The organism is Actinoplanes sp. NPDC020271 (genome assembly GCF_044388125.1).
Taxonomy (GTDB): Bacteria; Actinomycetota; Actinomycetes; order Mycobacteriales; family Micromonosporaceae; genus Actinoplanes.
On sequence record NZ_JBIRWQ010000026.1, the window covers coordinates 1 to 90,652 of the forward strand.

Genomic DNA, 90,652 nt, shown 5'->3' on the forward strand with positions numbered 1-90,652 from the left:
TGCGGTGATGAGAGATGATGCCATCGGCGGGTGAGGTCCTCGGAGCTTCGTGTGGCCTAGAGAACTTCATGATCACCGACGTGATCTCATCCGCCGTCTTCGGCTCCACAGAGGCCGATCACGATGCGAATCCCCAGTTCAGAGCCCTGCCGTCCGACAACGCAATGGCCCTGGGCGGGGTTTGGTGCCCTTCTGGTGGTGTGCCGGTCGTTGATGTGCTTGGCCGGTGACCAGCATGAGCCCCACGTCGTAACGGGTCACGGTGTGTCGGTTGCGGGAGCCCGGCGGGCGTCCCGGACCAGGCCGCGTGGGTTTTGGTGCACGAGCCGGCGACGCGCTGGTCGCGCGCAGGTTCCGAAACCCCGTCGCACCCGGGCCGGGGTGAGCCGCTCCGGCGCCGTCGGGCGTTCCCAGGGCCGCCGCAGGTCCTGGGCGAGCGGTCGAGCCAGGCGCAGCTGAGTATGCGCGGCCAGGACCAGCCACGTCCACCGGTCCGCCGCGGCCGGGTCGCGCAGCTTTGGGACAGTCCAGCCCAGCGTCTGCTTGATCATGCGGAAGGTGTGTTCGATATCGAAGCGGCGCAAGAACGCCTGCCGGCACCGGTCCACGTCTGCGGCGGTGGCGCCGACTTCGGACCACCACAGCCAGAGCGGCTTCGGCTCGCCGCGGCTGGGCAAGTGGTCGACGGTGAGCCGGATGACCGTGCCGGCGATGATCGGCAGCGCTTGGTCGTGGTCGACCCAGTCTGCTCGGCGGGTCAGCCGTGGGTGCAGCCGGTCCCATGCCTGCGCCTTCACCTGGCCGTAGAGCCGGGTGTCGGTGAGCGTGACCGCGTGCTCAGAATCCCAGGTGGCGGGGTCGCCGAAGACGAACTCCCCGCCGTGCTTTGCCGGCCGGCCGCCTTGCGGCTGGTGGACCCGTGGCGGGGTGGCACGGCGCAGCACCCGGTCGGAGCGCATCCGGCCGAGGATCTCCACCGGAAGGTCACGTAGCAGCCAGGCGACGCGCGGTGCTTCGTAGCCGGCGTCGAGCACGATGAGGATGTCGCGGTCGCCGGGCTTCCACTGCCCGGCGGCGGTCAGCCGGTCGACGAGTTGGCGGATCTGCGCGCAGGTGGTCGTGGTGACGTCCGCGCCGGGTAGCCGGCGGACGGCGTCGAGCAGGGCGGTCCACGAGGTGCGGCCGGTGTCCAGGGCGGCGATGAACGAGTGCGGCCAGCCTGGGATCATGCGGTGTTCGTCCTTGCCGCGCCCGTAGGTGTGGCAGAACGAGCGATCCGGACTGCAGTCGCCGTCCGGACGCAGCCACGGCGAGACATCCACCGCGAGAACCAGGCGGCCGTCCGCTGCTCGCGGCAACGGCAAGCTGACCAATTGCCGGCGCAGCGACTGGACTTCGATGCGGCCGTGGTTCAGCGCGTCGTACATGGCGCCGTGGCCCGTCGGTGCTCCGGCGTCAGCGACAACCCGACCAGCGTCTTGACCGGCCCGTCGCTGCACAGCAGGGCGTCGGTCAGCTCGAACAAGGCGTCCGCCCGCTGGGTCATGGACTGGTATAGCTGCTCGCGGAACTCCGCCAACGCATCGATCGCTTCTGCTCGGTCAGTCATGACCGCCACAACGATCATCGATAGACGTCGGGCATGGCTTCGCGGGCCTCAGCATGCCGAAGGGTCACCTACCCAGGCACCGGATGACGCTATGTCACAACCAGACGGATCGGAGGCAGGGCCTTTCGAGTGCACGGATCTGCCGATGTGAGGGCGCCGGTACGTCCGTTTCCCCTATCACCGGCCCATACCTATATTCCTTCTGTGGATCATTCGGATGGCTTCGCCGCAGAGACACGTCAGACCCTGGAGGAATACGGCTGGCACAGCGGCCGTCAGGTGGATACGACGCAATGGGAGTCGGAGCTCGTCGCGGACGGATTTCCTTCTCTGCATCCGGCGGCCCGCGTGTTCCTTGAAAGGTTCGGAGGCCTCTGGTTTCTCGACGGTGGCTCCGGAGTGACCCGTGCACGCGAGCCGTTCGAACTTGTACCTACCGCGTGTGAGGGTGAAGCCGACAGGTTCATCGAGTGGAGCGCTCACCTCGGCCGCAGTATCGCTCCGATCGGAGAACTCGGTGCCGGGACGTGTTCCTGGAGTTGGCTGGGCATTGATGAACGGCAGGAGATCTACCTCGTCTCCGATTGGCTGGGGACATTCGGACGAATGCCCCGAGCGATGGACGGCCTGATTCTCGGGTACATGCCGCGAGAACTCGACTGAGTGTGTGCGCCTTCATCACTGCGCGTTAGAGCGCCCTCATCTGCCGCAGACAACGCGCGCTGGGTCGCTTCGCTCTCCGTGTCCAGCGCGGGCCCGGCACGCACCGTAGTCACCCTTGGTGACGCAGCGATTTCGTCCGAACGGCGTCGGGGTGGAGCGAGAGGTTAAAGCACAAGGTGAGAGCTTGTCCTTGACCTTCAGGATCGGGTTTAGGTGGTCGTACGCTCGCGGCATGACCGGTGACGAGCGGCGTGCTCCGGGTTGGTTGTCGCTGGTGCCGCAACCGGCCCAGGCGGGTGCGTTGACCACGAACGTCCACCCGCGGCCTGCGGCAATTGACTGTGCGAGCGGCGGCAATGGCGCAGACGTGAGAGCCCGCAGCAATCAGGCTCTGACGGGCGACCGTGGTCAGGCGGGGAATCGGTAGAGCACGAACCGGACGGAGCCGTCGCCGACCGCAATGAGCGGGCTGCCATCCGTCTGCTCACGGAGATACTCCGCGACGCTGGTCGTCAGCGGCGGGACGGAGCGCGGCCGGGCGACTGGCTTGTCGCGGCCTGGGTAGTGCGGGGGGTCGAGCTGTTCGCCGAAGCGGACCGCCTCGGCGAACACGACGACCGCAAGCAGGCCGCGCTTGCCGAGTTCTTCCGAGGGCGCCGGGGCGAGGGTCAGCCGGACCACGGCGTCGCCGTCATCCATGCCCCACGGCAGGGTCAGCTCCAACTGCTGCGGGAAGCCCATGCTGATGTTGCGCCGGGCATCGCGTTCGAGGGAGCCCTGCGCGTACTGGAACATCAGTTTGAGATGGTCCAATGAGGCGACGTGCCATACGGGATCGATCATGCCTGGAAGGCTAGTGCGTTGACCTGGCGGGTGGCGGTGCCCTTTTGTCGCCGGCCGGTCGATCGGGCGGCAAGTCCGTGCACTGGATCAAGCTGAGCTGAGGTCCTCTCCACGGTGCGGCGTTCTGATTGGCGTCACCGTGACGGCCATACGAACGGCAGAGCCAGAGCTCAGCCGACCGAACTTCCCGCTCGCTGCGGAAACAGGGAGCGAGACAGCCACTAAGACAGGCGGCTGATTTTCGCTGCCACCGGGAACTCATCAGCGCCCCTCCGATCCAGGGCAACGCACTCACATCGGCAATTCCGGACGAGTTTCTTCGAGGGTCACGGCAATCCGTGTCGGTGTCAGCGGGGCCGCGGCGGGGGCCCTCGCGGTGGACGTGCCGCCGTGGCCACGCCTGGACGCACGTCGCAGCGTTCGTCCGGCCACATTCACGGCCGCGGCAAGGACGAACATCGAGGTCAGTGCGGCCCGAAGGGCAGACGACGCTTGTGCGCGGTCAGGTGGAAGCGCGCGGTGATCGCCTCGGCGACCTCCGGCCCGACCGGCCGCCCTTCGAGGAAGTTGTCGATGTCCTCATAGGTGAAGCCGAGCACGTCCTCGTCCGCCACGCCGGGCCGCAACGTCTCCAGGTCGGCGGTCGGAACCTTGCGGACCAGCGAATCGGGGGCCCCGAGCGCGGCTGCGAGCGCCCGGACTCGACGTTTGGTCAACCCCTCCAGCGGTACGACGTCGGCCGCCCCGTCACCGTGCTTGGTGAAGAACCCGGTGACCGCCTCGGCCGCGTGATCCGTGCCGACGACCAGCCCGCGGGTGGCGGAGGCGATCGCATACTGCGCGATCATGCGTTCCCGGGCTTTGACGTTGCCGTGGATGAAATCCTGCTCGGAGTGGTCCTTCGGGGTGAGCCCGCCGGCCAGCAGCGCCTGCAGGGCGGCGTCGGCGGCCGGGCGCACGTCGACGGTCAGCACCCGGTCGGCCCGGATGAACTCCAGGGCGGTCTGCGCGTCGGATTCGTCGGCCTGCATCCCGTAGGGCAAGCGCATGGCGATGAACTCGGCCTGGTGCCCGGCCGCCCGTGAGCGCTCGGCGGCGAGCTGGCAGAGCCGGCCGGCGGTCGACGAGTCGACCCCGCCGCTGATGCCGAGGACCAGCGCGCGGGTGCCGCTGCCGGCCAGCGCCGAGGCGAGGAACGCGACGCGCCGCTCGATCTCCGTGCCGGCGTCGAATTCCGTGGTGACGCCCAGTTCGCGGGCGATGGCCTCACTCATCAGCACTCCCGTTCGTCCGATCCGGCCCCACGTTATCGCGACGGTGTGACACGCGGGCCCGGTCCGCCTCGACACGGCCCGGCGCGCCGGTCACGGCTGATGGTGCGGTCCGACGCCGGCATCGCACCCGGTGCCGCCGGTCGGCGCGCCCTCTTCTCGCGGGAACAACGGCGGGAACGGCCGCGAGAGTGATGGTGCGGACGGCGCTGAGGACGGCGGCAGCGGCAGCGCGTTCGGCAGCGGCGGGCCGGCGATGTCGGGACCTGCCGGCGGGCCGCCGCGTCGAGGGTCATCCGCGCGATGACCACGGTGGACGTTTCAGTGATCTCCCGTAGACCGTCGGGCGTAGGCGCGCGCCGCCCGCGCCCGGTCCCCGCACCGCACCGAGCACCACTGCCGCCGCCCGCCGCGCAGCAGGAACCGCCGGCACGGCCGCGAGTCGCAGGCCGCCAGCCGGCCCGCGTCCGCCCCGGTCAGCAGGTCGGCCGCGTCGGCCGCGAGCACCCCGAGCGCGTGATCCACCACCTGGTCGGTCGGGTGCGGGACCGTCCGGTGCCACCCGCCGGCCTGATCCCAGTGCAGCTCGGCTGTGGTCGGCACCCGGGTCAGTGCGGCATTCACCGCCGCCAGGGCCTCGGCCGGCGGGGGTTCCGGCCGGACGGCGGCGGTGAACAGGTCCCGCAGGGCCGACCGCAGCGCCCGCAGCCGCCTCGCGCAGATCTCGTGCAGCACCGCGTCGGCCGGCACCAGCCCGCGCTCGGCCAGCCATGCGGTCGCCGCGGCGGGGGAGTCGAGCAGGTCGGTCACCACGCCGCCGGGCGCGAAAAGAAGGCTGTTGGCCAGGTCGAGGCCGGGATGCACATCTGCCCCGGGCGCCGCGTCGATCACGGGTCTCACGGTATCGCTTGCCTTTATCCGTGACAAACCGCTAGCTTCACGGATGACACCACTGCTATCCGTGAGGTTTCCATGATCACTGTTCAGGCGTTCGGCGGTCCGACGGCGCTCTTCGAGTACGGCGGCCTGCGCTTGCTCACCGACCCGACGTTCGACGAGCCGCGGAGCTACGTCTCCCCGAGCGGCACGACGCTGACCAGACTCGCCCCGCCGAAGGCCGGCCCGGAGACACTCGGCCGGGTCGACGTCGTCCTGCTCTCGCACGATCAACACGCCGACAACCTCGACGACTCCGGCCGCGCGCTGCTCGCCGAGGTGCCGCTCACGCTCACCACGGTCAGTGGCGCCGGACGCCTCGGCGGAACCGCGCGCGGCCTCACCCCGTGGGAATCCTTTTCGGTCAGCGACGTGACGATCACCGGCGTTCCGGCGCGGCACGGCCCCGAGGGTTGCGAGCCGATCACCGGCGACGTCACCGGTTTCGTCCTGACCGGTGCGGGCCTGCCGACCGTCTACGTCAGCGGCGACAATGCGTCGCTCGACGTCGTCGGGGAGATTGCCGGGCGTTTCGGCCCGGTCGACACCGCCGTTCTCTTCGCCGGTGCCGTGCGCACCGGCCTTTTCGACGGCGCGCTGCTCACTCTCGACAGCGAGCAGGCCGCCGAAGCGGCCCGCATCCTGGGAGCGAAACAGATCGTCCTCGTCCACTTCGACAGCTGGGCGCATTTCACCGAGGGCCACGATCCGCTGGTCACCGCGTTCACGAAGGCCGGTCTCATCGACCGCGTCCAACTGGGCTGAGCCGCTTTCCGGCGATCGACCGGAGCGCGTCCGTCGCCCGGTCGACGTCCTCGGCCGGGTTGTAGACGGCGAGACTCAACCGGCAACTCGCCGGCGGATCGAGCCCGGGCGCGCGATGCGCCAGCGTCGCGCGATGGCACCCGGCCCGTGACTCCACGCCGCGCGCGTCCAGTTCCTCCGCCACCTCGACCGGATTCCGCCCGCGCGGATCGAACGCGAGCAGAGGCGCCCGATCCGCGGGCGGCAAAGGGCCTTGAAGATCAAGACCCTCGATTTCCCGTACGCCGTCGAGCGCCCGCCCCGTCAGCTCGCGCGTGATCCTTGACCTTCCAGGCGCCGTTGAGCAGGGGCAGCAGCACGTAGCGGTGAGGGTTGGCGGCGGTCGCACGCCGCAGCGCGTCGATCGCCTTGCCGGACTCCTCGGGCGTGGTCAGGCCGTGCGCGAACGCCACCGGCAGCAGGCTGCGGTAGACGCTCTCCAGGATCGGCAGGCCCGCCGCGGACGGGACGAGCCGGCCGGCGACGTCGGTGCCGTCCGGCGCGCCGATCCCCGCCTCGGCCATCAGGTACGGCAGGCGGCTGCCGGCCCGCACGTCACACCCGGCCGCCCCGAACGCCGCGAGGACCAGCCCGGTCATCTCCTCGCTGACGTCGAGCTGCGGATTCACCCCGACCGGGCGCATGTCGTAGTCCTGCACCAGCAGCCGCCCGCCCGGCGCGACCGCGTCCCACAGCCGGCGTAGCACCTGCGCCGGCCGCGGCGTGTGGAACAGCAGCAGGCGGGCGTGGACCAGGTCGTACGGGCCGCCCGGCACCGGCTCGTCGGCGGTCAGATCGTGGATGATCACCCGGCCGGGCGCGAGCCGGCTGATCCCCGGGTCCAGGTCGATGCCGGTCACCTGGCCCGACGGCCCGACCCGGTCCGCCATCAACCGCATCGTCTCGCCCGGCCCGCACCCCGCGTCCAGGCAGCGTTCGCCGGCGGTGAGCCCGAGCCGATCCAGCAGCCGGGCGGTGTCCGCCGCCCAGAGCCGCGCCTGCGCGCGCACCCGCTCGATCTCCGCGTCGGTCTGTCCCAAGGCGTAATCCGTCGTCTCCATGCACCCAGGCTCGGCCCGGCGACGACATGTTGAATCGTGGATCCGACCACGAGGTTTTGCGCACGCCCACGACGACGTACGGTCGTCGCCATGCCGCGGCTGTTGTTGCAGCGCGATGCGGAGCTGGCGATGCTCGTCCACCGGCTCGGCCAGGTGCGCTCCGGAACCGGTGCGGTGATCGTGGTCGAAGGCCCGGCCGGCATCGGCAAGTCCAGTCTGCTCGCCGCCGCCGGCACCGACGCGGCCGCCGCCGGCCTGCGTGTGTTCTCGGCGTGGGGCGGCCCGCTCGAACGCGACGCCGGCTGGGGCATCGCCCGGCAACTGTTCGCGCCGCTGCGTCAGAGCACCGAGTGGGACACCCTGGCGGTCGGCGCGGCCGCCCCGGCCCGGCGCGCGCTCGACGACGAGGGCGCCACGCACGCCCCGACCGGCGACGCCATGCACGCCGCCGCGCACGGGCTGACCTGGCTGACCTGCGGGCTCGCGGCCCGTGCGGCGACACTGCTGCTGGTCGACGACGTACATTGGGCGGACGCGCCGTCGCTGCGCTGGCTCGGCCAGCTCACCCGGCGGATGACGGGGCTGCCGCTCGGCATCCTGTGCGCGGTCCGCTCCGGCGAGCCGGCGGCCGAGCCGGACCTGCTCGCCGAGCTGCTCGCCGCGGCCGGCGCACCGGTGCGACCGGCCCCACTGGGACCGGAGGCGGTCCGGGCGATCGTGCTGGACCGCCTCCCTGCGGCCGGTCCGGTGTTCACCAAGGCGTGCCACGCCGCCACGGCCGGCAACCCGTTCCTGCTCGGCGCGCTGCTCGACCACCTCGCCGCCGAGCGCGTCGTACCGTCCGACGAGGTCGCCGCCGGGCTCAGCGACTTCGGCCCCGACCAGGTCGCCCGCGCGGTCGACCGCCAGCTCACCCGCCTGCCGCCCGGCACCGCCGACCTCGCCCGCGCCTTCGCCGTGCTGGGTCGCGGCGCGCCGCTGCGACAGGCCCGCGATCTGGCCGGTCTCGATCATTCCGGTGCGTTGCGGCTCGCCGACCGGTTGCGCTCCGCCGGGCTCCTGGAGAACACGATCGAGGGGTACGCGCTGGTGCACCCCCTGGTCGCGGCGGCGCTCTACAACGGTCTGCCGGCGGGGGAGCGCGCACTGTGGCACGGACGCGCCGCCCGCCTGCTCGTCGCCGAGCGGGCCGGGCCGGAAGCGGTTGCGCTACACCTCCTACGGACCGAACCCGCAGGTGAGCCGGCCACCGTCGACGCCCTGAGCACCGCCGCGGACCGTGCCTGGCGCCGCGGGGCGCCGCAGAACGCCGCCACGTTCCTGCGCCGGGCGCTGGCCGAGGGGCCGGTCACGGCGTACGCCGAAGCGGATCTTCTCTGTCGTCTCGGACTGGTCACCGCCGAGCAGGTCAAGCCGGAGTCCTACCCGTTACTGGCCCAAGCCGTCGAGTGCGCGACCGATCCTGATCAGCGGGCAGAGATCGCGCTGGCGGGGGCTCGGGCGCTCGGGATGGCCGGCTTCCACGACCAGGCCCGCCAACTCTGCCACCGCATCCTCGACACCGACCCGGCCCTCTCGGACACGGTCCCTGCGGGTGACGCTTCGTCTGCCGGGGCGGCTGCCCCGGCGGTGCTCGACCAGATCGAGGCCGAACTGGTCTGCTCCGGCTGGCTCGATGCCGCGACCGAGGCCGACGCGCGCCGCCGAACCGTCCGGCACGCCTGCCCGGGCTCGTCGCCGATGTGGGGTGTCCATCACGGTCACCTGTCGATCGCCGCGGCGCGCCCGGCCGGGGAGACGTCCGCGATCCTGCACGCCGTCCTCGCCGCGGAGATCGACTCCCTGCTCGCCACCGTCCTCAAGTTCGCCCTGGTGGCGGCGGAGGAACTGGACATCGCCCGGGCGCTGTGCGACGGCCTGATCGAACAGGTCCGCCCGCGCGGCTGGATGACCGCCCTGGCCCACGGCAGCTTCATCCGCGCGCACGCGCTGGTGCCGGCCGGGCGGGTCCGCGACGCCGTCCCCGACGCCCGGTTCGCCTTCGAGTTCAAACTCGCCAACCCGCCCGCACCGGGCCTGGTCTGGACCCTGTTCCCGCTGGTCGAAGCCCTCACCGAAGCCGACGACCTATCCGGCGCGGACGCCGCCCTGACCGCCGCCGAGTCCCGGGGCTGGGGCAGCACGAACCCCACCGTGCCGTCGAGGGCAGGTGGCCCGGCCCTGGCGGTCCTCGCACCAGGAAAGTTACGGACGGCAATGCTCCTGGAACGCCGCGCCCGCCTCCGCCTGGCCCAGCACCGCCCCGCCGAAGCTCACGCCGACCTGGTCGCGGCCGGCGAGACCTGGCAGGCCCTTCGCAACCGGCACCCGGGGATCGCCGCCTGGCGCGTCGACGACTGCCTGGCCCTGGCCACCCTCGGTGACCTGTCGGCCGCCCGTCGCCTGGCCGAGGAGCACCTGGAACTGGCCGCGCAGGTCGGCCTGCCCGGCCCCCGCGCCGCCGGCCTGCGCGCCCTGGCCCGCACGGTCACCCCGGCCGAGGCCGTACCCCTGCTGACCCAGGCCGCCCACCTGCTCACTTCATCCCCGATGCGCCTGGAGCACGCCCGAGTCCTCACCGACCTGGGCGCCGCCCTGCGCCGGGCCAACCAGCGCGCCGCCGCCCGCGAACCCTTGACCCGGGCCCTGGACCTGGCCGACCGGGGTGGCATGCGCCTGATCGCCCGCCGCGCCCGCCAGGAACTCCTCGCCGCCGGTGGCCGCCCGCGCCGGACGGTCGTCTCCGGCCCGGGCGCCCTCACCCCGGCCGAGCACCGGGTCGCCGTGCTGGCCGCTCTCGGCCACAGCAACAAACAGATCGCCGACCGGCTCTACGTCACCCGCCGCACGGTCGAGACCCACCTGACCCACATCTTCCAGAAGCTCTCCCTCACAAGCCGAGCCCAGCTGGCCACATCCCTCCCCGACCGCTGACGACCACTCGCTGCAGTCCCGCCGGCGGCCGGGACCTCGCGCCGCGCTACCAGCCGGACCACGGCCCGTGTCATGCACTCGCGCCCTGTCCGCGAGGCCGGTAGGCGGCGGCCTCGCGGACCTCCGCGGACGGACTCACCAGCTGTGCAGGGTTCCGTCGGTGAGGCGGTTGACCGGGAGGGACGCCGGCCGGTACGGATACCGCGCCGCCAACTCCTCGTCGATGTCCACGCCCAGCCCGGGTGTCTCGGACGGGTGGAGGTAGCCACCCTCGAAGTGGTACCCGTGGGGAAAGACCGCGTCGGTCTCCGGTGCGTGCGGCATGTACTCCTGCAGGCCGAAGTTCGGGATGGCGATGTCCACGTGCAGCGCCGCGGCCAGGCAGATCGGGGACAGGTCGGTGGCGCCGTGCGAGCCGCTGCGGACGTGGTAGAGCGCCGCCAGGTCGAAGATGCGCCGCAGGTGGGTGATGCCGCCGGCGTGCACGACCGTGGTGCGGATGTAGTCGATGAGCTGGCCGGTGATGAGCTGCTGGCAGTCCCAGACGGTGTTGAACACCTCGCCGACCGCCAGTGGCGTGGTCGTGTGCTGGCGGATCAGCCGGAAGCCGTCCTGCAGTTCGGCCGGGACCGGGTCTTCGAGCCAGGTCAGCGCGTACGGCTCCAGGCTGTGGCCGAGGCGGGCGGCTTCGATCGGGGTGAGCCGGTGGTGGACGTCGTGCAGCAGTTTCAGGGTGGGCCCGAATTCGGCGCGGACGTCGGCGAGGACTCGCGGCACCGCGTCCAGGTACAGCGCGGTGTCCCAGACCGATTCGGGCGGCACCGCCGCTGAGGCCGGCTCGTAGGTCTCGCCCGCTTTCCCGACGCCGTAGACCGACGGCAGGCCGGGCACGGCCGTCTGTACCCGCACGGCCCGATACCCCTGGGCGACGAATCGGGAGATGTCCGAGAGCAGCGCCTCGGCGGTGTCCCCAAAAGCGTGACCATAAACGGTCACACCGTCCCGCGAGCGCCCGCCGAGCAACTGATAGACCGGTAGCCCGGCGATTTTCCCTTTGATGTCCCACAGAGCGGTGTCCACGGCAGCGACAGCCGTCATCGTCACCGGTCCCCGCCGCCAGTAGGCCCCTTTGTAGAGATACTGCCAGGTGTCCTCGATCCGGGCCGGGTCCCGCCCGATCAACGCCGGAATCACATGTTCCTGGAGGTAGGCGGCCACCGCCAGCTCACGCCCGTTGAGCGTCGCGTCGCCCACCCCGGACACGCCGTCGCTGGTCACGATCTTGAGGGTGACGAAATTGCGGCCCGGGCAGGTCACGATCACCCGGGCCTCGACGATTCTCACTCCGGGTCCTCTTTCACCCGCGCGACGAGTTGAGTCGGATTCACGAAACGCAGCGCCACCACGAGCAGGATCAGCATCATCACGCAGTAGATGACGGCCATCGCGTCGACCGACTGCTGTGCCCGGATGCCGGCCGCCGACATCGAGTAGAACAGCGCCACGACCAGGGTCTGCGAATCCGGGCCGGCGGTCAGGAACGTCAGCTCGAACATGCCGACGGTGCGGACCACGACGAGAATCGAGGCGGCAAGAATTCCCGGTACGAGCAGCGGCGCCAGAATCGACGTGAACACGTGCCGGGTCCGGGCGCCGCACATCCGCGCGGCCCGTTCGACGGACGGGTCGATCTGTTCGATGAACGGGGTCATCGTCAGGATCACGAACGGCACCGACGGCACGAGATTGGCGAGCACGACACCGGAGAGGTGACCGGCGAGACCGTATTTGTAGAGGACCGTGGCGAGTGGAATGCCGTACGTGATGGGTGGCATGAGAATCGGCAGGAGGAAGAGCAGGTACAGCAGGCGGCTCCCCGGGAATCGGCGCCGGGCGAGCGCGTAGGCCGCGGGCACGCCCACCAGCACGGAGATCCCGGCCACGAGCAGGCAGACGACGAGCGTGACGGTCAGTACCGGCAGCAGCGTGAAGTCCTTCCACGCCTGGCCGTACCAGTCCGGGGTGTACGCCTCCGGCAGCCACGTGTCGAACCACCGCACCCCGAACGAGTTGACCACCACCGACCCGATGACGCCGGCCAGCCCGACGAAGAAGACGGCGACGAGTCCCCACACGATCCACGCGCCGGGGGTGGCCACGATGCGGCGTCTCATCCTTTGCCTCCCGCCGTCGAACCGGTGTAGAACAGGCTCCGCAGTCCGAGCACGATGCTGATGACGACCAGTTCGACCGCGCCCATGACGATCGCGGTGGCGGAGGCGGCGGCATAGTCGTAATGGACGTAGGCGGCCTCGTAAGCGGCGATGCTGATGACCCTCGTGCTGCCGGACGGGTCGCCGACCAGGATCGCGGACGGGAAGACGCTGAACGCGAGCACGAACGTCAGGCAGAACGTGGTCGCCAATCCGGGCGCGAGCAGCGGCAGGGTGATCCGGAAGAAGCGTTGTGCCCACCCCGCGCCCAGGGTTGCCGCGGCGCGTTCCAGGCTCGGATCAATTCCGGACAGGTACGAGAGCACCAGCAGGAACGCGAACGGGAACCCGGTGATCACGAGCGAGAAGATGACGCCCCAGTAGTTGTGGGTGAGCGTGATCGGCTGATCGACCACGTGCAGTGACAAGAGCGTCCGGTTGAACCACCCGGTCGGGCCGAGGAAGTTCAGCAACCCCTCCGCGGTGAGCACCGTCCCGAGCGTGATCGGCACGACCAGCACCGTCGTGAGCAGGCGTTTCCCGCGGAATCGACCGCGCATCCGGTACGCGATAGGCACCGCCGCGAGCACGTTGAACAGGGCTGCCGGCAGCGCGATGGCCAGGGTCGTGGTGATGGTGTCCCGTTGGTAGGCGTCGCTGAAGAAGGCCCGGTACGCGGCGAGCGCCCCGCCCTGCGCCGGCTGCAACGAGACCGCGATGCCGTAGCAGAACGGGTAGATGAAGAGCGCCACGACGAACACCGTGGCCGGGACCAGGAGCAGCAGTTGCGGGTCGATGCCGCGCTCGGCGAGGCGGTGCCGGACGGCGAGTGTCGAGGTCGTCATACCGGGAACACCAGCAGCCGGTCGGGCGGAAAGGAGACGTGCACCTTGTCGCCCGGCGCGAGCCGTTCCGACGTGCGCAGATGCAGCTGCCGGCCGTCGGCGGTGCGGGTCTCGGCGGCGATCTCACGACCGTGGTACTCGGCGACCTCGACGGTCACCTCGACTCCGGAGGCGCCGAGAACGATGTCTTCGGGACGAATCGCCACCACGACGGGATCGCCCTCGGCGACCGTCCCGACCGGGGTGCCGGGCACCTCGACATTGTTGAACTTCGCCGAACCTCCGGCGAAGACTCCGGGCAGCAGATTGCGGAACCCGAGGAAATCGGCGACGTGCCGGTTCGCCGGCCGATTGTGGACCTCCTCGGGGGTGCCGATCTGCTGCACCCGCCCGGCCCGCAGAACCACGAGACGATCCGCCATGGACAGCGCCTCTTCCTGGTCGTGCGTCACATAGACGGTGGTCAGCCCAAGGTTCTGATGCAGCCGGCGGATCTCGGTGCGCATTTCCAGGCGCAGTTTCGCGTCGAGGTTGCTCAGCGGCTCGTCCATCAGCACCAGCGACGGTTCGACGACGACGGCCCGGGCGATGGCGACGCGTTGCTGTTGCCCGCCGGAGAGTTGCCCGGGCAGTTTCCCGGCGTGTTCCTCGAGGTGCACGAGCCGGATCGCCTCATCGGTGCGGCGCTTGATCTCGGCCCGCGCCACCCCGCGCATCTTCAGACCGAAAGACACATTCTTGTGTACGGACATGTGCGGGAAGAGCGCGTAGTTCTGGAACACCATCCCGAATCCCCGGCGTTCCGGCGGTAACGTGTCCAACCGGGTCCCGTCCCGCCAGATGCTGCCGTCACTGAGTGGCAGCAGCCCCGCCAAGCAGTTCAGCGCGGTGGATTTGCCGCAGCCGGAGGGCCCGAGCAGCGCGATGAACTCCCCGCGCCGGATCTCCAGGTCGAGCCCGGCCAGGGCGTCCGTTCCGGCGAACCGGCGGGTCACCCCGTCCAGGCGCAGCGTCTCGAACGTGGTCATTTCTTCACCTTGGAGCCGCCGATTTCGCGGTCCCACCGGTCGAACGCCTTGACCAGCGCGGACGCCTCGAGCGGCACCTCGATCGGGTTGTTCGCGATGAGCTGCAGGTATGCGGGCCGCCCGTAGTCCCGGATCGCCTGCTGGCTCTCGGCCGGCGCCATCTCGATGCTCACGCCGTCGACCGCCGGACCGGGGAAGAAGTACCCCTTGTCGTACGCCTTGGCCTGCTGTTCCGGGGTGAGCATCCAGGCGAGCAGGTTGAGCACGGCGGACTGCTTGTCGGTCGGCACGCCTTTCGGGACGACGGCGTAATGCGCGTCGGCGACCCAGTGGAATCCGTTGAGCGTGCCGATCTCCGCTTCTTTCGGCACGGTCCCGAGGACGCGCGGATTGATGTCCCAGCCGGTGGTGGACGCGATGATTTTCGCCGATCCGTTGGCCAGGTTCTTCATCGTCTCGCTGGTCGACGACGGGTAGAGCGTGATGGACTCGCCGAGTTGTCTCAAGTAGTCCCAGGTCTTCGCCCATCCGTTGACCGGGTCCTTCGGGTCGGAGTCACCGAGCAGATAGGGCAGGCCCATCAGGAAGGTCCGGCCCGGCCCGGAGTTGGACGGGCGGGCGTACTGCACGGCGCCCGGGTTCGCTTTCGCGTACGCAAGAAGGTCTTCGGCGTTTCTCGGCGGATCGGGCACCTTGGCCGGCAGGTATTCGATCAGCGGCCCGGAGGGGTAATAGGTCACGGTCACGCCGGCATTCCCGGCCAGCTTCTGCATCGCCGCCGCGCCCGCGAGGTAATTGTTCATGCCGGAGAGGCGACTCGCGTACGCGGGCAGCAGTTCCACCCACAACTGCTGGTCGATGCCGGCGGCGAGCCCGTCCACCCCGGTCAGCACGAGGTCGATGTCCACCCGGTTCGCCGCCTGCTGGGCTTTGATCTTGCCGACGAGTTCGGGGGCGGTCGCCTTGGTGTAGGTGACCTTCTCGACGATCCCGCCGTTCTTGGCCACGAAGTCGTCGATCATCGGCTGGGTGAGCTGCAGGTTCCCGGCTACGTCGAGCACGTTGAGGGTGACCGCCTTGGCCGGCTTGTCCGGGACCGGGCCGCCGGCGCCGGTGGCCGGGTTGTTGTTCTCCGGCGGGCTGCAGGCGGCGACGGTGACCGCGGCGGCGGTGAGGGTGAGGAATTGGCGGCGGCTGGGCGACATGGTGGATCCCTTCTATACAGGAGCGGGGCCCGTCGAACCACGCACGATGAGCTGGGTGGGCAGCACCCGGCGGGCGGTGCCGGTGGAGTCGCGGTCGGCCATCAGCTCGAGCAGCAGGTCCACCCCGACCCGGCCGATCTGCTCCTTGGCGATCGCGACCGTGGTCAGCGGCGGGCCGACCAGCGCGGCGACCAGGATGTCGTCGAAACCGACGACGCTGATGTGCTCCGGGACGGCGACGCCCCGGGCGTGGAACCGCTGGATCAGGCCGAGCGCGGTCAGGTCGTTGTAGGCGAGGACCGCGGTGGCGTGGGTGGCGAGGACGAGGTCGGCGGCGGCCGCTCCGCCGTCGACGGTGGGCGCGACGTTCCCGGCCTCGACCAGGGTCATCCCGCGGGCGGCGGTCGCGGCGCGCAGGCCCCGCAGCCGGTCGCGGTTGGACCACGAGGTCCGGGGGCCGGCGACGTACGCCAATGATCGATGTCCTAAGGCGTGCAGGTGGGCGACCGCTTGGCGCATCCCGTCGGCGCTGTCCGCGGTGACCGACGGGAACGGCCTGACCCTGCGGTTGAGCACCACGATCGGTTTTTCATAGGCGTTCGATCGCAGGTCCTCGTCGGGCGCCCGCGGTGAGCAGAGCAGGAACCCGTCGACCTGCTTGGCCAGGGCCCGGATGGCCGGCACCTCGACCGCCGGGTCCTCGTCGGTGTCGCTGAGGAAAACCGCGTAGTCGAATTCGCGCGCCCGCGTCTGAATCGACTTGACCACCGATGGGAAGAACGGGTTGGCCAGATCCGGCAGGACCACGCCGATGTTCAGGGTGCGCCCGGTGATCAGGCTGCGGGCGACCCGGTTGGGGTGATAGCCGAGCTCACCGGCGGCGCGCTCGACGCGCTCGCGGGTCTCCGGCCGGACACGCGCGGGATCGGCGAGCGCCCGGCACACCGAGGACTGCGACACCCCGGCGAGCCGCGCGACGTCCTTGATGGTCACCGCCATGGCCGGCCCCTTGATCATTCGAAGTCGATCGATCAATGGAGCCAGTCTGGAATCGTTTCCAGAACATTGTCAAGAAGTTGCTGTCTTCGATCAAAACCCTTCCCGCGTACGTCGTCAGGAGCGCCCTTTCGTGCCGCCGCCCCGGCCGGAGCCCTCAGCCCAGCGTCTGCTCGAAGCCGTCGAGCAGCCAGTTCAACCCCTCGTCGAAGTCGGCGATCCACTCCTCGACAGTGCCCCGGAGCAGGGCGGATCGGCCGGCCGCGGCCAGGTTGATCAGGTCCCCGCCGGCTGTCAGCTCCGCGAAGTACTTCTCCATGGAGGCCTGCCACTCCGCCTCGGTGAGGCCGTCGCGCTGCCGGGCGGCCAGCTCCTGCCCGTTCAAGGTCACATAGCCCCAGAGGTACGTGTCGACGGTGCGCAACAGCTTGATCGAACGCTCGGCGCCCAGCCCCAGCCCGGCGATCGCCTGATGCGACTGCTCGGCGTGCCGCGCCGCGTTCGGTCCGATCGGCGCCCGCGTCCCGAAGACGGTCATCACCCACAAGTGCCGGCGCCCGACCGCGATCTGCCGGTGCAGCAGCGCCCGCAGCGCCGCCCGCCAGTCACCCGTGGGCAGCTCGGGGACCAGCATCTCGCCGAGCACGTGGTCGATCATCAGGTCGACCAGGTCGTCCTTGCGCTCGAAAAACGTGTACAGGCTCATCGGGCGGGCGGAGAGCTCGGTGGCCAGCCGGCGCACCGAGACCGCCTCGAGGCCCTCGCGGTCGGCGAGCGCGACCGCGGCGGCGACGACCGTCTCGCGGGTCAGCTTCTCGGGCCTGGGGGCGGCCGGGCGCGTCCACAGCGGACCACGGGTCTCTGCCATCCCGCGATTCTAGCGGTGTACGAATCAGCGATACGGTGTACCGTCTGCGATACACCGTATCGCTGTCCCGTACGACGTAACGAGAGGCCGGATCCTGTGGCAGAGAAAATCCCTCGGAGCCTGCTCGCCCTGATCGGCGCGACCCTGCTCGGCGTGTTCCTGGTCCAGATGGACTCGACGATGGTCAACATCGCGCTGGAGAGCCTGCGGCGCGACTTCGGCGCGGACCTCGGCACCGTCCAGTGGGTCAGCACGTCCTACCTGCTCACGATGGCCGCGATGATCCCCGTCGCCGGCTGGGCGATCGACCGCCTCGGCAGCCGCGCCGCCTGGCTCGGCGCCCTCGCGGTGTTCACCCTGGGCTCCCTGCTGTGCGGGCTGGCCTGGTCCGCGGAAAGCCTGATCGCGATGCGCGTCGTCCAGGGCGTCGGCGGCGGCATGCTGCTCCCGCTGTTCCAGACGATCATCGCCCGGCAGGCCCGCGGCCAGGAGCTCGGCCGCGTGATGGCGATGATCGGCGTGCCCATGCTGCTCGGCCCGGTCCTGGGCCCCGTCCTCGGCGGCGTGATCGTCGACGGCCCCGGCTGGCGCTGGATCTTCCTGGTCAACCTGCCGATCTGCGCCGCGGCGGTCTGGGCCGCGGCCCGCGTCCTGCCCCGCGAACACCCGTCACGGCCGGCACCCCTGGACGTGACCGGTCTCGCGCTGCTCTCACCCGCCCTGGTCGCCGTCGTGTGGAGCCTGTCCCGGATCGGCGACGACGGCGGCCTCGGCCCGGCCACCCTGGTCACCGCCGTCGGTGGCGTGATCCTGCTGGCCGGCTTCGTCCGGCACGCGCTCCGGGCCGCCGAGCCCATCGTCGACCTGCGCCTGTTCGCCGGCCGCGACTTCACCGCCGCGTCGATCATGATGTTCCTCGCGATGGCGGCACTCGTCGGGAACATCCTGCTGATCCCGCTCTACTACCAGCGGGTCCACGGCTTCACCCCGTTGCACGCCGGCCTCCTGCTGGCCCCCAACGGCCTCGGCTCGGCCGTGTCCCTGACCCTCGCCGGACGCCTGATGTCCCGCGTCGGTCCCCGCGCCGTGGCGCTGACCGGATCGTTGGTGCTGCTCGGCGTCGCCCTGGCGTTCACCCAGCTCACGACCGGCACCAGCCAGTGGCTGCTGCTGTCGGTGCTCACGTTGAACGGGGTCGGCTTCGGCGCGGTCCTGGTGCCCGCGCAGTCCGGCGTCTACGGCGGACAACCCCGCGCCGCGGTCCCGCACGCCACCACCGCGGCGCGCGTCTTCCAGCAGGTGGGCGCGTCCGTCGGAGTGACCGTCGTGATCCTCGCACTGCGCCACTCGGCGGCCGGCGCCCACACACCCGACACGCTGGCCACCGCCTTCGGTCACGCCTTCCGGTGGACCGCCACCGCCGCCGCCCTCATCACCCTCCCCGCCCTCTACCTGCGCCGCCCCGCCGGAACCGCAGCGGCCGCCCCCGAACCCGAACTCGCCCCGCCCGCATCCCGTTGACGCCACCCGCGCCCCCTTCTGACGTTTCGGAAGGGGCGGCCTCGTCGAACACGCGCAGATGTCGTCGTGTTCCGCCTGGCATTCATGGTCCCCAACAGCGCCGGGAACTGTGAACGCCATGCGGGCGCGCGGCGCACGCTGTGGCCCGACCACCAGCGCACCCCCGGCCCCGGGCTTCGGCTTTGCGCTCACCGTACGACCCCGCCGGTTTCTGGGGCATCACGCCAGCGCTGGGCGGACGAGCAGCGCGCGCTCCGGCTCGCAGCCGGTTGTCGACTCGTCGATGAGGCCGAGCGGTGACGATCAATCCGGGCTCGGCGACCGGCACAGCAGGTCTGCGAGAGAGTCCGGCGGCGTACCCGGATGACGCCTGAAATCGGCGCGCCCAGTAGCCACATCGAGTGCAGTCGGCAGCGCGGTAGGCCTACTGATCGACCGCCTGACGGACAGAACTCTGCACAGCCGGCGACGTTTCGTCGTCGAGCCGGTGGTCACCGACGGCGGCGAAAAGGACGATGGGTAGTTCCTTGTCGTGGTGGCCGACGCCCACGCAGACGACACGGTCGCCCACCCGCCATGTGTCGACCTCGACGGCGAACTGTGAGAGTTCGCCGGCGAGCGGCGGAACGTCCTCCCCGGCGAGGGAACGGTCGAGGACCGGCCAGAGCGGCACCCGGGCCGGTCTGCCCCAGAACTCGGCGAGACGGTCGGCCAGCTCGTCGCTCTGTGCTTGATATTCCGTACCGATCGGCTCGATGAGTTCCCGCTCCTCGGGTTCCCAGAACTCCTGGCTTTCCCGGAGGAACGCCACCACGTGGCCGGACGGCAGCTCGGCTGCGGCCAGCGCGCGGATCTTGTCGACCAGTTCTTGGATTTCTGCTGCTGAGCTCACGTTGTCTCCAGCATCTTCACGCGTGTTGCACAGCATAGGGAAGGGCGATCGACGATCAAAAACTAGCTGTCGACGAAACGGAACGTGGTTCCGTATGATGGTTGCGGAACCACGTTCCGTTTTGACGGGTGAGGAGACCACCGTGCCTTCGTTCGGGATCATGACCGCGCAACAGCAAGTCGGCTACCAGGACGTTCTGCGCGTCTGGCAGGAGGCCGACGCCGTGCCCGAGATCGACCACGCCTGGCTCTTCGACCATCTTCTGCCGATCGGCGGCGACCCGTCCGGGCCGATCCTGGAGGGCTGGACACTGCTCTCCGCGCTGGCCGCCCAGACCCGCCGCCTGCGGCTCGGGCTGCTGGTGACCAGTAATCGCTTCCGGCCGCCGGCGATGCTCGCGAAGATCGCCATGACGGTCGACATCGTCTCCGGCGGGCGGCTCGACTTCGGGATCGGTGTCGGGTCGCGCCCCGGGCATCCGCTGGCGGTGCGGGAGTACACCGCGCACGGCCTGCCGTTCCACGACGTCGACCACGCGGTGGGGAGCCTCGACGAGGGTCTGACCGTGATCAAGCGATTGTGGACCGAGGCCGAGCCGTTCGACTTCGACGGGGAGTTCGTCCAGGTCACCGGTGCCTTCGGGAGCCCTGGGCCGGTGCAACGGCCGTACCCTCCGATCATGATCGGCGGACGGGCGTCGGCCACGCTGCGGATCGCCGCCCGGCACGCCGATCTCTGGAACATCGCGGGCGGTGGGCCGATCGACGACCTCGCCGCCCGCAGCGCTCTGCTGGACCGTTACTGCGAGAAGATCGGGCGGGACCCGGCCGAGATCACCCGCTCGATCCACCTCGGCGTCTCCTACGACGACCCGGCGCACACCCGCGCGAAGATCGCCGAGGCGCTCGCCGCCGGTTTTGAGCATGTCATTCTCAGCGTGCCCGACCCTTACCCGCAGGGCGTCGCGCGCTGGCTCGCCGACGAGGTGATCATTCCGGGCAGGTGACGTCGCGCCGGGTCCCGTCGACCAGGAAGCGGGTGACCCGGGCGTCGTCCCCGACGGTCAGGTCAACCCCACCATCGTCACTCGTAGCGGTACTTCAACGCGTCCGCCTCCGTCCGCTCGATGTCCGCGATCGTCAGCTCCGGCAGGCGCAACTGCGCCAGCGTCACCTCGGCCGACGTCGGCTGGGCGTCCGCCGGCAGCCACTGCTCCGGCTTCCAGGCCGCGCCGCGCATGAGCGCTTTCGGACAGTGCGGGTAGACCTCTTCGATGCCGACGACCAGCGCACTGGCCGGCGGCTTGCCCACGGCGGTCAGCTGTGCCAGCAGCTCGGGGCGGGTCGAGACGCAGGCCCGGCCGTTGACCCGCAGCGTCGTGGTGCGCCCCGGGATGACGAACAGCAGCCCGGCCCGGCCGGTGGCGACCACGTTCTGCAAGGTGTCGAGGCGCTTGTTGCCGGTCGCGTCCGGGATCGCCACCGTCCGCGAGTCCAGCACACTGACGAACCCGGCCGGGCCGCCGCGCGGCGAGACGTCGACGTTGCCGCCGGCGTCGACGCTGGCGACGAAGACCAGCGAGGCGCACGCGACCAGCTGGCGGGTCTGCTCGGTGAGCTCGGTCATCTGCTTGCGGACGGCTCGCTCGTTGGGAAACTCATACGTCCGGCGCAGCGTCTCCGGATCAGTCACAGCATCGAGGCGCAGCGCGTCGAAGGCGCTGCCGGCAACAGTCGACGTCATGACGCCGACTCTAATCGTCAACCGTGAATGGTCGGACCCGCTTTCCACGCTTCGGTCGCCGCATCTCGGACAAGACGGCAGTCGCGGCTCGCCGTGTCGCCTGACTTCGTCCGCGTTCGCCGAGCCAGGGCGCGACGTGACCAGCAGCGCGCCCCCGGACCCCTGGACTCCGCTCAGCGGCCCGGACCCGCCGCGTGCGGGCGCGGAGGGAGTCACTGGGCGATGATGACCTCGGTGCCGGTGCGGCGGATGGCGTCGAGGGCGGCGGCGTCGGCGCCGGCGTCGGTGACCAGGGTGGCGACGTCGGTGACGGGGCAGATGCCGGCCAGGCACACCTTGCCGACCTTGGAGCCGTCGGCGACCACGATGACCCGGTCGGCGCGGCGGATCATGGTGGCGTTGGTGTTGGCCTCGATCTCGTCGTGGGTGGTGAGGCCGCCGCGGGCGCTGATGCCGTCGACGCCGACGACCGCGACCGCCATGTTGAGGCCCTGCAGCGCCTGGTCGGCGATCGGGCCGACCAACTCGTACGACTGGGTCCGCGACACCCCGCCCGTCATGATCAGTTTGAGGCGGGGGCGCAGGGCGAGTTCGGCCGCGATGTTCAGTGCGTTGGTGACGACGGTCAGGTCGACGCGCTCGGCGAGCAGGCGCGCGAGCAGGTGCGTTGTCGTTCCGCCGGTGAGGCCGAGCGTCAGTGGCCCCTTCGGGAGCAGTGCCGACACCGTACGCGCAATGAGGGTTTTTTCTTCGCGATGCTGCCCGGTGCGGTAGCGGACCGGCAGCTCGTAGGCGACGTCGACCGCGACGGCGCCGCCGTGGGTGCGGGAGAGCAGCCGCTGGTCCTCGAGAATCTGCAGGTCGCGCCGGATGGTGGCGTGGGAGACGGCGAATTCCTCGGCGAGGGCGCCGGCGTCGACCGACCCGGTGGCGGTGACGCGTTCGAGGATGGCTGACACGCGGTCGGCGCGGCGCAGGGACGACATGGAACCTCTTCACTGACGACTGATCAAACGCGCAGTCATGATAGTTCGTTTCCGCGCGATCCTTGCACGAGCGTGCACCCGGCCGGAAACTCCTCCCATGACCGTGATCGCATTCCTGGGCGCCGGCAGTGTGGTGTTCACCCGCGAACTGCTGGCGGACATCCTCTCCTTCGACGAGCTGCGCGGCGTCACCCTGTCCCTGCACGACATCGATCCCGAGCGTCTCGAGACCGCGGAGCTGATCGCTCGCCGCACCGCGGAACAGCTCGGCGCGAGTCCGGAAGTGACCACTCACCTCGATCGGCGCAGCGCTCTGGACGGCGCCGACTTCGTGATCAACGCGATCCAGGTGGGCATGTATCCGGCCACCGTCCGTGACTTCCAGATTCCCGCGAAGTACGGGTTGCGGCAAACCATCGCGGACACGCTCGGCGTCGGCGGGATCTTCCGCGCGCTGCGCACGTTCCCGGTGCTCGACGGGATCGCCGCGGACATGCGCGCGGTCTGCCCGGACGCGTGGCTGCTGAACTACACGAACCCGATGGCGATGAACGTCGCCTATCTCGGCGCGATCGCCCCCGATCTGCACGTCGCCGGGCTCTGCCATTCGGTGTTCTGGACGGTGCACGACCTGGCCGCGCTGCTCGGTGTCCCGCACGAGGAGATCGACTACACCGGTGCCGGCGTCAACCATCAGGCCTGGCTGCTGCGGTTCGAGCATCGGGGCGAGTCGCTCTATCCCCGGCTCGACGAGCTGCTCGACCAGGACCTGCAGCTGCGCCGCCGGGTCCGGATGGACATGTACCGGCGGCTCGGCTACTTCCCCACGGAGACCAGCGAGCATTCTTCCGAGTACGTGCCCTGGTACCTCCGCCACGACGCGGAGATCGATCGGCTTCGCATCCCGGTCGGCGATTATCTCCGGATCAGCGCGCAGAACGTCGACGATTACCACGCCACCCGGCGCGGCCTGCTCGCGGGCGAGCCGCTCGACCTGACCCGGCCCGCCACCGAGTACGCGCCGCAGGTGATCCACAGCATGGTCACCGGCATGCCGCGCCGCATCCACGCCAACGTGATCAATTCCGGGCTCATCAACAACCTTCCTTCCGCGTACGCCGTGGAGGTCCCGTGCCTGGTCGACACGGCGGGTGTGCATCCGGATCCGGTCGGTGACCTCCCCCCGCAGTGCGCGGCGTTGAACCGGGCGTTCGTGAGCGTCGGCGAGCTGACCGTTCGTGCCGCCCTCGACGGCGATCCGCGCATGGTCCGGCAGGCCGCGATGGTCGACCCGAACACGGCCGCGACGCTGACCGTGGACGCGATCTGGGAGCTGTGTGACGAGCTCACGGCCGCGCACGGCGACCTGATGCCGGCGAGTCTGCGTGGCTGAACGCGCATCCCAGAACGTTCACTTGCTGCTCACATCTTGTAAAGCGAGCACAAACGAGCATAATCCACGGGCATGAATAACACGTTCGCCGAGATCACCAGTCAGCCCGAGGTGTGGCGGCGGACCGCGTCGCTCACCGCGCTCGCCCGGCAGGAACTGGCCGCGCCGGGCGAGCGGATGCTGCTGCTCGGCTGCGGCACGTCGTGGTTCGTCGCGCAGAGCATCGCCGAGCTGCGCGAGAGTGCCGGGCTGGGCGAGACCGACGCGATCTGCGCCTCCGAGTACGTGCCGCGCCGCCGTTACGACCGGGTCGTCGCGATCAGCCGCTCGGGCACGTCGACCGAGGTGCTCGACGCGCTGCGCCAGGTGCCGGACGGCACGCGGCGGATCGCGGTCACGGCCGTGCTCGGTGAACCCGTGGACGACCTGACCGACGTCCAGCTGTTGCTCGACTTCGCCGACGAGCGCAGTGTCGTGCAGACCCGATTCCCGACCTCCGTGCTGGCGCTCGCGCGTACGGCGTACGGGAAAAAGGATCTTGATCTGATCGTCGCCGACGGTCGGGCCGCTCTCGCCGTGGCACTGCCGGCCGACCCCGCCGACATCGATCACCTGGTGTTTCTCGGTACCGGATGGACCGTCGGCCTGGCCCACGAGGCGGCGCTGAAGGTCCGCGAGGCAGCTCAGGCCTACTCCGAGTCGTACCCGGCGATGGATTTCCGGCACGGGCCGGTCGCGGTGGCCGGGCCGCGCAGCCTGATCTGGTCGTTCGGTGACGTGCCGGCCGAACTCGACGACGTGGCCCGGCGCGCCGGCGCGACCGTGCACCGCGACGACCTGGACCCGATCGCGCAGCTCGTGCTCGCGCAGCGGTTCGCGCTCGCCCTGGCCGCCCACCGCGGCCTCGACCCCGACACTCCCCGCCTCCTTACCCGCTCCGTGGTCCTGACCTGACCAGACCTGACCAAAGCCTGACCAGACCAAAGCCTGACCTGACCAAGGCCTGACCTGACCAAGGCCTGACCAGACCAAAGCCTGACCAGACCAAAGCCTGACCTGACCGAGGCCGGACCTGACCAAGGCCGGACCCGGTCGAGGTCTGGCCGGAAGTGATCGCTGCTCCGAAGATCGACGTCCTCACCTGAACCGCCACTGTCGCCGCGGAGGTGTCCCGAGATGAGACCTGGACTGATCACCGGCGGCGCGGCCGCCCTGCTGTTGCTGACCGCCTGCATGGGCGGAACCACGGAACCCGGCAAGGACGCCGCCGCCGGCTACGACCCGACCGCGACCGTCGAGATCACCTGGTGGACGGGCCAGACCGAGGAGGCCGAGAAGGTCGCCGAGACGCTCGCGGCCGAGTACCACACCGCCCACCCGAACGTGACGGTCAAGACCTCACCGGGCGCGCCGACCACCGACGACCTGCTCACCAAGCTGTCGGCCGGCTTCACCGGCGGGAACTACCCTGACGTCTCCTACGCCTACGGCAGCTGGGCGGGCGAGCTCGGCGGCAGCGGCAAGACCCAGGATCTGACCGCTTTCGTTCAGGATCCGTCGTTCGCGTGGGCGGAGATCCCGGAGGCCGCCCGCCAGACCGCGACCACCGACGGCAAGGTGATCGGCGTCCCGGCGCTGGTCGACAACATCGCGCTGATCTACAACAAGACGTTGTTCGACAAGGCGGGGCTCTCCTATCCGACCGATCAATGGTCGTGGGAGGACTTCCGGGCGGCCGCGAAGAAACTGACCGACGCGGGCACCAACACCTACGGAACGGCCTATTCGGTTTCGGGCAGCGAGGACACCACCTGGCATCTGTGGCCACTGCTCTGGCAGAACGGCGGGAAGATTCTCGACGGCAACAAACCGGCCTTCAACTCGGACGCCGGCGTGAAGGCCCTGGAAACGTTGCGGCAGATGGCCGTCGACGACAAGTCGATGTATCTCGATCAGACCGACGAACGTTACTGGCGTCTGTTCAACAGCGGGCGGATCGGGATGATGCTCTCCGGCCCGTGGTCCCTGATCGAGCTGAAAGAGGCCGCACTGTCCTACGGCGTGGCCGATCTGCCCGGTGTCAACGGCGACCACCAGACCGTTTCCGGCCCCGACCTGTGGGTCCTCTTCGACCACGGCGACGTCGACCGGGCCGGTGCCTCCCGCGACTTCGTCAAGTGGCTGACCAGCTCGGGGATCGACGCCAAGTGGAACCTCGCGGTCGGCAACCTGCCCCTGCGCACGGCCGAGTCCACCACCCCGGAATTCGCGAACTACGTCAAGGAGTACCCGGGCGGCGACAAGTTCTTCGCGAACCTCGCCAACGCCAGGCAGGCGCGTCCGACCGTTCCCGGATACGAGGAGATGAGTCGCAACGTCGGTGACGCGATCGCCTCCGTACTGCAGGGGAGATCGACGCCGGAAGAGGCGCTGGACGCCGCCGCCAAGAAGTCCGAGAACGCGCTGGTGAACTGATGGCGTCCCTGACGTTCGCGGTGGCCCGGCCGGTCCCGGCCCGGCCCCGCCGGAAGGCCCGGCGCCACCTGACCGGCTGGGCCTTCGTCGGACCGGCCACGCTGATCGTTGTCGGACTCTCACTCTTTCCCGCGGTGTGGGCGTTCTTCATCTCCCGGGCCAAGTGGAACGGCATCACCGCCGGAGTCCCGGTCGGCTGGCGCAATTATCAGCAGCTCGCCCAGGACCCGGACATGCTCGCCGCGGCCCGGCACACGCTGCTGCTGACGGTGCTTTTCGTGCCGTTGTCGATCGGACTCGGCATGGTGGTGGCGATCGCGCTCAATCAGCGGATCCGGCTGATCGGCTTCTATCGCACCTGCATCTTCGTGCCGTACGTCGCCTCGGCCGCGGCCACCGGCATTCTCGCGTCGTTCGTGTTCAATCCGCAGTTCGGCGCGGCCAACGACGTGCTGCGCCACCTCGGCATTCCACCGCAGCAGTTCCTGGAGAGCCCGTCGCAGGCGCTCTACGTGATCGTGCTGATCGCGCTCTGGGGCGAGGTCGGATTCACCACCGTCATCTACCTGGCCGCGCTGCAGGACATCCCGAAAGAGCTCGTCGAGGCGGCGACGATGGACGGCGCCGGGCGGTGGCGGGTGTTCCGGCACGTCACGCTGCCGGAGCTGCGGCCGGTGACGGTCTTCGCCGCGGTCTGGCAGACGATCACCGCGGTCCAGTTGTTCGACCTGATCTACACGACGACGCGTGGCGGTCCGCTCAACAGCACCCAGACGGTCGTCTATTACATCTACGAGCTGGCATTCCAGACGCAACGACTCGGATACGGTGCGGCGGCCGCCTACCTCCTGTTCGTCGTCACGTTACTGCTCACGCTCGGCATCATCTGGTACAGCCGCCGGCGCGGTTCGGAGGTGTTCTAGGTGAGACGTCTGCCGTTCAGTCCCTGGCATCTGCTGCTGATGCCGCTGGCGTTGCTGTTCGTACTGCCGCTGGTCCACATGGTCCTGACGTCGTTCATGAGCAACGCGGAGATCAACCAGTTCCCGCCGAAGCTCGTCCCGACGACGCTGCACCTGGAGGGCTGGCGGGCGCTGCTCTCCGAGACCAACGCGCCGCGCTGGCTCCTCAACTCGATCATCGTGGCCGCCGTGTCCGTTCTTGCCCACCTGGTGCTCTGCTCGACGGCCGGCTACGGGTTCGCCCGCCTGAAGTTCGCCGGCCGCGGCGTCGCGTTCGTGGTCGTCGTCGCCACGGTCATGATCCCGATCCAGTTGCTGATGATCCCGACGTACCTGATGTTCGCCCGGATCGGCATCGTCGACACGCTCGCCGCCGCCTTCGTGCCCTGGCTCGCCTCCGCGTTCGGGATCTTCCTGATGCGCCAGTTCTTCCTGGCCCTGCCCGTCGAACTGGAGGAAGCGGCCCTGATCGACGGCTGCGGGCGCTGGCGCACGTTCCGCAGCATCGTGCTCCCGCTGGCCCGCCCCGCGTGCGCCACCCTCGCCGTCTTCACCCTGCTCTCCAGCTGGAACGACCTGCTCTGGCCACTGATCGCGATCTCCGATGACAGCCGCTTCACGCTCCAGGTCGGCCTGGCCACGTTCCAGGGCACCCGGCACACCGAGTGGTCCCAGCTGATGGCCGGCAACGTGCTGGCGACAATGCCCCTGATCCTGGCGTTCCTGCTGGCCCAGCGCCGCTTCATCGCCACGATGACATTCACCGGTCTCAAGGGCTGAAGGCAGATTTGTCGTACGGGCGGTGCATGATCTCGCCGTGACATGGACCGAACGCGGCGTCGCTGTCCGACGCGGAACTCGACGGATTCGGTCCCGCGCTCGGCGCGGTCTTCGACTCGTTCATCGACGAGTGGGACACGCCGAGGGCGGTCCTGGCGCGGCTCGGCGAGCTGCACGGTGCGGCGTTCGCCAGGGCCGCTCCCCGGCCGCCCCGCAGACGGTTGCCGCCGTCGTGGAGATCCTGGCCACGCGCCCGGGTCCCGTGCCCGCGAAGGCCCTCGGCGAGCTGTCCGGCATCGTGAGCAGGAAAGCGTTGCTGTCCAGGATCCAGGTCGCCCTGAACCGCCGGCCCCCGCGCTGATCGGCGGGCAGTCGGCCGCCGGCTACTCCACCGGCTGCGGGATCGGCAGGAACGCGACGTCGGTGACATCGGCAGCCAGCTCGGTGAAATCGGTACCGTACGCGGCCGGCTCGACGACGCGCAGCACCAGCGCGAACGGCCGATCGGCGCCGAAGGTGCGGTGGAGCCCGGGGTAGCGTGCGGCCAGGTACCGGGCGCCCGCGAGGTTACTGGCCGCGCTCAGGCCGCCGATGAAGAACACGGGATGGCCGCCGGCCGGGCCCCAGAACCGGGCGAGCAGAACGTAGCTGACCTCGGGGCTGAGCACGTATTCGGTGTCGCCGACGGTGAACGCCATCCGGCGCTTCTCCGCGTCGAAGACCTCGTACGTCACCCCGCGCAGGATCGTGCGCACATGGGTGGTGCTCCGCGGGCTGGCCTCGCCCGGGCCGCCTACGCAGAACTCGGTCAGCCGGCCGATCTCCCCGACCGGCTGGCTCTCGCCGACCCGATCGGCGTGCGCCCCGCACTCCCGCGCGATGGTGGCCAGCTCCACCAGGGCGGCGACGTCCCGGCGGTGGACACTGAACTCCCGCGGCGACGACGCGTGCCGGGAAACCACCAGCAGACAACTGGTCCCGGCGGTGAGGCCGAAGAAGGCACGTTCCCGGTTCAGCCTCCGCCAGCGCAGCAGGAACCCCGCGAGCCAGACAGCGGTGCCGGCGATGACGCTCGCCAGGAGATTGATCAGAAGGTCACCCACACCCCGATGATGTCCGATGCCGTCCCGTCCCGATCAGGCCGACCTGCGGCCCGCGTCTGTCGCCCCGTCGATGTTGTCGCAAGGCGGCACGGATGCGTGGCGGGAGGAGCGGCCGCTGCGCCCGCATGCGGCCCCGGCTGGTCCTGACCGTGGTGATGGAGGCGGAATTACCACGGTGAGGCCCGGCCGGGGACGGGAGGGGCGTGGCCGCCGTGACCACCGGTGACGTGGCGGGGATGCCACGGGACGGTGGTCACGGCGTACGGGGAAGGGGGTTCAGCTTGTGGATCTTTGGTTGTATTTGCGTTTTGCCCAGACGTAGGAAAGGGCGGAGACAACCGCACACCACGCCAGAGTGATCCAGGCGCTGTTGCCGATCCCGGTGCCGAGCAGGAGGCCGCGGAGGGTTTCGATGACCGGGGTGAAGGGCTGGAATTCCGCGAATTGGCGGAGGCCGGCCGGCATCGTCTCGGTGGGGACGAATCCGCTGCCCAGGAACGGGAGCAGGGAAAGGAACATCGGGGTGTTGCTGGCCGTCTCGACGCTGTTGGCGGCCATTCCCAGAGCTACGGCGAGCCAGGTCAGGGCGAAAGAAGTGGCGAGCAGGACACCGAGGACGGCGAGCCATTCGAGCGGGGTGGCGTTCGGGCGGAAACCGATCAGCAGGGCGATGCCGAGGACGAAGAACAGGGCGATGAAGATCTGTACGAGGCTGCCGAGGACGTGCCCGGTGAGCAGGGCTGCCCGCGCTATGGCCATGCTGCGGAAACGGTCGACGATGCCTTCGGTCATGTCCATCGCGATGGAGATGGCGGTGCCCGCGACCGCGCCGGCGACGGTGAACAGGAGAATGCCGGGGGTCAGGTAGTTGACGTATTCGGAACGGCCGCCGCCGAGGCCCGCGCCCAGGGTGCCGCCGAAGACGTACACGAAAAGAAGCAGGAAGATGACCGGCAGGCCGATCAGCATGATGGTGAGCGACGGATAACGCTTCAGATGCAGCAACTGCCGGTTGAACATGGTGCGGGAATCGGTGATGGTGTTCGCCAGCGTCGTCATTGGTTCCCCTCGGAGGAAGCGCCGGTGAAGGCGAAGAAGACGTCGTCGAGATCCGGGGTGTGAATGGTCAGATCGGCGGGTTCGATCCCGGCCTGCTCGAGGGCGGCCAAGGCGGCGCGCAGTGACGCGACCCCGCCGTCGCTGGCGACCTGGAGGGTGAGCGCGTCGCCGTTCTTCTGCGCGACGTCCAGCACGCCGGCCGCGGCCCGGAACGCGGCCGGGTCGGCGAAGCGCAGCAGCAAATGACCGCCGGGGATGCGGCGTTTCAGCTCGTCAGGGGTGCCTTCGACGACGATCCGGCCGTGGTCGAGGACGGCGATCCGGTCGGCGAGCTCGTCGGCCTCGTCGAGGTACTGTGTGGTGAGGAAGACCGTGACGCCCTCGGCGACCAGGCCGCGGACGATCTGCCACATGGTGTGCCGGCTGCGCGGGTCGAGGCCGGTCGTCGGCTCGTCCAGGAAGATCAGCCGCGGGTTGCCGACCAGGGTCATCGCCAGGTCGAGGCGGCGCTGCTGACCGCCGGAGAGCAGCGACACCGGCTTGTTCGCGGATTCGGCGAGGTCGAAGCGCTCGATCAGCTCGTCGACGCGGCGTTTGCCCTCGATCTTGCCGAGGCGGTGCAGGGCGGCCATCAGGCGTAGGTTCTCCCCGACCGTCAGCAGGCGGTCGACGGCCGCGAACTGGCCGGTCAGGCCGATCGAGGCACGAACGCCGTCGGGGTCGCGGGCCAGGTCGTGCCCGGCGACGCGGATCGAACCGCCGTCGGGCGGCAGCAGGGTGGCGAGGATGCGGACCATCGTGGTCTTGCCGGCGCCGTTCGGGCCGAGCAGAGCGAACACGGTGCCCTCGGTGACGGTCAGGTCGATGTCGTCGAGGACGGTTGTCGTCCCGAACGTCTTGCGCAGACCGGCCACCGAAACGGCGGGCCGGGTGGAGACGGTGGTGATCATCGGGAGCTCCCAGGGCAGGCGTCATCGCGGCCGGTTTCGTGCGAAACGGCCGAGCAGAAAGGGGAAGCAGAAAGGGAGAACAGAAAGGGAGAACAGAACGGGGGAGCAGAACGGGAGAGGTCAGGCGCGGTGGATCAGGATGTCGCCGAAGGCGGTGCGGGCCCGGACCTCGGCCCGCTCGTCGGACTCCGAGGGCCCGTCGGTCGCGGTCATGTCGTTGCGCACGTTGCCGTAGTGGGTGTGCACATCGAGGCGGGCGGCGGTGCCGCTGCGGATGCCGACCTCGATGCGACCGGCCGCGGTGCGCAGGGTCGCGGCGCCACGGATCAGTTCCCGTACGAGAATGTTGCCGTTGGCCGTGTTCGCGGTGATGCCGGCGCCGGCCTGGTCGGCTCCGATGTCACCGTTCGCGGAGTTGATCCGCAGTTCGCTGCCGGCGTGACCGACCCAGCTCTCGCCGTTGCCGTTCTTCAGCGTCGCCGGGCCGGCCACCGAGCGGATCTCCAATTTGCCGGAGCCGGTCGTCATCCGGGCGTCGCCGTTGACGGTTTCGGCCGTGGCCAGGCCCATCCCGGTCAGCATGGTGAGGCTTTCGGCCTGCTCGACCCGCAGGTCACCGGCGCCGCTGCGGAGCCGGCAGTCGCCGAGCGGGCCGGCGCAGCGGGCGTTGCCGACGCCGAGTTTGGCGTCGACGCCGGAGCCGGCCGGCAGTTCGATCAGCACTTCGATGCTGCCGACCTTGCCGAACATGCCGAGGCCCGGCTGGCGCGGGCCGCGCACGGTGAGTGTGCTGCCGAGCAGGTCGACGCGGGTCTGTTCGGCAGCCCGGAGGTCGCGGTCGCTGTCGTCGCGGCTGGGGCGGACGGTGACGGTGGTGTCGGGCCGGTCGCCGGCGACGACGGTCAGCTCGCCGATCACCAGGTCGACGGAGGCGGTGATCGTTCCGGGGGTGTCGAAAACGGGCATCTCAGTCTCCTCGAGGGTCAGCGGACCCAGCCGCTGTAGCGCTGGCCGCCACCGGTGGCCGGGTTGGTGAAGGACGGGCGGGGGGTGTCACCGTCGGCCGCGGCGGACGCGGCGCGGATCAGCCAGGTGTTGATCGAGACGCCGTCGCGGGCGGCGGCCTGCTCGACCCGGCCCTTGAGGTGCTCCGGCAGGCGCAGACTGATCCGGACCATGGCTTCGTCCTCGGCGGGCGACGAAGCCGGTGCCGGAGCCGGAGCGGTGGCCGGCGACGCCGGGTCGGCCCAGGTCTCGGCCGGGGCCGGCGTCACCACGAACGAGGGCTCGCGCTGACGCAGGCGCAGGTCGACCGAGCCGGGCGCGAGGTCGCGGGTGATCTCCGCGGCCGCCTCGGAGAGGGCGTCGAGCAGGGCGAGCCGGACCGCGGACTCGAGTGGCGCGGTCAGCCGCTCGGCCAGCTCACGGGCGTCATCGCCGCCGGTGGCCGCCGCGAGCGCGAGCTCGTGACGCACGGCGTCGATGTAGGGGCGCAGTTCCATGACATCACTATGGCATCACCGTGATGCCATGCACAACCCTTTGGTGTCACCGTGGCATCAGAGCCACGGACGTAGCTTCTCCGGGTTGCGGACCGCCCACATCCGGCTGACCCGCGCGCCGGTGATCTCGAACGCGACGACGCCGGTGGTGACGCCGTCCAGCTGCACGACCAGGCCGGGCTGCCCGTTGACCGGCCGCTCCAGCAGGCACAGGCCGGGAGCCCGCTCGGCCAGACCGGCGGCGTAGCGGGCGACCTCGACGCTGCCCGTGATCGGGTGCAGCAGCGCGCTGACCAGGCCACCGCCGTCGGCGATCAGGTGCGCGTCCGGGTCGAGCAGCCCGACCAGCGCGGCGATGTCCTTCGACTCCCAGGCGTGCTTGAAGTCGCGGACCACCCGGGCCTGCTCGGAGACCGGCGGCGTCGGCGCGGCGGACGTGGCGATCCGGCGGCGCGCGGAGGACGCCAGCTGACGGCAGGCCGCCGGAGTCCGGCCGGCGACCTCGGCCACCTCCGCGAACGAGTAGCGGAACACGTCGTGCAGGATGAACGCGACCCGCTCGGCCGGCGTCATCGCGTCCAGGACCACCAGGAACGCCATGCTCACGGACTCGTCCAGGGTGATCCGGTCGGCCGGGTCGTCGCCCGCGGTGCTCGGGACCGGCTCCGGGATCCATTCGCCGACGTAGCGTTCGCGCCGCACCCGCGCCGACCGCAGGTGGTCGAGGCAGATCCGGCTCGCGACCTTGGTCAGCCACGCGCCCGGCACGTCGATCGCTTCCTGCTGCGCAGGAGGAAGAGCAAACCATCGCGCGTACGTCTCCTGGACCACATCCTCGGCGTCGGCGAGCGAGCCGAGCAGGCGGTACGCGACGTTGATCAGCTGGCGACGCTCGTCCTCCGGAGTCCTCATGACACTCCGACGAGACGACGGCCGCGAATGTGAGGGGCTGACGTTCCGCCCGCCCGTCTCGTCGAACCCGGTATGGACATCACCTCACGCCTCCCCGACCCCACGCAGTTCTTTCCCGAGCTGGGCGGCTGGGCGGCCGCCCTGACCAAAGCCCTCAACAACGGCACCGTCCCGGCGACCACGATCGCGCTCGTGCACCTGCGGGTCGGGCAGATCGTCGGCAGCACGTATCACACCGTCCGGCAGAGCGGGATTCTGCGCAAGGCCGGTCAGTCCGAGGAACGGATCACCGCCGTGGCGTCGTGGCGGGACGCGCCGTACTTCGATGCATCCGAACGTGTCGCCCTGGAACTGGCCGAGGCCGTGTGCACGCCGAACCCGACCGGTGAACGCGTCACCGACGACCTCTACCGGCGGGCCGCGGAGCACTACGACGAGCCGGCACTCTGGACGTTGACGCTGGTCATCGCCCAGATCCTGTTCTTCGTGCCGGTCGCCGCGATCGCCAAACCGATCCCTGGCACGCCGTTCGGCAAGAACTACCGCCCGTAGATCTCCTCCGGGAAGGCCTGGGCCTCGGTGCCCCCGGCGGCGCGCGTGCTGAGCGAGCCGGCGACCGCGGCCCAGGCCACCGCCTCCTCGATCGAGCGGCCGGTCAGGCGGGCGGCGAGGAAACCGGCGTTGAAGCTGTCCCCGGCGCCGACCGCGTCGACCACCTCGACCGGGACACCCGGCGCCCCGCACTCGCCACCCGGCCACCAGGCGCGGGCGCCGCGCGCGCCGTCCTTCATCACGACCGTGGTGTCCAGGACCTTGGCGCCCTGACCGTTCGTGATCGCGTCGAGCTCGGCGGCGTTGGGCAGGAACACGTCGGTGTGCGGCAGGATCTCCGGCATCCACTCCCAGCGCTCGGTGGGATCCCAGTTGGTGTCGAGCGACGTGGTCACGTTCTTCCGGTGGGCGCGGGCGAAGACCCCGGCCAGCCCCGCCGCGAGTTCCGGCTGCAGATAGAGCGACGCCACGTGCACGTGTCCTGTGCGTTCGAGCAGTTCATCGGTGACGTCCTCGGGCCGCAGCGCGGCAATCGTGCCGGGCAGGGTGAGCATCGCCCGGTCGTCGGCCTCGCTGAGCACCACGGTGACCCCGGTCGGCGCGCCTCCGGCAGCAACCCCGATCAGGCGTACGCCGCGAGCCGTCAACCTCTCACGCACCAACGCCCCGAAGAAGTCGTCGCCGATGGCCGTGAGCAGCGCGGTCCGCAGCCCCAGCCGCGCGCAGCCGGTCGCGGTGATCGCCGCCGACCCGCCCAGCACCAGGTCGGCGCCGGTGAGCAGCTGTTCCTGTTGACCGAACCGGGGCCGGACGTCGCCGCGCAGCAGCAGATCCGGGTTGGCGTCACCGACGACGAGAACGTCGAACTCGTGCATCCGCAGGGTCCTCCGATGTTCATATGGACAGTTTCGATGCACGATACGCGCACGATCGACTATTGACACGTGCGCGTTCGATCAGTTGGAATCAAGCCAACGATCGCCGCCCAGCCGGTAACCAGTCCGGCAGTCAGGTCGCCAGGGCCGTTGTGCAACGCCCGAGGCGGGGCAGATCCTCACGCCCGCGGAAGCCCCACATGATCGTCACCGTCACGCTCAATCCCGCGCTCGACCTGACCTATCCGGTCGACGCGCTCGTCCCGCACCACACCCACCGGGTCACCGCGGTCGCCGAACGCGCCGGCGGCAAAGGACTCAACGTCGCCCGGGTGCTGCACGCGCTCGGCGAACCCGTCCTCGCCACCGGGCTGCTCGGCGGGCCGACCGGTTCCGTCGTCGCCGGACTGCTCGACGCCGACGGAGTGCCGGCCACGTTCACCCCGATCAGCGGGGACACGCGGCGAACCGTCGCCGTCGTCGACCACGAGGACGCGACCGGCTTCTGGGAACCCGGACCGGTCGTCCCGGCGGCCGAATGGTCCCGCTTCGTCGAGCACTTCCGCGACCTGATCGGCCGCGCGTCGGTGGTCACCCTCTGCGGCTCACTCCCGCAGGGACTGCCGATCGACGCGTACGGCGTCCTGACCCGCCTGGCCACCGAAGCCGGCCGGCCGGTGCTGCTGGACACCAGCGGGCCGGCGTTGCGAGCCGGACTGGCCGCGGGGCCGGCCGTGGCCAAACCCAACGCCTCGGAACTGTCCGCGCTGGTGCCGCAGTGGTCGGTCACCGACGTGCGGGCGCTGACCAGCGGCACGGTCGTCGTCACCGACGGGGCGGCCGGGCTGCGGGCGATCACACCGGACCAGGAGTACCACTGCGCGCCGCCGGCCCCGATCACCGGCAACCCGACCGGGGCCGGCGACGCGTGCACGGCGGCGCTGGCCCGGGGGCTGCGCGATCGGACACCCTGGCCGGAACTGCTGGCCGACGCGGTGGCACTCGGGGCAGCGGCCGTGGCCAGCCCGGTGGCCGGGGCGTTCGACCCCGACGTCTACCACGCGATGCTGGCCGGTGCCGGATGCTGACGCCGACCGGGGAACTGATCACCGACGTACGGGCCCGGGGCGGCGCGGCGTGCGCGTTCAACGTGATCACCGTGGAGCACGCCGAGGCGATCGTGACCGGGGCGGAGAACGCCGGCTGCCCGGTGATCCTGCAGGTCAGCGAGAACGCGGTCCGCTTCCACCACGGGCGGCTGGCGCCGATCGCGGCCGCGGCCCGGGCAGTCGCCGCCGCGGCGGGCGTGCCCGTGGCCCTGCACCTCGATCACGTGGAGTCGATCGAACTGCTGGACGAGGCGGCGCCGAACGGGTTCGGGTCCGTGATGTTCGATGCGTCGAAACGGCCGTACCAGGAAAATGTCGCCGCGACCGCGAGCGTCGCCACGGCCTGCCACGCGGCCGGGTTGTGGGTGGAGAGCGAACTCGGCGAGGTCGGCGGGAAGGACGGCGCGCATGCGCCCGGCGCCCGCACCGACCCGGCGGAAGCCGCGGCGTACGTCGCGGCGACCGGCGTCGACGCACTGGCGGTGGCGGTGGGGTCGTCGCACGCGATGCTCGAACGCACGGCCCGCCTCGACCAGCAGCTGATCGCGCGTCTGCGCGACACGGTCGGGGTTCCGCTGGTGCTGCACGGGTCGTCGGGCGTGCCGGACGAGGAACTCACCGCGGCCGTGCGCGGCGGCATGGTGAAGATCAATATCGGGACGGCGCTGAACACGGCGTTCACCGGTGCGGTCCGGGCGACGCTGGGGGACCGGCCCGACCTGGTCGATCCGCGGCGGTACCTGACCCCGGCACGCTCGGCGATGGCCGACACCGTCGCCGCGGCCCTGCGCCTCCTCACCCCGGTCCTGCACCCATGACCGCGTCTACGTCGGTCCCGCTCGCGTGACAACGTTCACCGCAGCCCGCAGCCCGCAGCCCGCAGCCATGGCAACGGCTCACCCGCGCTTCCGCGCCTGGGGCAACGGCTCACCCGCGGTTCCGCGTCTGGGGCGGCGGCTCACCGCGCTTCCGTGCCCGCGCCCGCGTTTCAGCGCTTTCGTGCCCGCGCCCGCGAGCGCGTTTCAGCGCTTCCGTGCCCGGTCGCGCCGGCATGCCGGTGGCTCGTGGCTGTGTGAGCCGGCCGCGCGTCGCCGGGGCGCGACCGGGGAACCCGGCGGCTTCGGCGTGTCGTCGGGCACGTGTTGCGGCTCCCCGGTGGACGGGCGGGGCGCTCAGGAGAGGATCTGGGGGTGAATGCTCCTGTTGTGCTCGACGGTGGGGACCGGCGTTGCGTGCTGCTCCTGATCGAGCTGCGCAAGCTGATCGCCACGCTCGCGCCGGGCACGGTCGTGCACCTGATCGCGACCGACCCGGCGGCACCGCTCGACCTGCCTGCCTGGTGCCACCTCACCGGGCACGACTACCTCGGGCCGGTGCCGGGGGACCGGCCGGCCTACGCGGTCGGGGTTTCCGCGGGCGCCCGGCCGACCGATGCCGGACGCCCCTGGCGGACTATCGACTCGTGAGCCGCTCCAACTGATCCAGGAGGGACCGGTCGGTGATCTTCTCGTCCTCGGCCAACAGCAGCACCTTGCTGAGGATCACGCTGGTCATCCTGTCCTCGTCGGCGAACGGCAAAAACAGCCGCCGATGCGCCGCCGACCCGAACCCGGCCGGCACCACACACAGGTAGCCGCCCGGCTCGACGTGGATGCTGCCGCTGGTCAGGTGCACGCGGTAGGTCGCGCGGCTGCCGCGGACGACGGCCGACGACCCGTCGACCGTGACCCGAGCCAGGCCCAGATCGGAGATCAGCGCGGCCAGGACCTGCGCGCGGGACTCGGCCTGCGCCGGCGAACCCCACGGCTCGGTGCCGGCGACCGAGACGGCCAGATCCAGATCGCGCATCACCTCGGAGAACACAGCCGGTGGCACATCGGCGAGCGGCGCCGGCCGGCCGTCGCGCAGCACGCTGAGCCCGCGCACGTCGACGTCGCCCATCCCGAAGTAGCCGTGCACGTCGGCGCGCAGCGCGGCCACGAGACCGTCACCGGCCGGGCGGGTCGCGGCGAACGAGCCGTAATCCCCGTGCAGGGTCCAGCCGCGGGACGCGAGGAGCTGACCGGCGACCCTGCCGTTCACGGTCTGCCCGTCGAACCGGTGAGACACGTCGACCGCCTCGCGCTCGGCCGGCGTCGGCACGTAGACCTCGCGGAATGCTTGCTTGACCGGCTGCCGCAGCCGGCGCCGCACGACCTCGCGCTGCCAGTGGGCCAGCAGCTGCCGGTCAAGAAGTTCGACCGGGTGCACCGCGGTGACCGGCCCGGTCGCGTCGACCTCGTCGAGCAGGCCGATCGTGCCGCGCCCGTCCCGCCAGAGCAGGGCCGGCAGCATCGCCGCAGCGGCCGGCAGGGTCAGCAGCCGGGCCAGCTCGCCGGGCTGCAACGTGCCGGACGTGGCGACCAGGCTCTCGACCAGGCCGGTGCGCATCCGGCGGGCCTGGTCGCGCAGCAGCTCCTGATGATCGCGCAACTTCTGGTACGCCCCGTCGGCCCGCACCGCGCCCGGCACCGACCGCAGGGTCCGGCCACCCCGGCTCACCGTCAGCACCGGGTCGGCGCCGGCGAAATGCAGCGCGATGCCGTAGTCGCCGGTCTGCACACTCGTCGGGGAGTCACTGACCAGGCGGGACTCACAGTCCCACTCCAGACGGCCCGCGCTCTCGTAGCCGGTGACCTGCGCCAGGTGGTCGAAGGCGATCGCGATCGCGGCGGCGTGGCTGTGCCGCCGGTTCGGCCCCAGTTTCGGCCCGCGCTTCGCCACCTCGCGCAACGCCAGGTAGCGGTCGAGAACCGTCTCCTCCGGGGCCAGCGGCAGCATCCCGAACGCGGCAATGCCCTGCAACGCGTTGTTCTTCACCCGCTTCAGCACCGCGGCGCGGTTGTCCCCGAGAACCGCCGCGACCATCTCGTTCGGCTCCAGCCGCAGAAGCCGCCGGGTGGCGTCGACACCGGCCTGCTCGATTGCCGCCAGCAACGCCGCCCGATCGTGCCGGACCGCCTCGTGACCGGACATCGCCCGGATCAGCCGGACCAGCGGCGCGGTGGACTCCAGCCCGGCGAGCGGAACGAAGAAGTCGGCGTCGCCGGCCTGCAACCGCCACGCCTGCACGCGGCGCTGCTCCTCGGCCGGGCGCTCGCGGAGCAGCTCCAGCAGAGCGGCTCGTTCCTCGTCGGTGATCTCGGCGGTGCCCAGCCGCTGCCCGATCCGCGCCTCGCCGGACCACTCCATGGCCCGGCGGACGAAGCGCAGGCCCCGCAACGGCACCGGCAGCTCGTAGGGATCCGGTGTCCCCGGGGCGGAGACCTGCTGCCAGACCACCTCGTCGAGGTGGTCACGCACCGCCTCCGTGAACGGTGACCGCGGCCGGCGGAAGATGGCGAACCCCAGGTGACGGTCGTGCTGGAACGCCAGGTCGATCAGCTCGCCGTCCAACCCGCCGTGCTCGTGCAGGGTCTCCAGCACCCGGACCAGCAGGGCTCGGTCACGCAAACCGGCGGACTGCTGCTGGACCAGGGCCCGCAGCGCGGGAAGGTCGGCGGCGGCGACGGCCCGCTCGACGGCCTCGTCGAGCGCGACCCGGTCGAAGTGGGCGCGTTGCAGATCGGCGAGCAGCACCGGCACGTGGATCAACTCGGCCATGGTCAGCCACCGGCCAGGGGGACCAGGCGCAGGAAGGTGACCGGCTCGCCGAGGCGGATCGTGAGCTCCTCGTCCAGGGTGGTCACCTGGCGGCCGCCCGCGAAGATCAGGAACGAGCCGCGGGCGAATGCCTGCTGGGCGCGGGTGACCTCGGTTGCCACGTGCGGCGCCTCGGGCGGGGACCGGCGGGGGAGCCGGACCACGCCGGTCGCGGCCTGGGCCCGTACGTCATGATCGGAGAGGAATTGCCGATCGAGCATCGGGCGGCATCGCGTGGCGTCGGCGCCCACGACGCGGATCTGCTCCTCGACCGTGCGGCGGATCAGCTCACGCGCGGTCACCCGCTCCTCGGCGAGTTGCACCAGGACGGACGGCAGGCCGCCGGACGTGCCGGTGACCCGGGTGCGCACCTCGACTTCGACCATGGCCGGAACCCTAGGCGACGGGTACGACAAAAAATCGAGGCCGGAACCGCTGGAGATCAGCGGCCCGGCCCGGAGGGTGACGGTGACGTCAGCTGGCCTTGCGGTCGACGGCCGACGTGGCCTCCGCGGAAGCGCCCCCGCCACCCGTGCTCGGCGTCGTGATGTTCGCCTTGACCGCGTCGGTGTCCTGGCAGGCGGTCTGCAGCTTGAGGATGGCGCTGCTGACCTCGGCCTTCAGCACGTCCTCGTCAGGCTCGCCGGCCGCGGCCTGCGCCTTGGCCACCGCGCCGCTGAGCACGTCGGTCGCGGCGGTGATGATCGTGCTCCGCGACGTCTTGCCCACGCTGATGATCTGAGTGGCGGTCGCCACGTCCAGATCGCGCCCGTTCTGACTGTGGGTGGCGTCGTAGGCGATCGTGCACGCCCCGGCGGATCCCTTGTCGAGTCCGGCCACGTTCGCTGCCCCTGCCGCGGTGGCGGTGTCGGGGTTGTTGTCACTGTTAGCGCAGCCGGTGATCGCCAGGAGGGTGCACGCGGCGACAGCTGCGATGGTGGGTCCACGCATGGTGCGGGAGGTTACCGGCTCGCGATCATGACGATCGGGCGTGGGGTAGCGGAGTGTGACATTCGGAACGTCCGATCTGCGGGTGTCCGCATAGTTATACGGCCGAAAATCGGTGCGGGCGCTGTTGCACTGCGTAATCATCCGTGGGTTGAGCGGCGTGAACTACGGAACCACCGGACTGACCATTCCGGACACCTTGCGGAACGTGTCGGGCAGCGAGGTCTCCGGATGGTCCAGCCAGAACTGAACGCTCGTACGCAACGCCGTCATGAACGTGGCGACCAGGACACGGGCACGCAACTCCGCATCCGGGCCGGGAAGCCGGGTGACGATCTCGGCGGACAACTCACGCTCGATCGCGGTGTAGGCGGCGATCTGGTGCGCCAGATGATTCGGGTCACGATGCAGCGTCCGGCGCTGCGTCAGCCAGGACGTGTCCGCATCGGCGAAGGCCTCGCCGAGCAGGTCGGCGGCCGCGCCGGTCAGAATCGTCCAGGGGTCGGCGGCCGGCTGCCGGCGCAGCGACTCGCAGAGCCGGCGCAGGCGGTGCGCGTCGCGGTAGTAGAAGACCTCTTCCTTGTTCGCGAAATAGTTCGTGAACGTTCGCCGCGAAACCCCCGCCGCTTCCGCGATGGCGTCGATCGTGACGTTGTCGGCGCCGCGCTCGGCGGCCAGGCGGACGGCGGCTTCGTGCAGCGCCATCCGGGTGGCCATCTTCTTGCGTTCACGCAGCCCGAGGTTCTCCTCCACCCCGCAACCCTAATGCGACGTAAGCCACTTCTCAAAGTGCAAACTTGCCTAGAGTGCAAACAAGGACGAGGCTGAGTGCGGTGAGCACCCGGGGGGATGCGGTCAGTGAACGACGCAGGTGGCGATGGCCGGCGCGCATCGCCGTGATCGTGCTTGCCGCGGCCGCCGTCGGGGTCACGGTCCGCGGGCGACTCCCGGCTCCGGCGGCGATTTGGACCATTCTGCGTACGGCGGACGCGCGCTGGGTCGCGGCTGCGCTCGCGGCACAGGTGATGTCGCAGGCGGCATTCGGGTTCCAGCAGCGCAGGCTACTCGGGGCGGCCGGGGTGCGCGTCTCCCGGATCGGGATGCTGGCCATCACCTACAGCCGGTCGGCGATCAGCCTCGCGCTGCCCGCCGGGTCGGCCATGTCAGCCGCCTACGCCGTGCAGCAGTACCGCCGGCGCGGCGCCGCCGGCGCGACCGCCGCGACCGTGACCGTGCTGTCGATGGTCGCCTCGATGAGCGGGCTGCTCGCGGTGTGCGTGCTCACCTACGGGCAAGGGGCAGTGGCGGGCTGGTGGCACTCGGCGTCGTACGAGGCGATCGCCGCCGCGGCCGTGCTCGTCGCGGCGCTGGTCACGGCGGTGCGGTCCCGTCCCCGTACGCGCAAATCGGTTGACCTTGACCTGCGACAGCCCGGCGGCGAACGCCTCGCAGGAGCCGCCTCGCGACCCTCCGGCGGTGCCCAGCACTTCTCCGGCGGCGGGCAGCATCTTTCCGGTGGCGCCTCGCACTTCTCCGGCGGTGCCCAGCATCTTTCCGGTGGCGCCTCGCACTTCTCCGGCGGTGCCCAGCATCTCTCCGGTGGCGCCTCGCACTTCTCCGGCCGCGGCGGGCATGCTGCGCGGAATGCCGTGCGGCGGTTCAGGGCGCGGGCGCATCGGGAGTGGACCGCGGCGGTCACGGCCGCACGGTCGATCCGGCCGTGGGACGGCGTCGCGGCCGTCCTCTGGTCGGCGCTGAACTGGGCCGCGGACGCCTTCTGCCTGATCGCGGCGGCTCAGGCCTGCGGTCTGCCGGTCAGCTGGCGAACCGTCGGCGCGGCCTACCTGGTGGCGCAGGTCGTCCGGCAGATCCCGCTGAGCCCCGGTGGTCTCGGTTTCGTCGAGGCCAGTCTGGTCACCGCGCTGAGCATGGGCGCCTCGCCGGCCGTCGCCGCCGCAGCCGTCCTGCTGTATCGCATCGTCTCGTTCTGGCTGATCCTTCCGGTCGGGTTGATCACCTATCTGGGGTTGCGTCAGGTGCCGGCCCGGCCGCTGGACTTCCCGGTCGCTTCGCCGTTGTCCCACCCGGCCCCCGCAGTCCTCGCGGAGTCGACCCGCTGATCCTCGCCCTGGCCGGACAGGCGCGACCGCTCACCCGGTCAGCTCGCGGCCTGACGGCCCTGTCCCTTGCACCCGGATGCGGCCCTGGTCTCCGCACCGGCTTGGTCCCTGCACCGGCCCGGCCTCGGCACCGGTTTGGTTCCTGCACCCGGCCCGGCCTCGACACCGGCCTTGCTGATGCTGATCTCCATGGCCAGATTGATCCACCCGCGAGTCGGAACGGAACAGGTTGCGGTCAGTCGAAGTTCAAGCCGCCGGTGCGGGTGCGCTTGAGCTCGAAGAACCCCGGATAGTTGGCCAGCGTCCGCGCGGCGTCGAAGAGGCGGGCGGCCTCCTCACCACGGGGGATCTTGTTCAGGACCGGGCCGAAGAACGCCACCCCGTCGATGTGGATCGTCGGAGTGCCGACATCCTCGCCGACCGGGTCCATGCCTTCGTGGTGGGACTTGCGCAGGGCCTCGTCCCACTCGGCGGTCTTCGCGGCGGCTGCCAGCGACGCCGGCAGGCCCGCCTCGGCGAGCGCCTCCGGGATCACCGCGTCGAAGTCCTTCTTCTCCTGGTCGTGGATGCGCGTGCCGAGCGCGGTGTAGAGGTCGCCGAGCACCTCCTCGCCGTGCTGCTGAGCGGCGGCGGTCACCACCCGGGCCATGCCGAGCGAGCTGTCGATCAGCTCCCTGTACCACTCCGGGAGCTCGCGGTTCTCGTTCAGGACATAGAGGCTCATGGCGCGGAACCGCAGGTCGAAGTCGCGCAACTGGCGCACCTCGAGGATCCAGCGGGACGTGATCCAGGCGAACGGGCAGGCGGCGTCGAAGTACAGGTCGACGGTGGTCATCAGAAGCTCCTCACTGATTTGTGGCGCTGACGCTAGAGCCCTGATCGGCCGGTGCGGACGCCAATTCTGCCGCAAGTGGATGGACCAATGCATCAGACCGGAGTGGTACCTCAAAAATCAGACCCAGGTCTGACGCCGTTCCTCGCCGGGCCGCCTAACTTTGCCGCCATGGCCATCGCAACCCACGCCACAGCCCGCCGCATCGAGGCCGCCACCAGGCCCGATCGCGACCGGGCCATCGATGCTCTCCGCGCGATCGCCATCCTCGGGGTGGTGCTCGGGCACTGGCTGGTGACCGCTCTCGTCTTCGACGACGGGCCGATTCGAGGTGCCAGTCCACTGCAGTTCCTGCCGGCGCTCACGCCCGTCTCGTGGGTCTTCCAGACCTTGGCGGTCTTCTTCCTGGTGGGCGGGCACGTCGCGGCCGCTGGTCGGTCACGGCGAATCATTCCGTACGGGGATTGGGTCGCGGGACGGCTGAAACGGCTGTTCCGGCCGGTGCTCCTCGTCCTCGCCGTGTGGACGGTCGTGGGCGGCTTCCTCCTGGCCGTCGGATCCGATCCGGCAACCGTCCGCACCCTGGTGATGCTGGTCCTGTCGCCGTTGTGGTTCCTTCTCGTGTTCGCAGCGCTCACCGCGGCGACGCCGCTGGTGGTGCGCTTGCACCCGGCCGTGCCGCTCACCGTCGTGGCGGTCGTCGACCTGTTCCGGATCCAGCTCGGAGCGCCTGCATGGGTGGGCTGGGTCAACCTGGCGGCCGGCTGGCTGGTGCCGTTCGCGGTCGGTGCCCGGTGGCAGCGGATGTCCCGGGGATCGCTGTGGGGTCTCCTGATCGGCGGCACGGCCACGACGATCGTGCTGGTGTGCTGGGCGGGCTATCCGGCCTCGATGGTCGGCGTGCCCGGGGCCGGCTTCTCGAACCTGGCGCCCCCCAGCCTCGCGGCGGTCACGTTCGGCCTGGCCCAGTGCGGTCTCGCCGGCCTGCTTCGGGAGCCGTTGGGGCGCCTGATGCGGCGCCCGGCGTGGTGGGCGGCGGTCGTGCTGGTGAACCTGTTCGCGATGACGATCTTCCTGTGGCATCAGACCGCGATGATCACGGCGGCGGTCGTCACGCGGCTGGCGGTCGGGCCTTTGGCCGGGCTGCACACGAGTCCGGACAGCGCGGTCTGGGTGCTGGAGAGGGTGGGGTGGCTGCCGCTGTTCGCCCTGGTCCTGCTGTTCATCGGCGTGGCGACACGCCGGATCAGGGGGTGATCCCCACGGGATGGGGGAGGTCAGCTCGGCGCGGGTTGGGCCTCGTGGATGCCGTGGCGGGCCATGACCGCGGTTCGGCGGGCGTGGTTGACGGCGCGGACTCGGCGGCCGATGAAGAAGACGTCGATCAGCGTGCCGAGGCCGAGACCGCCGAGCGTGAAGAGCATGACGACGGAAAGGGCGGTGTCACCGAGGTAGAAACGATGGCCGCCGAAGATGCCGGTTGCGCACCAGAGGGCGTACGCGTGCTTGGGGTTCTTCTTGATGGCTTCGTATTCGGATTCGGCGCGCAGCAGGCGGAGGCGGTCCCACTCCGGAAGGGTGACCTGGTCCTGCGGTGATCCCATCCGCGGAACGATAGCGGCCCGCGGCGGTTACGGCTTCCGGGCCACGGCGCCGAACAGGGAGGCTTCGACGGGGGTGGGGTGTTCCTCGGCAGTGGGGTCCGGGCGCCATTCGCTGATCGGGGCGATGCCCGGGGTGACGAAGTCCAGGCCCTCGAAGAACTGGGCGAACTCGGTCCGGGTGCGGGGGTGGACGTCGGAGCGGCCGGAACGGAGGGACTCGTCCCAGCTGGCCTTCAACTCCGGCGTGAGCAGGTCGGTGGTGGCCATGGTCATCGTCAGGTAGCTGCCGGAGGGGAGGGCGTCGACCAGGGTCCGGACGAGTCCGACGGAGTGGGGGTGATCAGGGAGGAAGTGGGCGACGGCGACCAGGATCAGGGCGACCGGCTGGGAGAGGTCCAGGATCTCGAGAGATTCCAAAATCTGCTGCGGGTTGCGCAGGTCCGCCTCCAGATAGCGGGTCTCGCCCTCAGGGGTGCTGGTCAGCAGCGCGCGGGCGTGGACCATCACCATCGGGTCGTTGTCGACGTAGACGATGCGGCTCTCCGGGGCGATCCGCTGCGCGACCTGGTGGGTGTTGTCGGCGGTGGGCAGGCCGGTGCCGATGTCCAGGAACTGGCGCACGCCCGTCTCGCCGGCCAGGAAACCGACCGCACGCTGCAAGAACGCGCGGTTGGCGCGGGCGGCGATGCGGGCGGCGGGGTACGACTCGGCGAGCAGGTCGCCCGACTCCCGGTCGGCGGCGAAATTGTCCTTGCCGCCCAGCCAATAGTTGTAGCGGCGGGCCGGGTGCGGCACCCCGGTGTCGAGCTTGTCGATCGTCACGGCCGAAATCCTAATAGGAACGCGAACTCGCTTGAAACAGGAGCGCGGCCGCACGGCCGGCGGCAGCGCGAACGGGTCGGCCCGGGCGCACGGCGCGCGACGGGGTGGGCGCGCGACGGTGTGGGCGCGCGACGGTGTGGGCGCGCGACGGGGTGGGCATGCGGCGGGGTGGGCATGTGGCGGGGTGGGCACGCGACGGTATAGGCATGCGACGGTGTGGGCGGGTGAGCCGATGAGGAGGGGTGGGGGCGAGCGGGCGGTGATCACGCATAGTGGCTGGTTGAGCGCCTAGAGTGTGGCGATTTGTCGAGAGGGCTGGGACGCGGCAGTATGCACGGGTGCAGCGTTACCGAGTTGGAATCTTGGCTGGTGCGGCGGTCGTGGTGTTCGGCGGTGGTGGCCTGATCTACGCGGGCCTCAACGACGGAGGGCCCGACGGCGGCAGCATCCTGCCCGGAGCACTGAGCGCGGGCGACTCGACGACGGGCCCGAGCGCGGGCGCCGTGGACACGGCGGCGGATGTCAGCGCGTCGCCCTCACCGACCGGGCCGAGCCCTGAGGAACTGGCGAAAGCCGAGCGGGCCAAGCGCGAGAAGCAGCTCACCGCTGCGCTGAAGAAGCTCACGGCGTCGTCGCCCGAGTTCTCGGTCGCGGTTCAGGACAAGAAGACCGGTGAGACGTACGCCTATCGGGGTGACGAGAAGTACGAAACGGCCAGCATCGTCAAGGCTCAGATCCTCGCCTGCATGCTGCTCAAGGACCAGGACGCCGGGCGGGACCCGAGTTCGGCCGAGATGACGCTGGCCAAGCCGATGATCCAGCTCAGCGACAACAATGCGACGACGTCGCTGTTCACGCGGATCGGCGGGAAGACCGCAGTCGGCAAGTGCAACAAGCGACTGGGGCTGACCGAGACCGCGGTGAACACGTCGTGGGGTCTGACCCGGACGACGGTCGACGACCAGATCAAGCTGCTGGGCGAGTTCGTGGACACGAAGGGCCCGCTGGACGCCGACTCGCGCAAGACCGCGTTCAAGCTGATGAACACCGTCAACGCCGCGCAGGACTGGGGCGTTCCGGCGATTGCGAAGAGCGGCGAGACGTTCACCGTGAAGAACGGGTGGGACACGCGCTCCGCGGACGGCGGGCTGTGGGCGGTCAACACCATCGGGCGCGTGACCGACGGTGACGACGTGGACGTGTCGGTGGCGGTGCTGTCGCACAACAACAAGTCCATGCAGAGCGGCATCACCCTGGTCGAGAAGGTCGCCAAGCTGACCCGGCAGTACCTCAAGTACTGAGCCACGGGCTCCGGCGGCTGCGGGCGTCGCGAGGTGCTCGCCGGCGGATGGGCTTCGGCGGCTGCGGGCGTCACACGGTGTGTTCGCCGGGTGGGCGGGGCCCGGGCGGTCGCGGGCCTCACGCGGTGCGTGCGGCTGGGCCCGGATCTGCGGTGGGGATGCGGGACGACGGTGATCAGGGCAGACTGCGCCGGGTGGAGATCAGCGACAACGAATACGGAAAGGGTCTCGTACTCGACGGGCGTTACCGGCTGACCGAACAACTCGGGGCCGGTGGCATGGGCGTCGTCTGGCGGGCGCACGATCACGTGCTGGACCGCTCGGTGGCGGTGAAGCTGGTGGCACCCCAGCATGCGGGGGATCGGCACTCGCGGGAGCGGATCCGGCACGAGGCGCGGGCCGCGGCGGCGCTCGCCCATCCCAACATTGCCCAGGTGTACGACTACGGCGAGACCGACCAGCACGGGCGGCTCCTGCCGTACCTGGTGATCGAACTCGTCCCCGGCGGAACCCTGCACCAGCGGATGGCGGCCGGACCGGTCGCCCCGGCGTTCGCGATGCGCGTCTGTGCCGAGGTCGCGGCGGCGCTGTCCGCGGCCCACGCGGAGGGGCTGGTGCACCGCGACATCAAGCCGGGGAACGTGATGCTCGCGCCGAGCGGGGCCAAGGTCGTCGACTTCGGGATCGCGGCCGCGGTCGACCCGGTCGGCGCGGAGGAGCCGGACGAGGAGTTGCTGGGGACGCCCGCGTACCTGGCCCCGGAACGGCTCGTCGGTGCCCCGGTGGTGCCGGCGTCGGACGTGTACGCGCTCGGGGTCGTGCTGTACGTGCTGCTCAGTGGTCATTCGCCGTGGACCGCGGAGAACACCCGGCAGATGCTGACCGCGCACGTCTACGTCGAACCGGCCGCCCTGCCGTATGTGCCCGGCGTGCCCGCGCATGTGGTGGCCCTGTGCAACCGCTGTCTGGCGAAGGATCCGGCGGTCCGGCCGACCGCGCAGCAGATCGCCTCGGAGTTGGGCGAGGCGGCCGGGCTGCGAGTGGTGCCGGACGACCTGCCGGTGCGCCCGGAACCGTCGACGGCACCCACAACCACGGCGGAAGCGGCGACGACGGTCTTGCGGGTGGCGAGGAACGAGCCCGCGATGGGAGTGCCAGCAGCGGGGAGCGTGCCGGCGGTGGGAGTGCCAGCAGCGGGGAGCGTGCCGGCGGGGGGAGTGCCAGCAGCGGGGAGCGTGCCGGCGGGGGGAGTGCCAGCAGCGGGGAGCACACCTGCGGCCGGAATGCCGGTGGCGCAGAACGAGCCGGCGCCGGGGCGGCGAGCCCCAGGCGTCGAGTCGGCGCCCACGGCGACGACTCGACGCGGGCCGCTGCTCGTGGCCGCGGGAGCGGTCACCCTGGCGGCCGTCGCGGGTGGCTTTCTGTGGTTCCGGGCCGGCGACGCCGATGATCCCGTCGTGGTGGCGGCGGAGTCGCTGCCGCCCGTGGTCCCGCCGCCGGCCAGTGCCGCGCCCGGAAAGTCCCGATCCCCGGAGCCGCAGCAGACCGTGGGGACCGGCCGCTCGGCGCTGCCGCCGGGAACGGGCCTGCCGGTGCCGGCCGCCACCGAAGCCACGAAAGCCACGAAAGCCCCCGTGGGCACGTCGACGTCGGCGGCTTCGACGGCTCCGGTGACGACGAAGCCGACTCCGGGAGCGGTCACCCGCACGCTGTCGTCAAGCGGTGGCACGGTCACCGCTTCCTGCACGTCGGACGGCACGGCCGAACTGCTGTCGTGGACGGCGGCCAAGACGTACAAACTCGATGGGGTTGATCCTGGTCCCGGCCCCGCGCCGACGGTGTCGTTCAAACACGGCTCATCCGTGGTGACCATGACGGTTGCCTGCTCGGACGGGGTGCCGGCGGCTTCGGTCAGCGGGTGAACGTCCGCGCGTAATCCGCGTCGCCCAGGTACTGCAGGTGGTGGCCGGCGGCCAGGCGGCCCGCGAACGCGGCGCTCCCGGCGGCGGCCTCGGCCCGCATGAAGGTGACCATGTGGTGCAGCCGTGCAGCCGTGCAGCCGTGCAGCCGTGCAGCCGTGCAGCCGTGCGGCCACCGCGTCCAGCAGCGTGGCGCGGGACTCCATGCCGTATCGGTCACAGAACAGCTCCAGCCGCTCCGCCTGTTCTGCCCGTGTTCCGTGCGCGTCGGCACTCCCGGGCCCGGTCAGCGGCGCCCACCGGTAGACCGCGTAGGCCACGTCCCACATCCGCGGGCCCGGAAGTCGAGGATCTCGGAGCCGTCCGGAGCGAGACCGCCGCTCGCCTTCATCGCGGACCCGCGCGCGATCGGCGTCGCCGGTGTCGGCCTCGTGGTCGCCGTGTGGCGGCGGCGACGCCTCCTGGCTCTCGTCCGCGGCTGACCGGTACGGTGCGGCGGTGACGGCTCGCCCGCTGATCTTCCTCGACGTCGACGGCACGGTGATCCCGCTCCGGGCCCGTGCCGTGCCGGGGGCGCAGCCGCACGCCAATCCGCTCGTCGCGCGGATCGACCCGGCCGACGGGCCACGCCTGCTGGCTCTCGGCGGGGAGCTGATCTGGGCGACCACCTGGATGGACGAGGCCAACGAGGTCGTCTCGCCCCGGCTCGGTCTGCCCCCGTTGCCGGTCGTGGACTGGCCGGACGAGAACCCGGTGGCGGGACTGCACTGGAAGACCGGCTTCCTGGTGGCGTACGCGGCGGGACGCCCGTTCGTCTGGCTCGACGACGAGGTGACCGATGCTGATCAGCGATGGATCGCGGCCCACCACCGCGGCCGGGCCCTGCTCCGGCGGGTGCATCCGTTCACCGGGCTCGCCGGCGCCGACTTCGCCGCGGTCCGCGCCTGGATCACGATCAACGCGTGAGGGGACGAGATCGGCCCGGGCGCGGCCCAGCAGGCGCGCCGGAGCGGGGCCGCCCGGAGTCCTGGCGGGATGCGCGTAACCTCCGGGGGCTCTCACCAGTAATAACGGGTGTGTCAGGCCAAATTCTCCGCAACGTCGACTTCCCGTTCCCGGATGCCCGCTTTCCCGAGCTGCTCGGCGCTGTGGTGCAGCGCACCGTGCTGATCGGCGAGGAGCCGGCTCGTGTCGTCATCCACGACGAGCACAACGACTGGCTGGTCGGCGACGGCGTCAACGATCCGAACCTGCCCGGCGCCAGCGTGCTGGCCTGCATCAGTCACCTCGCCGAGGACGATCCGGCGGTCGCCGAGCTGGTCACGCTGCCGATCGGGCACGCCGCCACCCGCGACGACCCGGCCAAGCCGTGGACCGTCACGCCGCACGAGTGGCCCGACGACGACCACCACTGACACCACCTGTCCCGCGACGGATTCGCACCGGTTCGGCAATCATGGGGAAGGGCCGGGTTGCCGACCGTGCAGTCGTGGAAATCGCTGCCTACACCTCCGCCTGGTATGTCCGCCATCCGGACGGCGCGCTGAGCGCGATGTTCGCCCTCGACGGCAGGGCGCCGGCCGACCCCCGTCCGCCCGTCTCTGTTCCTGTTCCGGCCGCCGCCGGCAAGAAGGTTGTGACGGAAGGTCCCGAATAGTCCTCACTCACCCCGCCTGAAGGCCGATCATGGGTGAGAGGGGGTGCGCCATGCGCTGGATCATCGCCGCGTCGATGGTGCTCGCCACGGCCGCCGGCTGCAGCAGCAGTACGGACGAGACGACCGTCGAGCAGCCGGATCGAGGCACCATCGGCATCGCGATGCCGACCACCAAGTCGGCCCGCTGGGTCGGTGACGGCAAGAGCATCGCGCAGCAGTTCGAGCTGCTCGGCTACAAGACCGATCTGCAGTACGCCGAGGACGACGTCGACAAGCAGATCAGCCAGATCAAGGCGATGATCACCGGCGGCGAGAAGGCGCTGGTCGTCGGCGCGATCGACGGGACCGCGCTCAAGGACGTGCTGGCCAGCGCCGCCACCGCCAAGGTCCCGGTGATCTCCTACGACCGGCTGATCCGCGACACCCCGAACATCACCTACTACGCCACCTTCGACAACTTCAAGGTCGGTGTCCTGCAGGCGAACTCCATCGTCAAGGCGTTGAAGCTGAGCAGTACCGGTGGAACCGACAACATCGAATTGTTCGCGGGCTCCGCCGACGACAACAACGCCACGTTCTTCTTCAACGGCGCCATGAGCATTTTGACGCCGTACCTCACCTCGGGTCGTCTGAAAGTCGTGTCCGGCGAGACCGCTTTCAAGACGGTCGCCACCCAGCGATGGGACGGTGCGGTCGCCAAGAAGCGGATGCAGCGCCTGCTGGCCGGGCCGCTGCGCGGCAAGACCGTCAATGCGATTCTTTCCCCGTACGACGGTTTGAGTCGCGGCATCATCGAGGCGCTCCAGGAGAACGGCTACAAGAAACTGCCCGTGGTCACGGGACAGGACGCCGAACTGGAGTCGGTGAAACTGATCGTCAACGGCACGCAGACCGAGACGGTCTACAAGGACACCCGCGAACTGGCGAAAGTGGCTGTCCAGATGACGAACTCGTTGCTACTCGGCGGAGTGCCCGAGGTCAACGACGAGAAGCAGTACGACAACGGCGTCAAGGTGGTCCCGACGTTCCTGCTGCAGCCGGTGAACGTGGACCGCACCAACTACGAGCGGGTGCTGGTCGACGGCGGGTACTACACCGCCGACCAGCTGGCGGGATGATCCGATGATCCAGCGCTTTCTCGACCTGTCGGTCCGCACCAAACTGACCGTCCTCGTCGCCGCCAGCCTGGTGGCGCTGGCCCTCTGCCTCGGCGTCACGGTGTTCAACAGCAACACCGCCGACAACACGGCCCGCGACCTGGAGAACCTCAACTCGGCCAGCGCGCTCGTCCTGCAACTGGACCGCGAGGCCAGCGAGATGCGCGCCAACGGCATCCAGGCGATCGTCCGCAGCGACCCGGCCAAACAGGGTGACCTGCTCAAGGAACGGGTCGTCTCGGCCAACGAACTGCTGACCAAGCTCGAGGCGATCGACCTGCCCAGCGGCCTGGACGCGGCGGTCGGCCGGATCAAGGCGGTGACCGCCGACTACACGGCCACGCTGACCCGGTTCGTCGCCTCGGCCGCCGCCGACCAGGCCGGCGCCCGGCTCGCCTGGGAACAGGTCGGCGTCGACAACTACCTGATGAGCGCGGTCCTCGCCAACGAGCGGGCGCTGTTCCTGGACACCGTCGCCAAGGCCAACGCGAACGCCGAGCACCGCCGGGCGAACGCCGAACACGTCCTGTGGCTGGCCGTCTCCCTCGCCGCGATCGCCGTGATCGTGCTGGCCAACCTGATCGTCCGCTCGATCACCCGGCCGTTGCAGCGGGTCCGGGCCGCGCTGCAGGCGATGGCCGGCGGTGACCTGACCGTCGCCGCCGACGTCCGCGGACAGGACGAAGTCGGCCAGATGGCCCGCGCGCTCGACGAGGCGCAGGCCAACACCCGCCGCGTCGTCTCCTCGGTGGCCGGCTCCGCGCAGGCCGTCGCCGCCGCGGCCGAGCAGCTCACCGCCACCGCCAGCACCATGTCGCTCTCCGCCGAACAGGCCGCCGCCCAGGCACAGACCGCCTCGGCCGCCGCGTCCAGCGTCAACGACAACGTCTCCAACGTCTCCCAGGGCACCGAGCAGATGGGCGTCTCCATCCGCGACATCGCCCACAACGCCACCGAAGCCGCCCGGGTCGCCGCACAGGCCGTCTCGGTCGCCGACGCGACCACCGCCCAGGTCGGCAAGCTCGGCGAGTCGTCGGCCGAGATCGCCGAGGTCATCAAGGTGATCACCAGCATCGCCGAGCAGACCAACCTGCTCGCGCTGAACGCCACCATCGAAGCGGCCCGGGCCGGGGAACTCGGCAAAGGCTTCGCGGTCGTCGCCGGCGAGGTCAAGGAACTCGCCCAGGAAACCGCCCGCGCCACCGACGACATCTCCCGCCGCGTCCAGGCGATCCAGGCCGACACGGCCGGCGCGGTCAGCGCCATCGGGGAGATCACCTCGGTCATCGCCAGCATCAACGAGTTCCAGGCGACGATCGCGGCCGCGGTGGCCGAGCAGACCGCCACCACCGAGCAGATGACCCACAACGTGGCGCTGGCCGCGTCGGGGGCGGGCGACATCGCCGCCAACATCAACGGGCTGGCCACGGCGACTCAGGTGAGCACGGAAGGTATCGCGCAGTCGCAGCAGGCGGTGACCGAGCTGAGCACGATGGCCAACAACCTCCAGACGCTGGTCAGCCACTTCCGCTACTGACCGGCCGCGGGCCGTACTTTTTCTCATGCCGAGCAGCACGCCGTCCGGCGCCCGCACCAACCTGGCGGATGTGCTCGCCGTTCTGGGGCTGACCGACCGCGCGGGTGCACGATGGTGGATCGACGAGGGCTGGGGGGTCGACGCGCTGCTGGGTGGTCGGACCCGGGAGCACGGGGATCTCGACGTCGCGCTGGAAGCCCGGCCACCTGGGCGCGCTGCTCCGCTGAGCCCCACGCCGGCTGCCCGGCGCGGGGGCGACGGTCCACCCGGGGTTACGCGGGGCGGGTGGCGAAGGCGGCGTCGAAGGCGGCGGACGGCGGGTCGAAGAGGTTGCGGCGGACGAACTCCAGGGCGGAGGGGGCGCCGACGAGACGGTCCATTCCGGCGTCCTCCCATTCGACGGAGATCGGGCCGGTGTAGCCGATCGCGTTCAGCGCCCGGAAGCAGCGTTCCCACGGGACGTCGCCGTGGCCGGTCGACACGAAGTCCCATCCGCGGCGCAGGTCGGCCCAGGGGAGGTGGGACCCGAGGCGACCGTTGCGCCCGTCGCCGACGGCGAGTTTCACGTCCTTGCAGTCGACGTGGTAGATGCGGTCGGCGAACTCGAGGATGAAGCCGGCCGGGTCGAGGTCCTGCCAGACGAAGTGGGACGGGTCCCAGTTCAGGCCGAACGCGGGTCGATGGCCGACGGCTTCCAGGGTGCGGCGGGTGGTCCAGTAGTCGTACGCGATCTCGGAGGGGTGGACCTCGTGCGCGAAGCGCACGCCGACGGAGTCGAACACGTCGAGGATCGGGTTCCACCGGTCGGCGAAGTCCTGGTAACCGGCGTCGATCATGGCGGTGGTGACCGGCGGGAACATGGCGACGTATTTCCAGATGGACGAGCCGGTGAAGCCGACGACCGTGTCCACGCCGAGCGCGGCGGCGGTGCGGGCGGTGTCCGTCATGGCCGAGGCCGCGCGCTGCCGGACGCCTTCGGGTGAGCCGTCGCCCCAGACCGCGGGCGGCAGGATGTCCTGGTGGCGCTGGTCGATCGGGTCGTCGCAGACCGCCTGCCCGGTCAGATGGTTGGAGATCGCATGAACTTTCAGCCCGTACCTGTCCAAGATCTCGCGACGTGAGCTGATGTATCCGGCGTCGGTCGCACCGAGCGCGACGTCCAGGTGATCACCCCAGCAGGCGATCTCCAGGCCGTCGTAGCCCCAGCCCGACGCGAGACGGCACACCTCCTCGAACGGCAGATCGGCCCACTGGCCGGTGAACAGAGTGATCGGGCGAGTCATGAGGCCCCTTCCAGAGAGATCCACGAAGACGTCTCGGCGGACCGGGCCACGGCGTCGAGAACCAGTTGGACCTGTAGCGCGTCGGCGAACGACGGCGCCGGATCGTCCCCGGCCGCGATTGCCCGGACCAGGTCGTACGCCTGATGGGTGAACGTGTGCTCGTAACCGATCAGGTGTCCCGGCGGCCACCACGCCGACATGTACGGATGCGTCGGCTCGGTCACGAGGATGCGGGTGAACCCCTGCTCGTCGACGGGCCGGGTACCGTCGAAGAAGGAGAGCTCGTTCATCCGCTCGAAGTCGAAGACCAGCGACCCCTGCGAGCCGTTGATCTCCACTTGCAGGCCGTTCTTGCGACCGGTGGCGAAGCGGGTCGCCTCGTAGGTGGCGACCACGCCGTCGCCGAGCCGGGCCAGGAACAGCACGGCGTCGTCCACGGTCACGTCACCGAACTCCGGCGAGCCGGCCGACGCGGACAGGCCCGACGACGCGGCGGGCAGCGGCCGCTTCTTCACGAAGGTCGACGTCAGGGCGCTCACCGAGGTGATCGACAGGCCGGTGACGAACTGGGTCAGGTCGACGATGTGCGCGCCGATGTCACCCAGTGCCCCGGAACCGGCGACCTCCTTCCGCAGTCGCCAGACCAGCGGGAACTCCGGATCCACGATCCAGTCCTGCAGGTAGGACGCCCGGACGTGCCGGATCGTGCCGACCCTTCCGTCGGCGATCATCCGCTTCATGAGGGCGACGGCGGGGACGCGGCGGTAGTTGAAGCCGCACATCGCCCGTACCCCCGATCGTCTTGCCTCATCGGCGGCCGCGACCATCGAGCGGGCCTCGGCCACCGAATTGGCCAGGGGTTTCTCGCAGAGCACGTGTTTGCCGGCGGCGAGCGCGGCGATGGCGATCTCGGCGTGCACGTCGCCCGGCGCGCAGATGTCGATCAGGTCGACGTCGTCGCGTTTCAGCAGCGTGCGCCAGTCGTCGGTGTGCCCGGCCCAGCCGAGCCGGCCGGCCGCGGCGGCGACCGCCGTCGCGGACCGGCCGCTGAGCACCTGCATGGTGACCGGCGCCGGCAGGTCGTAGACGTGGTTGACCGTGCGCCACGCCTGCGAGTGCGCGGCCCCCATGAACGCGTAGCCGACCATGCCGACGCGCAGCGGTTCCGACATCTGTGCTCCTAGAAGCCGAGCTTCGCGTACTTCGAAGCGTTGTCCTTGGTGATCGTTTCCGAGGCGAGCGTGATCTCCTTCGGCACCTGCAGCTCGACCAGGTCGGACATGCCCCGGCCCTGGCCGATCAGCCGGGCCAGGCTGATCGCCGACGACGCCATCGACGGGCTGTAGGTGACCGTCGCCTTGAGCACGGTGTCGTCCTTGGTGATCTGATCGATCGCGGCCTTCGAGCCGGCGCCGCCGACCATGAAGAACTCGTTGCGGTTGGCCTGTTTGATCGCGGCGAGCACGCCGATGCCCTGGTCGTCGTCGTGGTTCCAGAGCGCGTCCATCTTCGGCAGGGCCTGCAGCAGCGCGGTCGCGGCGGCCTGCCCGGAGTCGGCGGTGAACTCGGCCGGGCGCCGGTTGGCGACCTTGAACCCGAACGTGGCGAGGGCGTCGTTGAAGCCCTTGGTGCGCTCCTGGGTGAGTTCCAGGGAGTCGATGCCGGGAATCTCGCCGATGATCGGGTTGCTGACGCCCTTGGCCTTGAGCTGCTCACCGATGTACTGCCCGGCGGCCAGCCCCATGCCGTAGTTGTCACCCTTGATCTGCAGCCGGTACGCGGCCGCCGACGGGAACGCGCGGTCCAGGTTGACCACCGGGATGCCGGCCTTCATCGCCTCGAGCCCGGTCGCGTTCAGCTCCTTGCCGTCGTGCGGGAGCATGACGATCACATTCGGCTTCTGCGCGATCAGGGTGGAGAGGGCGGCGCGCTGGGCGGCGGCGTCGGCGCCGGCTTCGACCGGGCGCAGTTCCACGTCGGAGTACGCCGCGGCCTGCGCTTTCGCGTTGTTGGTGATCGCCGCGATCCAGCCGTGGTCGGCGGCCGGCGCGGAGAATCCGATGATCACTTTCTGACCGGGGGCGGCGTTCGGGTTCTGCCCGACGGTGTCGGTCTTCACCTGCGTGTTGTCGCCGGTGTCGTTGCTGGTGCAGGCGGTGAGCGCCAGGCCGGCGCCGGCTGCCGCGCTGCCGAGAAGGATGCGCCTACGACTTATCGGTGTCATTTCTCCTCCTGAGGAGGTTGGTGAGGGAGCGGTAGCGGAACTGCTGAAGGAGCACGGCGGCCACGATGATGCCGCCCTTGACCATGTTCTGGACCTCGGTGGCGAGGTTGTTGATGGCGAACAGGTTGGTGATCGTGGAGAACACCAGCACCCCGAAGAGGGCGCCGACGATGGTGCCGCGGCCGCCGGAGAGCAGCGTGCCGCCGATGATCGCCGCGGCGATCGCGTCGAGTTCGTAGAGGTTGGCCATCGCCGCCTGGGCGCTGGTGGCCTGCGAGGTCAGCATGATCGCGGCGATTCCGCAGCACAGCCCGGAGAGCACGTAGAGCAGCAGCGTGTGCCGCTTGACGTTGATGCCGGCGAGCCGGGCCGCCTCCGGGTTGCCGCCGACCGCGACCGTGCGCCGGCCGAACGTCGTCCGGTTCAGCAGCACCCAGCCCGCCGCGACGACCAGCGCCAGGATCCAGACGAGCAACGGGATCCCGATCAGTTTCGTGGTGGCGATGCCGTTGATCGTGTCGTTCGCGGAGACCTGCGTCTGCTTGCCGGAGATCTGGGCGGCCAGACCGCGGGCCGAGACCAGCATGGCGAGCGTCGCGATGAAAGGAACCAATTTGCCGTACGCGATGAGCGCGCCATTGACCAGCCCCACGGCGACTCCCACGACGAGCGCGGTGAAGACCATGCCGCCCGCGCCGTAGCTCTGCGTCGCCAGGGTGGTCGACCACACCCCGGCCAGCGCGATGATCGCGCCCACCGACAGGTCGATCCCACCCCCGATGATCACGAACGTCATGCCGACCGTGACCACGCCGATCGCCGACGCCTGCTGCAGGATCGTGAGGATGTTGTTCTTCACCCAGGACGGGTCGGAGTAGAGCTCGGGCCGGGTCACCACGCCGATCACGATCAGCGCGATCAGCACCCCGGCCAGGCCGAGGTTGCGCAGCAGCCCGTCGTTGTCGGTCTTGCGCGGGAGTGCGGCTTCGGCGGTCATGCGGCTTCGCCCTCCATCAGCGACCCCGCCATCACGAGGTCGAGCACGGTGTCCTCGTCCAGTTCGCCGGCCGGCGCCTCGTGGATCAGCCGGCCCTCGCGCATCACCAGCACCCGGTCGGCGAGCCCGAGCACCTCCGGCACCTCGCTGGAGACCAGCAGCACGCCCACCCCGGTCGCCGCGAGATCGTGAATGACCTGGTAGAGCTCGGCCCGGGCGCCGACGTCGACGCCCCGGGTCGGTTCGTCGAGCAGCAGCAGCCGGGTGTTCTCCTTGAGCAGCCACCGGCCGACGACGACCTTCTGCTGGTTGCCGCCGGAAAGGGTGCGGGCCGGGCGGTCCACGTCGCGCGGGCGCAGGTCCAGCCGGTCGGCGGTGCGCCCGGCGGCGGCCCGCTCGTCGCGGTCGGCGGTGAACCCGGCCCGGGCGAAACCGGTGAACGAGGCCAGGGTCATGTTCTTGTAGACCGGCTCGTCGAGCAGCAGCGCCTGGCTCTTGCGCTCCTCGGGGGCCATGCCCATGCCGTGCCGGACCGCGCTGCCGACGCCGGTGATCCGGTGACCGTTCAGGGTCACCGTGCCGCGGTCGGCCCGGCGTGCCCCGAAGATCGTTTCGAGGAGTTCCGAGCGGCCGGAGCCGACCAGGCCGGCGATGCCGACGATCTCGCCGGGGCGGACCGTCAGGTTGACGTCGGCGAACTCTCCGGCCCGGGTGAGGTTCTCGGTGGTGAGGATCGGTGACGTCTCTTCCTCGGCGGCCAGCCGCGGCGGGAAGACGTACTCGAAGGATCGTCCGGTCATCCTGCCGACGAGTTCCCTGGTCGGCGTGGTGGCGGGCAGACCCGCGGCAGTCGTGCGGCCGTCCTTGAGGACCGTGACGCGGTCACCGATCTCGCGGATCTCGGCGAGCCGGTGCGAGATGTAGACGACCGCGATGCCGTTCGCGGTCAGCTCCCGGATGATCCGGAACAGGTTCGCCACCTCGTCGTGGGCCAGCACCGCGCTCGGCTCGTCCATCACGATCAGCCGGGCGTCATGGGAGAGGGCGCGGGCCATGCTGACGATCTGCTTCCCCGCAGCGGGGAGATCCCGGATCAGGCGGCGCGGCGAGATCTCCGGGTGACCGAGTTTGGTCAGGATCGCGCGGGTCTGTGCGGCGGCGCTGCGACGCCGGGTGAACCCGAACCGGGACGGCTCGTGCCCGAGGAACGCGTTCTCCGCCACCGACAGGTCGTCGACCAGGTCCAACTCCTGGTAGATGGTGGCGATCCCGGCACGCATCGCGGCCTGCGGACTGGACGGCGCGAACGGCTCGCCCCGCCACCGGACCTCGCCCGCGTCGGCATGGTGAACCCCGGCGAGGACCTTGATCAGCGTGGACTTCCCGGCGCCGTTCTGCCCCAGCAGGCAATGAACTTCACCTTCAAGAACATTGAGGTGTACGCCGTCAAGCGCGCGAACCCCCGGAAACGTCTTCACCACGTCGGTGAGCGTGAGGATCTCGCTCATGCCGCCACCTCCGCTGCGCTCGGGCGCCGGCACGAGTTCTCGACCGAGCCCCGTGATTGGCGCGCAAGCTCGCTCATGGGATCTGCTCGAACGCGGCGTCGCTGGCCAGCACGGCCGCGCCGGTCACGCCCGCACGGCCGCTCAGTTCGGACAGGACCACGGGCAGGTTGCCGGTGGCCAGCGGCAGGGAGCGGCGGTAGACCACACTGCGGATCTCGGCCAGCAGTACATGGCCCAACTGCGCCAACCCGCCCCCGATGACGATCATCGACGGATTGGCGAAGCTGACCAGCGCCGCCAGCACCCCACCGACCCGGCGCCCGCCCTCCCGGATCAGCTTGATGCAGACCACGTCCCCCTCGGCCGCGCCCACGGCGACATCCCGGGCACTGAGCTGATCGCTGCGGGTCAGACGCTCGGCGAGCGCGGGCGACGCCCCCGACCGGGCCGCGGCCAGCGCGTCCCGGGCCAGCGCGGCACCGCTGAACACGGCCTCCAGACAGCCGGTGTTGCCGCACGAACAGGTCGGCCCGTTCGCGTCGACCTGGATGTGCCCGATGTCGCCGGCGCACCCGTCCACCCCGCGGTAGACGCCGCCCGACAGGTGGATCCCGCACCCGATCCCGGTGCCGATCTTCACGAACAGGAAGTCGTCGACCGACCGGGCCACCCCGCCGTGACGCTCCCCGACCGCCATGATGTTGACGTCGTTGTCGACGACGACCGGGCAGCCGTGCTCGCGGGCGAGCAGTTCCCGCACCGGATAGCGGTCCCAGCCGGGCATTATCGGCGGCGACACCGGCACGCCGTCACGGAAACTGACCGGGCCCGGGACGCCGATCCCCACCCCGTCCAGGCGGTCGTAGAGGCCCTCGGCGCGGGCCTTGGCGAGCAGTTCGCCGACGCGGTGCAGGATCGGTTTCGGTCCCTTGCGGACGTCGGCCGGCTCCCGGTACGCCGCCAGGGTCTCCAACCGGCCGTTGACCACCTCGACGTCGATCGAACCGGCCCCCAGGTCCACCGCCGCGAACCGCAGCCGCGGGTGGATCTCCACCAGCGTCGACCGCCGGCCGCCCCGCGACGCGGCCATCCCCGCCTCGGTGATGAATCCGGCCTTGATCAGGCGTTCTATCTCGCTGGTCAGCCGGGGGCGGGTCAGCCCCAGGCGGTCGCCGAGCTCGGCCCGGGACACCGGACCGTCGTCCCGGAGCGCACGCAGAATCGGTACCACGACAGCCACCTCACGATCCGTGCTGTGTTGGCCGTCACGTTAGGACTCTTCCGTCGGCGAGGTCCACACCTTCGTTCTCAATGGACCGAACTTTTGTCGCTCCATGCAAAAGTCGACGCGGTGCCTGCCGTCGACAGCGGTGCCGAGGTCCCGGCCTCCCCGCACCGCCGCGGCCGGCCACCTTCCGCACGCGGCTTGCCCGGTCACCATGCCGGGTCAGCCGGGGCGGTCGGTGGCGGCGTCGGGGGCTCGACCGGCGGTGTACCCGACAGCGGTGATGCGCTGCGCGCCCAACTCGTAGGCCTGTGGATCGTCCGGGGTGCGGGTTCCCAAGCCGTCCACGTAACGGTTGAACATGGCGAAGGCCGCGGCGATCAGGACTGTGTCGTGGATCTCGAGGTCGGTGGCGCCGGCGGATCGGGCTTCGGCGATCAACGGCTCGGTGACCGCTCGGCCGTCTCGGCGGACCGCCTCGGCGATGTGCAGGAGAGCCCGCAGCCTCGCAGAAACAGGGGCGGACGACGGATCCGCGCGAACCTGCTCGACCAGGGTCATGCCGTCCGGGAGTTGTGCGGCGGCGGCCGCGGCGTGGGAGTCGCGGCAGAAGTCGCACTCGTTGAGCGCGGAGACGTGGGCGGCGATCAGCTCACGTTCGCCGCGGGTGAGGGAGCTCGGACCGCGCAGGAGGGTTTCCGCGAGGGCCATCAGCGGGGTGGCCGTCTCCGGCCGGTACGTGAGAAGTCCCTGGATGCCGGGCAAGGCCTGCTCGTCGACGCCGAGATCGATGTACGCCATCGGGCCAAGATATCGGTGCCGGTAATCACGTGTCGGCCGGCGCGCGACCGGCCGGTGACGGAATCGAGGTCGCGTGAGCGTCGGGATGCGGGTGGGGCGGCTCACGACGTACGGGAAAGGGGTGGGGTTCGATGTGAAGCCTGTCGCGGCGCGGACCGCCGGGAATAGTGATCATGGCGGGGTGGAGATCACTACCTGGTATCTGGAGCAGACCGAGCCGGCGCAGGCCGGAGGTGGGGCGGCGCCCGCCGTGCCGGTGGAGATCAAGCGCGCCGAGGTGCCGTCGCCGGAGCTGAACCGTTTCCTCTACGCCTCGGTCGGCGGCGACTGGTTCTGGACCGACCGCCTCGCCTGGAGCCGGCAGCAGTGGCAGGAATACCTGGACCGGCCGGGCGTGGAGACGTGGGTGGGCTACGTGCGCGGGACCCCGGCCGGCTACGTCGAGCTGGACGGCACCCGGCCCGGCGCGGTCGAGATCGTGTACTTCGGGCTGCTCCCGCAGTTCACCGGCCGGCGGATCGGCGGCTGGCTGCTCACCACCGGGCTGGAGCGGGCCTGGTCGCTCGGCGAGCGCTGGCCCGGGCTGCCCGCCGTCGGCCGCGTCTGGCTGCACACCTGCACCCTCGACGGGCCGGCCGCGCTCGCCAACTACCAGGCCCGTGGCCTGCGGATCTACCGCACCGAGACGGAGACCGTGGAGCTGCCCGAGCAGGCGCCGGGGCCGTGGCCGGGCGCGTACCGGGACAGGAGCTGAAACGGGCGCCCAGGGGAGGCGACGCGCGGCGGGGCCGGGAGCCTCGCGGCGGGTCCTCAGGGGTGTTTCGGGCGCTGGTAGGACCGCTGGCGCCCAGCCTGCGCAGCACGGCGCGGCCGGCTCATGGGGTGTTCGGGCTCGGGTAGGACCGCGGGGGCCGCAGCCGGTGCTGCGTGGCTGGTCAGCGGGGGTGTTCGGGTTGGTGCGGTGTGGGGTGGGCCACACGGTGTCACATCCCTCCGGGGTGGTCAGTCCTTGCGGTGACAGTGACGCGAGGAAGGGTGACGGAGATGCGGATCGCGGTAGCGGGCGGCACCGGATGGCTCGGCGAACGGGTGGTCGCGGCGGCGAGCGACGCAGGCCACGACGTGGTGGTGATGTCCCGGGCGCGGGGCGTGGACCTGGTCACGGGCAAGGGGCTGGACGAGGCGTTGCGCGGCGCCGACGTGGTGGTCGACGTGTCGAACATCGGGACGTTGAACGCGGCGAAGGCGACCCGGTTCTTCGGGACGGTCACGCGGAACCTGCAGGCGGCGGAGCTGCGGGCCGGGGTGAAGCACCACGTGCTGGTGTCGATTGTCGGGATCGATCGGGTGCCGTGGGGTTACTACCAGGCGAAGCTGGAGCAGGAGCGGGTGGCGCTGGACGGGCCGGTTCCGGTGACCGTGTTGCGGGCGACGCAGTTCCACGAGTTCGCGCTGCAGATGCTGACGCGCTTCGGCGGGCCGGTCGCGGCGGTTCCGGTGATGCTGAGTCAGCCGGTGGCCGCCCGTGAGGTGGCCGTGGAGCTGGTCCGGCTCGCCGAGGGTGAGCCGCGTGGCATGGCGCCGGAGATCGCCGGCCCGGAGGCGCTGCAGATGGCGGATCTGGTCCGGAAGGTCTCGCGGCGGCGCGGCCCGCGCAAGTGGGTGCTGAGTTTCCCGCTGCCGGGTGCGGCGGGTAAGGCGATGCGGTCCGGCGGCGCCCTGCCGGAGGGGCCGGGCCTGCGCGGCACCCAGACGTTCGACCAGTGGCTGGCCGAGCTCGGATGACGACAGCGCACAACCCGGCCCCGGCCAGAAGTGTGGGCACGGCAACGACGCCGTGGGACGCCGGGAAAGGGATCGCGGCGACGGTGCTGGCGCTGAACGCTGCGCTCGTCGGTGTCTGGGCCGGAGCCTTCCCCCTCTCGTTCTACCGGGACTTTCCCTGGCCGGGCGCCCACTGGGTGTCGGCGCTCGGCCCTTACGACGAGCATCTCGTCCGGGACGTGGGCGGCCTTTACCTCGCCTTGCTGGTGCTCTCGGTCGCGGCGTTGCGCCGGCCGGCCCTGCGGGCGACCGCGGGCGGCGCGTGGCTGGTCTTCAGCGCGGAGCACTTCCTGTGGCACGCCGTCCACCTGGACGCCTTCCCGCCCTTCCACCAGGTCGCGAGCTCGGTGGCCCTGTCCCTGCCGTTGTTGCTCGCGGTGACGCTGCTGCTGCCCGGGCGCGCCGGCGCACCGGAAGGCCACGGCACCTGACCGTGGGCGGCCGCTCGGGACCGCCCACGAACGCGGCCACCAGCAGCGCGAACAGCCTGGTGGCCAGGACGGCCAGGAGCACGGATGCGAGGAGAGTGAGCGCGTCGTTACCCATGCCCACATTCTCGGGCGCGGGTACGACAAAATCCGCCCACGACCGACGCGAGCCAGATTTACGACAGAGCCGGCTCCGAGGGAGCCGGCCGCAACGGAGCCGGCCACAACGGAGCCGGCCGCAACGGAGCCGGCTACAACGGAGCCGGCCGCAACGGAGCCGGCTACAACGGAGCCGGCCGCAACGGAGCCGGCTACAACAGAGCCGGCATGGCCTCGGTCAGCATCGCGCGCCAGTCCGTCAGCGGCGCCACCCCGGTTCCGGCCCAGCGACCGTGACCGAGCACGCTGTAGGGTGGCCGCCGGGCCGGGCGCACGAAGCGGTCACTGGTCGTCGCCCGTACGCGGGAAGGGTCCAGACCCGCCTCCTCGAACACCGCCCGAGCCAGCCCGCACCACGTCGTCGACCCCGCGGCGGTGCCGTGGTAGATGCCGGGCGCGGCGGAGGACCGGGCCAGCGCCACCAGCTGCTGGGCGAGCGCTGCGGACCAGGTCGGCGGCCCTTCCTGGTCGTCGACGACGTCGAGCGTGTCGCGTTGGGCCGCGAGCCGGAGCATGGTGCGGACGAAGTTCGGCCCGTGTTCGCCGTACAGCCAAGCGGTTCTGACCACGAAGCCACCCGCCGCCAGCACCGCTTCCTCGCCCACCGCCTTGCTCCGCCCGTACGCGTTGAGCGGCGCCCGCGGCGTGTCCTCGGGGATCGGCGTGGTCGCGGTCCCGTCGAAGACGTAGTCGGTGGAGATGTGGATGAGACGTCTGCCGGCCGCGCGCGCGAGGCAGGAAGCACCGTTGATCGCGGTGGCGGCGTCCTCGGACGTCTCGGCGCCGTCCACGTCGGTCCACGCGGCCGCGTTGATCACGACGTCCACGCCCTCGACCGCGTCCCGGACGGCCTCGAAGTCCCGGATATCCAGGTCGGCCCGGGTCGCCGCGAGCACGTCCTGACCGTCGAGGACGGTTTGCAGGTCACGGCCGAGCATTCCGCCCGCGCCGGTGATGAGCCAGCGCATCAGAGGCCGGCCCGGGCCTTGAGCGGCTCCCACCAGGCACGGTTCTCCCGGTACCAGGCCACCGTGTCGGCCAGTCCTTGGGAGAGCGTGATCTGCGGCTCGTACCCCAATTCGGTGTTGATTTTGGAGATGTCGAGCGAGTAGCGCCGGTCGTGCCCCTTGCGGTCCTGGACCGGGGTGACCATGTCCCAGCTCGCGCCGCACGCCTCCAGGAGCAGGCCGGTCAGCGCCCGGTTGGTCAGCTCGGTGCCGCCGCCGATGTTGTAGACCTCGCCGGCGCGTCCCTTCTCGAGGGCGAACTGGATGCCGCGGACGTGGTCGGTGACGTGCAGCCAGTCGCGGATGTTGCCGCCGTCGCCGTAGAGCGGAACCTTCTTGCCGTCGAGCAGATTGGTCACGAAGAGCGGGATGACCTTTTCCGGGAACTGGTGCGTGCCGTAGTTGTTGGAGCAGCGGGTGACGACGACGTCCATGCCGTGCGTCCGGTGCGCCGCGAGGGCCAGAAGATCAGAAGAGGCTTTCGAGGCCGCGTACGGCGAGTTCGGCGCCAGTGGCCACGTCTCCGTCCACGATCCCTCGTCGATCGACCCGTACACCTCGTCGGTCGAGACGTGCAGGAAGCGGCCGATCCCGGCGGCCCGCGCGGCGTCGAGGAGCACCTGCGTGCCGAGCACGTTGGTCGTCACGAACGGAACCGCGCTGTTGATCGACCGGTCCACGTGGGACTCGGCGGCGAAGTGGACGATCGCGTCGTGGCCGGGCAGCAGCTCACGCAGCAGCGCGGCGTCGCCGATGTCGCCCTGCACGAAGTTGAGTCGGGAATCCGTCACCGGCAGATTCGCCCGGTTGCCGGAATAGGACAACAGGTCCAGGACGGTCACCGACGCGCCGGTCATCCCGGCGAATTCATCCTTTAGTACCGCCCGGACATAGGCCGAACCGATGAAACCGGCGCCCCCGGTCACAAGAATCTGCACAGCGGGCGAGTGTACTACCGCCTCCACTGTGTTTAGTCTTCGTCGGTGCGCGGAATCCTCCTTGCCGGTGGCACCGGCTCCCGGCTGTGGCCGATCACGATGGCCATGTCGAAACAGCTGATGCCAATTTTTGACAAACCGATGGTGTACTACCCGTTGACCACGCTGGTCTCCGCCGGAATTCGGGAGATCCTGGTCATCACCACGCCCGAGGATCAACCCCATTTCGAACGGTTGCTCGGTGACGGCAGCCGATTCGGACTGGTCCTTTCTTATGCCGAACAACCGAAACCGGACGGGATCGCCCAGGCGTTCCGGATCGGTCGCGATTTCATCGGTGACGAGCCGGTCGCGTTGATCCTCGGCGACAACATCTTCCACGGCGTCGGCCTCGGCCGGCAGCTGTCGCACTTCGCCGAGCCGGTCGGCGGCCGCGTCTTCGCCTACCCGGTCGCCGACCCCGAGCGGTACGGCGTCGTCGAGTTCGACGAGTCCGGCAAGGTGCTGTCCATCGAGGAGAAACCGGAGAAGCCCAAGTCGACGTACGTCGTCCCGGGCCTCTACTTCTACGATGCCGACGTGGTGCAGATCGCCGACGCGTTGGAGCCCAGCGCACGAGGCGAGCTGGAGATCACGGGAGTGAACGAGGAGTACCGGCGGCGCGGCCGGCTCGACGTGACCGTGCTCGACCGCGGGACGGTGTGGCTGGACACCGGCACCTTCCAGTCGATGGTGCAGGCCTCGGAGTACGTACGCGTGATCGAGGAACGCCAGGGTCTCAAGATCGGCTGTGTCGAGGAGGCCGCGTGGCGGCTCGGCTTCATCTCCGACGCCGAGCTGCGTGCGCTGGCCCGTCCGCTGCTGAAGAGCGGCTACGGCGTCTACCTGGAGCGTCTGCTGGAGACCGGCCCGTACGGGGGAGCGCTGTGAAGATCCGCCCATTGAGCATCGCGGGCGCGTGGGAGATCACCCCCGCGCAGTTCGGCGACGACCGTGGCACCTTCCTCGAGTGGTACCGCTTCGACCATCTGGCCGCCGTCGTCGGGCACCCGCTCGACCTGGCCCAGGCGAACCTCTCCACGTCGGCCGCGGGCGTGGTGCGCGGTGTCCACTTCGCCGACGTCCCGCCCGGCCAGGCCAAGTACGTGACGTGTGTCTCGGGCGCGGTCCTGGACGTGGTCGTGGACATCCGGGTGGGCTCGCCCACGTTCGGCCAGTGGGAGTCGGTGCGGCTGGACGACACCGACCGGCGCGCCGTTTACCTCAGTGAAGGGCTCGGGCACGCGTTCTGCTCGCTGACCGAGGGCGCCGTCGTGACGTATCTCTGCTCGGCGACGTACCGCCCGGGTCACGAGCACGGCGTGCACCCGCTCGACCCGGAGCTGGGGATCACCTGGCCGGCCGGGGCACCGCTGCTGTCGCCCAAGGACGCCGGCGCGCCGACGCTGTCCGAGGCTCTTGCGGCCGGGCTGTTGCCGCGGTACGACACGTGTCGTGACCATGTGGAGACAATGCGTCGAGATGACGACAGTCAATCATTCGTCGCGAGCGATTGACCTGCATAGATCACCATAGTACGGCGGTGGGCTCCGAACTGGACGGTCGCCTTTGAGCCTCGTCCGAACCGCCAATCCCGGCGGCCGGAAAGGTGTAGCGCGGACGGGGCACGGTTCGGAAGTCTGTCTCATGTGTCCGGTGGGTTGCCTACACGTGATCGACTGACCACTCTAAGCTAAGCGAGCGTTTCGGCGCCTGGCGTATCCGGCTTGTCCGGATTCTACTATTTCTTTGGCAATGGATTGACCGCAGCCAATGGGGGCAGAGGCGTGCAGACAATCGAGTCGCTGGCCACCGTCGATCTGAGCGAACGAGCGCTCGGCATCCGGCGGGGTAAACGAGCCGGCGAGACCCGGGCGGGCTGGCAGAGCCGGTATGCCCGGATGCTCTATCTGATCGACCTCGTCGTCGGGCTCGGCGCCGCGTGCTGGGCCCTGGTCCTGCGCTTCGGCCCGGCCGGCGACGAGCCGAACCTGAGAGGCTACATCCTCCTGACCGCGCTGCTGCCGATCGCCTGGGTGATCTGCCTGTCGGCGAACCGCGCCTACGAGCCGCGCCACCTCTTCGTCGGCACCGACGAGTACGCCCGGGTGTTCCGTTCCGGCGTGGCGCTCACCGCCGCGCTGGCCATCGTCTCGTTCGCCTTCGACCTGCGCCTGGCCCGTGGCTACGTCAGCATCGCGCTGCCGCTGGCCATCGTCGTCGACCTGGGTGCCCGCTACCTCTTCCGGCAGCGCCTGCACCGCTCGTGGGGCCGCGGCAACCGGCTGCACCGGGTCCTGCTGGTCGGCCACGAGCAGGCGGTCTCCGACATGACCCGCCGGTTGCGCCGCGAGCGTTACCACGGGCTCGGCGTGATCGGCGCCGTGCTGCCGGCCACCCCGACCCCGCAGACGTTCGCCGCCGGCATGCCGCCGGTCTACGGCACGTTCGACAAGGTCGACTCGGCCGTGACCAGGGCCGACGCGGACACCGTGATCGTGCTGGCGTGCCCGGAGATCGACGGCCCGGCTCTGCGCCGGCTCGCCTGGCAGCTGGAACGCGACGACATCGACCTGATCGTGGCCAGCACCCTGGTCGACGTCGCCGGCGACCGCACCACGATCCGCCCGGTCGACGGCCTGCCGATGCTGCACGTCGAGCACCCGAAGCTCAAGGGCAGCGCCCGGTTCTTCAAGGCCACCTTCGACCGGGTCGGCGCGATCCTGCTGCTCTTCCTGCTGTCGCCGATCCTGCTCGCCGTCGCCGGCCTGGTGATGTGGGGCAAGGGCGGCCGCGGCCCGGCGGTCTTCAAGCAGGAGCGGGTCGGCAAGGACGGCCGCACGTTCATGCTCTACAAGTTCCGCACGATGGTGGTCGACGCCGAGGCGCGGCTCGCCGAGCTGCAGGCGAGGAACGAGCACGACGGCGAGCTGTTCAAGATCAAGGACGATCCGCGGATCACGCCGATCGGCCACTTCCTGCGCCGCTTCTCCGTCGACGAGCTGCCGCAGCTGCTCAACGTCGTCAAGGGCGACATGTCCCTGGTCGGCCCGCGCCCGCCGCTGCCTCGCGAGGTCGCCGGGTACCCGTCGGACATGCTGCGCCGGCTCGTCGTCAAGCCCGGCCTCACCGGTCTGTGGCAGGTCTCCGGCCGCTCCGACCTGTCCTGGGAGGAGTCGATCCGGCTCGACCTCAGCTACGTGGAGAACTGGTCGCTCGCCATGGACCTGGCCATTCTGTTCCGTACCGTCAGCGCCGTCGTGCGCAGCTCGGGAGCTTATTGATGACCGCACGTCCCCGCCTCACCGTGATCGGCACCGGCTATCTCGGCGCCACCCATGCGATCTGCATGGCGGTCATGGGCTTCGAGGTGCTCGGTGTCGACGTCGACACGAGCAAGATCGCGAAGCTGGCCGCGGGCGAGGTCCCGTTCTTCGAACCCGGCCTGCCCGAGCTGCTGACCAAGGCCCTGGAGTCCGGCCGGCTGCGCTTCGGGACCGACTTCGGCGAGGCCGCCGCCTTCGGCGACGTCCATTTCCTCTGCGTCGGTACGCCCCAGCGGGCTGATTCCGAGGCCGCTGATCTGCGGTACGTCGACGCGGCCGTCACGAGCCTCGCTCCGCACCTGTCCCGGCGCACGCTGGTGGTCGGCAAGTCCACCGTCCCGGTCGGCACCGCCGCGCGCCTGGCCGAGCTGCTGCGCACCACCGCACCCGCCGGTGACCAGGTCGAACTGGCATGGAACCCGGAGTTCCTGCGCGAGGGTTTCGCCGTCGACGACACGATGAAACCCGACCGCCTGGTCTTCGGCGTCACCTCGGCGTGGGCCGAGGAGCAGCTGCGCGCCGCGTTCCAGCCGGTGCTGGCCCAGGACGTCCCGGTGAAGGTCACCGACCTGCAGACGGCCGAACTGGTGAAGGTCGCCGCGAACTCGTTCCTGGCCACCAAGATCTCCTACATCAACGCGATGGCCGAGGTCTGTGAGGCGACCGGCGCCGACGTGCACGACCTGGCCGAGGCGCTCGCCTACGACGAGCGGATCGGTGGGAAGTTCCTGCGCCCCGGGCTCGGCTTCGGCGGCGGGTGCCTGCCCAAGGACATCCGTGCGTTCGCGCACCGGGCCGAGGAGCTGGGCGTCGGACAGGCGGTCGGCTTCCTGCGCGAGATCGACGGCATCAACCGGCGGCGCCGCGCCCGTACCGTCGACCTGGTCGTCGAACTCTGCGGCGGGGACGTCGCCGGCAAGCGGGTCGCCGCGCTCGGCGCCGCGTTCAAGCCGAACTCCGACGACATCCGGGACGCGCCGGCCCTCGACGTGGCCGCCACGCTGCACCGGATGGGAGCGGTCGTGACCGTTTTCGATCCGGCCGCGCTCGACAACGCCAAGCGCGTGCACCCCGAGCTGGGCTACGCCACCAACGCGCTCGACGCGGCCCGGGACGCGGACGTGGTCGTCCTGCTCACCGAGTGGAACGAGTTCCGCGAGATCTCCCCGTCGGCGATGGCCGCGGTGGTGCGCCGCACCCGGATCGTCGACGGCCGGCACGCGCTCGTCCCCGCCCACTGGGCCGCCGCGGGCTGGGACTACCGCGCCCTCGGCCGCCCCTCCGTGCCGGGAATCACCCAGTGAGGATCACCGTGGTCCGGCCCGACGAGCTCGGCCCGGGCGAGCTGACCGCGTGGCGGCAGTTCCGCAAGGACGAACCCACGCTGCAGAACCCGTTCCTGGCACCGGAGTTCACCCTCGCGGTCGCCCGGCAGCGCCCGGCCGCCCGCGTGGCGGTACTGGAGGAGTCCGACGGCATCGCCGGATTCTTCCCGTTCGAGGTGCGTAACCGCGTCATCGGGGTGCCGATCGGATTCGGGATCAGCGACTGTCAGGGGCTCGTTCTCCGGCGCGGCTCGGAGTGCGACGCGAAAGAGCTGTTGAAAGCGTGCCGGCTGCCGGTTCTCGAATACGACCACCTGATGGCCGGACAATTCGTGGAACACCACACGACGATTTCGCCGTCGCCGCTGATGAACATCGAGAACGGCTATACGGCGTACGTCGAAAATCGCAATGTCGCGGGTGACGTGGTGAAGCAGACATTGCGGAAACAGCGGAAGATGGCCCGCGAGGTGGGCGACGAGAGATTCGTCTGGGACGACCGTTCCCCGGAAGCGCTCGCCGCCCTGCGGGAATGGAAATCCGCGCAATACCTGCGCACCCAGCAGTACGACCGTTTCGCCACCCCCTGGATCGCCGGCGTGCTGGAAGAACTGCAGTCGTCGGCCTCGGACGACTGCCGCGCGGTCGTCTCCACCGTCTACGCCGGTGACCGCCCGGTCGCCGCGCACCTGGGCCTGCGCAGCCCGTCCGTGCTCGCCTACTGGTTCCCCGCCTACGACCAGGACCTGTCGAAATACTCGGCCGGCATTCTGCTCTGCCTGCGGATGGCCGAGGCCGGTGCCGCCGACGGCATCCGCCAGATCGACCTCGGGAAATCCGAGGCGCTCTACAAGACCCGGCTGATGAACGACGAGACCCCGGTCGCGGCCGGCCGAGTCGGCCGTTCCTGGACGGTCACCACCGCCCGCCGCACGCAGAGCGCGGTGACCCGCTCGCTCAAACAGGGCGCGCTGGGGGAGAAACTGAAGAGCGGCCGCACCGGGAAAGTGCTCCGCGGACTGAAGGCGAGGATCGCGTCGCGATGACGATTCTGGTGGCGGTCGTCTCCTACAACAGCGAACGGCTGATTCCCGACCTGATCGCCGGGCTGCGCACCGGCCTCGACGGCATGAAATGGCACCTCACGGTCGCCGACAACGATTCGAAGGACAACAGCGTCGAGCTGATCCGCTCGCTGGCACCGGAGGCGACCGTCGTCGAGATGGGCCGCAACGCGGGCTACGCGGCCGGCATCAACGCCGCGGTCGCCGCGTCCCCGGCCCACGACGCGATCCTCGTCCTCAACCCGGACGTACGCCTCACCCCCGGCTGCGTGCCGCGCCTGCTGCAAGCCCTGCGGGAGCCCGGCACCGGCATCGCCGTCCCGAACCTGGTCGACGGCGACGGCCACCTCATCCACACCCAGCGCCGCGAGCCGAGCACCCTGCGAATGCTGGGCGACGCTCTCCTCGGGGCACGCCGCGCCGGCCGCTCCCGCCTGCTCGGCGAGATCATCACGACCCCGTCCGCGTACGAGGCGGAGACGTTCACCGACTGGGCGGAAGGCTCCACCCAGCTGATCAGCGCCGAGTGCTTCGCCCGGATCGGACCGTGGGACGAGGGCTACTTCCTCTACTCCGAGGAGACCGATTTTGCCCTCCGCGCGCGGGACGCCGGGCTGCGCACCCGTTACGTCCCGGAGGCGCGAGCGGTCCACCTGGAAGGTGACTCCCGGGTGTCCCCGGGCCTGTGGGCGCTGCTGACCCTGAACAAGGTCCGGCTGCACCGTCGCCGCCACGGCGCCCTGCGCGCGTCGGCGTTCTGGGCCGCGGTGCTCCTGCGCGAGTCCAGCCGGGCCGTCCTCGGCAAGAAACCGAGCCGGGCCGCCACCCGGGACCTGCTGACCCCGTCCCGCCTGCGCGAGACCCCGGGGCCGGCCAGCGTCACCCGCTGGTCGTAGCGGCTGCCCGGCTCGCGTCACCCGCTGCTCGTGGCGGCTGCCCGGCTCGCGTCACCCGCTGCTCGTGGCGGCTGCCCGGCTCGCGTCACCCGCTGCTCGTGGCGGCTGCGCGGTCATCGACGGGCCTCGCTGTCGCGGCATGGTCAGATCATCTTCACCTTGCGTGTCGTGACCTCATCCATGCGGGAGCCCACGTTCTGGGCGCTGACCGTCCTGGCCTCCGGGCCGCACCACGGCTACGGTCTGATCCGCGAGGCCGACCGGCTCTCCGGCGGACGGGTGCGGCTGCAACCGGGCACGCTCTACGCCACGCTCGCCCGGTCCGCGCCGTGGTGGCTCTGGGCGATGACGGTGGCCGGGGCGCTGGCCGGCCTGACCGTCGGGTGGCTGCTCACCGGGTGGATCAGCCGCCGCACCGAGGGCGACAGCGGGGCCACGTTCATCGCCGTGCTGCCGGCGTGGTTGTGCGCGCTCCCGCTGACGCTGGGTGCGCTGCCGCTCAACGAGCAGGTCGGCCGCCCCTGGCCGGAAGGCGTCTTCGTCGGCCTCCACGCCAAGCTCGTCCCTGGCCCGACCTGGGCTTCGACTACGTCAACCCGATCCTCGGCCTGGCCATCGCCGCCTTCCTCCCCGCCCTGATCGTCGCCGCGGTCACCCGGCGACCCCCGGCCGCCGGGCACGTGCTGAACGACGACAGCGCAGCAGCCTCCTGATCTGCGGCGCTGGTGGGCGCTCCGGCATCGGCAGCGCTCTCCGCCGAATCCCACTCAACAGCGCGGTTCGGCGATCGCACCTTTCAGCTGCGGTGGCTACACGCGACAGCGACAGGCATGCAGGCGGTCCGGTTACGGGTTGCTGATCGGCTGCCATGATCATCGGTTTGACCGGTTGCGAAGGATCTTCGGTGCGGACCGGGACAAGAGGGCGGCTCGGTACCGGTATCCCGATAGGCCTCGCCGGGTGGCCGAGCCGGCGGGCGCGGGAGAGCCGACCCGATTACGCGCCTGTGACATTCTGTCCTTGGCGATCGGTGTGAGCAGCATGATCGCCGGCTGGCTCGCTCTGTGGATCGGTCCGTGACGGCTGGGCGGGGGCGGTAGGAAACAGCGTGGTCGAATAGCGCGGTGGAACTGACCAAGCGATTCACCGACGAGCAGTACGCCCGCGCGCTGACCTCCTGGGACTGGCTGGATCTGACCGGCCGAACGCCACGGTTCGCGTCGCTCTTCGGTGACCTGTTCCTGGAGGACGAGCAGGGCGGCTGGTGGCACCTGGACACCTTCGAGGGCCGGCTCGGTCAGCGGTGGCCGGACGCCGCCGCGCTCACGGCCGACCCGAACACCGAGGAGGGGCAGGACCGTTATCTGCTGGGTGCGCTGGCGATGGGCGCGTTCCACCGCCGCGGCCTGGAATGGGGACCCGACGACGTGTACGCGTGGGCCCCGCCTCCGATGATCACCGGTAGTTTCGCCGTCGACGAGATCAAGGTGTTCCAGTTCGTCGCGGTGGTCCACATCATGGGCCAGATGCACCAGCAGCTCGGCCGAGCCGAGGGTGCGTAGCAGCCGCGGCTGGAAGGGACCTGGGCGGTTGTGGTGACGGTGACGTGACCGGCGCATCGGTATCAATCTCGGTATGACACGACACAAACGATTGACCGCCGGAATCGGGGTCCTCGTCGTCGCGGCCGGCCTGGGGATCGTCCCCGGCCCGGCCGCCGCCGCGGGCACGGCGTCACCCAAGGTGACGTGGGGTGACTGTGTGGCCTATTCGGATGCGGCGCTCGAGTCGATCGGGTTGCCGGCCGAGGAGCTGCCGAAGGTCCGGGCGCTGCTGGCCCGGACCGACTGCGGCACCGTGCGCGTGCCGCTCGACTACCACAAGCCGCACGGTGAGCAGATCACCGTCGCGATCACCCGGCTGCGGGCCACCGACCAGAAGCACAAGCGCGGGAGTCTGGCGGTGAACCCGGGTGGCCCGGGTGGCAGCGGCTACCTGATGCCGCACGAGCTGGCACTGACCAGCGCGCAGTTCGCCGAGCTCAACGAGCGGTACGACCTGATCGGCTTCGACCCGCGCGGCGTCGGCTACAGTACCCGGGCCACATGTGCGCACCCGGGTGAGGACGTCGTCCCGCCCGAGATCCCGTCGGGCCCGCTCTCCGAGGCGACCGCCCAGAAGATCTACGACTTCCAGGCCCTGCAGAACAAGACGTGCGTGCAGAGCAACGCCTCGTTCCTCGCGCAGCTGACCACGTCCAACGTGGCCCGTGACCTCGACCGGGTGCGGGCCGCGCTCGGCCTGAAGAAGATCAGCTACTTCGGGGTCTCCTGGGGCACGCTGCTCGGTCAGGTGTACCGCAGCCTCTACCCGCAGTCGGTCGACCGGATGTGGCTGGACAGCGTGGTCGGCCCGGCCGCGAACCGGCTCGACTCGCGCTTCCACGACGCGACCGCGGCCGACGAGCGCAAGACGACGCGCTGGGCGGCGTGGGTCGCCGAGCGGAACGCGACGTACCACCTGGGCCGGACCGCCGGCGAGGTGCTCGCCGTGGTCCGGCGCGTCGAGACCCGGCTCGACGAGCACGCGATCGTGTTCAGCGACGTCGAGCGGGAGATCGACGGCAGCCTCGCCTCGTTCCTGGCCGTCGCGCCGAGCCCGTCCTACGCCGAGGCCGCCGCGGGGCTGGCCGCGCTGGCCACGGCGAAGAGCGGCGACCCGGTGCCGGACGCGCTGCGGCCGATCATCGGGCCGGACGAGGACGAGACCGAACCGACGGAACCGCCGGCCGACCGCCCGGAACAGTTCAACGACGTGGCCGGCACCGCGATCCTGTGCAACGACGACACCAGCGCGCACGACTTCCCCAGCTTCTGGCGGACGTACCGGAGCTGGCAGATGGACTTCCCGATCGCCGGGCGGCTGGCCGTCTTCACCCAGCGGTGCGCCGGCTGGCCGGTCCCGGCCGCAGAGCCGTTCACGCTGCGCCGGTCGAGCGGGTCACTGCAGCTCTCCGGGCACCGGTGGGAGAGCCCGACGCCGTACGAGTGGATCGCGCAGGTTCAATCAAGGATCGGTGGCACGGTCTTCACCGTCGACGACGACATCCACGGCTCGGTCGCACGGGTTCCGGCGTGCACGGTGCACCTGGAGGCGTACTTCCGGACCGGTCGCCCGGACGCCGGCGGCTGCACCGGCGTGACCCCGCCCGGCACGACGTCCACCGAGCTCGCCGTCGTGACCGCCGCGGTTGACACGACCACCTCGTCCCCGGCGAGCGACCACTGGCACTGGCGCCGCCACTGATCCGACAAGTGAGTTGACGGGTGCCGGGGCGGCTGGTGGATTGGCCTGATGACCGAGAACGGCTTCACCATCCGCCCGGCCGTCGCGGCCGACCTGCCGGAGCTGAGGCGTGTCTACCGGGAGGCGTCGCTGTCCAACGCCGGGGACGCCCCGCAGTTGCTGGCCCGCCGGAATATCTGGTCTTCACCGGCGAGGGCGTCGCCGAGGGCCGCACGGTGGTCGCACTGGCCGGCGAGGAGGTCGTCGGGTTCGCCACCGTCGCCGACGGGTGCGAGCTCGAGGACCTCTTCGTCGACCCGCGGTGGCAGCGGCGCGGGATCGCACGGCGGCTCGTCGACCGGGTCTCCGGCCTGGTCCGGGCGTCCGGCCATCGGCGGATGTGGGTCACCGGCAATCCGCACGCGCTGGCGTTCTACCTGGCTGCCGGGTTCACGCCGGGGGAGCGGACCAGCACGGCGCTCGGTACCGGGCTGCGGATGTCGCTGGAGCTCCCACCGGATGCGGACGGGCCGGGCGCCGGGTGAGGACTCGCGGCGGACGGCCGTACCCGGAGAAAGGGGTTGTCGGCGCCGCCGGGTCAGCGGAGGCGTTTGACCAGGGTGGCGGCGGCGTTGCGGGCGCGGACGGGCAGCTGCCGGGAGCGGGCGACCGACGCCCGTACCGACGAAGGGGTGTCCTGGTGGTAGACGCTGAAGCGCGGCTGCAACCAGGCGCCGGGCGTGGCCGGGCGACGGTCGCTGGTGAAGACCGTCGTGTAGCCGAGGCGGCGCAGCGCGGTGAGGGTCGTGCGGTCGTAACGGCCCAGCGGGCATGCCGCGCGCGTCACCGGCTGACCGATGACGTCCGCGATCCGGTCGCGCGCGTCGGCCAGTTCCGCCCGGATCGCCGCGGGGGAGAGGCCGCGCCAGGGGTGGTGGTGCATGCCGTGGGTGCCGACCGCCATCCCGTTCTTCCGCAGTTCCCGCAGGTCAGCTTCGCCGAGACTGCCGGGGGCGTCGAGGCGCCCGGCGAGGACGAAGAATTCCGCGGTGAGTCTCCGCTCCAGTAGATGAGGAAGGGCGATCGCGACGTCGGAGGAGTTGCTGTCGTCGAAGCTGAGGTTGACCGGAAACGACCACGACAGGATCTCGTCGAGGATCGATTGAAAGGCCGAGACGCTGATCCAGTACGCGTCCTCGCCCGGTTCGAGCTCACGCTGCGGCTCGCCGACGCCGTGGAACAGGATGTTGATGTGCTCAGGCATGCGCTTCTTCCCGGGAGGAGGCGTCGTGTCCCCAGTCGACGTCGGTGCGTCGTTTCGCCTGGAACGCCGCGTAGGCGGTGATGCCGACGTAGCCGACGGCGGCGGGGGCGAGCCACGGGCGGCGCAGGACGACGTCCTTGAGCCAGGACGAGCGCCCGGCCGCCCGTACGTCCGCCTTGATCTCCCCGCGGGCCGCGGCCGCGCGCATCGCCGCGTTGCCGGCCCGGATCCGGATCAGGCGGCGGACCAGTTCGCGGGTGCGCAGCGGCGTGGCGACCACCGACACCACCGTGTCGACGTGCTGTTTCTCGTCGAGGGTGAAGAGCGAGTCGACGAACAGGTCGTCGGCGACCATGTCCGGGAACCGCTCGAACCGGGCCCGCCCGTCGGCCGACAGCGCGATCACGCCGCGGCCGAACAGGCCGGTCCGCAGCGCCGGGAGGTGCCGGTGCACGCTGAAGTACGCCCTGACCGGTATCGGCCGCCCGGTCACGTCCAGTTCGCGCCGGGCGGTGGCCGCGGGCGACGACGCGCAGGCCGCCACGAGGTCGCGCAGACCGGAAGTGGTCAGGTTGATGTCGGCGTCCAGGTAGATCCGGGGGAAACCGACCGCCACCTCGTCGCCGGCGTTCAGTGCGCCGGCCTTCCCGGGTTCGGGAAGATCGATCACACGTACGCCCCGGTCGCGCGCCACCCGCACGGTGTCGTCGGTGCAGCCGTTGGCCACCACGGTCACGTCGAACTCGCCCGGTGCCGCGTCCGCGAGCAGTGTGTCCAGGCAGCGCCCGATGACTGCGGCCTCGTTGTGGGCGGCGATGACGACGCTGGTCACGGCGCGTCCACCCGGGTCGTCGTGCCGGCCGGCCGGCGCTGGCCGGGGATCCGCGGCGTCGTGGCCGGGACGTTCAGCAGCCGGCGCCAGACCGCGACGTAGGCCACCGCCTGATGCTCCCAGGAGAGGAAGTCGCGGAACCGATCGCGTCCGATCTTGCGCATCCGGTCGCGCATCGCCGGGTCGTCCAGCAGCGTGTTGATGGCCTGGGCGAATTCGGCCGGGGTGCCGTTGGCGACGTAGAGGCCGGCCTCGCCGACGGTCGCGTGCGTCTCGATCAGGTCGGCGGCCACGACGGGGACGCCGCGGCCCAGGTACTCGACCGTCTTGGCCATGGTGGAGAGCTGGTTCATCCGGGTCGGCAGGTCGGGCTGCAGGGCGACGTCGGCCTCCCGCAGCAGCGCGTCGACCTCGGGACCGTCGAGCCAGCCGGTGAACTCGACGACGTCGGTCAGGCCGCGCTCCTCGGCGAGCGAACGCAACCCGGCCGCGGTCTCGCCGTCACCGGCGAGGATCATCCGCCAGCCGGTACGCCCGCGCAGCGCGATCAGTTCCTCGGCCGCCAGCACCGCCCCGCCGACGTTGTCCTGCGGGCCGAAGACGCCCAGGTAGACGACGCGGAGCGGGCCCTCGGCGCGCTCGTCGGGGGAGGGGGCGATCTCGGCGAACGCCGGGCCGTTGCGGACCACGGTCACCTTGTCGGCGGCGACGCCCCGCTTGACCGCGTTCTCCTTGAACGACTCGTTGGTGGCGAAGACCGCGGTGGCCGTACGCAAGGTAAGTTTTTCGAAAAGGACCAGGAGCCGGGAGACGAGCGGGTTCGGGTCGCCGCCCCGCGAGACGTAGACCTCGGGCGACAAGTCGTGGTGGTCGAAGACCCACGGCCGGCCCAGCGCCCGCACCAGCAGCGCGAGCGGGAAGTAGATGTCCGGCGGGTTGCAGACCTGGACCGCCTGGGCCCGGCCGCGGACGATCTCGCCGAGCAGCCGGATCGTGATCCAGAGGAACGACCAGAAGAACTCCAGCGCGAACGAGAGCACCCCGCTGCCGTAGACGACGATCGGGTACGGCCGCAGCCGTGTCCGCTCGCTGCCCGGCAGGATCGTGAGGCTCTTGTCGCCGCGCGGGGCGATGACGGTCACGTCGAATCCGGCCGCCTCGAGGCTGAGGCTCTCGCGGATGACGCGGCGGTCCTTCTCGGCGGGGAGGTTCGCCACCAGAATCGTGACGCTCGGACGCTTCACAAAGATCACCCCGTATCGGCACCAGCTGACGCGAACAACATTCCAGAAACGTGCTCGCGTAGCGATGCCGGGCCGTCCACAGCTAAGGGGCTGAACGGACCAATTGATCAGTCCAATTCGGTGAATCCGCCGTGGACAGTGCGGCATTCCGGCGCCGGCGGCGACGCTGCAGCAGAGCGGCGTCTGTCCACAATGTGACAGCCGACGTGACGATCGCGCCGAGCAGGGCCACGCCGACCAGTGAACGGATCGGCGAGTGGGTGAGCAGCTGGGAGGCCGGCGGGACGAGCGTGGCGACGGTGATCCGCAGATCCTTCTTCACGTTCCACTCGTCCTGCATGTCCTTGAGCTCCTGCTGGTAGGTGCTGCTGAGGATCTGCAGCGACTCCAGCCCGGCCTCCTCGTCGAAGCTGATGTTGGTGATCGACATCGAGCCGATCACATACCGCGGCTCCTGCCTGGTCCCGGTGTTGCGCGGCTCGAACTTGTACGTCCCGGTGACCCCCTTGGCCCGGAACATCTCCTGCGAGTCGGCGGTGTTCAACCGGTTCGCGATGGCGGCCGCGGTCACCGCGATCGACGGGTAGAGTCCGGCCACCGGGTTCGGCGCGTACTCCGAGACGGGTGGCTGGATCAACAGGACCTCGGAGGCCAGGAAACGGTCCTGGGTGTGCACCGCGGGGCTGGCCGCGCCGGCGGTCAACAATGCACCGACGACTATCAGATACCAGCGCCGTTCCAGCACTCCGGCCATATCGGACAGATACATCGTAATTCCGTTCCCTGGGTCTGAGCTGCTGCGAGACTCCTTAGCGCGTTACCCCAGATCTCGTCAACTTCGATTTCGATCGGAGGGCCGATAGCCACCGCTAGGATCGTCGTATAACTTGGCGCTGGTGTGGTCGGGGGGCCGCCGAGCGGCGCTCTGATGTGGAACTCCGCGGCGACGAAAGACGTCCTGGCGGAAATGTGGAGAGGCGTCCGTGGACCTCGGCGAGATTCTGCGCATCCTGCGCAACCGCTGGCTGATCGTCGTGCCCATGCTGGTGCTGGCGATCGGCCTCGGCATCGGCACGTTCGTCATGGTGCCGAACATGTACTCGACCTACACGATGGTCAGCCTCCTGACGTCGCCGTCCGCGACCCAGGCCTCGGCGCAGCAGACCGGCCAGGGGCAGGACAACCCGTTCCTCTACCTGAACGGCTCGCTGATCGCGACCGCCGACTTCCTCGGCCGCCGCCTGCAGTCGACCGACACCGTGCTGCAGCTCAAGGCGAACGGCCTGACCGAGAAGTACGAGGTCGCCCTGGCCGAGAACGCGCAGGGCCCGTTCCTGACGCTGACACTCAAGGGCTCTGACTCCGAGCACCTGCTCGCCTCGGCGGCCCAGCTGACCGCGTTCGCCGGCACCACGCTCAACGACATCCAGAAACAGAACAACGTCGCCGAGAAGGACCGGATCAAGCTCACCCAGGTCATCCCGCCGCAGACCCCGAAGGTGGAGACCAAGGACAAGCTGAAACTGGTGATCATCGCCGCCGGTGGCACCGCCGCGCTCGGCTTCGTGCTGGCGTTCATGGTGGAGAGCATCAGCCGCTCGCGCCGCCGCAAGGCCGCGCTCGCCGGTGCCGAGGAGATCGACGTGCCGGTCAAGGCCGCCGCCTCCGCCTCGGCCGACATCGAGGGCACGGTGGTCATCCAGCTGCCGGCCACCGCGCCCGCGCCCCGGCCGGCGCCCCCGGCGGAGAAGATCGCCGACGCCGAGAAGACCCAGCGGATCCAGGTGCCCCCACGCCAGTCCGCCACCGCCATCAGTCAGAAGGAGAGCCAGCCCCGGCGGCCCGGGCTCTCCACGACGTACCAGTCGAACGGCGATCGTGGGGGCCAGAATGCCAACCGGGTCAACGGTAGCTGAGGCCACCCGCCCGGCCGGGGCCGTCTCGCGCAACGGCCGTCTCTACCGCTCGCATCAGCGCCTGCGCAGCCTCGGGCCGGATTCGCTGCTCGCCGTCTATCTGATCCTGCTGCTCGTCGTCCCGGCCCGGCTGGTCGTCGCGAGCATCGGCGCGACCGGCACGGTGGCGAACCTGTTCCTGCTGGTCGCGCTGATGTGGTACGCGGTGAGCTGGCTGATGCGGCGGGTGCGGACCGCGCCGTACACCCGAGGGCCGCGGATCGCGCTGCTGTTCTACGTGGTGGCGGTGCTGCTGGCGTACGTGGCGGTGGGCCGGCGCGACGCCGACACCTCCGAGTACAGCGCCGCCGACCGGGGGCTGCTGCAGCTGGTGATCTGGCTGCCGCTGATCCTGCTGACCACGTCGCTGACCGAGTACCGGCAGATCGACCGGCTGCTGAAGCTGTTCGTGAAGCTGTGCACCGGGGTGGCCGCCCTGGCCATGGCCGAGTTCGTGCTCAAGCAGAGCCTGACCGCCTGGATCGTCATCCCCGGCCTGTCCGGCAGCGCCTCGTCCGAGCTGGTCGCCCGCGGTGACTTCGTCCGGCCGACGGCCACCGCGTCGAACACGCTGGAGCTGGCCGCGACCCTGTCGATGGCCTTGCCGTTCGCGATCCAGCAGGCCTTCTACCACACCGAGCGTAAACTCTGGCGACGCTGGGCGCCGGTCTTCCTGATCGCGCTCGCGACCATCATGACGGTGTCCCGCACCTCCGTGATCGGCCTGGTCCTCGTCCTGCTCGTGCTGCTGCCGACCTGGCCGGTGGAGCGGGTCGGCAAGGCGCTGCTGGTGATGATCCCGGCCCTGGGCGCCACCCGCGTGCTCGTGCCGGGTCTGGTCGGCACGCTGGTCGGGCTCTTCTCGGCGATGTTCAACGGCGGCGACAACAGCACCAACTCCCGCGAGGCGACCAGCGCCGACGTCGACGAGTTCCTGCAGGGCCACCGATGGTTCGGCCGTGGGCCCGGCACGTTCCTGCCCCTGCTCTACCGCTACACCGACAACCAGTACCTGCTGGCCATGCTGGAGATCGGCGTGGTCGGCCTGGTGGCCATCGTGTGCCTCTACGTGACCACCATCCACTGTGGCGGCGCGGGCCGGCGCCGTTTCACCGACCCGGAGCGCCGGGAGACCGGTCAGGGCTTTGTGGCCGTCGGGTTCGTGATGCTCGTCGTAACGGCCACATTCGACACCCTGAGCTTCCCGATCGTGGCCGGATCCACTTTCCTGATGTTGGGCCTGTCGGGTGCGTACCTGAGCGTGGCCAAACGCGAACAGGCGACTACGGGAGAACCTCCACAGTGACGGATCTGAACCGGCGGGTGGCCACGGCCGCCCGCTGGAGCCTTGTCAACACCATCGTCCGCCGGGTCGGCACCTTCGCCTCCGGTGTGGTGCTGGCCCGTCTCTTCTTCGGGCCGTACGAGTGGGGCCTCTACGCGGTCGGCCTGCTCGTGCTGGCGATGCTGCTCTCCCTCAACGAGATGGGCGTGAGCCTCGCGCTGGTCCGGTGGGAGGGCGACATCCGCCGCTTCGCCCCGACCGTACTCACACTGTCCACATTGTCCAGTTCGGCGTTCTACGTGCTGCTGTGGTTCTCCGCCCCGGCACTGGCCAAGGCGCTCGGCTCGCCCGACGCGACGCTGATGCTGCGGGTGCTCTGCATCAGCGTCATCATCGACGGCATCGCGTGCGTGCCGCTCGGCCAGCTCAACCGCGAGTTCCAGCAGTTCCGGCGCACCGCCGTCGACATCCTCAACTTCGTCGTCAACACGGTGGCCACCATCGCGTTCGCCGCCGCCGGCATCGGCGCGATGGCCTTCGCCTGGGGATCGCTGATCGGCAACCTGGTCGCCCTGGTCGGATTCGGGCTCTGCGCCCCCCGCATGCTTCGCTTCGGCTGGAACAAAGACCAGGCAAAACAACTATTGAGGTACGGGCTGCCGCTCGCGTCCGCAAGCCTGCTCACGCTCGGGATCGTCAACGTCGACTCGGTCGTGGTCGGCTCGGTGCTCGGCCCGGCGGCGCTCGGCATCTACGCCATGGCGTTCAACATGTCGAGCTGGCCGGTGCGGATGGTCTCCGAGACCGCCCGGCGCGTCTCGTTCGCCGGTTTCTCGCGCCTGGCCGACTCCTCGCCGGCCGAGTTCGCCGGCGGTTTCATCTCCGCGTTCACCCTGGTCATCGCGGCCGCCGTGCCGATCTGCGTGGTGCTCGGGGTGCTGGCCACGCCGATCATCGTGTTCGTCTACGGCAAGCAGTGGGCCGCCGCCGGGCTGCCGCTGCAATTCCTGGTCGCGCTCGGCCTGCTGCGCACCGCGGTCGAACTGGCCTACGACTGCCTGGCCACCCGGGTCCGCAAGACGCTGATGGTCATGCAGGCCTGGTGGCTGTTCTCGCTCATCCCGCTCCTGCTGCTCGGCGCCCACCTGTGGGGCGTGCCCGGCGTCGCCGCCGGGCACGTGGTGGTGGCCGGCCTGCTGGTCTCCCCGGTGTTCGTGGTGGTGCTCGGCCGGCTGGGCATCCCGACCGGTCAGATCCTGCGCGCGTGCGTCCGCCCGGCCCTCGGCGGTGTCGCCATGGGTGTGGTCGCGTGGCTCGCGCACCACTGGCTCGGCGAGGGCTTCCTCGGCCTGGCCGTGGCCGGGGTCGCGTCCACCGCGGCGTACGTCCCGTTCGTGCTCCCGATCATCAACCGCCTCCGCTCCGGCAGCGCCGGCGCCGGGGAACCGGCCACCGAGCCCGCACTCGCGTAGCTCTTTAGGAGATCAGGACTGATGCGTTCGTTGAAGCGGCGCCTGCGAGCCCGATACGGCTGGCTGCCCCTCGAAGAACTGCGTAACAAGGTGGTGCTCGGGCACACCGCGGTCGGCCTCGGCCGGTTCGAGCGCTCCGAGATCCGCCGGCTGACGCACACCCTGCCGGGTGGGATCCGCCCCCGCGCCCGGGTCGCCACCGTCGTGCTGACCTACAAACGGCCCGAGGGCGTGCTGCGGGCGGTGGAGTCGGTGCTCGCGCAGACGATCCGCGACCAGGTGGTGGTCGTGGTCGACGACGGCGGCGGCCAGTTGCCCGAGTTCCCGGCCGACCCGCGCCTGCACGTGGTCAGCCTGCGCCACAACATCAACGTGCTCGGCGTCAGCCGCAACGTGGGCATGGGGCTGACCGACTCGGAGTTCGTGGCGTTCCTCGACGACGACAACCTCTGGCACCCGCACCACCTGGAAACGGCCCTCGAGCGGCTCGACGCGGGCGGGCCCGACGCGGTCTACACGGCGATGCGGCGCGTGCTGCCGGACGGCACGATGCGCGACGTCCTCTCCGTGGACTTCGACCGCAAGCTGGCCTGGGAACGCTGCTTCCTGGACACGAACCCGCTGGTCATCCGCCGGATCCCGGGCGTGCGGTTCAGTCGCCTGCGCCGCCACGGGAAGGTGAACCCCAAGGAGGACTGGGAGTTCGTCTACCGGTTCAGCCGCCGGCACCGGGTCGAGCACATCCCCGAGCCGACCGTCGACTACGCCATCAACCCGGACAGCTACTGGACCGCATGGGAGGAAGTGTCATGACCGGCCTCGGCCCCACGACCCCGGAGCCGCAACCCGGCCGGCGCAAGTTCCTGCTGCCGGCCGGCCTGGCGGTGCTGGTGCTCGCCGTCGCGGTCGCGTTCGTCCTGACCCGCGGCAAGGACACCGGCGACCCGGCCGCCACCGGCGGCACGGCCTCGCCCGGCGCCACCGAAGCGGTCGCGACCAGCGGACCGCGCTCGTCGCCGGCCCCGAGCGGGTCGGTGCTGCCGCCGCCCTCCGCGTCCACCCCGGCCAAGGAACCCACCGGGGCACCGTCGGCCCCCAAGGCGCTGCCGGTCACCGCGACCGGCGGCGGCCGATACCCGGCGCGCTTCGCCGTCGGAGCGCCCGGCGTCCAGCCCTACAAGCAGTCCGACGCATCCCTGCCCGTCCCCAAGGGGTACAAGGTCGTCAACCCCAGCAACAAGGACAGCAAGGAATGGGACCTCTACGACTGCAAGGGCACGGTCAACCTCGACCACCGGTACTTCAAGGGGTTCATCTACATCGGCACCGGCTGCCACGGGACGGTGAACATCACCAACTCGATCATCGCGCCGCCGCCCGGGTCGACGAACCGGGCGATCCTGGTGAACACCGACGGCTCCGGCGAGTTGCAACTCAACCTCACGAACGTCACCATCCGGCCGGAACCGGTCGGGCTCGGTGAGAAGAGCGTGCCGCTCAACGACCACGCGGTCAACGACTGCGCCACGTGCACCATCACGTTCAACCGGGTGGACGTCGCCAACACCGGCGGCATGTGCCTGTGCGGCGCCCGCACCACGATCCGCAACAGCTGGCTGCACGACAACTACATCGCCAACCTGACGGATCCGGCCGCGGCGCACACCGGCGGCATCTTCCCGTACGGCGGAACCGGCCCGGTCACCATCGAGAACAGTCGACTGGAACCGGGAATCGACGCGCACACCGGTAAAGAGGTCAAGAACTACTGGAAGGCCATCACCGCTGTTCTGTTCACGCAGAGCGTCGACGGTTCGGTGCTGCGCAATTACTCCGTACGCAATAGTTTTATTTCTCTCGGTGCTTATGGTCTCTATGCCCAAAATGGTGCTGACCTGCGCATCACTGACAACGTCTTCGGCCCGACCCACTGGGACGCCGCCGGTGGATGTGACTCGAATTGTTCCGTGACGTTCGGCGAATGGTCGAACAACGTGGTGGGAACGATCGACGGGGTGCCCACCAAGAAACAGGTACCGAAGCCCAACTGAGTTTTGGCCACGAAAAGAGCTTGAATTGAGATCCAGAATAATTTCCGGCGTCATCTCGGCGCTGATGATCGGGGCGGTGATCGGGCTCCCCAGCGTGGTGCTCGCGGCCGACGACCCATGCGGCGTCAACTCCAACCCGATCGTGTGCGAGAACTCCAAGGAGGGCCTGCCGCTCGACGACTGGTACGGCGACGCGTCGTGGGGCGACATCGAGGGCTTCACCACCAAGATCAGCGTGCAGCCGGGCGAGACGCTCAAGATGAAGGTGAAGTCGCCGACCACGTTCACGGTGACCTTCCTGCGCCTCGGCTACTACAAGGGCGACGGCGCCCGGAAGATGCCGACCTCGCCGACCGCCGAGTTCCCGGCCAACACACAGGGCACCGGCGCCTGCCTCAAGGACGCGACCGGCCTGGTCGACTGCGGCAACTGGACGGCCAACGTCACCTGGCAGGTACCGTCCGACGCGGTCTCCGGCGTCTACCTGGCGCTGCTCGACCAGGGCGGTGGGCTCGGCTACATGCCGTACCCCTTCGTCGTGGGCAACGACAACAGCACCTCCAACATCGTGGTGCAGACGTCCGACGAGACCTGGCAGGCCTACAACTCGTGGGGCGGGCAGAACCTCTACGAGGGTGGTGGGCCCGCCCCGGACGGGCGCGCCTACAAGGTCAGCTACAACCGCCCGCTGCGGATCGCCGGTGACAACTCGATCCTGGGCAGCGAATACCCGATGATCCAGTGGCTGGAACGCAACGGCTACGACGTCAGCTACGCCTCCAACGTCGACGTCTCCACCAAGCCGGCGCTGCTGCCCAAACACAAGGTCTACCTCTCGTCCGGCCACGACGAATACTGGGACCAGGGCATCTGGGACAACGTCAAAGCCGCCCGCGAAGCCGGCGTCAACCTCGCCTTCTTCAGCGGCAACGAGGCATTCTGGCGAACCCGATGGGAACCGTCCATCGCCACCGGCGGCGGCGACCACCGCACCCTGGTCAGCTACAAGATGACCAAGATGGCGCAGACGCCGCCGAACGGCATCGCCGACCCCAGCGGCCAGTGGACCGGCACATGGCAGGACCCGGCCGGTGCCGGAACCGGCGGCAACAAACCGCAGAACGAGATCACCGGGACGCTCTTCTCGATCAACGGATACCGCCACGACTCGATCACCGTCTCGTCCCAGTTCAAGGACCTGCGCCTGTGGGACAACACCGGGATCGAGAACCTCGGCAACGGTGAAGTGGCCACCTTCCCGGTCGGCACGCTCGGCTACGAATGGGACTCCGACACGGAGAACGCCGCCCGGCCGCCCGGCGCGGTCCAGTTCTCCGCCACGACCCTGCAGATCACCGACGGCACGCTGCTGCTCGACGAAGGCAACAACTACGGCAACGGCGTCGCCACCCACAACATCATGATGTACCGCGACGAGTCGTCCGGCGCGCTCGTCTTCGGCTCCGGCACCGTCCAGTGGTCGTGGGGTCTGAGCACCAAGCACAACGGCCCGGCGAGCTCCGAGGACCCGCGGATGCAGCAGGCCACCGCGAACCTGCTGGCCGACATGGGTGCGCTGCCCAGGACACTGCAGGCCGGCCTGCACACCGTCGCCAAGTCCACCGACACGGTCGGCCCGACCGTGACCGTCGCCGCGCCCGCAGCCGGCTCGACCGTGCCGGTGCTCGGCGCGATCACCGTCACCGGCACCGCCACCGACGTCGGTGGCGGGCAGCTCGGCCGGGTCGAGGTCTCCACCGACAACGGATCCACCTGGCGCGCGGCCACCGGGCTGGCCAACTGGACCTACACCTGGACGCCGACCACGCAGGGGGCGGCCACGATCAGAGTGCGGGCCATCGACGACAGCCTCAACTTCGGGGCGGTCAAGACGGTCAACGTGACCGTCGGCCCGCAGAAGTGCCCGTGCACCACCTACACCTCGGCGGACGTCCCGGCCAACGCCGACTCGCACGACGCGTCGGCCAACGAACTCGGCGCCAAGTTCCAGGTGTCCGTGCCGGCGACGGTCACCGGCGTGCGGTTCTACAAGGCCGCCACGAACACCGGCACGCACCTGGGCAAGCTGTGGACGACCGGCGGGAAGCTGCTCGCCTCCGGCACGTTCCAGAACGAGACGGCCAGTGGGTGGCAGACGCTGACGTTCGCCACGCCCGTGACGATCGCGGCCAACACGCCGTACGTCGTGTCCTACTACACGCCGACCGGACACTACTCGTACAGCAGCGCCTACTTCACCGCCAAGGGTGCCGGCGACGGCATCGTGAAGCAGCTGCAGTCCGGGGTGTCCGGGCCCAACGGGGTCTACAAGTACGGCACCGGGGGCGGGTTCCCGAACCTGAGCTGGGGCGACACCAACTACTGGGTGGACGTCGTCGTGGACACCGCGACCGCGGTCACCACGCCGCCGGTCGTCACCGTGAGGTCGCCGGCTGCCGGTGACGTCGGGGTGGCGCGCAACGCGGCCGTCACCGCGACGTTCGACCACGACGTTGACCCGGAGAAGGTGGCGTTCACGCTCAAGGCCGGGAGCACCACCGTCGCGGCGAAGGTCGCCTACGACGACACGACGCGCAAGGCCACGCTCCGGCCGGACAGCGCGTTGGCGGCGAACACGCAGTACACCGCCTCGGTGCAGGCGACCGACGTGTGGGGGAACGCGATGAGCGCGCCGACCACGTGGACGTTCACCACCGGGGCCGGGGTCAGCTGCCCCTGCACGCTGTTCAGCTCGGCGTCCACGCCGGACGTGGAGAGCGCCGGCGAGGCGGCTTCGCTGGAGCTGGGGACCCGGTTCACCTCCGACGTCGACGGGTACGTGACCGGCGTCAAGTTCTACAAGGGTGACCGGAACACCGGCACGCACACCGGCACGCTGTGGAGCGCCGACGGTCAGGAGCTGGCCACCGGCACGTTCCAGAACGAGACGGCCACCGGGTGGCAGACGCTGACGTTCGCGACACCGGTCGCGATCGACGCGAACACGCAGTACGTGGTCTCGTACCACACCAGCGTGGGCTTCTACTCGTACAGCGCGAGCTACTTCTCGCAGGCCCGCAGCTCCTATCCGCTGACCGGGGTGGCCGACGCCACCACCGGCCACAACGGGTTGTTCAAGGCGACCGCCAACCGGGAGTTCCCGAACTCCAGCTGGAACGCCACGAACTACTGGGTCGACGTCGTCTTCACGACGACCACACCGTAAATCGGACCGGCCCGGCGCCCTCCCCGGCGCCGGGCCTCTTCTTGGGGGAGACCACAGGTGAGTTCGGTCAGCGTCGTGATCCCGTGCTACAAGTACGGGCATTACCTGCGCGCCTGCGTCGACAGCGTGCTCGACAACCCGGGCCTCGACGTCCGGGTGCTGATCATCGACGACGCGTCCCCGGACGACTCGGCCGAGAAGGCGCACGCGATCGCCGCGAGCGACCCGCGCGTCGAGGTCCGGGTGCACCAGGAGAACAAGCGGCACATCGCCACGTACAACGAGGGCCTCCTCGAATGGGCCGACGGCGACTACGTCGCGCTGCTGTCGGCCGACGACATGCTGACCCCGGGCGCGTTGAACCGGGCGGTGGCCCTGCTCGACGCGAACCCGAACGTCGGCTTCGCCTACGGTCACCCGGTGCACTTCCAGCACCCCGGCCCGCCGCCACCGGCCAACCTCGGTACCGGCGGCACCGCGGTCTACCCGGGCCACTGGTGGCTGGAGCGCCGCTTCCGCGAAGGCACCGGCTGCATCACGTCGCCCGAGGTGGTGGTCCGCACCGACCTGCAGCGCAAGGTCGGCGGTTACGACCCCGAGCTGCCGCACGCCGGCGACATCGAGATGTGGATGCGCCTGGCCGCACACGCCGACGTCGGCTACGTCAAGGCCGACCAGGCGTTCTACCGCCTGCACGGCAACAACATGTCCACCACCGACTTCGCCGGCCAGCTCGACGACCTGCGCCAGCGCAAGACCGCCTACGAAGCGGTCCTCACCAAGACCCGCGACCTCCTCCCGGAAGCGGACCGCTGGGACGAGATGGTCCACCGCCGCCTCGCCCGCTTCGCCCTGCGCCGCGCCGTCCGCGCCTACGATCGCGGCCGCACCGCGACCGTGCCGGAGGAGGAGCTCGTGGCCTTCGCCGCCGAATGCTGGCCGGACTACCGGTCCCTGCCCGAGTTCCGCGGCCTCCAGGTCCGCCGCCGCGTAGGTGCCAGAACAATGCCGTACCTCCAACCGTTGGTTCTCTCCGCCGTCGCTTCCAAGGGCCGCGAATGGCTCTGGTGGCGCTCCTGGGAACGCCGCGGCATCTGACAGCCGCCACGCCGGGCGCGCCCAGGCCTCCGGACCCAGCTCCTCGCCGGGTCGCACCGGCCGGCACCTCGGCATCCCCGGCTCGCGCCGCGTCGGCTCGCGCCGCGTCGGCTCGCGCCGCGTCGGCTCGCGCCGCGTCGGCTCGCGCCGCGTCGGCTCGCGCCGCGTCGGCTCGCGCCGCGTCGGCTC

At 70.3% G+C, this 90,652-nt stretch carries 85 protein-coding genes and 2 pseudogenes; 44 read left to right on the forward strand and 43 right to left on the reverse strand.

The window, feature by feature from the left end; all coding sequences use genetic code 11:
• Positions 1 to 138: 138 nt before the first annotated feature.
• Positions 139 to 1,627: pseudogene (locus tag ACH442_RS38035) on the reverse strand (NF041680 family putative transposase).
• Between the two features lie 186 nt (positions 1,628 to 1,813).
• Here ACH442_RS38035 and ACH442_RS38040 point away from each other — a divergent pair.
• Positions 1,814 to 2,272: an SUKH-3 domain-containing protein gene (locus ACH442_RS38040; protein WP_396342959.1), complete on the forward strand. Its 459-nt coding sequence runs from the start codon at positions 1,814 to 1,816 to the stop codon at positions 2,270 to 2,272.
• Between the two features lie 408 nt (positions 2,273 to 2,680).
• Here the strand turns inward: ACH442_RS38040 and ACH442_RS38045 are convergent, their stop codons facing one another.
• From ACH442_RS38045 to ACH442_RS38055, 3 genes are all read right to left on the reverse strand, one after another.
• Entirely contained in the window at positions 2,681 to 3,115 is a 435-nt protein-coding gene (locus ACH442_RS38045) for a hypothetical protein (RefSeq protein WP_396342960.1), read from the reverse strand.
• A gap of 464 nt (positions 3,116 to 3,579) precedes the next feature.
• Positions 3,580 to 4,389, reverse strand: coding sequence for an ammonia-dependent NAD(+) synthetase (gene nadE, locus ACH442_RS38050; RefSeq protein ID WP_396342961.1), 810 nt, complete (start codon positions 4,387 to 4,389; stop codon positions 3,580 to 3,582).
• A gap of 318 nt (positions 4,390 to 4,707) precedes the next feature.
• Complete coding sequence (locus tag ACH442_RS38055) at positions 4,708 to 5,313, reverse strand: ABATE domain-containing protein (protein WP_396342962.1); 606 nt, start codon at positions 5,311 to 5,313, stop codon at positions 4,708 to 4,710.
• 45 nt (positions 5,314 to 5,358) lie between these two features.
• Between ACH442_RS38055 and ACH442_RS38060 the strand changes: the two genes are divergently transcribed.
• Positions 5,359 to 6,087: an MBL fold metallo-hydrolase gene (locus tag ACH442_RS38060; protein ID WP_396342963.1), complete on the forward strand. Its 729-nt coding sequence runs from the start codon at positions 5,359 to 5,361 to the stop codon at positions 6,085 to 6,087.
• Here ACH442_RS38060 and ACH442_RS38065 read toward each other — a convergent pair.
• Both ACH442_RS38065 and ACH442_RS38070 read right to left on the reverse strand, forming a co-directional pair.
• The gene (locus ACH442_RS38065; RefSeq protein ID WP_396343081.1) at positions 6,062 to 6,406 is read right to left on the reverse strand and encodes an aminotransferase class V-fold PLP-dependent enzyme; all 345 of its coding nucleotides are present in this window, start codon (positions 6,404 to 6,406) and stop codon (positions 6,062 to 6,064) included. The two genes, ACH442_RS38060 and ACH442_RS38065, sit on opposite strands and share 26 nt — an antisense overlap.
• Positions 6,348 to 7,187 (reverse strand): class I SAM-dependent methyltransferase, encoded by an 840-nt coding sequence (locus ACH442_RS38070; protein ID WP_396342964.1) that lies wholly within the window; start codon positions 7,185 to 7,187, stop codon positions 6,348 to 6,350. Before ACH442_RS38070 ends, ACH442_RS38065 begins: the two co-directional genes overlap by 59 nt.
• A gap of 90 nt (positions 7,188 to 7,277) precedes the next feature.
• Here ACH442_RS38070 and ACH442_RS38075 point away from each other — a divergent pair, with 90 nt between their 5' ends.
• Positions 7,278 to 10,160 carry an AAA family ATPase gene (locus ACH442_RS38075; protein ID WP_396342965.1) on the forward strand — a complete coding sequence of 961 codons (2,883 nt, stop codon included), beginning with the start codon at positions 7,278 to 7,280 and terminating at the stop codon, positions 10,158 to 10,160.
• A 135-nt stretch (positions 10,161 to 10,295) separates the two neighbouring features.
• Here ACH442_RS38075 and manD read toward each other — a convergent pair whose 3' ends face one another.
• From manD to ACH442_RS38110, 7 genes are all read right to left on the reverse strand, one after another.
• Entirely contained in the window at positions 10,296 to 11,504 is a 1,209-nt protein-coding gene (gene manD, locus ACH442_RS38080) for a D-mannonate dehydratase ManD (RefSeq protein WP_396342966.1), read from the reverse strand.
• Positions 11,501 to 12,334: an ABC transporter permease gene (locus ACH442_RS38085; protein WP_396342967.1), complete on the reverse strand. Its 834-nt coding sequence runs from the start codon at positions 12,332 to 12,334 to the stop codon at positions 11,501 to 11,503. The genes manD and ACH442_RS38085 overlap by 4 nt, the downstream gene beginning before the upstream one ends.
• Positions 12,331 to 13,218, reverse strand: coding sequence for an ABC transporter permease (locus tag ACH442_RS38090; RefSeq protein WP_396342968.1), 888 nt, complete (start codon positions 13,216 to 13,218; stop codon positions 12,331 to 12,333). Before ACH442_RS38090 ends, ACH442_RS38085 begins: the two co-directional genes overlap by 4 nt.
• Positions 13,215 to 14,246, reverse strand: a complete 1,032-nt coding sequence (locus ACH442_RS38095; RefSeq protein WP_396342969.1) for an ABC transporter ATP-binding protein — start codon at positions 14,244 to 14,246, stop codon at positions 13,215 to 13,217. Before ACH442_RS38095 ends, ACH442_RS38090 begins: the two co-directional genes overlap by 4 nt.
• Positions 14,243 to 15,451, reverse strand: a complete 1,209-nt coding sequence (locus ACH442_RS38100; RefSeq protein WP_396342970.1) for an ABC transporter substrate-binding protein — start codon at positions 15,449 to 15,451, stop codon at positions 14,243 to 14,245. The genes ACH442_RS38095 and ACH442_RS38100 overlap by 4 nt, the downstream gene beginning before the upstream one ends.
• A 12-nt stretch (positions 15,452 to 15,463) precedes the next feature.
• Complete coding sequence (locus ACH442_RS38105; RefSeq protein WP_396342971.1) at positions 15,464 to 16,450, reverse strand: LacI family DNA-binding transcriptional regulator; 987 nt, start codon at positions 16,448 to 16,450, stop codon at positions 15,464 to 15,466.
• 154 nt (positions 16,451 to 16,604) lie between these two features.
• On the reverse strand, positions 16,605 to 17,315 hold the full coding sequence (locus ACH442_RS38110; RefSeq protein ID WP_396342972.1) for a TetR/AcrR family transcriptional regulator C-terminal domain-containing protein: 711 nt from the start codon (positions 17,313 to 17,315) through the stop codon (positions 16,605 to 16,607).
• Positions 17,316 to 17,411: 96 nt separating this feature from the next.
• Between ACH442_RS38110 and ACH442_RS38115 the strand changes: the two genes are divergently transcribed.
• Complete coding sequence (locus tag ACH442_RS38115) at positions 17,412 to 18,836, forward strand: MDR family MFS transporter (protein ID WP_396342973.1); 1,425 nt, start codon at positions 17,412 to 17,414, stop codon at positions 18,834 to 18,836.
• A 424-nt stretch (positions 18,837 to 19,260) separates the two neighbouring features.
• Here ACH442_RS38115 and ACH442_RS38120 read toward each other — a convergent pair whose 3' ends face one another.
• Positions 19,261 to 19,728, reverse strand: a complete 468-nt coding sequence (locus ACH442_RS38120) for a hypothetical protein (protein ID WP_396342974.1) — start codon at positions 19,726 to 19,728, stop codon at positions 19,261 to 19,263.
• A 142-nt stretch (positions 19,729 to 19,870) separates the two neighbouring features.
• On the opposite strand from ACH442_RS38120, the gene ACH442_RS38125 reads away from it, so the two are divergent.
• Positions 19,871 to 20,734 carry an LLM class flavin-dependent oxidoreductase gene (locus tag ACH442_RS38125; RefSeq protein WP_396342975.1) on the forward strand — a complete coding sequence of 288 codons (864 nt, stop codon included), beginning with the start codon at positions 19,871 to 19,873 and terminating at the stop codon, positions 20,732 to 20,734.
• Between the two features lie 77 nt (positions 20,735 to 20,811).
• Here the strand turns inward: ACH442_RS38125 and ACH442_RS38130 are convergent, their stop codons facing one another.
• Together ACH442_RS38130 and ACH442_RS38135 are read right to left on the reverse strand one after the other, a co-directional pair.
• The gene (locus ACH442_RS38130; protein WP_396342976.1) at positions 20,812 to 21,471 is read right to left on the reverse strand and encodes an MSMEG_1061 family FMN-dependent PPOX-type flavoprotein; all 660 of its coding nucleotides are present in this window, start codon (positions 21,469 to 21,471) and stop codon (positions 20,812 to 20,814) included.
• A 212-nt stretch (positions 21,472 to 21,683) separates the two neighbouring features.
• The gene (locus ACH442_RS38135) at positions 21,684 to 22,457 is read right to left on the reverse strand and encodes a DeoR/GlpR family DNA-binding transcription regulator (RefSeq protein ID WP_396342977.1); all 774 of its coding nucleotides are present in this window, start codon (positions 22,455 to 22,457) and stop codon (positions 21,684 to 21,686) included.
• 97 nt (positions 22,458 to 22,554) lie between these two features.
• On the opposite strand from ACH442_RS38135, the gene ACH442_RS38140 reads away from it, so the two are divergent.
• The 5 genes from ACH442_RS38140 (at position 22,555) to ACH442_RS38160 (ending at position 28,067) form a co-directional block, all read left to right on the forward strand.
• Complete coding sequence (locus ACH442_RS38140) at positions 22,555 to 23,850, forward strand: alpha-glucosidase/alpha-galactosidase (protein WP_396342978.1); 1,296 nt, start codon at positions 22,555 to 22,557, stop codon at positions 23,848 to 23,850.
• 72 nt (positions 23,851 to 23,922) lie between these two features.
• Positions 23,923 to 24,804, forward strand: a complete 882-nt coding sequence (locus ACH442_RS38145; protein ID WP_396342979.1) for an SIS domain-containing protein — start codon at positions 23,923 to 23,925, stop codon at positions 24,802 to 24,804.
• A gap of 222 nt (positions 24,805 to 25,026) precedes the next feature.
• The gene (locus ACH442_RS38150) at positions 25,027 to 26,325 is read left to right on the forward strand and encodes an ABC transporter substrate-binding protein (RefSeq protein ID WP_396342980.1); all 1,299 of its coding nucleotides are present in this window, start codon (positions 25,027 to 25,029) and stop codon (positions 26,323 to 26,325) included.
• Positions 26,325 to 27,248 (forward strand): carbohydrate ABC transporter permease, encoded by a 924-nt coding sequence (locus tag ACH442_RS38155; RefSeq protein ID WP_396342981.1) that lies wholly within the window; start codon positions 26,325 to 26,327, stop codon positions 27,246 to 27,248. The genes ACH442_RS38150 and ACH442_RS38155 overlap by 1 nt, the downstream gene beginning before the upstream one ends.
• Positions 27,249 to 28,067 (forward strand): carbohydrate ABC transporter permease, encoded by an 819-nt coding sequence (locus ACH442_RS38160; RefSeq protein WP_396342982.1) that lies wholly within the window; start codon positions 27,249 to 27,251, stop codon positions 28,065 to 28,067.
• A 383-nt stretch (positions 28,068 to 28,450) separates the two neighbouring features.
• Here the strand turns inward: ACH442_RS38160 and ACH442_RS38165 are convergent, their stop codons facing one another.
• The 6 genes from ACH442_RS38165 to sigJ all read right to left on the reverse strand — a co-directional run bounded on the left by ACH442_RS38165 (position 28,451) and on the right by sigJ (position 33,593).
• Positions 28,451 to 29,170: a hypothetical protein gene (locus ACH442_RS38165; protein WP_396342983.1), complete on the reverse strand. Its 720-nt coding sequence runs from the start codon at positions 29,168 to 29,170 to the stop codon at positions 28,451 to 28,453.
• 276 nt (positions 29,171 to 29,446) lie between these two features.
• The gene (locus ACH442_RS38170; RefSeq protein WP_396342985.1) at positions 29,447 to 30,229 is read right to left on the reverse strand and encodes an ABC transporter permease; all 783 of its coding nucleotides are present in this window, start codon (positions 30,227 to 30,229) and stop codon (positions 29,447 to 29,449) included.
• A complete protein-coding gene (locus ACH442_RS38175; RefSeq protein ID WP_396342986.1) occupies positions 30,226 to 31,179 on the reverse strand; it encodes an ABC transporter ATP-binding protein in 954 nt (317 codons plus the stop codon). Before ACH442_RS38175 ends, ACH442_RS38170 begins: the two co-directional genes overlap by 4 nt.
• A 120-nt stretch (positions 31,180 to 31,299) precedes the next feature.
• Entirely contained in the window at positions 31,300 to 32,145 is an 846-nt protein-coding gene (locus tag ACH442_RS38180) for a DUF4097 family beta strand repeat-containing protein (RefSeq protein ID WP_396342987.1), read from the reverse strand.
• A 17-nt stretch (positions 32,146 to 32,162) separates the two neighbouring features.
• Positions 32,163 to 32,681, reverse strand: a complete 519-nt coding sequence (locus ACH442_RS38185) for a hypothetical protein (protein WP_396342988.1) — start codon at positions 32,679 to 32,681, stop codon at positions 32,163 to 32,165.
• Positions 32,682 to 32,738: 57 nt separating this feature from the next.
• Positions 32,739 to 33,593, reverse strand: coding sequence for an RNA polymerase sigma factor SigJ (gene sigJ, locus ACH442_RS38190; RefSeq protein WP_396342989.1), 855 nt, complete (start codon positions 33,591 to 33,593; stop codon positions 32,739 to 32,741).
• A gap of 72 nt (positions 33,594 to 33,665) precedes the next feature.
• On the opposite strand from sigJ, the gene ACH442_RS38195 reads away from it, so the two are divergent.
• Positions 33,666 to 34,145 (forward strand): carboxymuconolactone decarboxylase family protein, encoded by a 480-nt coding sequence (locus ACH442_RS38195; RefSeq protein ID WP_396342990.1) that lies wholly within the window; start codon positions 33,666 to 33,668, stop codon positions 34,143 to 34,145.
• On the opposite strand, the gene ACH442_RS38200 is transcribed toward ACH442_RS38195, so the two are convergent.
• Positions 34,133 to 35,020 (reverse strand): carbohydrate kinase family protein, encoded by an 888-nt coding sequence (locus ACH442_RS38200; RefSeq protein WP_396342991.1) that lies wholly within the window; start codon positions 35,018 to 35,020, stop codon positions 34,133 to 34,135. The two genes, ACH442_RS38195 and ACH442_RS38200, sit on opposite strands and share 13 nt — an antisense overlap.
• A gap of 200 nt (positions 35,021 to 35,220) precedes the next feature.
• On the opposite strand from ACH442_RS38200, the gene ACH442_RS38205 reads away from it, so the two are divergent.
• From ACH442_RS38205 to ACH442_RS38215, 3 genes are all read left to right on the forward strand, one after another.
• Complete coding sequence (locus tag ACH442_RS38205; protein ID WP_396342992.1) at positions 35,221 to 36,108, forward strand: 1-phosphofructokinase family hexose kinase; 888 nt, start codon at positions 35,221 to 35,223, stop codon at positions 36,106 to 36,108.
• Complete coding sequence (locus ACH442_RS38210) at positions 36,102 to 36,947, forward strand: ketose-bisphosphate aldolase (RefSeq protein ID WP_396342993.1); 846 nt, start codon at positions 36,102 to 36,104, stop codon at positions 36,945 to 36,947. The genes ACH442_RS38205 and ACH442_RS38210 overlap by 7 nt, the downstream gene beginning before the upstream one ends.
• Positions 36,948 to 37,319: 372 nt before the next feature.
• Positions 37,320 to 37,595 (forward strand): sulfurtransferase TusA family protein, encoded by a 276-nt coding sequence (locus ACH442_RS38215; protein ID WP_396342994.1) that lies wholly within the window; start codon positions 37,320 to 37,322, stop codon positions 37,593 to 37,595.
• Here the strand turns inward: ACH442_RS38215 and ACH442_RS38220 are convergent.
• The 4 genes from ACH442_RS38220 to ACH442_RS38235 form a co-directional block, all read right to left on the reverse strand.
• Positions 37,582 to 39,771 (reverse strand): DUF4132 domain-containing protein, encoded by a 2,190-nt coding sequence (locus ACH442_RS38220; protein ID WP_396342995.1) that lies wholly within the window; start codon positions 39,769 to 39,771, stop codon positions 37,582 to 37,584. The two genes, ACH442_RS38215 and ACH442_RS38220, sit on opposite strands and share 14 nt — an antisense overlap.
• 2 nt (positions 39,772 to 39,773) lie before the next feature.
• On the reverse strand, positions 39,774 to 40,196 hold the full coding sequence (locus ACH442_RS38225; RefSeq protein ID WP_396342996.1) for a hypothetical protein: 423 nt from the start codon (positions 40,194 to 40,196) through the stop codon (positions 39,774 to 39,776).
• A gap of 88 nt (positions 40,197 to 40,284) precedes the next feature.
• Positions 40,285 to 40,761, reverse strand: a complete 477-nt coding sequence (locus tag ACH442_RS38230; protein WP_396342997.1) for a hypothetical protein — start codon at positions 40,759 to 40,761, stop codon at positions 40,285 to 40,287.
• Positions 40,762 to 40,923: 162 nt separating this feature from the next.
• The gene (locus ACH442_RS38235) at positions 40,924 to 41,511 is read right to left on the reverse strand and encodes a TetR/AcrR family transcriptional regulator (protein WP_396342998.1); all 588 of its coding nucleotides are present in this window, start codon (positions 41,509 to 41,511) and stop codon (positions 40,924 to 40,926) included.
• An 80-nt stretch (positions 41,512 to 41,591) separates the two neighbouring features.
• Here ACH442_RS38235 and ACH442_RS38240 point away from each other — a divergent pair, with 80 nt between their 5' ends.
• A complete protein-coding gene (locus ACH442_RS38240; RefSeq protein WP_396342999.1) occupies positions 41,592 to 42,878 on the forward strand; it encodes a YbhN family protein in 1,287 nt (428 codons plus the stop codon).
• Positions 42,879 to 43,113: 235 nt separating this feature from the next.
• On the opposite strand, the gene ACH442_RS38245 is transcribed toward ACH442_RS38240, so the two are convergent.
• Positions 43,114 to 43,713, reverse strand: a complete 600-nt coding sequence (locus ACH442_RS38245; protein ID WP_396343000.1) for a DsbA family protein — start codon at positions 43,711 to 43,713, stop codon at positions 43,114 to 43,116.
• Between the two features lie 168 nt (positions 43,714 to 43,881).
• Here ACH442_RS38245 and ACH442_RS38250 point away from each other — a divergent pair, with 168 nt between their 5' ends.
• Complete coding sequence (locus ACH442_RS38250) at positions 43,882 to 44,967, forward strand: acyltransferase (protein ID WP_396343001.1); 1,086 nt, start codon at positions 43,882 to 43,884, stop codon at positions 44,965 to 44,967.
• Between the two features lie 20 nt (positions 44,968 to 44,987).
• Here ACH442_RS38250 and ACH442_RS38255 read toward each other — a convergent pair whose 3' ends face one another.
• Positions 44,988 to 45,314, reverse strand: coding sequence for a TM2 domain-containing protein (locus tag ACH442_RS38255; protein WP_396343002.1), 327 nt, complete (start codon positions 45,312 to 45,314; stop codon positions 44,988 to 44,990).
• 27 nt (positions 45,315 to 45,341) lie between these two features.
• Positions 45,342 to 46,136 (reverse strand): SAM-dependent methyltransferase, encoded by a 795-nt coding sequence (locus tag ACH442_RS38260; RefSeq protein ID WP_396343003.1) that lies wholly within the window; start codon positions 46,134 to 46,136, stop codon positions 45,342 to 45,344.
• Between the two features lie 380 nt (positions 46,137 to 46,516).
• Between ACH442_RS38260 and ACH442_RS38265 the strand changes: the two genes are divergently transcribed.
• The 8 genes and pseudogenes from ACH442_RS38265 to ACH442_RS38300 all read left to right on the forward strand — a co-directional run.
• Positions 46,517 to 47,437: a serine hydrolase gene (locus ACH442_RS38265; RefSeq protein WP_396343082.1), complete on the forward strand. Its 921-nt coding sequence runs from the start codon at positions 46,517 to 46,519 to the stop codon at positions 47,435 to 47,437.
• A 158-nt stretch (positions 47,438 to 47,595) separates the two neighbouring features.
• A complete protein-coding gene (locus ACH442_RS38270) occupies positions 47,596 to 49,359 on the forward strand; it encodes a protein kinase (RefSeq protein WP_396343083.1) in 1,764 nt (587 codons plus the stop codon).
• Between the two features lie 495 nt (positions 49,360 to 49,854).
• Entirely contained in the window at positions 49,855 to 50,322 is a 468-nt protein-coding gene (locus ACH442_RS38275) for a hypothetical protein (protein ID WP_396343004.1), read from the forward strand.
• A 110-nt stretch (positions 50,323 to 50,432) separates the two neighbouring features.
• Entirely contained in the window at positions 50,433 to 50,771 is a 339-nt protein-coding gene (locus ACH442_RS38280) for a hypothetical protein (protein WP_396343005.1), read from the forward strand.
• Between the two features lie 74 nt (positions 50,772 to 50,845).
• Positions 50,846 to 51,013: a hypothetical protein gene (locus ACH442_RS38285; protein ID WP_396343006.1), complete on the forward strand. Its 168-nt coding sequence runs from the start codon at positions 50,846 to 50,848 to the stop codon at positions 51,011 to 51,013.
• A 50-nt stretch (positions 51,014 to 51,063) separates the two neighbouring features.
• A complete protein-coding gene (gene chvE, locus ACH442_RS38290; protein WP_396343007.1) occupies positions 51,064 to 52,131 on the forward strand; it encodes a multiple monosaccharide ABC transporter substrate-binding protein in 1,068 nt (355 codons plus the stop codon).
• A gap of 4 nt (positions 52,132 to 52,135) precedes the next feature.
• The gene (locus ACH442_RS38295; protein WP_396343008.1) at positions 52,136 to 53,707 is read left to right on the forward strand and encodes a methyl-accepting chemotaxis protein; all 1,572 of its coding nucleotides are present in this window, start codon (positions 52,136 to 52,138) and stop codon (positions 53,705 to 53,707) included.
• 25 nt (positions 53,708 to 53,732) lie between these two features.
• Positions 53,733 to 53,894 (forward strand): annotated as a pseudogene (locus ACH442_RS38300) (nucleotidyltransferase domain-containing protein); the annotation flags it as partial.
• 85 nt (positions 53,895 to 53,979) lie between these two features.
• Here ACH442_RS38300 and ACH442_RS38305 read toward each other — a convergent pair.
• The 7 genes from ACH442_RS38305 to ACH442_RS38335 all read right to left on the reverse strand — a co-directional run bounded on the left by ACH442_RS38305 (position 53,980) and on the right by ACH442_RS38335 (position 61,745).
• A complete protein-coding gene (locus ACH442_RS38305; protein ID WP_396343009.1) occupies positions 53,980 to 54,990 on the reverse strand; it encodes a sugar phosphate isomerase/epimerase family protein in 1,011 nt (336 codons plus the stop codon).
• Complete coding sequence (locus ACH442_RS38310; protein WP_396343010.1) at positions 54,987 to 56,162, reverse strand: Gfo/Idh/MocA family protein; 1,176 nt, start codon at positions 56,160 to 56,162, stop codon at positions 54,987 to 54,989. Before ACH442_RS38310 ends, ACH442_RS38305 begins: the two co-directional genes overlap by 4 nt.
• Before the next feature lie 8 nt (positions 56,163 to 56,170).
• Positions 56,171 to 57,214 (reverse strand): substrate-binding domain-containing protein, encoded by a 1,044-nt coding sequence (locus ACH442_RS38315; protein WP_396343011.1) that lies wholly within the window; start codon positions 57,212 to 57,214, stop codon positions 56,171 to 56,173.
• Positions 57,195 to 58,211 carry an ABC transporter permease gene (locus tag ACH442_RS38320; protein ID WP_396343012.1) on the reverse strand — a complete coding sequence of 339 codons (1,017 nt, stop codon included), beginning with the start codon at positions 58,209 to 58,211 and terminating at the stop codon, positions 57,195 to 57,197. Before ACH442_RS38320 ends, ACH442_RS38315 begins: the two co-directional genes overlap by 20 nt.
• Entirely contained in the window at positions 58,208 to 59,719 is a 1,512-nt protein-coding gene (locus ACH442_RS38325; protein WP_396343013.1) for a sugar ABC transporter ATP-binding protein, read from the reverse strand. The genes ACH442_RS38320 and ACH442_RS38325 overlap by 4 nt, the downstream gene beginning before the upstream one ends.
• A 73-nt stretch (positions 59,720 to 59,792) precedes the next feature.
• Positions 59,793 to 60,959 carry an ROK family protein gene (locus tag ACH442_RS38330; protein WP_396343014.1) on the reverse strand — a complete coding sequence of 389 codons (1,167 nt, stop codon included), beginning with the start codon at positions 60,957 to 60,959 and terminating at the stop codon, positions 59,793 to 59,795.
• A gap of 207 nt (positions 60,960 to 61,166) precedes the next feature.
• Entirely contained in the window at positions 61,167 to 61,745 is a 579-nt protein-coding gene (locus ACH442_RS38335; protein ID WP_396343015.1) for a carboxymuconolactone decarboxylase family protein, read from the reverse strand.
• 181 nt (positions 61,746 to 61,926) lie between these two features.
• Between ACH442_RS38335 and ACH442_RS38340 the strand changes: the two genes are divergently transcribed.
• The 3 genes from ACH442_RS38340 (at position 61,927) to ACH442_RS38350 (ending at position 64,000) form a co-directional block, all read left to right on the forward strand.
• Positions 61,927 to 62,499, forward strand: a complete 573-nt coding sequence (locus ACH442_RS38340) for a GNAT family N-acetyltransferase (RefSeq protein WP_396343016.1) — start codon at positions 61,927 to 61,929, stop codon at positions 62,497 to 62,499.
• Between the two features lie 290 nt (positions 62,500 to 62,789).
• Positions 62,790 to 63,530 carry an SDR family oxidoreductase gene (locus ACH442_RS38345; RefSeq protein ID WP_396343017.1) on the forward strand — a complete coding sequence of 247 codons (741 nt, stop codon included), beginning with the start codon at positions 62,790 to 62,792 and terminating at the stop codon, positions 63,528 to 63,530.
• Complete coding sequence (locus ACH442_RS38350) at positions 63,527 to 64,000, forward strand: hypothetical protein (protein ID WP_396343018.1); 474 nt, start codon at positions 63,527 to 63,529, stop codon at positions 63,998 to 64,000. The genes ACH442_RS38345 and ACH442_RS38350 overlap by 4 nt, the downstream gene beginning before the upstream one ends.
• Before the next feature lie 308 nt (positions 64,001 to 64,308).
• Here ACH442_RS38350 and rfbD read toward each other — a convergent pair whose 3' ends face one another.
• Entirely contained in the window at positions 64,309 to 65,124 is an 816-nt protein-coding gene (gene rfbD, locus ACH442_RS38355; RefSeq protein ID WP_396343019.1) for a dTDP-4-dehydrorhamnose reductase, read from the reverse strand.
• Positions 65,124 to 66,101: a dTDP-glucose 4,6-dehydratase gene (gene rfbB / locus ACH442_RS38360; RefSeq protein WP_396343020.1), complete on the reverse strand. Its 978-nt coding sequence runs from the start codon at positions 66,099 to 66,101 to the stop codon at positions 65,124 to 65,126. The genes rfbD and rfbB overlap by 1 nt, the downstream gene beginning before the upstream one ends.
• 45 nt (positions 66,102 to 66,146) lie before the next feature.
• Between rfbB and rfbA the strand changes: the two genes are divergently transcribed.
• The 10 genes from rfbA to ACH442_RS38410 all read left to right on the forward strand — a co-directional run bounded on the left by rfbA (position 66,147) and on the right by ACH442_RS38410 (position 76,581).
• Positions 66,147 to 67,031, forward strand: coding sequence for a glucose-1-phosphate thymidylyltransferase RfbA (gene rfbA, locus ACH442_RS38365; protein WP_396343021.1), 885 nt, complete (start codon positions 66,147 to 66,149; stop codon positions 67,029 to 67,031).
• Complete coding sequence (locus tag ACH442_RS38370) at positions 67,028 to 67,657, forward strand: dTDP-4-dehydrorhamnose 3,5-epimerase family protein (protein ID WP_396343022.1); 630 nt, start codon at positions 67,028 to 67,030, stop codon at positions 67,655 to 67,657. The genes rfbA and ACH442_RS38370 overlap by 4 nt, the downstream gene beginning before the upstream one ends.
• 270 nt (positions 67,658 to 67,927) lie before the next feature.
• Positions 67,928 to 69,424, forward strand: a complete 1,497-nt coding sequence (locus ACH442_RS38375; protein ID WP_396343023.1) for a sugar transferase — start codon at positions 67,928 to 67,930, stop codon at positions 69,422 to 69,424.
• Positions 69,424 to 70,770, forward strand: a complete 1,347-nt coding sequence (locus ACH442_RS38380; RefSeq protein WP_396343024.1) for a UDP-glucose dehydrogenase family protein — start codon at positions 69,424 to 69,426, stop codon at positions 70,768 to 70,770. Before ACH442_RS38375 ends, ACH442_RS38380 begins: the two co-directional genes overlap by 1 nt.
• Entirely contained in the window at positions 70,767 to 71,837 is a 1,071-nt protein-coding gene (locus ACH442_RS38385) for a GNAT family N-acetyltransferase (RefSeq protein ID WP_396343025.1), read from the forward strand. Before ACH442_RS38380 ends, ACH442_RS38385 begins: the two co-directional genes overlap by 4 nt.
• The gene (locus tag ACH442_RS38390) at positions 71,834 to 72,751 is read left to right on the forward strand and encodes a glycosyltransferase (RefSeq protein WP_396343026.1); all 918 of its coding nucleotides are present in this window, start codon (positions 71,834 to 71,836) and stop codon (positions 72,749 to 72,751) included. The genes ACH442_RS38385 and ACH442_RS38390 overlap by 4 nt, the downstream gene beginning before the upstream one ends.
• Positions 72,752 to 72,919: 168 nt before the next feature.
• Complete coding sequence (locus tag ACH442_RS38395; RefSeq protein WP_396343027.1) at positions 72,920 to 73,390, forward strand: PadR family transcriptional regulator; 471 nt, start codon at positions 72,920 to 72,922, stop codon at positions 73,388 to 73,390.
• Between the two features lie 485 nt (positions 73,391 to 73,875).
• On the forward strand, positions 73,876 to 74,313 hold the full coding sequence (locus tag ACH442_RS38400) for a hypothetical protein (RefSeq protein WP_396343028.1): 438 nt from the start codon (positions 73,876 to 73,878) through the stop codon (positions 74,311 to 74,313).
• A 73-nt stretch (positions 74,314 to 74,386) separates the two neighbouring features.
• Positions 74,387 to 76,057: an alpha/beta fold hydrolase gene (locus tag ACH442_RS38405; protein WP_396343029.1), complete on the forward strand. Its 1,671-nt coding sequence runs from the start codon at positions 74,387 to 74,389 to the stop codon at positions 76,055 to 76,057.
• A gap of 35 nt (positions 76,058 to 76,092) precedes the next feature.
• On the forward strand, positions 76,093 to 76,581 hold the full coding sequence (locus ACH442_RS38410) for a GNAT family N-acetyltransferase (RefSeq protein WP_396343030.1): 489 nt from the start codon (positions 76,093 to 76,095) through the stop codon (positions 76,579 to 76,581).
• Between the two features lie 53 nt (positions 76,582 to 76,634).
• Here ACH442_RS38410 and ACH442_RS38415 read toward each other — a convergent pair whose 3' ends face one another.
• The 4 genes from ACH442_RS38415 to ACH442_RS38430 all read right to left on the reverse strand — a co-directional run bounded on the left by ACH442_RS38415 (position 76,635) and on the right by ACH442_RS38430 (position 80,145).
• Positions 76,635 to 77,300, reverse strand: coding sequence for a polysaccharide deacetylase family protein (locus ACH442_RS38415; RefSeq protein WP_396343031.1), 666 nt, complete (start codon positions 77,298 to 77,300; stop codon positions 76,635 to 76,637).
• Positions 77,293 to 78,132, reverse strand: coding sequence for a glycosyltransferase (locus tag ACH442_RS38420; RefSeq protein WP_396343032.1), 840 nt, complete (start codon positions 78,130 to 78,132; stop codon positions 77,293 to 77,295). Before ACH442_RS38420 ends, ACH442_RS38415 begins: the two co-directional genes overlap by 8 nt.
• On the reverse strand, positions 78,129 to 79,376 hold the full coding sequence (locus tag ACH442_RS38425; protein ID WP_396343033.1) for a glycosyltransferase family 4 protein: 1,248 nt from the start codon (positions 79,374 to 79,376) through the stop codon (positions 78,129 to 78,131). The genes ACH442_RS38420 and ACH442_RS38425 overlap by 4 nt, the downstream gene beginning before the upstream one ends.
• Positions 79,377 to 79,458: 82 nt before the next feature.
• Entirely contained in the window at positions 79,459 to 80,145 is a 687-nt protein-coding gene (locus tag ACH442_RS38430) for a hypothetical protein (RefSeq protein WP_396343034.1), read from the reverse strand.
• Positions 80,146 to 80,359: 214 nt separating this feature from the next.
• On the opposite strand from ACH442_RS38430, the gene ACH442_RS38435 reads away from it, so the two are divergent.
• Genes ACH442_RS38435 through ACH442_RS38465 form a run of 7 tightly spaced genes read left to right on the forward strand, consistent with a single transcriptional unit; the run spans position 80,360 to position 90,463 of the window.
• Entirely contained in the window at positions 80,360 to 81,292 is a 933-nt protein-coding gene (locus tag ACH442_RS38435) for a Wzz/FepE/Etk N-terminal domain-containing protein (RefSeq protein WP_396343035.1), read from the forward strand.
• The gene (locus tag ACH442_RS38440) at positions 81,267 to 82,637 is read left to right on the forward strand and encodes an O-antigen ligase family protein (protein ID WP_396343036.1); all 1,371 of its coding nucleotides are present in this window, start codon (positions 81,267 to 81,269) and stop codon (positions 82,635 to 82,637) included. The genes ACH442_RS38435 and ACH442_RS38440 overlap by 26 nt, the downstream gene beginning before the upstream one ends.
• Positions 82,634 to 84,088, forward strand: coding sequence for an oligosaccharide flippase family protein (locus tag ACH442_RS38445; protein WP_396343037.1), 1,455 nt, complete (start codon positions 82,634 to 82,636; stop codon positions 84,086 to 84,088). Before ACH442_RS38440 ends, ACH442_RS38445 begins: the two co-directional genes overlap by 4 nt.
• Positions 84,089 to 84,109: 21 nt before the next feature.
• Complete coding sequence (locus ACH442_RS38450) at positions 84,110 to 84,901, forward strand: glycosyltransferase family 2 protein (protein ID WP_396343038.1); 792 nt, start codon at positions 84,110 to 84,112, stop codon at positions 84,899 to 84,901.
• Positions 84,898 to 86,139, forward strand: coding sequence for a hypothetical protein (locus tag ACH442_RS38455; RefSeq protein ID WP_396343039.1), 1,242 nt, complete (start codon positions 84,898 to 84,900; stop codon positions 86,137 to 86,139). Before ACH442_RS38450 ends, ACH442_RS38455 begins: the two co-directional genes overlap by 4 nt.
• Positions 86,140 to 86,164: 25 nt before the next feature.
• Complete coding sequence (locus ACH442_RS38460) at positions 86,165 to 89,365, forward strand: DUF4082 domain-containing protein (protein WP_396343040.1); 3,201 nt, start codon at positions 86,165 to 86,167, stop codon at positions 89,363 to 89,365.
• Between the two features lie 57 nt (positions 89,366 to 89,422).
• Positions 89,423 to 90,463 carry a glycosyltransferase family 2 protein gene (locus tag ACH442_RS38465; RefSeq protein ID WP_396343041.1) on the forward strand — a complete coding sequence of 347 codons (1,041 nt, stop codon included), beginning with the start codon at positions 89,423 to 89,425 and terminating at the stop codon, positions 90,461 to 90,463.
• Positions 90,464 to 90,652: the final 189 nt, after the last annotated feature.

Excerpts from the sequence above, each read along its gene's own strand:
- ACH442_RS38245 (WP_396343000.1), bottom strand. The coding sequence starts at position 43,713 with ATGACCACCGTCGACCTGTACTTCGACGCCGCCTGCCCGTTCGCCTGG.
- ACH442_RS38315 (WP_396343011.1), bottom strand. The coding sequence starts at position 57,214 with ATGACACCGATAAGTCGTAGGCGCATCCTTCTCGGCAGCGCGGCAGCC.
- ACH442_RS38105 (WP_396342971.1), bottom strand. The coding sequence starts at position 16,450 with ATGGCGGTGACCATCAAGGACGTCGCGCGGCTCGCCGGGGTGTCGCAG.
- ACH442_RS38320 (WP_396343012.1), bottom strand. The coding sequence starts at position 58,211 with ATGACCGCCGAAGCCGCACTCCCGCGCAAGACCGACAACGACGGGCTG.
- ACH442_RS38270 (WP_396343083.1), top strand. The coding sequence starts at position 47,596 with ATGCGGGACGACGGTGATCAGGGCAGACTGCGCCGGGTGGAGATCAGC.
- ACH442_RS38195 (WP_396342990.1), top strand. The coding sequence starts at position 33,666 with ATGGACATCACCTCACGCCTCCCCGACCCCACGCAGTTCTTTCCCGAG.
- chvE (WP_396343007.1), top strand. The coding sequence starts at position 51,064 with ATGCGCTGGATCATCGCCGCGTCGATGGTGCTCGCCACGGCCGCCGGC.
- ACH442_RS38155 (WP_396342981.1), top strand. The coding sequence starts at position 26,325 with ATGGCGTCCCTGACGTTCGCGGTGGCCCGGCCGGTCCCGGCCCGGCCC.
- ACH442_RS38140 (WP_396342978.1), top strand. The coding sequence starts at position 22,555 with ATGACCGTGATCGCATTCCTGGGCGCCGGCAGTGTGGTGTTCACCCGC.
- ACH442_RS38070 (WP_396342964.1), bottom strand. The coding sequence starts at position 7,187 with ATGGAGACGACGGATTACGCCTTGGGACAGACCGACGCGGAGATCGAG.
- ACH442_RS38345 (WP_396343017.1), top strand. The coding sequence starts at position 62,790 with ATGCGGATCGCGGTAGCGGGCGGCACCGGATGGCTCGGCGAACGGGTG.
- ACH442_RS38310 (WP_396343010.1), bottom strand. The coding sequence starts at position 56,162 with ATGTCGGAACCGCTGCGCGTCGGCATGGTCGGCTACGCGTTCATGGGG.
- ACH442_RS38380 (WP_396343024.1), top strand. The coding sequence starts at position 69,424 with ATGACCGCACGTCCCCGCCTCACCGTGATCGGCACCGGCTATCTCGGC.
- ACH442_RS38295 (WP_396343008.1), top strand. The coding sequence starts at position 52,136 with ATGATCCAGCGCTTTCTCGACCTGTCGGTCCGCACCAAACTGACCGTC.
- ACH442_RS38210 (WP_396342993.1), top strand. The coding sequence starts at position 36,102 with ATGCTGACGCCGACCGGGGAACTGATCACCGACGTACGGGCCCGGGGC.
- ACH442_RS38130 (WP_396342976.1), bottom strand. The coding sequence starts at position 21,471 with ATGACGTCGACTGTTGCCGGCAGCGCCTTCGACGCGCTGCGCCTCGAT.
- ACH442_RS38090 (WP_396342968.1), bottom strand. The coding sequence starts at position 13,218 with ATGACGACCTCGACACTCGCCGTCCGGCACCGCCTCGCCGAGCGCGGC.
- ACH442_RS38075 (WP_396342965.1), top strand. The coding sequence starts at position 7,278 with ATGCCGCGGCTGTTGTTGCAGCGCGATGCGGAGCTGGCGATGCTCGTC.
- rfbD (WP_396343019.1), bottom strand. The coding sequence starts at position 65,124 with ATGCGCTGGCTCATCACCGGCGCGGGCGGAATGCTCGGCCGTGACCTG.
- ACH442_RS38045 (WP_396342960.1), bottom strand. The coding sequence starts at position 3,115 with ATGATCGATCCCGTATGGCACGTCGCCTCATTGGACCATCTCAAACTG.
- ACH442_RS38255 (WP_396343002.1), bottom strand. The coding sequence starts at position 45,314 with ATGGGATCACCGCAGGACCAGGTCACCCTTCCGGAGTGGGACCGCCTC.
- ACH442_RS38110 (WP_396342972.1), bottom strand. The coding sequence starts at position 17,315 with ATGGCAGAGACCCGTGGTCCGCTGTGGACGCGCCCGGCCGCCCCCAGG.
- ACH442_RS38185 (WP_396342988.1), bottom strand. The coding sequence starts at position 32,681 with ATGGAACTGCGCCCCTACATCGACGCCGTGCGTCACGAGCTCGCGCTC.
- ACH442_RS38390 (WP_396343026.1), top strand. The coding sequence starts at position 71,834 with ATGACGATTCTGGTGGCGGTCGTCTCCTACAACAGCGAACGGCTGATT.
- ACH442_RS38145 (WP_396342979.1), top strand. The coding sequence starts at position 23,923 with ATGAATAACACGTTCGCCGAGATCACCAGTCAGCCCGAGGTGTGGCGG.
- ACH442_RS38200 (WP_396342991.1), bottom strand. The coding sequence starts at position 35,020 with ATGCACGAGTTCGACGTTCTCGTCGTCGGTGACGCCAACCCGGATCTG.
- ACH442_RS38430 (WP_396343034.1), bottom strand. The coding sequence starts at position 80,145 with ATGTATCTGTCCGATATGGCCGGAGTGCTGGAACGGCGCTGGTATCTG.
- ACH442_RS38305 (WP_396343009.1), bottom strand. The coding sequence starts at position 54,990 with ATGACTCGCCCGATCACTCTGTTCACCGGCCAGTGGGCCGATCTGCCG.
- ACH442_RS38180 (WP_396342987.1), bottom strand. The coding sequence starts at position 32,145 with ATGCCCGTTTTCGACACCCCCGGAACGATCACCGCCTCCGTCGACCTG.
- ACH442_RS38175 (WP_396342986.1), bottom strand. The coding sequence starts at position 31,179 with ATGATCACCACCGTCTCCACCCGGCCCGCCGTTTCGGTGGCCGGTCTG.
- ACH442_RS38440 (WP_396343036.1), top strand. The coding sequence starts at position 81,267 with ATGCCAACCGGGTCAACGGTAGCTGAGGCCACCCGCCCGGCCGGGGCC.
- sigJ (WP_396342989.1), bottom strand. The coding sequence starts at position 33,593 with ATGAGGACTCCGGAGGACGAGCGTCGCCAGCTGATCAACGTCGCGTAC.
- ACH442_RS38095 (WP_396342969.1), bottom strand. The coding sequence starts at position 14,246 with ATGACCACGTTCGAGACGCTGCGCCTGGACGGGGTGACCCGCCGGTTC.
- ACH442_RS38150 (WP_396342980.1), top strand. The coding sequence starts at position 25,027 with ATGAGACCTGGACTGATCACCGGCGGCGCGGCCGCCCTGCTGTTGCTG.
- ACH442_RS38135 (WP_396342977.1), bottom strand. The coding sequence starts at position 22,457 with ATGTCGTCCCTGCGCCGCGCCGACCGCGTGTCAGCCATCCTCGAACGC.
- ACH442_RS38205 (WP_396342992.1), top strand. The coding sequence starts at position 35,221 with ATGATCGTCACCGTCACGCTCAATCCCGCGCTCGACCTGACCTATCCG.
- ACH442_RS38225 (WP_396342996.1), bottom strand. The coding sequence starts at position 40,196 with ATGGTCGAAGTCGAGGTGCGCACCCGGGTCACCGGCACGTCCGGCGGC.
- ACH442_RS38415 (WP_396343031.1), bottom strand. The coding sequence starts at position 77,300 with ATGCCTGAGCACATCAACATCCTGTTCCACGGCGTCGGCGAGCCGCAG.
- ACH442_RS38325 (WP_396343013.1), bottom strand. The coding sequence starts at position 59,719 with ATGAGCGAGATCCTCACGCTCACCGACGTGGTGAAGACGTTTCCGGGG.
- ACH442_RS38100 (WP_396342970.1), bottom strand. The coding sequence starts at position 15,451 with ATGTCGCCCAGCCGCCGCCAATTCCTCACCCTCACCGCCGCCGCGGTC.
- ACH442_RS38220 (WP_396342995.1), bottom strand. The coding sequence starts at position 39,771 with ATGGCCGAGTTGATCCACGTGCCGGTGCTGCTCGCCGATCTGCAACGC.
- nadE (WP_396342961.1), bottom strand. The coding sequence starts at position 4,389 with ATGAGTGAGGCCATCGCCCGCGAACTGGGCGTCACCACGGAATTCGAC.
- ACH442_RS38450 (WP_396343038.1), top strand. The coding sequence starts at position 84,110 with ATGCGTTCGTTGAAGCGGCGCCTGCGAGCCCGATACGGCTGGCTGCCC.
- ACH442_RS38170 (WP_396342985.1), bottom strand. The coding sequence starts at position 30,229 with ATGACGACGCTGGCGAACACCATCACCGATTCCCGCACCATGTTCAAC.
- ACH442_RS38455 (WP_396343039.1), top strand. The coding sequence starts at position 84,898 with ATGACCGGCCTCGGCCCCACGACCCCGGAGCCGCAACCCGGCCGGCGC.
- ACH442_RS38230 (WP_396342997.1), bottom strand. The coding sequence starts at position 40,761 with ATGCGTGGACCCACCATCGCAGCTGTCGCCGCGTGCACCCTCCTGGCG.
- ACH442_RS38350 (WP_396343018.1), top strand. The coding sequence starts at position 63,527 with ATGACGACAGCGCACAACCCGGCCCCGGCCAGAAGTGTGGGCACGGCA.
- ACH442_RS38060 (WP_396342963.1), top strand. The coding sequence starts at position 5,359 with ATGATCACTGTTCAGGCGTTCGGCGGTCCGACGGCGCTCTTCGAGTAC.
- ACH442_RS38335 (WP_396343015.1), bottom strand. The coding sequence starts at position 61,745 with ATGGCGTACATCGATCTCGGCGTCGACGAGCAGGCCTTGCCCGGCATC.
- ACH442_RS38085 (WP_396342967.1), bottom strand. The coding sequence starts at position 12,334 with ATGAGACGCCGCATCGTGGCCACCCCCGGCGCGTGGATCGTGTGGGGA.
- ACH442_RS38250 (WP_396343001.1), top strand. The coding sequence starts at position 43,882 with ATGGCCATCGCAACCCACGCCACAGCCCGCCGCATCGAGGCCGCCACC.
- ACH442_RS38405 (WP_396343029.1), top strand. The coding sequence starts at position 74,387 with ATGACACGACACAAACGATTGACCGCCGGAATCGGGGTCCTCGTCGTC.